Raw genomic sequence first — 115,343 nt, forward strand, 5'->3', positions numbered from 1 at the left:
GAAATCTTTAACAACACCAATATGAATGTCTTTTGGGAAAATTGAAGAAAGCCCAGAAGTAACAATAGTGTCTCCTTCTTTAACTGGAGCTATTTTTTCAACATCTGTTAGTTGTACAATATTTGGAGAATCCCCATTCCAAGTTAAAGACCCAAAATGATTTGTGTTTTTTAGTTGTGCACTAATATTACTTGTCGTATTTAAAATCGATATAACAGTTGAATAGTTGTTACTGGAGTTGTCTATTATCCCCAAAACACCTTTACTAGTTATAACTCCAAAATCTTCTTTAATGCTATCTTTTGTGCCTTTGTTGATTAGTAAAATATTATCAGCTACAGAATAGCTATTTTTTATGATTTTAGCCGTATAAATTTTGTATAAGCCATTGTAAGTTATACTATCAGTGTAGGTTGAATCTATTGTGTTTTCAGAATTAAATAAAAGTGATTTTAAGCGATTGTTTTCTTCTGATAGAATTTGGTTTTGAGATTTTAAGCTTAAATACTCACTAATGTTATTAACAGAATTGTAAATACCACCAGTTAAAAAATTGGCAGAATTTATAAACTTACTTTTATGATAAGAATGCGATTGTATTGTAAAAACAATAGATATAAAAAACAGTAATAAGAATAACAGAAATGTTTTGTTTCTTATTATAAAATTTATAATCTGTTGCATGATTTAGGGACTATTTTATGCTTTTATTTAATCAAAACACTTTTGTATTTAGGTAAATTTTTAAGTGTAATACCAGTTCCTCTAACAACTGCTCTTAATGGATCTTCAGCAATGTAAACAGGAAGATCAGTTTTTTGAGATAAGCGTTTATCTAAACCACGTAACATAGAACCCCCGCCAGCTAAGTAAATACCAGTATTGTATATGTCGGCAGCTAATTCTGGAGGTGTTTGCGATAGTGTTTCCATAACGGCATCTTCAATACGTAAAATAGACTTGTCTAAAGCTTTTGCTATTTCTCTATAAGAGATAGAGACTTGTTTAGGCTTTCCAGTTAACAAATCACGGCCTTGAACACTCATGTCTTCTGGAGGAAGATCTAAATCTTCTGTAGCGGCTCCAATTTGAATTTTTATTTTTTCTGCTGTGCGTTCTCCAACATAAAGGTTGTGCTGTGTACGCATATAGTAAACAATATCGTTTGTAAAAACATCACCTGCAATCTTAACCGATTTATCACAAACAATACCACCTAAAGCAATTACTGCAATTTCGGTAGTACCACCACCTATATCAACCACCATATTACCTTTAGGCTGCATAATGTCTACACCTATACCAATAGCCGCAGCCATAGGCTCGTGTATTAAATATACTTCTTTTCCGTTAACACGTTCTGCACTTTCTTTTACTGCACGCATTTCAACCTCAGTAATTCCAGAGGGTATACAAATAACCATACGTAATGCAGGCGTAAAAAACTTCTTCTTTAATGCAGGTATATTTTTAATAAACATACTTATCATTTGTTCAGAAGCATCAAAATCAGCAATTACCCCATCTTTTAATGGGCGAATGGTTTTAATGTTTTCATGCGTTTTACCTTGCATTAAACTAGCTTGTTGACCAACGGCAATTATTTTCCCAGTAATTCTATCGCGCGCAACTATCGATGGCGCATCAACAACAACTTTGTCGTTATGTATAATAAGTGTATTTGCAGTACCTAAATCTATTGCAATTTCTTCGGTTAGGAAGTCAAAAAAGCCCATGTGCTATTAGTGGTTTTTAAAGGTTGTTAACTAATCTTGTAAATGTAATAAAAGTAAATAAATATATGAGTTTTTAAAGCGCTCAAAATTCAATTTAACAATCCAGACTTACACTTATACGTTTTTCATCGATATTTAGACTATCAATTTATTAATTATGGCGTTTCCTAAAGGTCGGGCTTTCACTACTCGCTTCCTCCTACGTCGGCGAGCTCAAACAATTAGCCTGCGGTGAGCGCAGTCGAACCGTTCAATCCCTAACGCAACAATTTGCTATCGTTCTTGTTTAATGCTTAAAATGGCGAGTACCAGTCATTACCATGGCCACATTATTATCATTACAATAATCAATACTTAATTGATCTTTTATTGAGCCTCCTGGTTGAATAACGGAAGTAATACCAGCATTTTTGGCAATTTCTACACAGTCAGGAAACGGAAAAAAAGCATCACTTGCCATGGCGGCACCACTTAAGTCAAAGTTAAACGATTGTGCTTTGTGTATTGCTTGTTGTAATGCATCAACACGACTAGTTTGCCCAGTTCCACTTGCACATAATTGTTTGCCTTTTACTAAAACAATGGTGTTTGATTTAGTGTGCTTACAAATTTTTGAAGCAAACAGTAAATCTTCAATTTGAGCATCTGTAGGGGCTATGTTGGTTGCTGTTTTTAAATCTTCAGCTTTGTCAGTAATATTGTTTCTATCTTGAACTAAAACACCATTTAAACAACTTCTTACATTGGTTTTAGGCATTTCAATATCATGAATAACTAACAAAATTCTATTCTTCTTCCCTTTTAAAATACTCAAGGCTTCAGGCGAAAAAGAAGGTGCGATAACAACCTCACAGAATAATTTATGAATTTCTTCAGCGGTAGCTAAATCAATTTCTTTGTTGCTTATTAACACTCCTCCAAAAGCAGAAACAGGGTCTCCTGCTAAAGCGTCAACATAGGCTTGGTGTAAAGTGTTACGTTGAGCCAAACCACATGCGTTATTGTGTTTTAATATGGCGAATGTAGGGGCATCATTTTTAAACTCTAACATCAAATTTACAGCAGCGTCAACATCTAAAAGGTTGTTGTAACTTAATTCCTTTCCATGAAGTTTGGTAAATAAATCATCAAAATTCCCAAAGAAAAAACCTCTTTGGTGAGGGTTTTCTCCGTAGCGTAAAACCTTTCCGTTGGTTTCGCTAATTTTTAAAGCTGCTTCATCATGGTTTTTATTAAAGTAGTTAAAAATAGCAGTATCGTAATGCGATGATACATTAAATGCTTTTCCAGCAAAACGTTTTCTATCAGCCTCAGTAAGTATACCATTATTTTTAGAGATTAATTCTAAAAATTCAGCATAATCATCAACCGATGACACACAAATCACATCTGCATAATTTTTTGCTGCAGCACGAATTAATGAAATACCACCTATGTCAATTTTTTCAATAATATCTTGCTCGCTTGCACCTGAAGCTACTGTTTTTTCAAACGGATATAAATCTACAATAACTACATCAATTTGAGGAATTTCGTATTCAGCTAATTCAGCAACATCACCATCATGGTTTTGACGATTTAAAATACCACCAAAAACTTTAGGATGTAATGTTTTTACACGACCACCAAGAATGGAAGGATACGATGTAACATCCTCAACAGGAACAACATTTATTCCTAAATCGTTAATAAACTTTTGAGTGCCTCCGGTAGAATATATGGTTACACCTTGTTCGTTTAGTTTTTTAACAATTGGTGCTAATCCATCTTTACTAAATACAGAAATTAGTGCAGATTTAATTGTTTTTTCGTTGCTCATTTTAGTGTGTTGTGTGTTAAAGCGCAAAAGTAGTTATTTCAGTTAAAAAAAAAGGCTGGATAAGACTAAAAAACGAGGCCTTTTTTCAACTAAATAAAGAAGTTGTTAACAGTTGTGCCAAATTCTAAAATTGAGAGAAAAACCAAATTCTAAAATAGTAGTATTTTTACTTTATGAAAGTTAAGCCTAAGAGAACGTTTGGTTGGTATTTTATTAGAGTTTTAATTCTAACTTCAATTTTTCTTTTTTTCTATTTTAGTTTTGTTAAAGAGCATACATGGAGTCTTAATAAAACTGTAGGTTGGGCTTGGGATATTACAAATATTAATTTTTGGCTTGGGATTGTTTTTACAATAACTTTATTTCTATTTATTGTTGTCTTAATTTCTTTTCTGCTTAAGAAGCTAATTGACGTTTTTGCTAAATAAATAGAACCTACTTAAATAATTGCCGCAACCTTCTCGCAAACAAACTCTAAAAATCGTTCATCTTTCTCTGTAAAAGGATCTGGAGTATTCGAGTCTATATCTATTTGTCCAATATTTTTTCCATTCACAAAAATAGGCACTACAATTTCTGCTTTGACAGTAATACTACAGGCAATATAATTGTCTTGAGCGGCAACATCTGGTACCACAAAATTTTCGTTACTTACAGCTACTTGTCCGCAAATACCTTTTCCAAACGGTATAATAGTATGGTCTGTTGGTTCTCCAACATAAGGGCCTAAATGCAATTCTTTTTTATCGCCATTAGCAAAATAAAAACCCACCCAATTGTAATAATTAATGTTTGTTTCTAACAATTGACAGATAGATAATAAACGTTCTTCAGTAGTTTTTGTAGAATCAGAAATAATGGTTTCTACTTGAGGTTTTAGTAATTCAAAAGGCATAAATTCAAAAGTTTTGGTAAAAGTATTTAAAAAGGTGTAAATTCGATATTTAGTTTCAGATAATTTTAACTTTAAACGTATTTTTTTGCAAGAACTTTTTGTTAAATATAAATTGGTTATAAAGTTTATACTCACATTTTTAATTGTGTATGTAGGCTTTTCAACTTTATATCATTTTTACTTAGAGTTTTCTGAAGGATCTAAATTCTACCCAGATTATTTAACACATTTGGTTGCAAAACAAACAGATGTTTTATTAAACGGTTTTGGGTATGATACACAAATGTTTCCACATCCTGAAGAGGCTTCGATAAAAGTTATTTTAAATGGCAAATATTTGGCTAGAGTTATAGAGGGGTGTAATTCGGTAAGTGTTATTATTTTGTTTATGTCGTTCATTATTGCTTTTTCAGGAAAACTTAAAACTACCTTATTTTTTATTTTATCTGGGAGTGTTTTAATTTATGCCGCAAATTTAATACGAATTGCTTTATTCACTATAGCATTATACCATTATCCAGAAAGACAAGCTGTTTTACACGATATAGTTTTTCCTGCGGTTATTTATGGCTTTGTTTTTTTATTATGGATTTTTTGGGTGAATCGTTTTTCAAACTTAAAAACTGCCCATGAGTAAGTTTACTAAATACGTATTGCTTTTTATACTTTTTGGGCTGTTAATTTTAATACGTTTTTTTGAAAATGAATTATTTTACGACCCTTATTTAGAGTTTTTTAAAAACGATTATTTATATACAGATAGTCCAAAAGTTGAGGTGTTTAAATTGACTATATATACAGTTTTAAGATATGCTATAAATACTGCTATTTCTTTAGCTGTTTTATTTGTATTTTTTAAAGATAAAAGCATTATTAAGTTTTCTGGTTTTATTTACATAATTGCTTTTGTTTTATTGATTTCAGGCTACATGTACTTTGTTTTAAACCCAAAACAAGAGACATATTATCTTTTTTTTAATCTCCGTCGCTTTTTAATTCAACCTATAATTTTAATCTTGTTACTACCAGCATTTTACTATCATAAACTAAAAAAATAACTGTTAATCATTTTATAAAATAGGAGGATTGATTTTAAGTTTTTGTATTTTTGCTATGTGATAAAACTATTTTTTCATAAAACCTTTTCAGTGCTGCTTACACTTTTAGTGTTGTTTTCAACAGTGTCTTTTACTATAGAAAAACACTATTGTGGTGATGTTTTGGTTGATGTTTCTGTTTTTGTTGAAGCAGAGAAATGTGAAATGGAAGCTTTAGAGATATTACAAAAGAAAACATGCTGCAAAGACGAAATTAATGTTATTCAAGGTCAAGATGAGTTAAAATTTTCTTCGTTTGACGATTTAGAATTTGAACAACAGCTGTTTTTAGCGTCATTTATTTATTCTTATGTTAATTTTTTTGAAGGCTTATCCCAGCAAATAGTTCCTCATAAAAACTATTCTCCACCTAATCTGGTTAGAGATATACAAGTGCTTAATGATACTTTCCTAATTTGATTTTATAAATGTTTATTATTTCCGCTTTAGCGAAAATTTAAAATTATTTATTTAATCAAATACAAAATCATGATACATACATATACAGTTACAGGTATGACTTGTAATGGTTGTAAAACTTCGGTTGAAGACAAACTGAATGCTTTAAAACAGGTTGTAAATGCTAAAGTAAGTCTTGAAAAAAGTGAAGTAACTATTGAAATGTCTCAACATATTTTAATAGAATCTTTACAAAAGGCTTTATCTAATAAATACACTATTTCTGAAAAACAAGAAGCAAATGTTTTTGCTTCTTCCATAATAGAAGAGGATAAAAAAAGTGATTTGCAACAGCTTTTTCCTTTATTTTTAATCTTTGCTTTTATAATAGGAGCATCTATTTTATTGAATTATAACCCTTGGAATACCAATGGTTTTATGCTCGATTTTATGGGGTTGTTTTATGTTGTTTTTAGTTTCTTTAAGTTTTTAGATTTAAAAGGATTTCCAGAGTCTTTTAAAATGTACGACCCTTTAGCTAAGGTGATTCCTGCTTATGGTTGGTTATATCCGTTTATTGAGTTGGCGTTGGGTTTACTTTTTTTAATGCGTATACAAATTTCTATAGCATTAATTATCACTTTAATCATTTTGGGTCTTACAACTATTGGGGTTTCAAAAACACTTTTAAGTAAAAAAACTATTCGATGTGCTTGCCTCGGTACGGCTTTAAAATTACCAATGACGAAAGCCACATTTATAGAAAACAGCATTATGATTGTTATGGCTGTTATCATGCTGTTAAAAACCTACAATTAAAAAATGAAACATTTAATATATATAATATTTATATTGCCTTTATTAAGCTTTTCGCAAGACAAGATTAGCGGAATGATTATGGAGGCTAATGAAAAAAATGAGCATATAGGATTAGCTGGTGCTAATGTATATTGGCTCGATACTTCTGTTGGAACAGTAACAGATATTGATGGAAAATTCACAATTCCATATAAAAAAGAATATACTAAACTGGTAATTAGTTATGTTGGTTTTAAAACCGATACAATTACTGTAAATGAACCAAAAATGGTACATTACTGGTTGCAGCCAACAGATAATTTAGATGCTGTAACAGTAACTTCTAGAAAGCAAGCGACTGCCAAATCGTATTTGCAAGCAACAAATACATTTACTGTAAGTAGTGACGAATTGCTAAAAGCGGCTTGTTGTAATTTATCTGAAAGTTTTGAAACCAACCCATCTATCGATGTTAATTTTGCTGATGCAGTTACAGGTACTCAACAAATAAAAATGTTAGGTTTAACAAGTCCGTACATTTTAATTGCTACTGAAAACATACCATCTATTCGTGGTGCATCCCAAGCTTTTGGAATGAGTTTTATACCAGGGACATGGGTAGAAAGTATTCAAATTACTAAAGGAGCTGGAAGCGTAGTTAATGGTTTTGAAAGTATTGCAGGACAAATAAACGCAGAACTTGTAAAGCCAACTACAGATGATAAATTATTTGTAAACGTTTATGCTAATGCTAATGGACGTTTTGAATTAAATACGCATATAAATACGGTAGTAAGCGATAAATGGAGTGCGGGTTTGTATTTACATGGTAATACGCATCAAGTTAATCATGACGTGAATGACGATAATTTTTTAGATATGCCATTATATAATCAGATAAATGTAATGAACCGATGGCAATACATCGATACCGAAAAAGGTTTTGTGAGCTTTATAAATCTAAAAATTTTAGATGATGAAAAGCAGACGGGACAAGTTAATTTTAATCCAAAAACAGACAGAGGAACAACCAATGCTTGGGGAAGCGAAATTAATACCCGCCGGTATGAAGTATCAACAAAATTTGGTTATGTGAATCCAGAAATCCCTTGGCAAAGTATTGGAGTGCAAACAGCGTTTAGTAGCCATAAACAAGATTCGTATTATGGGTTAAATCAATATGATATTAAACACAATAGTTTATATGCTAACGCAATTTATAATTCTATTATTAGCGACTCTAGGCACAAAATTAAAACAGGATTAAGTTATACATATGATCATTACGATGAATTGGTAAATGCACAAACGTTAAGTTCAAATTACGAAAGAACCGAACATTCAATTGGTGCCTTTTTTGAATATAATTTTGATAACCTCGATAAGTTAAATTTAACTGCAGGTGTTCGAGTAGATAATCATAATTTATTAGGCACTTTTGTTACACCTCGAGTTCATGCACGATATACACCATGGGAGAAATCAGCTTTAAGAGCTTCTTTTGGCCGAGGAAAAAGAAGTGCTAATATTTTTGCCGAAAATCAAAGTATATTTTCTACCTCAAGAGCTATAAATATTTTAGACACAAATGGAGATATTTACGGATTAGACCCAGAAATTGCATGGAATTATGGGGTGTCTTTTTTACAAGGATTTAATCTTTTTGGAAGAAAAGCTGATATTACCTTAGATTATTATAAAACTGATTTTAAAAATCAAGTTGTTATAGATTTTGAAAACCCACAAGAAGTAAATTTCTATAATTTGGAGGGTAAAAGTTATGCGAATAGCTTTCAGGTGGAACTGAATTATAATGTATTTGAACATTTCGATTTGCGAATGGCTTATAAATATTACGATGTAAAAACTGATTATAACTCGGGTAAATTATCAAAACCATTAGTGCCAACAAATCGTTTGTTTGCTAATGCATCGTACGAAACGCGTAAGCACGAAAATGGTGCTCAATGGAAATTTGACGCAACTTATAATTGGTTAGGAGAGCAGCGGTTCTCATCAACAGTAGGAAACCCAGTTCAATATCAATTACCTGAAAACACTCCAACACTTGGCACGTTAAATGCTCAAGTAACTAAAGTATTTTCTCCAAAATTTGAAGTATATTTAGGTGGAGAAAATATAACAAATGTAAGGCAGGATAATCCTATTTTAGGAGCAAATGATCCTTTTGGTTCAAATTTTGATACGACCTTTGTATATGGCCCAATTTTTGGAGCAAGTTATTATGCTGGATTACGATTTAAAATAAAATAAAAGTAAATGTCACCTCGAGCGCAGTCGGGAGGCAATAATTAGGTTTCGACTGCGCTCGACCTGACAAAACAAAAGTAAGAATACAATGAAAAAAATAATGATTTTAGCTTTAATGCTAATAGGAACAACAACATTTGCACAAAATAAAAATGCAAAAGCATCTATGGAGGTTGATGGTGTTTGTATGATGTGTAAAAATCGTATAGAAAAGGCTTGTTTAACATCAAAAGGAGTGAAGTCTGCAGTTTGGAATGTTAAAACTCATGAGTTAAAGCTTATCTATGATGAACGCAAGACCGATTTAAAAACCATACAGAAAACAATTGCTGGTGTTGGTCATGATACAAAAGAAATAAAGGCAACAGATGAGGCTTATGCTTCAGTACATCCGTGTTGTAAGTATAGAGATGAAGACGTTAAAGACAGTCATAAAGAAGGTGAAGAGCACAAAAAAGATGATGGTCACAATCACTAAAAATAAAATTTTAATTATCAAATCCCAAGCCTATTAGCTTGGGGTTTTTGTTTTTGGCTGTATTTTATATAACAGAGATTTATGTAAAACATTCGCATTATTTTTTTAATACCAATAATGTTAAAATTGCGATATAAAATGCTGTTCTTTAAGTATGTAATTGTAATTCGCTTTAAGATTTAGTATCTTCACTCATTCAAATCGATTGCTTACTCAATGTAACTTTTATAATAATGTTTCTAATGATAGATTTGATGAAAACAAAACATTTAGAATTATGAAAACTCAATTAAAATTTCCCAAAAAAAGCGCTCTTAGTACGATTGGTTACGTAGCAGTATTAATGATTACTACTCTTATGTTTAATCCTGTTTATGGACAATCTGAAAAAACACCTTCAACTGAAGTTGCACAAAATGAAAGAACCATTAAAGGTATTATTAGTAATGAAGAAGGCCCTTTAGAAACAGCTAGTATTACATTAAAGGGGTCTAAAATAGGAACAGTTTCTAACAGCAAAGGAGAATTTACATTTCCTAAGTCTCTAAAAACAGGTGATGTCTTACTTATAAGTTACTTAGGTTACGACACAATAGAAGTAAAAATTAAAGATGATACCACTTTTATAAAACCAATGTTAACGGAAGATTTAATTGAATTTGTAGGAGCTTTAAATACTGATAAGCCTTATAAATCCAAACGATCTAATTAATCTACATACATAGCGTTGCTTAAACGAAAATAATGCGATATTTATTTCTTTTAATTTTTGCATTCCAATCTCATGCTCAAATATCTGATTTTGATACTATAGATTTTACAAAGGCTGATAGAATTGCTTTGGAATGCAAAAATGAAAGACTTAATAATTTACCTGAATTATCATACAAGCTTACTTCCAAGCTAACAACCGATGTTGAGCGTTTTCGAGCGATTTTTACCTGGGTTTGCGGAAACATAGCCAACGATTATGTTTATTATACAAAAAACATGCGAAAAAGACAGCGTTATAAAAACGATAGTCTTAAGCTTCAAAATTGGAATAGTCAGTTTAGGAAAGCAACACTTAAAAAACTTATAAAAAACAACAAAACTATCTGTACGGGCTATGCTTATCTTATAAAGAAACTTTCGGATTTAGCTAATATTGATTGTGAGATTGTACATGGTTTTGCTAGAACAAGTACTGTAGATGTTGAGAAACTTGATGCTCCAAACCACTCATGGAATGCTGTTAAACTTAATGGGAAATGGTATCTTTGCGACCCTACTTGGGCAAGTGGGATACCAAACCCATCGACCTCTATATTTGAATTTCAGTATAACGACGGGTTCTTTCTATCAAATCCAAAACTCTTTGCTATAAATCATTTTCCTGTTGATAAAAAATGGTTGCTTTTAGATGATTTTGATAAAACTTCATTTAAAGCATTTATTGAAGCGCCTATAATTTATGGTAAGGCTTATGCAAATCTTAATAATCATTTTGAACCCCAAAAAATGCATAACACTATACTTAAAAATGAAAAAGTGACTTTTAAATTTGAACTTCTTAAGCCAGTAGTTGTTAAAGATGTTAAGCTGTTAATTGATAGTGGTTACAACAGTAAAAAGATTAATCCTAACTCTACAACAATTAAAAATCAATTATTAACTGTTGAGTATAAGTTTAAGCACACAGGTTTTTACGATGTGCATTTTTTTATAAAGGGTGATTTAATCTCTACTTATACTTTTAAAGTAAAGAGCTAAAAAAAACGCTTCAAATTAATTGAAGCGTTTTTTGTTTATATTAAATTTTAATGATTTACATCATTCCTGGCATTCCGCCACCGCCACCCATAGGAGGCATTGCAGGAGCATCTTCTTTAATATCAATTAAAGCACACTCGGTTGTTAAAATCATTCCAGCAACAGATGCTGCATTTTCTAATGCAATACGTGTTACCTTTTTAGGATCTATAATGCCAGCTTTTAGCATATCAACATATTGTTCAGATTTAGCATCGTATCCAAAATCTTTTTTACCTTCTAAAACTTTAGAAATAACAACGCTACCTTCTCCACCAGCATTTTCAACAATAGTACGTAAAGGCGATTCAATTGCACGTGCTACAATTTGAATACCTGTAACTTCATCAAGGTTTTCAGTAGTGATTTTTTCTAAAACAGCTTTGGCTCTAACAAAAGCTACACCACCACCAGCAACAATTCCTTCTTCTACTGCAGCTCTAGTTGCATGTAAAGCATCATCAACACGGTCTTTCTTTTCTTTCATTTCAACCTCACTTGCGGCACCAACATAAAGTACAGCAACACCACCAGCTAATTTAGCTAGACGCTCTTGTAGTTTTTCTTTGTCGTAATCTGAAGTAGTAGTTTCAATTTGAGACTTAATTTGATTAACACGAGCTTTAATATCTTTTGCGTTTCCAGCACCATTAACAATAGTTGTATTGTCTTTATCAACAGTTACAGTTTCAGCTGTACCTAACATACTTAAATCTGCATTTTCAAGAGTAAAACCTCTTTCTTCAGAAATAACTGTTCCACCTGTTAATATGGCTATATCCTCTAACATAGCTTTACGTCTGTCACCAAAACCAGGAGCTTTAACAGCAGCAATTTTTAACCCACCACGTAATTTGTTTACAACTAAAGTTGCTAAGGCTTGACCATCAACATCTTCTGCTATAATTAATAATGGGCGACCAGATTGTGCAACAGGCTCTAGTATTGGAAGAATTTCTTGTAAGTTAGAAATCTTTTTGTCAAATAGTAAAATGTATGGATTTTCTAAATCTGCAATCATTTTGTCAGCATCAGTTACAAAGTAAGGTGATAAGTACCCTCTATCGAATTGCATACCTTCAACAACATCAACATAGGTTTCCATACCTTTAGCTTCTTCAACAGTTATAACACCCTCTTTCCCAACTTTGCCAAAAGCTTGAGCGATTAACTCTCCAATAGTGTCATCATTATTTGCTGAAATTGCAGCAACTTGTTTTATTTTTTCAGAAGAATTACCAACCTTTTTAGCTTGCTTTTCTAAATCTGAAGTAATTGCTGTGACAGCTTTATCGATACCTCGTTTTAAATCCATTGGATTTGCACCAGAAGCTACATTTTTTAAGCCTTCCTTAACAATGGCCTGAGCTAGAACAGTTGCAGTTGTTGTACCGTCTCCTGCCAAATCGTTGGTTTTTGATGCAACTTCTTTTACCATTTGTGCACCCATGTTTTCGTGTGCATTATCTAACTCAATTTCCTTAGCAACAGATACACCATCTTTAGTTACTTGAGGTGCACCAAAACTTTTACTAATTATTACGTTTCTACCTTTTGGTCCTAATGTTACTTTTACTGCATTTGCTAATGCGTCAACACCACGCTTTAAACCGTCACGTGCTTCAATATCAAATTTTATATCTTTTGCCATTTTTTATATTTTTTAATAGTAATTAAACAATTGCAAGAATATCACTCTCACGCATAATTAAATAATCTTTACCTTCTAGTTTAAGCTCTGTTCCTGCATATTTGCCATACAAAACAGTGTCGCCAACTTTTACAGTAATAGGTTCGTCTTTTGTGCCTTTTCCAGCAGCAACAACTTTGCCTTTTTGCGGTTTTTCTTTAGCGTTATCTGGGATAATAATCCCTGATGCTGTTTTTGTTTCAGCGGCAGCAGGTTCTATAACAACTCTGTCTGCTAATGGTTTGATGTTTAAGCCCATTTGTGATTTTATTTTTTTAATTAATTAAATTATGTTTAACGCTTTAGCGTTATACTAAAAATGTGCCAATGCTTTTAAACTGACAAACTTGCAGAAACAAAAAATGCCAACTGGTTGAGTTGGCATTTTTTTTGTTTCATTATAATGATCTATTATTCTTCTGTTGAATCTTCAGGAGTAGCCGTATCATTTGTTGTAGGTAACGGTGTTGCTGCTGGTAACGGTTGAGTTGTTGTTGCATCAGAATCTAATGCTTTAGAATCTATACTCTCTGTCCCTTTGTTAATTGCAATATTAGATAATAATATTAGTACTAATAACAATGTTGCTAAAGCCCATGTACTTTTATCCAAAAAATCGGTTGTCTTTTTTACACCACCTAGTTGTTGTGTGCCTCCGCCACCAAAAGAAGAAGATAACCCTCCACCTTTTGGGTTTTGCACCATAATTACTACAACTAGTAAAAATGCTACAACTACTATTAATGCTAAAAATATTGTAAACGTACTCATTATTCTTTATTATTTTGTTCTTGTAATTGTTCTACTGCCTTAATTTGGTTTGCAAAGAAACTACTTTTTTCTGGATATTTCAAACTTAAAATTTTATAAGATTGAATTGCCTTTTTATAGTTTTTTTGCTCTACATATATACGCGCTAAAGTCTCAGTCATTAAAGCTTCAGGTTGTATCATTTGTGCTTTAGCGAGATTTCCTTTTGTTGTTGTTGCTTTTGATGGATTTATTTTTGGGTTTTGAGAAATAAACTTATCTATCAATTCAAATTTTTTGGCTTTTTCGGTTTTTTCTAAAACCACTTTTTCTTCTTTTTCAGAATTTACTTCTTCTCTTTTAATAGGTTTAAAACGTGTAAGCTTTAACCATTCGTTAAACGAATGTGTTTCTCTTTTATCAAATTGAAGAGGTTTTCCTAAATTTAAAATATCGCTAGCTGAAACTTCTTGTGTTTTGGTTTTTGTAGTAACATTTTCGATAAGCTCTGATTCGTCTAGTACAAACGCTTTTTTAGGACGTTCTTCTTTAGGTTGAAATAAAGCAGGATCTAAAACACCTTTAGTATCTTTTATTTGTTGTTTTAATGCCTCATCAATAGAAACACTTTTGTTTATAGAAATATCTTCAACAGTTACATCAATATCTCTTAAGTGTGCTGTATTCTGTTTAATAAATTGTGAAATCTCATTTTGAATAAATGTATCCGATGTTATAAAATCGAATAAAATACTTCTATCTGTTGTATATGCTGCTGTGGTTTTAAGTTCTTGATTATATTTAAAACTACTTTGGTCTTTTAAGCCTTTAAGATATAATGCACGAGCCGATTGAAAATACGGAAATTCATCAATAATAGATTTTACAGCCTCGGTTTGCTCATGTGTTATAGCTTGAGGGTTTTGTAATGTGTATGTAAAATCTGTGCTATTCACTGACTACCATTTTGCTAAAGTAGCATTAATAATATCTTGTGTTAAGCGTTCGAAAATTTCTTCGTGCGCCGTTGTTTTTTGTCCGCCAACAAGCTGAGAACTACCTGGGTAATCGTAAAAGAATGAGAAGCTTTTTTCTTCATCGTCTTCTTCGTTATTGGTGTTGTAAAAACGAATTTTAACACCTATAGTAAGTCTGTTTTGTGCTGCTCTGTTATCTGATGTCGCCGTGGTTGGAGAAACTCTATATGTTGTAATTTCTCCTTCATAAATCAAATCTGCGTTTGATGTAACTAAGCTGTAATTGGTTTGGTCTAAGATTAAATCTTGAAGGGCATTTTGAAAATCTCGCTCTAGCCCAGGTTCAACTAAAAGCGCATTATTTTCAAAACGGTTTACTTGAAACGTTTCAGCTTTTATTGAGCTAGGTTGGGTAAACCCATATACACCACAAGATTGAAATGTTACAATTGCTAATAATAAAAAGATGTATTTTATATATTTCATTTTCAAATGAATTCTTAATTAAGGAATGACAATTTATTTATTTTTAACGAATTGTTATAAATCATATTGTTTAATCTTCCTATATAAAGTTCGTTCGCTTATTCCTAATTCTGCTGCTGCTAATTTACGTTTTCCTTGGTGACGCTCAAGCGATTTTTTTATTAATTCTAACTCTTTGTCATGTAAAGATAATGTTTCCTCTTCTTCAATTTCTTCGGCAAAGTGATATTTATCTTGTGCACTAGAGATGTCTTCGTGAGGATTTGAATGTTCAGGAATTGATATAACTTCTGTTTCTGTTAAAGTGTCTTGGTAGTTTGTTTCTGTTTCATCGCTATTACCATAAATTTTTTGAATTAAACCTTCGTGGTCTTTTTCAACATCTTTAACGTTTCCGTTTTTCATAAGTTCCATGGTAAGCTTCTTTAAATCATTTAAATCGCTTTTCATATCAAAAAGAACTTTATACAATATTTCACGCTCACTACTAAAATCACTTTCGGTTTTCGCTGTTTTTATAACGGCTGGCAAATTACTACCTGATGTTGGTAAATAACCTCTTAGCGTATCAGCAGAAATAGTTCTGTTCTGTTCTAAAACCGAGACCTGTTCGGCTATGTTTCGTAACTGACGGATATTTCCGCTCCAGCGATGTTTTAATAAAACTTGTATGGCATTATCTGTTAATTTTACCGTTGGCATTTTATATTTTAAGGCAAAATCGCTAGCAAATTTCCTGAATAATAAATGAATATCGCCTTGACGCTCGCGTAATGGTGGCAAATGAATATCAACGGTACTTAATCTATAGTATAAATCTTCCCGAAACTTCTCTTTATTAATAGCCTCAAACATATTTGCATTTGTAGCAGCCACTATGCGTACATCGGTTTTTTGAACCTTACTTGAGCCTACTTTCAGAAATTCACCATTTTCTAAAACACGTAACAAGCGTACCTGTGTTGTTAATGGTAATTCGCCTACTTCATCTAAAAAAATAGTACCGCCATCTGCTACTTCAAAATAACCAGAACGAGTTTGTGTTGCTCCAGTAAAAGCGCCTTTTTCGTGACCAAAAAGCTCACTATCAATAGTGCCTTCTGGGATGGCGCCACAGTTTACGGCAATATATTTATTGTGCTTTCTATGTGATAGTTGATGTATTATTTTAGGAATACTTTCTTTACCAACTCCGCTTTCTCCAGTAACTAATACCGAAATATCTGTTGGTGCCACTTGAATCGCTTTTTCAATAGCGCGATTTAGTGCAGTTGTATTACCAATAATACCAAAACGTTGTTTTATAGCTTGAACTGATTCCATTTAATTTTTTAACTTTTTAATTCTCGATATATTCAGAAATACCACTTTCATTTTTGTTTCCTAACCATTCCCAATTAAGTTTTAACATCATTTTGTTATTTGTTGTTAAACTTATTTTTGCGATTGCTTTTCCAGCTTTTAGCTCATTTTCTGTTGTTATACATTGGTATAACATATCGAGTGTATTATTATTTAAGGTAGCAATTATTTTTCCGTATTTAATAGATCCTCCAAAATAATCAGCGGTTACTATATTGCCTTCTTGTTTATAATTAAAAATGGTCTCAGAATTTACTTTGCCGTTTTTAGAATTTTCAATTAGAGAAAATGTTTTATTGTTTAAGTTGAATTCTGACATTGTTTTTAATTATTCTCGCTTAACCCAATAGGCTCTCCAATAAGGGTTGCACTTGTGCAATTTGTAACTTTTACATTTACAAAATCACCAATTTTATAATCTTCTTTTGGAAATACACATACAATATTTTGAGGTGTTCGACCAGACCATTGTATATTAGATTTTTTTGATTCCTTTTCAATCAATACTTCCACAGTTGTATTGAGCCATTCTTTGGTTTTAATTTCGCTATGTTCTCTTTGTAAATCTACAATGTCTTGCAAACGCCTTTTTTTAACAGGCTCAGGAACATCATCTTCCATATTTCTACCAGCCATAGTTCCAGGGCGTTCAGAATAGGTAAACATATACCCAAAGTTGTATTTCACATAGTTCATCAACGAAATGGTGTCTTTATGATCGTTTTCAGTTTCCGTTGGAAAGCCAACAATCATATCTTGACTAATGGCGCAATTTGGAATGATTTGACGAATATTATCAATCAACTCCATATATTCTTCACGAGTATGCAAACGATTCATAGCTTTTAAGATACGATTGCTACCACTTTGAACTGGTAAATGGATATGATTACAAATATTATTGTATTTCGCCATAGTTTCAACAACATCTATAGTTAAATCTTGTGGGTTTGATGTCGAAAAACGAATGCGCATTTTAGGTTGATCCTTGGCACATAGTTCTAATAAGTTTGAAAAACCAACCGAAGTTGCTTTTTGCATATCACTAGCTTTAGCAAAATCCTTTTTTAAACCACCTCCATACCAAAGATAACTGTCTACGTTTTGCCCGAGAAGTGTAATTTCTTTATAACCTTTGTTCCATAAATCATTAACTTCCTCAATAATACTTTGTGGGTTGCGGCTTCGCTCACGCCCTCGAGTAAAAGGGACCACGCAAAATGTGCACATATTGTCACATCCACGAGTAATTGATACAAAAGCGGTAACACCATTACTATTTAAGCGCACAGGAGAAATATCGCCATAAGTTTCTTCTTTGGATAAAATAACATTTATAGCATCTCTACCTTCATCAACTTCAGCTAATAGGTTTGGTAAATCTTTATAAGCATCAGGACCCACAACTAGGTCAACAATTTTTTCTTCTTCAAGAAACTTAGTTTTTAAACGTTCTGCCATGCAACCTAAAACGCCTACTTTCATTTTAGGGTTATGGTCACGCTTTACAGCATTGTATTTTTCTAAACGTTTACGAACGGTTTGTTCTGCTTTATCACGAATAGAGCAAGTGTTTACTAAAACCAAATCGGCTTCTTCTAAGTGCTGTGTTGTGTTAAAACCTTCGTTAGTTAAAATAGAGGCAACAATTTCGCTATCGCTAAAATTCATAGCGCACCCATAGCTTTCAATAAAAAGCTTACGTGTATTTTCTTTTTTTTTCTCTAAAACTAAGGCTTCACCTTGTTTGCTTTCGTCTATAATTTTCTCCATAAGTATACTGAAACCAATAGCAGTCAATAAGTGTGCAAAGATACAATTTATTTAGATTTTATGACAAAGTGGCAGGTTAATTATTTTATAATTTACGCAACCAAAACATGTTTTTAGTATCTAAAAAATAAAAGCCAAAAAAATAAAAATACTATGTCTTCAATCAAAAAAACGTTTTTCCTTCTTTCTATTTCGTTGTGTTTTTTAAATATGATTTGTGAATCTGAAAATGATATCATTGTGGATTCGAATAACTTATTAATAGGTAGTTGGGTTGAACCTAACTATGCTAATGAGCAAACTGTTTTTAAAAGAGCTTCTTCTTTGCCAAATGATGCCTATGGTATTGAGTTTAAAACAAATGGTGACTTTATTGAGCGATCTTCAGGTTGGTGTGGTACGCCTCCATTAGTTTTTTCTGATTATGAAGGTAAATGGGGGTTAAAGAATACTTTGGTTACAATTACTCAGCAATATTACCCTACTAATTACTCTTGGCGTATTGTATCGGTTACTGAAACGGAATTGATTGTAAAAAGAGAGTTGACTGAGCAAGAAAAAGATCATAGAGCATTGATGGACTTGTATGATGAAATATATAATTTAAGTATTAGCGTTTCTTGTGATAATGCAAACGATTGGACTTTTATTGCTTTTGGAGCAAAAGCTTGTGGTGGACCTCAAGGTTATATTGCCTATTCCTCTCAGATTGATACAGATAATTTTCTAAAAAAGGTAAATGTTTATACTCAGGAAGAAAAAGAATATAATATTAAATGGGAAATTAATTCTACTTGCGATCTTCCTAAACAACCCAAGAATGTTGAGTGTATAAGCGGTTTTCCTGTGTTAAAATATTAATCAAAATTATATTAAAGTTATGATTAAAAAAATGCTTTTCGCTATTGCTGTAATGTTTTGTTTCATGAATATATTATGTGAAAATGAGAATGATAATATTGTCGATATGAACTGTGATTTTGTAGCTGTAATAGATAAAACGAAATATGACAATTTAGAAACTGCAAGTTTTGAATTTATAAGCGCAAAAATAGTAGATGGTTGTTTGGCAATTAAAATTGGAGCTTCTGGTTGCAGTGGAGATACTTGGAATTTTGATTTAGTAGACTCTGGGGCTGTGGCCGAATCTTCACCAGAACAACGTTTTTTGAAGTTTCAATTAATAAATGATGAAACTTGCTTGGCTTATTTTGAACGTACTGTTTTAGTTGGTTTAACTCCATTGCAAATTAATGGTAGCAATGAAATTATCCTAAACCTTGAAGATTTAGAAACTCCATTGAATTATAAATATTAAATAAAAAACTGCTATGAAATTAAAATTCCTTTTACTAAGCTTAATCTTTTTCAGCATAATGTCTTGCGATGAGGATAATACCGATTACGAGTTTGTTACAGTTGCAACACCAGAATTAATGAGCATAGCTGCCTTTAGAAATTCTGTTGATATAGTTGCGCCAAAAAACATTGAGCAAGCTGGAAAAATTTATGCATATAACAATTACATTTTTGTAAATGATGTAAATAAAGGTGTTCATGTTATAGATAATACAAACCCAAAAGCGCCAAAGGCGATCAAATATATTAGGATTCCTGGTAACGAAGATATATCAGTAAAAGATAATTTTTTATATGCTGATAGTGCAACCGATTTATTAGTTTTTGATATTTCTGATATTAATTCGATTACTTTAATTGAGCGATTAGAAGACGTGTTTAAAGTTTATGATTTTCTAATTCCAGCTGAAGCAGATTTTATAAATTATGGTAATTTTAATTTTGAAACTGAAATAATTGTAGGTTGGACTATTGCTACAGAAAGACGTGAAAAAGTTGATGAATCTCAAATTGATGTTGTTTTTGATGGCGCTATGCTTAATAATGGGTCTAGCGAGTCTGTCACAGGGCAAGGAGGCTCATTAGCCCGTTTTCAAATTGTAGATAACTATTTATATACAGTTGGCTCACATGAAATGATAATTTTTAATATTAGCAATTTATCAGAACCAACATTTGTCAAATCTCAATACTCGGGAAATAATATAGAAACTTTATTTCAGGCTGAAGGATATTTATATATTGGTAGTACAGATGGGATGTATATTTACGATTTAGTGAATGCTGAAAGTCCGGCTTATGTGTCTGAATTTATTCATTGGACGGGTTGCGACCCCGTAGTTGTTGATGGAGATTATGCTTATTTAACTATTCGAGGAGGTAATAATTGTGGTGAGCAAGAAAGTGTATTGGAAGTTATCGATATAAGTGATAAATCTAATCCAACATTGTCTGGTAGATATCTGTTAGAGAACCCTTACGGTTTAGGTGTAAAAGGTGATATGCTTTTTGTTTGCGATGGAACAGCTGGGTTAAAACTATTTGATAAATCAGACCCGCTAAATATCGGTATGACAAAGAGTTTCAAAAATATTCAAGCAACAGATGTTATTCCATTAGAAAATACTTTAATAATGATAGGAGGAAAAACCTTGTATCAATACGAGTATGTTAATGATGGTGTAGAGCTTGTTAGCTCTTTTTCGTTGAATTAAAACTAGATCATATAAATTAAATAAAAAAGTCTGTACAAACATGTGCAGGCTTTTTTATTTATGAGGGAGAATATTTTTTGTTAAATCTATTAGAAAGTATTTACTTTGAAAACAGATACTAACCAAAACTTGAAAAATGAATACAATAACCAGTTTATTAGAAAAGATAGAACGTGCTAAAGAATTAGACTTTGGAAATATTTTTAGTGAATCCATCGAGTTATTTAAAAAGACATGGCTACAGGGGTTTTTACTGCAAATATTTACTTTATTGGTAATGATGCCTTTAATAATCGTGTTGTACTTACCTTTAATAGGAGTAGTAATAGCTCAACAAGAAAGCGGATATGCTAATCCAGATGCGTTTAACGAATTTTTTGCTGGTATGTCTATTTTGTATATTCTCTTTGTTTTTGTTGGTATTTTTGTTCTAGGTGCAATTTCTTTAGCCTTAAATGCTGCTTTTTTTAGAATGATGAAAACATTAGATTATAATGGGAAGGTAACTACTTCTGATTTTTTCTATTTTTTAAAAGGAAAGTACTTGAAGAAAACCTTTGTTTTAATGCTCATTTCTATTTTAATAGCTATTCCTTCTGCATTACTTTGCTATATTCCATTAATTTATCTAATGGTGCCTATGTCGTATTTTACAATTGTTTTTGCATTTAATTCTGAATTTAGTGTTGGAGATATTGTTAAATCTAGTTTTAAGTTAGGAAATAAAAAGTGGTTAATTTCTTTTGGATTACTTGTAGTAAGCTATGTATGTGTAATGATTGTAACAATGATAACTTGCGGAATTGGAGGTTTGTTTTTACAAATGTTTATCTTTCATCCATTATATTTAATTTATAAAAAAGTTGTTGGCTTTAACGAAACAAGTGCTATTGAGGAAATAGGAACTTCGGTAGAATAAAATTTATAGTGCAGTGCAAAAACCTGTTTTTAAAATGTTAAAAACAGGTTTTTTTATTTAAAATGTTCACAGATTATCCATAAAAAGTTACAGATAAACTTTTTTTCATATACATTTGTAGCTTCAAAAAATCAAGTATGGCGAAGAATTTAGTGATTGTAGAGTCACCAGCTAAGGCGAAAACTATTGAAAAATTTTTAGGAAAAGATTTTAAAGTTGAGTCTAGTTTTGGGCATATATCCGATTTACCTTCAAAGGAATTAGGGGTTGATGTTGATGGTGATTTTAGACCAAAATATGAAGTTTCTAAAGATAAAAAGGCAGTTGTAAAAAAACTGAAAGAATTAGCTAAAAAGGCAGAAATGGTTTGGCTAGCAAGTGATGAAGATCGTGAAGGAGAAGCTATTGCATGGCATTTAGCCGAGGCCTTAAAGTTAGATGCTGCCAAAACGAAGCGTATTGTTTTTCACGAAATTACTAAAACCGCTATTCAACGTGCCATAGAAAACCCAAGAGGTATAGATTATGATTTGGTTGATGCACAGCAAGCGCGCAGAGTGTTAGATAGGATTGTAGGTTACGAGCTGTCTCCAGTACTTTGGCGTAAAGTAAAAGGAGGTTTGTCAGCAGGTCGTGTACAATCTGTTTCGGTACGCTTAATTGTAGAGAAAGAGAGAGAAATACAAGGGTTTACACCTGTTGCATCTTATAGAGTCGATGCAGAATTTTCGAATGAAAACGGGCAAACATTTAAGGCAAAATTACCTAAGAATTTTTCAACAAAAGAAGAAGCTCAAAAATTTTTAGAGCAAAATGCTTCGGCATCATTTAAAGTTGCTGATTTACAAAAAAAACCTGCAAAGAAATCACCAGCGGCGCCATTTACAACATCTACATTACAACAAGAAGCATCACGTAAATTATATTTTTCCGTAAGTAAAACCATGACGATGGCACAACGCCTTTATGAAGCAGGTTTAATTACTTATATGAGAACAGATAGTGTTAATTTGTCTGATGAAGCTAGAAATGGAGCACAAACTGAAATAGAAAGTGCTTTTGGATCTAAATATAGTAAACCAAGAAATTATAAAGGAAAGTCAAAAGGTGCGCAAGAGGCTCACGAAGCCATTCGTCCAACTAATTTTGCAGTACATTCTGTAGATATTGATTATGATCAAGCTCGACTTTATGATTTAATTTGGAAACGTGCTATTGCGTCACAAATGAGTGAGGCAGAATTAGAGCGTACCAATGTAAAAATAAGTGCATCTACTCATAACGAAAATTTTACTGCAAACGGAGAGGTGATTACTTTTGATGGATTTTTAAAAGTGTATTTAGAAGGTACTGACGATGAAAATGTAGAGCAAGAAGGTATGTTGCCAGCAATGAGAATTAACGAAGCTTTACTTAATAATTACATAACGGCTACCGAACGATATACTCGCCCGCCAGCAAGATTTACTGAAGCTTCGTTGGTTAAAAAGTTAGAAGAATTAGGTATTGGTCGTCCATCAACCTATGCGCCAACTATTTCAACTATTCAAAATAGAAATTATGTTGAAAAAGGAGCAGTTGAAGGTGTAGAACGCGAATATTCTCAACTTACACTACAAGGAGGGGAAGTAAGATACAAAAAATTAAAAGAAAAAGTAGGGTCAGACAAGGGTAAACTTGTTCCTACTGATATAGGGATGATTGTAACAGATTTTTTAGTAAATCATTTTGAAAGTATTTTAGATTACAATTTTACAGCAAAAGTTGAAGCAGATTTTGATGATATTGCTGATGGGAAAGAAGATTGGACTAAAATGATGAAATTGTTTTACAAAGATTTTCATCCACAAGTTGAAGATGTAAAAGAAAATGCCGAAAGAGAATCTGGAGAGCGTATTTTAGGGAAGGACCCAAAAACAGGAAAACAAGTAAGTGTGCGTTTAGGGAAATTTGGACCAATGGTACAAATAGGAACAGTTGATGACGAAGAAAAACCTCAATTTGCAAGTTTAAGTCCAGATCAGCAACTAAATACTATTACATATGAGGAGGCTATGGATTTATTTCAGCTTCCAAAAAATTTAGGAACCTACGAAGGCGAAGAAATTCTTGTAAATAATGGGCGTTTTGGCCCGTATGTAAAGTTTGGATCTGCTTTTGTGTCATTACCAAAAGGGGTAGACCCATTAAGTGTTGAATTAGATGAAGCCATTGTTTTAATTAAAGAAAAACAAAAAGCAGATGCACCTATATATATGTATAACGATTTACCAGTGCAAAAAGGTAAAGGACGTTTTGGACCATTTATAAAATGGAACAATATGTTTATTAATGTGAACAAAAAGTACGATTGGGATAATTTATCTGATGATGATATTGTTGAATTAATTGAAACTAAAATTCAAAAAGAAATAGATAAAGTTATTCATAATTGGGAAGAAGAAGGTATACGTGTTGAAAAAGCACGTTGGGGAAGGCACAATGTTGTAAAAGGAAAAATAAAAGTAGAATTAGCGAAAACAATTGATGTTTCAGATATGACATTAGATGAAGCAAAAGCACTTATTGAAGCTAAAACACCTAAAAAGAAAAAGAAAGCAACTAAGAAAAAAGCAACTGCAAAAAAGAAATAATACATGAACTTTAATTTTCTGTCTCCTGTCTCAGATTTGGTGTTGGCGCATAATGAATTGCTTGCATCTCAGGCTTTAGGACGAAAACTTCGAATTCATTCTACCCAAAACGGAATCCCAGATTTAGAAGATGTCAATATTGCTATTCTTGGTGTTTTAGAGAATAGAAATGATGTTAATTATATAGGAGAAGAATTTCAACTTAATGAAATTCGGAAATCATTGTATGCTCTTTATCCAGGTAGTTGGAATACAACCATTGCAGACCTAGGCAATATTAATAAAGGGGAAAGTGTTGAAGATACTTATTTTGCAGTAAAAGAAGCTATTACTATATTAATTAAAAAGAAAATTATTCCTGTTATATTAGGTGGTTCACAAGATTTAACCTACGCCAATTATAGAGCTTATGATGCTTTAATACCTATGGTTAATATTGTAAATGTAGATAGCAAATTTGATTTAGGAGATTCTGCAAAGCCTATTAAGAATAATAGTTTTGTTGGAAAAATTATTTTAGACGAACCATATAATCTATTTAATTACGCAACTATAGGATATCAAACTTATTTTAATTCTCAAGAAGAAATAGATTTAATGGATAAGCTTTATTTTGAATCTTATAGATTAGGTCAAGTTTCAAAAGATATAACTATTGTTGAGCCCGCATTGCGCGATGCTAATATTGTAAGTATAGATTTAAATTCGGTTAGGGCATCAGAACTTAGTTTAAATCAAAAATATTCGCCTAACGGATTAGATGGGAAAGAAATTTGTGCTATTGCACGTTATGCAGGCATAAGTAATAAAGTATCATCGTTTGGGATATACGAATATAAACCATCGAAGGATGATGAAATTACATCGATGTTAATCTCTCAGATGATTTGGTATTTTATTGAAGGTGTTAATTTTAGAGTGAAAGATGATGATTTTTCAGATGAAAAAAGCTATCAAAAATTCATTACTTTAGTGGACGATCAAGAACTGGTGTTTTACAAGAGTATAAAAACAGGAAGATGGTGGATTGAGATTCCTTTTTTGTCTGAAATTAATAATAAATTGAAGAGACATACGTTATTACCTTGCATGCATCAAGATTATTTGGATGCTTGTAAAAATAAGATACCAAATCGTTGGTACAAGGCTTTTCAAAAGAATTGTATCTAGACGTGATTAACAAGGTCAAATAGTTGATTTCATCGTTTAAATGTATTTTTTTTACGATGAAATGTAATTTTTTTGTCAAAAAAGTTGTTTTTTTAAAAATATATAAATATGTTTACGCTCTCAAAAATGAAGCTTAAATAATTAACCTCGAGTTTTCTATGAATATGAAGAAGTTTATTTTATTAACCGCAGTATTAACATTATTAGCTAGTTGTGGCTCTAAAGATAGGGGAGAACTAGTAGGTGTTAAAGGTAAAAAATGGCACCCAGAAAAACCGTATGGAATGGAACTAGTTCCAGGCGGTGCATTTATTATGGGAAAAGCCGATGACGATCTTGCTGGAATACATGATGCTCCTGCAAAAACAGTTACTGTTAGAGCATTATATATGGATGCAACAGAAATAACTAATAGCGAGTACAGACAATTTGTTAATTGGGTAAGAGATTCTATAGTTAGAATGAAACTTGCAGTTTTAGCAGATGAGGTTGGAAAAATTCCAGAAGATGGAGGTATTGGTGAGTATGCTTTTAAAGATGCCGATACAGCAAATATGTCAGTTTACGAAAAATATATGTTTGAAAACTATACAGGTTTAGGACCAACTGGTTATGAGGGTAGAAAAATAAACCATGACGTAGATTTAATTTTCGATACTGATGAATATCCAGATGAGTACTATACTGAAGTTATGGATACTATGTATTTGCCATTAGAAGAGTCTTATAATGGGCAGCGTACTTGGGATGTTAAAAAGTTTAAGTTTCAATTCAGTCACATGGATATTCAAGAAGCTGCGAGAAACAGAGGTATAAAACGTAAAGATGTTATTATTAAAGAAGAAATAGAAGTATACCCAGACACAACAGTATGGATTAGAGATTTTGCCTATTCTTATAACGAACCAATGCATAACGATTATTTTTGGCATGATGCGTATAGCGAATATCCAGTTGTAGGTTTAACTTGGAAACAAGCTAAAGCATTTTGTGAGTGGAGAACAATTAATAAAAACTCATATCAAAAATCAAAAAGGGCAGCATTTGTAAATAGATTCAGATTACCATCTGAAGCTGAGTGGGAGTATGCCGCAAGAGGAGGTCTTCAAGCTGCAACATACCCATGGGGAGGGCCTTACACGAAAAGTGACAGAGGTTGTTTTATGGCAAACTTTAAACCAGTTCGTGGTGATTATGCTGCAGATCAAGCATTATATACTGTAGAAGCAAAATCTTATGAGCCAAATGATTATAATTTATATAATATGGCAGGTAATGTTTCAGAATGGGTAAATGCATCATACGATCCGAATTCTTACGAATATTCATCAACGATAAATCCAAGTGTAAACGATAACGATAATCAACGTAAAGTTGTAAGAGGAGGTTCTTGGAAAGATGTTGCTTACTATTTACAAGTAAGCTCAAGAGATTACGAATACGCAGATTCTGCAAGAAGTTATATAGGTTTCAGAACAGTACAAGATTACATGGGGACACAAGTAACAGGTAAGAAACCTTAATAATAAATTTAATCAAATCAATAATAATAAATACTATTAATTAACCTACTTAAGTATTACTACTTAAAATTAAAAACCGAAAAATTATGGCACAGTCAAGAGCAAGTAAAAGATTTATGAATATGGCTTACGGATTAGGAGCATCAATTGTAATTGTTGGAGCACTATTCAAAATTATTCATTTTGAAATTGGACCTTTAACAGGTAACGTTATGTTAACCTTAGGTTTAGTTACCGAAGCAATTATTTTTGCTATTTCAGCATTCGAACCAGTAGACGACGATTTAGATTGGTCGCTAGTGTATCCTGAATTAGCTGGAGGACAATCAGATAAAAACACAAAAGAAAACCCACAAGGTTTATTATCTAAAAAACTAGATGAGTTATTAAAAGATGCTAAAATTGATGGCGAATTAATGGCTAGTTTAGGAGATAGTATTAAAAACTTTGAAGGTGCTGCAAAGAATATATCTTCAACTGTAGATTCTGTTGAAGCTACTAAAAAGTATGGAGAAGAGTTAACATTAGCTGCTGCACAAATGGAGTCTTTAAATAGTCTTTATAAAGTACAATTAGAGAGTGTAAATAAACAAGCTTCAATTAACGAAGAGTCTATAGAGAATGCTGCTAAATTAAAAGAGCAAATGCAATCTTTAGCGTCTAATTTATCTTCATTAAATGGAGTATACGGTGGTATGTTAACTGCAATGAACAAAAACTAATTAGGGGTTAAGCCCAAATATTAATTAACCAAAAACCTAATTAGACATGGCAGGAGGAAATTTATCACCACGACAGAAAATGATTAATCTGATGTATTTAATATTTATAGCAATGCTAGCTTTAAATATGTCAAAAGAAGTGCTTTCAGCCTTCGGATTAATGAACGAAAAGCTTACTGAATCTAACGAAGCAACCTCATTACGTAATAAAAGTTTTGTTGCAAGCTTAGACCAAAAAGCAGCAGATCAACCTGAGAAATATGCACCATTAAAATCTAAAGCAGATCAAATTGATGCCTTGGCAAAAAAGTTTGATACTTATATAGAAGATTTAAAGACAAAGATGACTGCCAAACTTGATGATCCAACCGATTATGAGATTATGGATAAAGGAGATTATCTTGATGAAAACTTTTTCAAAGGAGATAAGCTCAAGGAAGAAGGGCAAGAGTTTTTAAACCAAATCGCATCATTTAGAGATGGTGTTACGGCATTATTGGCAAATGAAGACGGTATGGAAGATGTTGTTAAGGACGTGCAAAATAAGTTTAGTACAGAAGATGTTCGTAATAGAGATAATGTTAAGCAAAGTTGGTTAGATTATCACTATAAAGGGTTTCCTTTAGTGGCATCTTTAACTAAAATGACACAGCTTCAAGCTGATGTTAAAACCACTGAATCTGAAGTGTTATCTAAAATGCTAGAAGGAGAGCTTGGTAAACAAGTTTCTATGACAAACTATACAACATTAATGGAAACTTCAAAATCAGCTTACTTTAACGGCGAGCAATTTGATGGACAAATTGTATTAGGTCGTAAAGATGCTTCTACAAAACCAAAAAGAGTTGAACTAACTTTAGATGGAAGACCATTAACTGAAAATCAATATTCTATTGAAGATGGTAAAGTAAAATTGAAAATAGGAACTGGTGGTGTTGGCGAGCATAAAATTGAAGGTAACTTGTTTTTTGGTGAAGGTGGAGAGGAAATTCCAGTGCCAGTTAACTCTTCATTCGCAACGGTAGCTAAACCAAATTCAGCAACCATTTCAGCAGATAAAATGAATGTAGTGTACAGAGGTGTTAAAAACCCAATGACTATTTCGTTTGCAGGGATTCCAGATAATAAAGTAAATGCTAGTGCGCAAGGTTTATCAAGAAAATCGGGTAGTAGCTATGTAATGGATGCTACAAGAATTCAAGGTAGAGAAGTTACTATTAATGTTACAGGTACATTACCAGATGGAGGTAGAGTTAGTGATAATGCGAAGTTTAGAATTAAAGATTTACCAAAACCAACAGGTACAGTAAGAGGAGAAGATGGTGCATTAAAAATGCAAAAAAATAGCCTTACTATTTCGACTATTGGTGCAAAATTTGATGATTTCGATTTCGAATTACCATTACGTGTTACAGGGTTTAAATTTAAAGTTCCTGGACAACCTACAATAAATGTTAAAGGAAACAAGTTAGATAGTAGAGCAAAAGGAGCTTTACGTAAAGCTAAGCGTGGTTCTGGAGTTCAAATATTTGATATTGAAGCTAAAGCCAGTGGTGTTAGTGTGATACTTAAAAAAGTATCTCCAGTATTTATTGAGCTTACAAACTAGAATATTGGGTTAAACCCTAATAATTAAAAAGTAAAAGAAATGAATTTAAAAAGTTTTTTATTAACCGCAGTAACTGTTTTTACAGTGTCTGGTGTATTTGCACAAGCAAACATATTAAACGCTAAAAGTCCAGATGAAATTGGAGTAAGAACAGACGCGCAAAAAGCAGTCGATAATGATAAACCATTAGAGTATGGTTATGTTGACGATAGAGATGTTCTTTTTTCTAAAATGGTTTGGGAAAAGGTTGTTCTTGATGAGCGCTCTAACTTTCCACTTTACTATCCTATAGATACTAATAACATTGGTAGTGATAGACGTTCATTGTACGATGTACTTATGAAGAGTGTGAAAGATGGAAAAATAAAAAACATTTATGATGATTCTTATTTTACGACTAAAAGAACTTTAAAAGATATTGAAGCTGCTTTAACAATGATTGATACTACAGAATTAGGTATTGAGCAATTAAATGCAGGTGAAGAATTGTCTCCTGAGTATATTAACAGACGTGATATTACAGCGGCAGATATTAAAGAATATCATATAAAAGGACTTTGGTATTTTGATAAGCGACAAGCTGAAATGAAATACAGGTTATTAGGAATTGCACCAGTTGCACCAGATGTGAATTTTATTGATACAGACGAGCCAGATTTAGTACCTCTTTTTTGGGTATTCTTCCCAGATGCTAGAGAAGTATTACATGAAGCAAAATCGTTTAACAATGAGAATAGTTCTATTCCTTTTTCTTTCGATCATATATTGAATTCTAGACGTTTTCATGGCTATATTTATAGAGAAGAAAATGTACAAGGCGATAGAAAAATTAGTGAATATGTATCTCAAAATGCATTAATGCAATTATTAGAATCTGAACGAATTAAAGATAAAATTCGTGATTTTGAACTAGATATGTGGACATATTAGGTCCCACAACATAATAAAATAAAAACACTCACTTTTAGTGGGTGTTTTTTTTGTTTCTTTTTGCCGTTCTGTATTACGATGCAGAATCCATTTTTTATCTTCGCAACAAATGCAAGTAGATTATATAGTAGTAGGTATTGGTTTAGCAGGAATTAGTTTTTGTGAACAATTAAAAGCTAATAACAAAACATTTGCGATTTTTGACAATAAATCACAACAATCGTCTGTGGTTGCTGGTGGATTATATAATCCTGTGGTGTTAAAGCGTTTTACATCTGTTTGGAAAAGTAAAGAGCAATTACAAAAGGCGTTGCCTATGTATGCCAATTTGGAAAATGAACTAAACGTAAAGTTAGATTATAAAATACCTGTATATCGAAAATTCGCATCGCTTGAAGAGCAAAACGATTGGTTTGCTGCTTCTGATAAACCAAAGCTTTCTGAATATCTTTCAACAAGTATTATTAAAAATGAAAATAATGCTATTGAGGCACCTTTTGGTTTTGGCGAAGTATTGCAAACGGGTAGAATTGATGTTAAGTGTTTAATTGAATCTTATAAAAAGCAACTGTTAAAAGATAAGCTGCTTTTTAATGAAGTTTTAAATTATGATGCTATTGAAGTTTTAAAAAACAGAATTCAATATAAAGATATTAAGGCTAAGTATATTGTATTTGCTGAAGGCTTTGGTGTTACTCAGAATCCTTTTTTTAATGATCTACCATTAGTACCAACAAAGGGAGAATTATTAACGATACATGCTCCAGATTTAAAGATTAATTTTGTGTTGAAAGCTGGTGTTTTTTTAATTCCTTTAAAAGATGACTTGTATATTGTTGGAGCTACTTACGAATGGGGTGACACAACTAATAAAACTACAGATAAAGCCAAAGAAGAATTATTAAGTAAGCTTGAAAGGCTAATAAAGTGCCCGTTTAAAGTTGTTAATCACGTTGCAGGTGTAAGACCAACCGTTAAGGACAGACGCCCGCTAGTTGGACAACATGCAACACATAAAAGCATGTATGTGTTAAACGGATTGGGAACACGTGGTGTTATGATTGGACCTTATGTGGCTCAACAGCTTTATAATTTTATTGAAAGGGATACCTCTTTAGAAACAGATATTGATATTAAGCGTTTTAATTTGCGTTAAGGATTGCAATGAAAATCCTCTTTGTGAGTAACGAGCAAAAAGATTGTAATGGAAAGCCTGACCTGATAGGGTAACGCCCAAAAAAAATTATTTTTTAGCCAAACCCTTATCGTAATGCATAAAAAAGTTAATCCAAATATTTCTTGAAAGACGTAAAATAACAGGCATAAAAATAATTAACGTGGCTACTATTGAGATAAAAATCGCATTTATTCCTGCGTTAAAAACAAAAAAGGAAATAACGAAAGCAGCAGTAGCAAATGCTATACCAACAGGGTAGCTTACGTACATTGAGCCATAGAAAAAAGAAGGCTCAATTTTGTATTTAGTACCACAATTAGAACAATTTTCGTTCATACTTAGAGCTTCGGAAAGTATATACGGATTCTTGTTTTTAAACATAGATTCTTCATGACATTTAGGACAAGACCCTGTAAAAATGCTATATATTTTTGTTCCTTTTTTAAACATAATATTTGTGTATTTTTGCAAGCGCAATTAATAGGACAAAAGTAAGTTTTTAATAATTAAAGTTCTGTTATATAAGTTACATTTCTATGATGAATATTCATAATTTATCGATTTCATTTCAAGGCGAATACTTGTTTGAGGATATCACTTTTAAACTTGGTAATGGTGATAGGATAGGTCTTATTGGAAAAAATGGTGCAGGGAAATCGACAATGCTTAAAATTTTATCAAAAGAAATGGAGCCAGATTCTGGTCAAATTGCAGCAGATAAAGAGCTAAAGATTGGGTTTTTAAAGCAAGATATTGATTTTGTTTTGGGTAGAACAGTACTTGAAGAAGCCTACGAAGCATTTACCGAAATTAAGGAGTTAGAGGCTAAAATGGAAGCCGTAAATACCCAAATGGCTGAGAGAACTGATTATGAGAGTGCTGGGTACCATCAATTAATGATTGATATAAACGAGCTTCAACATCAATACGAAATTTTAGGTGGTTATAATTATCAGGGTGATACAGAAAAGATTTTACAAGGTCTTGGTTTTAAGCGAGGAGATTTTAATAAACTAACTGATACATTTTCTGGTGGATGGCGTATGCGTATCGAACTCGCAAAACTCCTTCTTCAGAATAATGATATATTATTATTAGATGAGCCCACAAATCACTTAGATATTGAATCTATTATTTGGCTAGAAGGGTTTTTGAAAAATTATCCAGGTGCTGTGGTAATTGTATCTCACGATAAAATGTTTTTAGATAACGTAACTAATAGAACTATTGAAATATCTTTAGGCAGAATTTACGATTACCCTAAACCCTATACTAAGTATTTAGTGCTTCGTGAAGAGTTAAGAACTCAGCAATTAGCATCTCAAAAAAATCAGCAAAAACAAATAGAGCAAACAGAGCGGCTTATTGAGAAGTTTAGAGCAAAAGCATCAAAGGCAACTATGGCGCAATCGCTTATAAAAAAGCTTGATAAGATTGATAGAATTGAAGTTGATGAAGATGATAACAGCGTTATGACACTTAATTTTCCGGTGTCAATTACTCCAGGGAAAGTAGCGGTTGAAGCTGAAGACATTTCGAAAAATTATGGAGATAACCAAGTTTTAAAACAAATTAGTTTACTCATTGAGCGCGATAGTAAAACCGCTTTTGTTGGACAAAATGGTCAAGGTAAATCTACATTAGCCAAAATTATTGTTGGCGATATAAAGTATGATGGGTATTTAAAACTAGGGCATAATGTACAGATTGGATATTTTGCTCAAAATCAAGCAGAGTATTTAGATGGAAACAAAACGGTACATGATACCATGATTGATGCCGCTAATGAAACAAATAGGAGTAAAGTTCGCGATATTTTAGGCTCATTTTTATTTAGAGGGGAAGAGGTAGATAAGTATGTTCGTGTGTTATCCGGAGGTGAGCGTAACCGATTGGCTTTGGCAAAGCTAATGCTACAACCATTTAATGTTTTAATAATGGATGAACCCACAAATCACCTAGATATTAAGTCTAAAAATGTTTTAAAAGAAGCTTTAAAAAGATTTGAAGGAACTTTAATTTTAGTGTCTCACGATCGTGATTTTTTACAAGGTTTAACAAATAGAGTTTACGAGTTTAAAGATCATAAAATAAAAGAATATTTAGGTGATATAGACTATTATTTAGATCAACGTAAAGTTGAAAATTTACGTGAAGTGGAAAAACGTACCGTTGTAAAGGAAACGCCTAAGGTAAAAAAACAACAATCGTACGAAGACCAGAAAAAGATAAAATCTCTAAATAATAAATTAAGCAATGTTGAGTCTAAAATTAATCAGTTAGAACGAGAGATTAAAGCCATTGATGTTTCGCTAGAGATTAATTATGAGGAAGTAACATCTCAACCTAATTTTTTCGATGATTATCAAAAAAAGAAGTCTGATTTAGAAAGCTTTATGCAAAAATGGGAAGATATTCAGCTTGAAATTGAGCAGTACACCGATTAGAAATGTTAAAATTTAGTGCATTTCGTCGAATAAAATAGTTTTTAGTCTGGTTATAGCCTACTTTCGTAGGAGAATTAATCCCAAATTTATTCAAAATGAAGACTTTTAAACTTATAGTTGTATGCTTTTTAGTATCGGCATATTCTTTTGCTAATATTTCCTCAAACGAAAAAGAAGCATTATTAGCCTTATACAATTCAACAAAAGGTAGTGAATGGAACTCAACTTGGGACCTTAGTGCATCTATCGATTCTTGGTATGGTGTAACAGTTGAGAATGGTAAAATTGTAGAAATTAATTTACCTTTTAACAATCTTCAAGGAACATTACCTCAAGAAATAGGGAACCTTGTTTCTTTACGAAAATTAAATTTTGGTTTCAATAAATTAGAAGGAAAGATTCCAACAGAATTAGCAAATTTAAAAGAGTTAACTTCTTTAGAATTGTTTATGAATAGTTTTGAAGGAGAAATACCAACAGAACTTGGTAGCTTAAAAAAATTAGAATCATTAAAATTATATAGCAATAAGCTTACGGGTAATATTCCAATGTCATTAATGAGTTTAACAAACTTAAAGGAACTTTTATTAGGAAGTAACTTTTTAACAGGAACTATTCCTAACCAAATTTATGCTTTATCAAAATTAGAAAAGCTAAGTGTTATGGATAATAAAATGGATGGAGAGATACCTGTTGAAATTGCACAATTATCTCAGTTACAAGAATTATTATTATCAAGTAATAAATTTACTGGCGACTTACCAATGGAGTTTATGAATTTAACAAAGTTAAATACGTTTATGGTAAGCGATAATAATTTAAACCAAGAATACATAAGTGTATCTGGAAAGAATCCACCTAGTTTAATGCATTTAGAATTACAAAATGCAACAGCAACAATGGATATTGAAAAAGATTAGTTAGAGTGAAGTTTTTCATAAATTAGTAAAATAGATAACAATAACTTGTTATCTATTTTTTTTGACCTTATTTTAAATGAAAGAACATTATTTTACTTGCCCGTATTGTTGGGAAAACATATCGATGCTAATAGATAATTCGGTTTCTAAGCAAACTTATATTGAAGATTGTGAAGTGTGTTGTAATCCTATTCAGGTTTCTGTACACTTTTCAAATTCAGAATTAATAGATTTTCAAGTAGATAGCATTGAGCAATAATTTTTTTGTTTTTTATGTTTGTTAAAGTTAAAAAGGGTTGTATATTTGCAGTCCGAAATGATTTGGTCGGCATTATGAACCGAGAGTTAAAAGCTAAGTAAATTATTTTGTTATTATATCGCGGGATAGAGCAGTAGGTAGCTCGTCGGGCTCATAACCCGAAGGTCACTGGTTCGAGTCCAGTTCCCGCTACTAAGTAAAGCCTTCAGCCTTTGGTTGGAGGTTTTTTTATTATGAGCGAGAAAGTACTCTATTTTAGAGAAGACTTTATAAGTTTAGTAATTATAATAACTAAAGCTTAAATATTTTTCAACTTTTTCCATTTTTCAAAATCAGTTAAAGTTTGCTGATCTGTTGGTGGATACAATCCTAAAATAGATTTTCCTTTATTTACTTGTTCTAATACAAAGTCTTCAAAGACAGTCATTGTTTCACATTCACTAGCTACTTCTTCAGCTATATTTGATGGAATTACTATTACCCCATCTTTGTCCCCTACAATAACATCACCAGGAAAAACAGCAATGTCTCCACAACCTATAGGTGTATTAATATCTATAGCTTGGTGTAGTGTCAGGTTTGTTGGAGCTGAAGGCCTTTTATGATATGAATGGAAGTCTAGATTAGCAATTTCTTCAGAGTCTCTAAAACCACCATCAGTTACAATTCCTTCCGCACCTCGTATCATTAAACGCGTAACTAAAATTGATCCAGCTGACGCTGCTTTAGCATTTTTTCTACTATCAATAACTAAAACTGCTCCTTTAGGGCAAGTTTCAATAGCAACTCGTTGTGGGTGTTTTGGGTCTTGAAATACATTAACAGGGTTTAGGTCTTCACGGGCAGGAATATATCTTAAGGTAAAAGCTTCACCTACCATATTTCCTTTTAAAGAACTAAGAGGGTGCACATCTTGAATAAATTGATTTCTTAATCCCTTTTTATATAAGCATGTAGCTATAGTTGCTGTGCTTATCTTTTTGAACTTTTGACGAATAATAGGGTTCAACTTCACCATTTTACAGTTTTGTGTTAAAATAATTTGCATAATACAAAAATATCCATATATTTGGAAAACCAATTTGGTTAACCAGTTTGGTTTACCAAAAATACTAAATAATTCTTAGCCTAAAAAGTAATGGTAATATTTTATAAACTTTTTATCTGAAAAATTATGAAAACAAAATTACTTTTTACTTTATTATTTGCTAGCCAATTAGTTAGCGCTCAACTTTATATAAATGAAATCTTTATAAGCCCTCCAGGGACTGATGCTCCAAACGAATATATTGAAATTCGGGGTGTTGCAAATGCGACAATTGGAGCAGGAACATATTTAGTTGGAATTGATGGAGATGGTGATGACGGTAATAGTCCAGGTGATATTGAATCTGATATCATGGATTTATCAGGATTGACATTAGGATCAAATGGGTATTTAGTGCTTTTAGCAACAGGCCACCCTTATACCGTTGACCCAGATGCAACAGTTGTTTTAGATTTAAATGATGGTAATTTAGAAGATCAAACACATACTTATTTGTTAATTCAGTCTGCAACGGCTCCTTCAAGTAGTGATGATATAGATAGTGATGATGACGGAACACCTGATGGAGCGGTTTATGCTGGTTGGACAGTTTTAGACGGTATTTCATTTGCTGATGATGACGGTACTTTACCTCATGATGAGTTTGCTTATGCCAATGTTATATTTGCCGAAGACGCTATAGTAACAACAGGAACTTTAAAGTTTCCAGCTGGAGCAACAGTTATACAAACAACAACCCAATACGATTATGCAGCTAGAATAGGAAATTCAACTGGGTCTGTTGTAACAAATGATGAGTCAACATCAGACTGGGTTGGTGGAGATATTCCGTCAGGAAATGTGCCAAATTGGGTATTAAGTTCTACAACTAATCGAAGCACCCCTAATAGCTTTGCTGGTTCAGAATTAAATCATATAGGTTCTGCTAATCCGTCTCAAAATACTACTTTATCAACTGAAGATGTTTTAGCTTCAAACTTTAAAATTTATCCGAATCCTGTAAAAGATATAGTAACTATAGAATCAAAAAACGTAAAAGTTTCCTCCGTTGAAATGTATAGCATTATTGGTAATAAAGTGATTTCTGAAAATAATTTGGTAAATAATAGATTTGATGTATCAGCTTTAAGTAGTGGTATTTATCTTTTAAAAGTAAATACTGATGATAATAGTCTAGTTAAAAAAATAGTAATTGAGTGATTAGAATTAGTTTGATTGATTTAAAAGCCTTTTATTAAATAAAAGGCTTTTTTAAGTACCTGAATAATTGAATGAAATTTTAAAAGTGTTTTTATAAAAAAATCAACTATTTAAAGAGTTATATATAAATTTATAGAAAAACATAAATGACTACAAGTAATTTTTTAAACATACTAAATAAACACATGAAGAAAACCATATTCACTTTAAGCTTATTTGTTTTATTAATAGCTTGTAATCAACAAACACAAACTGGTGAAATTAAAGTTACTAATATTAAAGAACTAAACGATGCGATAAAGAACAGTAAAGCTGGAGATCAAATTGTATTAGCAAATGGTACTTGGAAAAATGTTGAAATTAAATTTAGAGGTAAGGGTACTAAGAATAAACCAATAATCCTAAAAGCTGAAACAGCAGGAAAAGTTAGTATTGAAGGTAAATCGTATTTAAAATTCGGAGGTGAATATTTGGTTGCTGAGGGGTTATATTTCAAAAATGGTTATTCGCCATCAAATGCTGTAGTCGATTTTAAAATAAGCCATAAAGATACATTAGATGAAATAGCAAATAACTGTAAATTAACTAATTGTGTTATCGAAGATTTCAATAAACCAAAACGAGATAAAAGTGATTTATGGGTGCAATTTTGGGGACGACATAATGAGCTAAGCAACTGTTATATTGCCGGTAAAACTAATAGAGGGCCAACAGTAAGAGTTAGTATTGCTGGTATTGAAAGTATCAATAACTATCATCAAATTGTAAATAATCATTTTGGACCAAGACCAGTAAAAGGAGGCCCAAGTGGTGAAACAATTCAGTTAGGTGATAGTTATACGTCTATGTCTCCAAGTCATACTATGGTTGCTAATAATTTATTTGAAGAATGTAATGGTGAAGTTGAGGTTATTTCAAGTAAAACAAATTTTAATGTATTTAAAAACAATGTATTTTATAAAAGTGAAGGTTCTCTAGTTACTCGACATGGAAATTATGCGACTATTGATGGGAATTATTTTATTGGTGATGGAGTAAACGAAAATTATGGAGGTATTCGTATTATTAATACTGGACATTGGGTAACAAACAACTACTTCTTTAATTTAAAAGGGAAAAGCTTCAGAAGTCCATTGGCGGTTATGAATGGAATTCCAAAATCACCATTAAATCGTTATAATCAAGTAACAGATGTTGTTGTTGCTTATAACACGTATTTAAATTGTAGTTCGCCTTGGCAATTTGGAGTAGGTACAAACATTGCACAAGCTGATGTCTTACCAAAATCTGAGATTCGTTCAGCAAGAGCTATTAGAACTACAGTAGCTAACAATATTGTTTATAATGAAAAGGGATTGGACGCTATTGTTGTTGAAAATGATAAAGCTGATGGTGTAGTATTTAAAAGTAATATTGTAGATAATAAAGGAGTGAAATTTAAAGATTTTAATAATGGACTTATTGGAGCATCTCTAGAGTTAAAAAAGCTATCAGATAATATTGTACTTCCAGTTAGTATTCCTAATGACGTAGAAGGCTATGATGGGTTTGATTTTAATACTATTAAAACTGATTTGTTTGGAAATTTGAGACAAGATACTAAGGGAATTGGTGCTACAGTTGATGAAATTACTGCTAGCCCTAATATTTTAGATAAATCAAAATATGGAGCTTCTTGGTACTCAAATGAGATTGAAGATAAAGAACCAACAACCTATATAGTTTCAACCACTGATGAGCTTAGAGCAAAAATTAGTGAGGCAGACGATTTTGATATTATAAAATTGAATCCAGGAAATTATAATCTAGATTCTTCTTTGGTAATTAATAAAAAAATCAATATTAATTCAGATGATAAATCAAATACAACTATATATTATACAGGAGCCGAAAATACGCCTCTTTTCGAATTACATCCAAAAGGATTTCTTTGGCTTAATAAAATCTCTTTGAAGGGAAATATGTCAAATTATGCTTTTGCTAGTCTTAAAGAAAACATGTCTAGTCATTTCAGGCTAACTGTGTCTAATAGTAAAATCAGTGATTTCAATTATGTATTAAAAGTGTACAAAGAATCATTTGCTGAACGCATCACTTTTCAAAACACTAATATTTTAAACTGTTTAAATGGTTTAGAATTATCTGAAGAAACAAACGATAAAGGCGATTATAACACCGAATATTTGATGATTCATAATTGTACATTTTTGAATGTTTCTAAAAATGTAATTGATTATTATCGTGGTGGTTATGACGAATCTACTATTGGTGGAAATCTTGAGTTATATAATTCTACTTTTGCAAAATGTGGCGCTAAAGAAGAAAACGGTATTTTAATAAATACAAGAGGAATAATAAATGTTGATATTTCTAATAACACATTTATGGATAACCCCGTTAAGTTAGTTGCGCTACTTTGGGGAGCAAAAAACAATTCGCATTCAAACAATCAAATATCAAATTCTGGCGAGATTAAAGTTGAAGAGAATTTAAAGTTAAAATTGATGTATTAATCAACCAATATTCAACTAATTAAATCAATGAAAAGAATAGGCTTATCAATACTAATATTACTGGCATTTTTGGCCTGTAAAAATAATTCTAAAACTACTTTAGGAGTAGGTTCTAAAACCGAAAAACCAGTAAAATATCCAAGTGATGTTATTCCATTTATGGATAAATGGAAGATTCTTTTAGGAGATGGCACGCGTTCTGATAGTTTAGTTAATTTTCAAAAGGATGACTTTTTTTATGTAGAAAGTTATGAGGATACAAATTGGGTAGTATATAAAACGCCAAATTCAGGTATCACCTCAAAAACTTCAAGTAATACGAGAACGGAGTTAGGAGAAAAGAAGCATTGGATTCCAGAAGAAGGAGGCAAATTAACAGGTACTTTAAAAGTACAGCATGTGTCAACAACTGGTGATGCAAGAGTATCCTCTTCATATTCTGTGGTAGTAGGTCAGATTCATAGTGATGAAGGCCATGAAAATGAGCCATTAAAAATATTTTATAAAAAATTCCCTGGACACAATAAAGGATCGGTTTTTTGGAACTATGAAATTAATACAGAAGGAGACAATTCGGGCAGATGGGATTATTCCACAGCCGTTTGGGGTTACGATTTTTCTGTTGTTGGAGAAAGTCCAACGTCTTACCCTGAAGAGCCCGAAGAAGGTATTGCCTTAGGAGAAGAATTTAGTTATGAAGTTAATGTATATAAAGGCATTATGTATCTAACCTTTGCTAGTGAAGGTCACCAAACTATAAAATTCACAAAGAACTTATTGAAATCAGATTTTTCAACAAAAGAAGACATTCCAGAACAAGTGCTAAACGTTTATTTATCAAGACGAAGTGTAAGTCCAGAAAGAGAAATTGCCTATGCAGGAGAAATACAATACTTTAAACAAGGGGCTTATAATCAGGCTAATGGTAAAAGTACGAAGTCTGAAATCTATAATGGCGATATAGCTAAACAATATGCAAATGGAAGTTATGCAGAGGTTTGGTTTAAAGAAGCAACTGTGGGAGAAAGTACAGTACCTAATCAATAAAACAAAGAAATATTGAAAAAAGTGATTTTCATAATGGGCGTTTCTGGATGTGGAAAAAGTACTATTGGAAAATTACTATCGCAAGACCTAAACATTCCTTTTTTTGATGGTGATGATTTTCATTCTAAAAGCAATATCAAAAAAATGGCTAATAGCCAGCCATTAGTTGATAAAGACAGGCAAGGTTGGTTAAAAACTTTAAACAAATTGGCTAAAAGGCAATTGACTAAAAGTAGTTGTGTGATTGTATGCTCTGCATTAAAGCAAAAGTATCGCGATATTTTAAGCCTTGATATTGAAAGCAAAACTAAATGGGTTCACTTATCTGGATCTTTCGATCAGATTTATAACAGAATAAATATAAGACCAAATCATTTTATGCCTTCAGAACTACTAAAATCTCAATTTGATATTTTAGAAATCTCTAAAGAAGCATTACAAATTGATATTAGCTTAACACCAGAAAATATTATTGAAACGATAAAAAACGAGCTAGTGAATAAATCTGAATTTGGATTATTTGGTTTAGGAGTAATGGGTAAAAGTTTATGTAGAAACTTTGCCAATATGGGTTTTAAGATTTCAATGTTTAATAGACACGTTGATGGTATAGAAGAAAATATTGCTAAAGATTTTAAATCTAAATATCTTGAATTATCAGAAGCTTCCGCTTTTGACAATATTCCTGCATTTGTAAAGTCATTGCAAGAACCAAGAAAAATTATGCTCATGGTTAATGCGGGGAAAACAATAGATTATGTTATTGAAGACTTACTGCCGCATTTATCTGAAGGTGATATTTTAATTGATGGCGGAAACTCTAATTATAAAAGAACAAAGGAACGTGTTGATTATTTAAAAACTAAGCATATACATTTTATAGGGATTGGAGTTTCTGGTGGAGAAGAAGGAGCTTTAAAAGGGCCGTCCATTATGCCAAGTGGAAATATTGAAGCTTATAAAAAGGTGCAGCGATTTTTAGAAACCATTTCGGCCAAAGACAAAAATAGTTTACCATGCTGTACATATGTTGGTCCAGAAGGAAGTGGACATTTTATAAAGATGGTACACAATGGTATTGAGTATGTAGAAATGCAATTGTTAGCTGAGGTATTTACAATTTTGGAAACTTTAGGTCAAAACCCAAACGATGTAGCAAACACTTTTGAAACTTGGAAAGAAACAGCAAGCAGTTACTTGTTAGACATAACAACCACAATTTGTAGAAAAAAGGAAGGAGAAGATTGGTTAGTTAAAAAAATACTAGATAAAGCAGGAAATAAAGGCACAGGTAATTGGGCCACTATTACATCAGCAGAGCTAGGTGTGCCAAGTACATTAATAGCTTCTGCGTTATTTTCTAGATATATTTCATTTTATAAGGAAGAACGACTTCTTTTAAATAAAAATTTTAAAAAAGTAAATACTTTAGAACTAAAAATAGCTAAAAACGAGGTTTTAAAAACCTATCAATTTGCAAGAATTATAAACCATTATCAAGGCTTTAAATTAATAGTTGAGGCTTCAGATAAATTCAATTGGAACTTAAACTTAAGTGAAATAGCACGAATCTGGACAAACGGCTGTATCATTAGGTCTTCATTAATGGAAAACTTAGTTGAAATCTTCAAAAGTACAACCAATATATTGACTAATTCACAAATCATAGATTTACTTAATCAGTATAAACCAGCAGCTAAAAAAGTAGTGTCACAATGTGTCCTCAATGATATTGTCACACCAGCTTTGGCTGAAGCAATTCAATTTTTAAATGGAATTACAACACCATATACTTCTGCAAATATCATACAGGCTCAACGAGATTATTTTGGCGCACACACATATCAAAGAATAGATGATGACTCAGCAGAAAATCATCACACAAACTGGATATAAAAACTAACATTATGGATGTACCAACAACTAATAAATCATTACTCAAAAAAATTATCGCAATAGTTTTAGGGTTTGGTCCTGGAATATTTGCTATTGGGTATACCATTGGTACAGGTAGCGTAACCTCTATGATTGTTGCTGGTAGTAAATTTAATATGCAATTATTGTGGGTACTATTATTAAGCTGTTTATTTTCGGGAGTATTGATGTTTGCATACGGGAATTATGCTTTATTAACTGGAGAAACAGCCTTGTATGGTTTTAAGAAACATTTAAAGTATGGTAAAGTTTTAGCCATCTTAATTATTATAGGAGTCACCTTTGGACAATGGAACTCTTTAATGGGGATTCTAGGAATTTCATCAAATATTATTTTCGAAATATTGGTGCTTAATTTTGAAAGTTTAAAAGGATATGAATACGAAACTGTTTTAATAACTGCTATTGTAATAATAGTCGCTTTCTATTTGTTAATGTTGGTAGGTAAATATACTTTTTTTGAAAAAATACTTGTCATTTTTGTTACCTTAATGGGTATGTCATTCTTGCTTTCGTTGTTTTTTGTTCAGCCACTTTCGGTAGATGTGGTTAAAGGCTTAATCCCCACAATTCCAGATGTACCTGGAGGTAAAATGTTAGTGGCAGCATTTGTTGGAACCACGATGGCTGCAGCTACGTTTTTATCTCGCCCTCTATTTGTAAAAGGGAAAGGTTGGACAATTAAAAATTTAAATCAACAAAAAAAAGATTCCATAACTGCTGCAATTTTAATATTTATAATTAGTGCTACTATTATGGCTGTAGCAGCAGGGGCATTATTTTATGAAGGTAAGGAAGTAATGCACGTTCTTGATATGGCTAATACGTTAAAACCAGTTGCTGGTAAATGGGCCGTAACTATTTTCTTTTTTGGAGCATTAAGTGCTGGTTTGTCATCCATTTTTCCATGTCTGTTAATCGCACCATTATTGATTGCAGATTACCAGTCGGGAAAATTAGATACTAATTCTAAGCAATTCAGAATTGTAACCGCTGTAGCTTGTTTTGTGGCTTTAATTGGACCTGCATTTGGAGCAAATCCAATTGAGATTCAAATTCTATCTCAAGTATTTAATGTGTTTGTCCTTCCTCTAGTAATTATAGGGATCATTATATTATTGAACAGTAAGAAAGTTATGAATGAATATAAAACAGGTCTTTTTGTTAATATCGGTATGTATGCAGCATTGTTCTTTTCTTTGGTGATATCATATAACGGAATTATAGCATTGTTTAACTTTTTTTAATTGTATTATACAGCTGAAAAAAGGAGTGATTTTTAAACATTTAATTTATTAAAAAATGAATAAAAGATATATTATTCCAATGTGTATAGGTTATGCACTTGGGATTTTCTTAATACTAAATAGTTGTAATCGTACTTCAAAAAAAACAAAAAAAGAAGAAGTGCAAAAAAACGTTTACCCTAGCGATGTTATTTCCTTTTCTAACGATTGGAATTTGATTTTAGGCGATGGTTCTAACGTTGGGTATCCTAACAATTTTGAGCATAAAAATTTCTTTTATACAGCAAATGATGGTAAAGCAAATTGGGTAGTTTATAAAACTCCCAATGGTGGAGATACTCACGGAACCTCAAACAATACAAGAACCGAATTAGCTCAAACTAAAAAGTGGTACCCAAAAACTGCAAATGATAAATTAAAAGCTACACTTAAAGTGATGAATGTATCAACAACTGGAGACGCTCGTGTTGCGGCTTCGTATTCTGTAGTTGTAGGGCAAATTCATAGTGCAGATGGACATGAGAATGAGCCTCTTAAAATATTTTACAAGAAATTTCCCAGTCATACAAACGGTTCTGTTTTTTGGCATTATGAAATTAATACAGCTGGTGATGATAATTCAGGAAGATGGGATTATTCTAGCGCTGTTTGGGGAAATAACTTTTCTGTTGTTGGTAAAGAAGAAAATACATTTCCAGAAGAGCCTAAAGATGGGATTTCATTAGGCGAGGAGTTTAGTTATGAAATTGAAGTTAAAAATGGTATTATGAACTTGAAATTTATGAGTGAAGGACATGAAACAAAATTATTTACAAAAAACTTAATTGAATCAGAATATACAACAACTGCTGATATCCCACAGCAGACTCAAGAATTATTTGTGCCAATTGGTCAGGACGGTGTGGAGCGTAAAAATGCTTATGCTGGTGAAGGCTGTTTTTTTAAGCTAGGTTCATATAACCAAACTAATGGAAAGTCTCCTGAAGTGAATAGGAATTGGTGTTCAGGTGCTGAGACACATGGAGGTGATATCCTAAAACAATATGAAGATGGAAACTACGCTGAGGTTTGGTTCAAAAAAGCAAGTATAACTGTTAGTGAAACTTCTGTATCTAATCAAGGTTATTTTACTAAAAATGATTAATTAACTTATAGGCAATATGAAAATCAACGATAAATTAACTGACAAAAATATTCTTATTACAGCTGGTGCTCAAGGAATTGGAGAATCAATTACAAAACACTTTATTGATAGTGGAGCTAATGTCGCTATCCATTATTTTTCCAGTGCCGATACTGCAAATGAATTGATAAAGTATGCAAATAGTAAAGGGCAAAAAGCGGTGGCTATAAGTGGAGACTTGACAAAAGAAACAGACGTGAATATGTTGGTTAAAAAAACAGTAGAAGCTTTTGGTAGTTTGGACATACTAATAAATAACGCGGGTTCACTTGTAGCACGCAGATTGTTAAACGAAATAGAGACAGAGTTCTGGCACAGGGTAATGGATATCAACCTTACATCAATGATGTTTGTAACAAGAGCTGCATCACCTTATTTAGCAAAAAAAGAAAATAGTAGCATTGTTAATTTGGCATCACTTGCTGGACGTAAAGGAGGTCACCCTGGGTCTTTAGCTTATTCTACAAGCAAAGGAGCTATTTTAACATTTACAAGGGCGCTTTCTTCTGAATTGGGACCTAATGGTACAAGAGTCAATGCTGTTGCTCCAGGTCTTATTTTAGGGACTTCATTCCACAATACACATACAACTAAAGCGTCAGCAGCTGCAACTACGGCAGGTATTCCAATTCAACGAGCAGGTAATGCAAATGACGTAGCACGAGCAGTTCTATATCTGGCATCAGAATATGATGGTTTTATTACTGGAGCAACACTAGATATTAATGGTGGTGTGTATAATATGTAATACCTAGCTAAATTATATTTTCATAGTTAAATAATTATTGTATATTTGGTAAACCAGATTGGTAAACCAATTTAAATATCTATCTTTACTATGAATGGTATATATTGTTTTTACAATAAGAACTTCTAATTAATAATAATGAAAAAAGTATTTAAAAGACCATCTATAATTCTTCTAATAGTTTTTATTGTTTTTTCATGTAAAGAAAAATCTACTATAAATTCTCAATTACAGCATCCAAATTTAATCTTAACCAAACAAGGGGTCAAAGAAATAAGAGCAAATTTGGGAAGTATTCCGATTTTTGATAAAACTTTAGCAAAAGCTCAGACAGAAGTTGATTTAGAAATCAAAAACGGTTTTGATGTGCCAATTCCAAAAGATTATTCAGGAGGATACACGCATGAAAAGCATAAAAATAATTATGTTTTAATGCAAAAAGCTGGTGTGTTATATCAAATTTTTAATGAAGAAAAATATGCTATATATGTAAAAGATATGCTGTTTGCATATGCAAAAATGTATCCAACATTACCAATTCACCCAAAACCGAGATCTTATGCTAGAGGGAAATTATTTTGGCAATGTCTAAATGATTCTAACTGGTTGGTATATGCAAGTCAAGCTTACGATTGTATATATGATTACTTAACCAAAGATGAGAGAAACATTTTAGAAACAGATTTGTTTAGGCCTTTTGCAGATCATATTTCCAAAGACAATCCTCAATTCTTTAATCGAGTTCATAATCATAGCACTTGGGGAAATGTAGCAGTTGGTATGATTGCATTAGTTATGGAAGATGATAGTTTATTACAAAGAGCCTTATATGGAATAAAAAACATTGATATAGATAAAAGTTTAAAGGACAATGACGGTGGCTTTATAAATAAGGATGGAAAAAAAGGTTTTTTTGCAAACTTAGATGAACCATTTTCACCAGATGGGTATTATACCGAAGGACCATATTATCAACGTTATGCTATGTATCCTTTTTTAATATTTGGACAAGCACTACAAAACAAAAAGCCAGACTTAAAGGTTTTAAAACATAAAGATGGTGTACTATTAAAGGGAATAGACGCTTTATTGAATTTATCAGATGCTGATGGTGACTTCTTTTTATTAAACGATGCGCAAAAAGGGATGTCATATTTCAATGGGTCGTTAATATCTGCTGTAGACATTGGATATCATTTTGGAGGAAACAATCCAGAATTATTAAGTATAGCAAAAAAACAAGATGAAGTTGTTCTTGATGATGCAGGTTTGGCAGTTGCTCTAGGTATAAAAAAAGGAAAAGAAAAGCCATTTGTAAAAAAATCTATTGAATTATCAGATGGCGCCAATGGAGATGAAGGCGCAGTAGGAATTCTACGTAGTGGGGAAATGGAGTTGGTTTTTAAATATACAGCACATGGATTGAGTCATGGGCATTATGATAAATTGTCTTTTGCTTTGTTTGATGAAGGAAACGAAGTTGTGCAAGACTATGGAATGGCTCGTTTTGTGAATATTGAACAAAAAGGAGGAGGAAACTATTTAAAGGAGAATACTACATGGGCAAAACAATCCATAGCGCACAATGCAATTGTTCAAAATGAAGTATCTCAATTTCATGGAAAATATGATATTGGGAGTAAGCATCATTCAAATAAATATATTTTTAGTACTGGTGATAGTAATATTCAAGTAGCCAGCGCAAAAGAAGAAAATGCATACCCAGGTACAAAGCTGCTTCGAACAATGGTATTAATAAAGGATTCAGATTTTCATAACCCTTATGTATTAGATATTATAAAAGTGGAGTCAGATAATCCAAATCAATATGATTTACCTTTTTATTACTTAGGACAAATTATGCAAACTAATTTTGAATATACAAAGTATGAAGTCCCACAAATTTTAGGAAAATCAGATGGATACCAACACTTATATAAAGAAGCTAGTACAATTTCTAAAGGAGGAAACATAAAACTAAACTGGTTACTAAAAAATAAATTTTATAGCTATACGGCTGTTACATCTAATGGAGACGAAGTTATTCTAGCTAAAATTGGTGCAAACGATCCAGAATTTAATTTGCGTCAAGAGCCAACACTTATTTTGCGTAAAAAGAATATAAGAAATACTGTTTTTGCTTCAATTATTGAATCAACAGGAGTTTATAGTCCAGTATCAGAGTTAGCTATAAATTCTAAGAGTAATATTAAATCTATAGAAATTGTATTTAATTCTAAAGACTATACTGCAATTCAAATAGTAACAAATAAAGATAAAAAAATGGTGTTTGTTATTTCTAATCAGAATAATAATAAAGAAACAAAACACAAATTAATTATTAATAATAATGAGATGTCTTGGAGAGGATCTTTTACCTTAAAAGAAATCAATTAAAAAATTAAAACATATGAAAACATTTGGAGCAAGTAAAGAATTTTTATTAGACAATGACCAAGAATGGGAAACAGTAGGAGAAGGTGTTAAAAGAAAAATAATGGGTTATGATGACAAAATTATGCTTGTTAAAGTATTTTTTGATGAAGGTGGAATAGGTTATGAGCATGAACATCATCATTCACAAGTAACTTACTGTATAGACGGAGAATGGGAGTTTACAATTGGAGGAGTTACAAAAACAGTAAAAGACGGAGATTCAGTTTATATACCTCCCCATGTACTTCACGGAGCTAAATGTACTAAAGCGGGTGTATTAATAGATGTTTTTAGTCCTATTCGAGAAGATTTTATGGAATAGAGCTGTTAAAATTAAAAATTAATTTGTTTTAACAAAAAATTAGCATATATTTGGTAAACCAATCTGGTAAACCAATTAAAAAAATATAAAACTAAACTAATGTATAACCTTCAAAAATCCACCTTTTTAAATGACAATAAACTAAATAAAAAAAGGACAGGTGCACGCCTATCCTTTTAAATGATTTACTTCTTTTAGGAGGGAAGTAAAAACCTAAAACATGTAATACTTTAGTAAAACATGTGTTCTGCAAAATTACAAAAATTTAATCAGAACAGTTGTTTTTATAAAGTGATTTTTTAGCTGAATTATTTAGAGGCTAAACAAAAGTAGTAGAACTACTAACTAAACTTTAAACATAAAAAAACTAATTATGAATTTAAAAACTAAGCTATTTTTAATAGTATTATTGATATTCAATATTACTTTATTTGCTCAGAATGGAACCTTAATTAAAGGGGCTGTTGTTTCTGCAACAGATAATATTCCTATTCCTGGAGTAAATGTTGTAGTATTAAATACCTCTAGAGGTACAACAACTGATTTTGATGGAAACTATCAAATCCAAGTAAATAAGGGAGAAGTATTGCAATTCTCATATGTAGGGTTTATATCTCAAACAATAATTGTAGACACTCAAACAGCAATAAACATTTCATTAGCTGAAGATTTAGCTAAACTAGATGAAGTTGTTGTTATTGGTTACGGAACACAAAAGAAATCACATTTAACAGGTTCAATTTCTAAAGTCGTTAATGATGATTTAGATCAGATTGCCGTTTCTAGGGTAGATGATGCCTTAGTTGGTCAAGTATCGGGTGTTAATATACAAGCAACCGATGGAGAAGCGGGTGCAGCACCTACAATTACTATTAGAGGTGTAGGCTCTATGGCAGGCGACTCAACACCACTAATCGTTGTAGATGGGGTTATTGTAGATTCAGATTTTTTAGGATCTTTAAATATGAATGATGTTAAATCTTTTGAAATTTTAAAAGATGCAGCATCATCTTCTATATATGGATCAAAAGGATCTAATGGAATCATTATGATAAGTATGAAAGAAGGAGTTGAAGGGAAAGCTCGAATTAACTATAGTACTTTTACTGGTTTTAAAGAAGCTAGACATAGCGATGCTTATACCTTCTCTATTGCAGAGACTGCAGCAGCAGAACTTGCTGCAAATGGTGTGATTTCTGATAGAACTAGATATAAACAACTTATAGGGATAGATCGTTCTTGGCAAGATGTAATATTTGATGGAGGCACTATTACAAGTCATTCACTTTCGTTAAGAGGAGGAAATGATAAAACAAAATTTACCACAAGTATTAATTATTCTGATGACGAAGGAGTTTTGTTAACAGATAATTTTAAGAAATATGGGATGCGACTTAAAGTTGACACCAAATTAAGTGACAAATTTAAAGTAGGAGCTAGCTTTAGTCCATCATACACAAATAGAAGACGTTTTGATGGGTCTACGCACGATATATTAAGACAAACTAATTGGTTACCAGTGTATCATGATGCAAATACCATTCAATATGTAAATAGATTTAAATATCCTGATGTACAAATTGGAGATTATGCAACACAACGTCATTTTGATGATTATGATTTAGATGCAGGTACGTCTGTTGCCTCAGGCGGTACAGACATAAGTAATACTTCTAATACAAATCCTGCAGCTAAAGTACTTGAACGAGAGCGCTTTGATAAAAAGTTTAAAATGTTTGGTAGCCTTTATGGACAGTATGAAATTATTGAAGGACTAAGTTTTAGAACAACATTATCAGGTTCTTATCAAGATACAAAAAGATCAAGATGGCAAGGAGTTCAATCTAATAGAAATGGAGCCTCTGCGGCGCAAATGAGTGAAATATCTCAAAGAGAAATATACTTAATTTCGGATAATTTCTTCAATTATAATACAACAATTGGAAATCATGATATTGGAGCAACAGTAGGAGTCGTTTTTGAAACCAGAGATAGTTTTTTCTCAAGTATTTCAGGAACGGGATACACAAGTGATGCTGTGAAACAAATTACTAATGCATCACTAATATCTGCAGCTGATGCTTTTGAGTGGGAAAAAAATGGAATATCATATGTATCTAGAGTTAATTACGCATATGATAATAAGTATTTAGTTTCTTTAAGTTTTAGACGAGATGGAAGTTCTATTTTTGGTTCAGACTTTAAATACGGTAATTTTCCAGCAGCTTCTATTGGATGGAATATATCTAACGAAGAGTTTCTTCAAGATAGTGATGTAATAAGTAATTTAAAATTTAGAGCAAGTTACGGTGTTACAGGTAACGACCGATTAAATACAGGAAGTGTTGATCCTGATGTAAGTAGTAGTACGAGTGCTTTAAGTACAGGGAATATTTTAGTAGATTATTACCCATCTTTAGCTTTGTTAAATGCAACTACATCTAGTATAGGTGGAAGTGTTCAACCAGGTTTTTCGCCATTAAATATTGCTAACCCAGAATTAAAATGGGAGCGATTAGTAGAAATTAACCCTGGTATTGATTTTGGGCTTTTTAACAACAGAATTTCTGGGTCAATTGATTGGTATCAAAGAACGAGTGATCAACTATTATTAAACAATCCTGTATCAGTAACAACGGGATTCTCTAGTGCCTTAGTAAATTTAGGAGAAGTTAAGAATGAAGGTTTTGAGTTTGAATTAAGAACAAAGAATGTTGCTACAGAAAACTTTAGTTGGAACTCTACAATAATAGCTACAACCAATAAAAATACACTTGTAGACTTTGCTGATTCAAATGGGCAAATACAAAATGTTGATCCGAAAAGAGCAGCAGAGTGGATTAATTTAGAAGGTCAGCCTATTTCTACATACTACGGATGGGTTGTTGATAGAGATATACCATTGGAATATTTATCAAATCCTTATCACCCAATTGGAGGAGAAGCACAAGATGTTTATGTAAAAGATTTAAATGGTGATGGTATTATTGATGATGATGATAAAGCCGCTTTAGGCGATCCGTATCCAGAGCTAGTATGGAGTTTTTCTAACGAGTTTAAGTTTAAAAACTTTGATTTTAGTTTTATGTTTCAAGGTAGTCATGGTGCCGAAATTAGAAATATGGGAGATCAATATATTTTTAACCAATTTAATAGCTCACAAGATTTTATTTCTAGCACTCCAGATCAACAGTTTATAAAGCAAAAAATATTTACTGACGATATTATTCAGGATGCATCATACATTGCATTACGTAATGTGAATATTGGATATAATTTTTCAAAAGATTTCTTGTCAAAGTATAATATTTCAGGTTTAAGAATATATGCAGCAGGACAGAACTTAATGTATAAAACAGCAGATAATTATACAGGGTTTAATCCAGAATCAATTGATAGACAATCACCCACCACTTACGGGTATCAAAGAGCAGGGTCGCCAATTTTTAGAACCATATCTTTTGGTTTAAACCTAGACTTTTAAGAGATGCATTTAATAAATAATATAAATATTATGAAACAAATAAAATATATAGTTTTACTAATGATAGGAGGTATTTTTACTTCTTGTGATAGTGACTTTTTAGAGCCTATACCTAGTTCTGGAATTACATCAGGATCTTACTATACTACTGAAGCCGAAGTTGAAACAGGAATAATCAGTATTTATGATGCTTTGCAAGGAGTAAATGATAACAATTTAAATAATAATCATGGCGTTCAGTACGAGTTTTATCTAACTGAAATGCGTAGTGATAATACCAGAACTAAAAGTCAAGAAGGAGAAGCCGCACAATTTGAATTTTATAATGTGGAAGCTACTAATGGTATAGTTGCAAACTATTATGCCAGTTTTTATAGCGTTATTTTTAGAGCCAATACTGTTCTAGAAAGCTTAGGAGTTATAGCAGATGCAAATACTGCTGCAGCTTTTGAAGCTGAAGCTAAATTTAATAGAGCGTATGCTTATTTTAATTTGGTGAGACTATTTGGAGATATTCCATTAATAGATAAAGTTATTCCTCCATTAGACACCGAGACTCAATATACAAGAGTTGCTACTTCTACAGTTTACAGTTTAATTGTTAGTGATTTAATAACCGCTGTAGCGGGGCTAGATAATACATACAAAACCAGAGCTTCAAAAGCTGCCGCTCAGGCAATGTTGGCTAAGGTGTATTTAACAATTGGAGAGTACTCTCTAGCTCAAGGACTTTGTGAAGATATAGTGGGTAGTGGTTTTGTTCTACAACCTAATTTTAATGATATCTTTTATAATGAAAGAAATAGCGAGATTATTTTTGCAATTGGCTATGAATCAGCTTTAAGTGCAGATAGTCAAAACTTTTCTGCAGAATGGATGAATGCAGTTGGAAGAACTAGTGGTGTTAATTATGTAACTACTGATGCTGTAACCGCTTTAAATGATTTTGGAGGAGATAGAACACAATATTCTTATAGAATAGATCCTTTTCAGCCTTCACAAAACCAAGTAGTAAAATATCTTCCAAATGGTGAGTCTGGTGGTGCAGATGGTAAAACATTTGTTTCTGACGCTACTTTAGCTGGAAATGATTGGATTGTATTGCGTTATGCAGATGTATTATTAATGCATGTTGAAGCTATTATGGCAGGAGGTGCAGATACTTCAAGTTCAAATGCTTTGACGTCATTTAATATGGTAAGAAATCGAGCAGGATTAGCTGATGATGACGATGGTACGATTACAAAAGCAGAATTATTATTAGAAAGACGTGTAGAGTTAGCATTTGAAAATCACAGGTTTTTTGATCTTGTACGTTTTGGTGAAGCAGAATCAGTGTTTTCAGCGTTTTCCGCAGCTAATGGGTTAGGTTACTCGACGTCAGACTTGTTATTACCAATTCCTCAAAGAGAAATAAACTTAAGTAAAGGAATAATGAACCAGAATCCTGGTTATTAATAGATTATAACTTTTAAAAAAGTAAACATGAAAAATATAAATCAAATAAAAAAACGAGTTTATACAGCGATTATGAGCGTATTTGCAATGGTGGCCGTTGTTACTATTTTATCTTGCGATCCAACAATAGAATCGTTGTCTTACGATTTGCCAGAAGCAAGTTCAAAGGCAGATGCAACACCTCCAACTGCTAGTTTTTCAGCATCAGTAACTGCTGATTATTTAACCTGGACATTTGGTAATACATCAAGTAGCGCTACAGATTACGCATGGGATTATGGAGATGGAAACACATCAATAGGAGTAGATGGAGTTAATACTTATTCAGGCGAAGGAACTTATACAGTTACTTTAACAGCTTCAGACAAATTAGGAGTAACAAGCACATTTTCATTAACTGTAGAAGTAGTTGAGCCACCTGCACCAGCTGCGATAACCCCGGTTATTGTTAATGCTGATTTTGATAAACAAGCTAAATCTTCAGGTTCAGATTGTACTTGTTCTGGTTGGATTAATAAAAGTTTAGGAGCACAAGGAGAGTCTTCTTCTGGTAATGGTGGATCTGATAATGTTCTTAAATTTGATAATGATGAGCAAGATTTAACCTATCAAGAGGTTGAAATTACACCTAATACAGATTATACCATAACGGTAGTTGCATCCTTTAAAAGCATAGAAACGGGTACTTTTCCTAGTAAATTGGAAATAAGAGTTTTATCTGGTTCTGGTTACGAATCTGGTTACACCCCAGCATATTTTGCCACTGCTGCAGAATACCCACAAGACGATTTTGGATATACTTCTGTAGCTCAGATGGAAGATACAGACAATAACCTTTTGGTTAGTTTAGTAGATAATCCAGGTAATGATGGGTATAACACATATAGCTATTCATTCAATACAGGGAATAATTCTAGCGTTGCTCTATTGATGAGGGGGGTTAATGGTGATGGTACGCCAAGTGATGACAAAGGTTTTTTATGGAACAGTGGAGAAGAAGAAATAAGAGTTGACTCTATTGTTGTTGAACCAGTTGAATAAATTATTAAGTATGAAAATTTTCCGAAAAGAACTATTAGTATTTATAATAACAATATTTCTATCTGTTAACGCTGCTTGCCAAACAAAGAAAAGCAGCGTTACAGAATCGGAATCTAAAATTGAAAAAAAGAAGAAGAAAAAAAGAAAAGGAAAAGTAAGATTACCTGATATAGATTTAAGCCATTGGAAAGTTACTTTGCCAGTAACTAACGAAAAAGGAAAACCTTATGAGATTGAACCACCAGAAATTCTTGATTTTGCAAAAAATGAAAAAGCAAAACCATATATGTATATAGATTCGACAAAAGGTGCTATCGTTTTTCATGCAATGCCAACAGAATCTAAAACAGCAAACACCAAGTATACTCGTTCTGAGCTTAGAGAACAAATGGAACCTGGAAACAATAATGTAAACTGGACATTTGCTGATGGTGCTTACATGAAAGGTAAATTGGCTATGGATCAAACCACTAAAGATTCAGAGGGGAAATACCACAGAACTATTATTATGCAAATACATGGGCGTTTAACAAACGAACAGCGTGATTTAATTGGAGCAAAAGATAATAATGCACCACCAATATTAAAAATATATTGGGATAAAGGAAAAGTTAGAATAAAAACAAAAGAACTTAAAGATTTAAATGCTTCAGATGAAGAAATTTTACACGAAGATGCTTGGGGTAATGATGAAGGTTTCAATTTTGAGCAAGAAGTAGGATTTAAAAAATTCACCTTAGAAGTTAAAGTGTCAGAAGGTAAAATGGTTATTATTTTAAATAAAAGTGAATATAAGGTTTACGAAAATATTCATATGCGTAGATGGGGCATTTTTGAAAACTATTTTAAAGCAGGAAACTATTTTCAATCCAGAGATGAAGGAGCGTTTTCTAAAGTGAGATATTACGAATTAGAAGTAAGTCATTAAACAAAAAATGATAAAAACAAAGAACATATTTAGCATATTAAAGAAGATGTTTCTTATAGCAGTATTTTGTGTACTTTGTATTAGTTGTAACAAAAACACTGAAATTGAAGATAGGCCAGTTGGCGTTTTTGAGGAAGAAAAAGAAGAGCCAATAACCCCAACTTACAATTTGCCTAGTATTGACCTCAATAATTGGAAGGTAACATTACCGATAGGTAACCCGACAGAGGTTAAGCCACCAGAGATTTTAGATTATGCTACAAACGAAACATTAAAACCATTTTTTTATAACGATTCTATAAATGGAGCATTAGTTTTTTATACATACCCAGGAGCTTCAACAGCTAACTCATCGTATTCAAGAACTGAATTGAGAGAGCAAATGGTAGCAGGGAGTAATAATACAAATTGGACTTTTACTCAAGGTGGAAATATGAAAGGTACTTTATCGATGGATGAAATATCTAAAGACTCTCAAGGAGATTACCACAGAGCAATTATTATGCAAATTCATGGTAGATTAACAAATGCTCAGCGTGATTTAATAGGAGAAGATGATAATAATGCGCCACCTATGCTAAAAATTTATTGGACTGATGGAAAAGTAAGAGTTAAAACAAAAGAATTGAAAGACTTAAATGTATCAGATACAGACATACTATACACAAACTCATGGAAAGATGATGATGGACATACGTTTTCTGAAGAAGTAGGATTTGATAAGTTTTCATTAGAAGTAAAAGTAGAAAGTGGGAAAATGGAAGTGATTTTAAATAATAATGAATCTGTAGTTTATGATAGTGTTCATATTCAGAAGTGGAATGTTTTTGAAAATTATTTTAAAGCAGGAAATTATTTAGTTACAACTCAAGAAAACGCATTTGCTAGAGTTAAATATTACAAACTTGAAGTAACACATTAATAATTTGATAAAAATCAGTTTAAAATCATAACTAGAATAGTTTAGAATCATAAGTTTTTTTAAATTGAACAATAATTTTTGGTTAACCAGTTAAAAATGGTTAATAAATAAATAGAATATATGAAGTTAGAGGTACTTACAATAAGCGATAATCGAAAAATTCAAAATACTATAATCGCTAAGATTAGAGATTTAATTAATTATAAAAATCTAGAGCCTGGTGACAAACTCCCATCGGAACGTATGCTGTCTGATAAATTTGAAGTTAGTAGAAGCAATGTACGTGATGCTATTCAAAAATTAGAATTTTATGGGTTATTAAAATCTATTCCGCAAAGTGGAACATTTGTAGCAAATATTGGAGTTGTTGCTATGAATGGGATGATTGAAGATATTTTAAGACTAGAATCACCAGATTTTAAATCGTTAGTAGAAACAAGAATTTTGCTAGAATTAAAAACGGTTAGATTAGCAGCGTTAAGACGTAATGATGACGATTTAATAAATATTAAAGAAGCGTTAGATGCTTATGAAGCTAAAGCATTATTAGGTGAAGATGCCGTACAAGAAGATTTATTGTTTCATTTAGCTATAGCAAAGGCAAGTAGAAATAGCACCATGAATACGTTCATGCTAACAATAACACCACAAATAATCATAGATTTTGAAAAATACCATGTTTGCGATAAAGACCAAGCAGTAAAAGGTATAAAGGAGCATACCGAAATTTATGAAGCTATTAAGGCACAAAAACCTGATTTGGCAAAAGAAAAAATGAAAGATCATTTTAGCGTATTATATCAGTACTGCTACAGTTTGAAATAAAAATAAAATTAATTGAAAAATAATGTTGCACGCTTTTTATTTTTCAATATAAAATATTAGGAGGGAAGAAATCTAAAAATATATTTCTTCACATTTAAAGTTTAGCTATTTATTGCTAAACAAGTTTTTACATTCTATTATATAATTTAAATAATTATGTAGAATGCTAACATGTAAATTTAGAACAATGAAAATCAAAGGCTTACGTTGGTGGATAATTATATTAATTTTTATAGCAACCGTTATAAATTATATCGATAGAACGGCTTTTGCATTATTATGGCCTCAAATGGGTGAAGACCTTGGCATGGATAATTCTGATTATGCACTAATGCTTAATGTTTTTATGATAACGTATGCTGCCAGTAAATTTTTATCTGGAAGATTGTACGATAAAATTGGTACTAGAATTGGTTTTGTTATATCTATCGTAGTATGGTCAGTAGCTGCCGCTTTTCATGCAGTGGCAAGAGGGATAGTTTCATTGTCAATAGTACGTGGCCTACTTGGGCTAGGAGAAGCAGGACTATGGCCTGGTGCCGTTAAAAGTAATGGAGAATGGTTTCCTGTAAAACAAAGAGCGTTGGCACAAGGTATTTTTAACTCTGGTGCATCTATAGGCAATGTAATAGCTCCTGTTGTTATAGTTTTTCTATATGCTCAATTTGGATGGAAGTCTACCTACATAATATTAGGTGGATTAGGATTAATTTGGATTATTCCTTGGTTAATCTTAAACAAATCAAAACCTGAAAACCATCCTTGGATTACTGAGGGCGAAAAAAACTTGATACTTAATGACCGAATAGAAAATAATGATGTTGCTGTTGAAGGAGCTAAAAGTTTGGGTGTTGGCAAAATATTGAGTTATAAACAACCTTGGGGAGTTTTACTATGTAGGTTTTTCATAGAACCTATTTGGTGGTTCTTTGCGGGTTGGATGCCAATCTATCTGAATTCGAAATTTGGACTAAGCATAGAAGAAATAGGAAAAACAATGTGGATATCTTACCTCATGGCTGCAGCAGGAGGAATATTAGGAGGCTTATTTACAGAAGAAATAATAAAACGTACTTCTGTAGATTTTGGAAGGAAAGCAAGTATAGTGTTAGGAAGCATTTTAATAATAATTGGCTTTGTTTCTATTATATTATTGGTAGATGATTCTAATTATATGACATTCATATATCTAGCAGGATTAGCGCTTTTTGGATTTCAATTTGCCATAGGTAACATTCAAACTTTATCAAGTGATTTATTTAGAGGGCCATCGGTTGGTACATTAGCTGGATTAGCTGGAACAGTAGCAGCATTTTCGCCTATTATAATGAATTGGTTTATTGGTAGTATAACAAAAGGAGGATCATATACACCAGCATTTATAGCTATTACTCTGTCGGTAGTTCTAGCTGTGCTATCCATTCTCTTTTTAATCAAAAAAGTAAGATTAGTAGTAAGTAGAAAAAATTAAAAGATAAAAATTATATAACATAATAAAACACAATATTAAAAGATGAGCAATATAAACGGAAAAATAGCAATAATTACCGGAGCTACCGGTGGAATTGGTTTTGCTGTAGCAAAAAGATTGGGTAAAGATGGGTACACAGTTATATTAAATGGTATCGAAGATGAAGCAGGAGCTAAACGAGTTGAAGAGCTTTCCAAAGAAGGAATAACTGCTGAATATTACGGATTTGATGTTACAAAAGAAGAAGAGGTAACTGCAAACATTGTAAAAATTGGTGAAAAGTACGGAAGAATTGATGTTCTAGTAAATAATGCTGGAGGATTAGGAGGTCGGTCTCGATTTGAAGAAATGACAACAGATTTTTACAGATTTGTAATGGCACTAAACCTTGATTCTGTGTTTTTTGCATCAAGAGCAGCTATCCCTTTTCTTAAAAAAGGAGAGAATGCTACAATAATTAACTATACATCCAATGCAGGATGGACAGCTGGAGGCCCTGGGGCAGGAATCTATGGAACATCCAAAGCAGGAGTACATGCAATAACTAGAGCACTAGCAAAAGATTTAGCTGAATATGGAATTAGAGTAAATGCAGTATCACCAGGTACAATTGACACACCATTTCATGCTCAAATTAAAGCAACAAAGCCAGAAGTCTTTGCTTCATGGGCAAATAATATTATGTTAGGAAGGTTAGGTCAACCTGAAGATGTAGCTTCTGTTGTTTCTTTCTTGGCAAGTAACGATTCGGCTTTCTTAACTGCTGAAACTATCCAAATTGGTGGCGGACAAGCTTTAGGAATATAGAATTAAAGTTTTTTTTAAGTAAAAATAGGGGTTATGTTTTCCTAGTTTATTATAAATTAAGCGTTAATGTATAAATACATTAACGCTTAATTTTTTTTAGATGAATCTCTAACTATTAAATCCGCATTTAAAATTTTCTTATTAAGAGATTGTGTTATCACTTCTTTTTTAGCATGTTCTAAAAATGTGGTAGCAGCAAGCCTACCAATTTCTGCACTATGCTGATTTACACTAGAAATTGTTGGAGTTACCATGGCAGTAAAAGGTTCATTTCCAAAACCAACCAAGGCTATTTCTTCTGGAACTTTAATATTCTGTTCATTTAAAACTTGTAGTGCACCTAAAGCGGCATAATCACCAGCAACATAAATGGCATCAGGCTTGTCCTTTAATTTTAATAGCTGAATCATTTTAGCTCTGCCATCTTCAGTTGTAAGACTACTTTCTATAAGAAGATCGTTATCTTGCGGTAAGTTGTGTTTTTTTAAAGCATCAACATAACCTCTAATTCTATTATTAAAAATTCTAGTATGTTTATATCCCCCAATGTGAGCTATTCGCTTGCGGTTTTGCTGCACTAAATGATCAACTATCATATGACTACTATCATAATCATTAATACCTATATAGTCTACATTTAAATCATTTTCACCACGATCAAATAAAATTAAAGGAATCCCTTTTGATTTAATCTTTTCATAATATTCTAAATTAACCGTTTCATTTGCCATAGAAGCTATAATACCATCAACTTGAGTAAATAATAGTGTGTCAATATTGTTGCACTCTTTTTTGTAAGATTCGTTAGATTGAGTAATAATAATGTTATACCCCTCTTTGTTTAGTTCTTCCTCTATGTTTTGGATAACAGAAGAGAAGAAATTACTATTGGTCCTTGGAACAATAACTCCAACTAAATTACTTTTTCCTTTTCGTAATGCACTCGCAAGATGATTAGGTTGGTAGTTTAAATTTTTTGCGACTTGCTTTACAGCTTTTTTAGTTTTTTCACTAATACGAGAGTCGTTATGTAAAGCTTTTGAAACCGCAGCAGCAGATATATTTAAAACATTTGCAATGTCTTTTATTGTAGTTTTTTTTTTATTTGTCAATTTTTTATATATTTGCTTAAACGTTTAAGCAAAGCTAATGTTTTGTTTATTAATATCAAAATTCAAATAAAAAATAGGGTTTTGATATTATTTTAAATTTTTGCTTAAACGTTTAAGCAAAAAACAATAAACTTAAATAAAAATTTAAAAAAAATGGGTAAAGTAGTTACGTTTGGAGAAATCATGTTACGATTAGCTCCGCAAGGGTTTTTAAGATTTTCACAAGCTAATAACTTTGATGCTGTTTATGGAGGAGGAGAATCTAATGTTGCAGTATCTTTAGCAAATTATGGAGTGTCTGTAGATTTTGTAACACGTTTACCAAAAAATGATATTGGTGAATGTGCTATGATGGAAATGCGAAAACGCGGTGTTGGGGTAGATAAAATTGTTTATGGAGGTGATCGTTTGGGGATTTATTTTTTAGAGACTGGAGCAGTTTCAAGAGGAAGTAAGGTAGTTTATGATAGAGCACATTCTGCGATTGCAGAAATAGAGCAAGGAATGATAGATTGGGATACTGTTTTTGAAGGTGTAGAATGGTTTCATTGGACAGGAATAACTCCTGCAATATCACAAGGCGCTGCTGATGTTTGTTTAGAAGCCCTAAAAGCTGCTAGTGCAAAAGGAATTACGATTTCTACCGATTTAAATTATAGAGCAAAACTTTGGAACTATGGTGGAGATAGAGAAGCCATTATGACTGAATTGACTTCATATTGCGATATTATTTTAGGAAACGAAGAAGATGCTGAAAAACACTTTGGAATTCACCCAGAAGGGTTAGATGTACATAAGCATGGGCATGATGTTAAAGCTGAAGCTTTTTTATCTGTTTGTAAACAGATGATGAATAAATTTCCAAGAGCTAAAAAAGTAATAACCACTTTAAGAGGCTCTATTTCGGCATCTCATAATACATGGGCAGGTGTTTTGTATGACGGTAAAAAAATGTATGAAACACGTCAATATCAAATCACAGATATTGTTGATCGAGTTGGCGGTGGAGATTCTTTTATGGGAGGTTTAATATACGGCTTACTAACATACCCAGAAGATGATCAAAATGCTTTAGATTTTGCTGTAGCTGCATCGTGCTTAAAACACACTATTAAAGGAGATGCTAACTTAGTGACAGTTTCAGAAGTAGAAAAATTAATGGGGGGTGATGCTTCTGGTCGAGTAGCGCGCTAATCAATTATAAAAACAATATAAAATGACACAATTTACAAGAATAGAAGTTGCTAATGCAATGAAAGAAACTGGAATGATTCCTTTGTTTTTTAATAACGATTTAGAGCTTAGTAAAAAAATACTAAAAGCTTGCTATAATGGAGGTGCTCGCTTAATGGAGTTTACTGCTCGAGGAGATTTTGCTCATGAAGTTTTTGGAGAACTAACCAAGTATGCAATTGCAGAGTTACCAGGAATGATTATGGGAGTAGGTTCTGTAACAGATGCAGCTGCAGCATCCTTATATATGGCATTAGGAGCAAACTTTATAGTAACACCAGTACTAAGAGAAGATATTGCCATAGTATGTAATAGAAGAAAAGTATTATGGTCACCAGGGTGCGGAACGTTGACAGAAATTGCTAAAGCGGAAGAACTTGGATGTGAAATAGTGAAATTATTCCCTGGAGATATTTACGGGCCAAAGTTTGTTAAAGGAGTGAGAGGCCCACAACCTTGGACTTCTATTATGCCAACAGGTGGAGTGTCTCCAACTCAAGAAAACTTAAAAGCTTGGTTTGATGCCGGGGTTACATGTGTTGGAATGGGTTCTAAATTGATATCTAAAGATATTATAGCAAATAAAGATTATAATAAGCTTGAACAAGATGTAAAAGAAGCATTAAATATAATTAAAGAAGTTAGAAAAACTGTTTGTTAAATTAGCTTTAACTAACCAGCCACTTTTTTCCTTTTAAATACACAAAATCTATTTGATGATTTCCAAAAGAGTAAGGAATAAATCCATAAGAATTAATAGGCTCAGTCACTATTAAATTAGCTTGTTTGCCAATAGATATTGTACCAACTTCTTTTTCTAATCCCATGGCATAAGCGCCATTAATAGTGGCTGCGTTAATTGCTTCTTCAGGTGTCATTTTCATTTTGATACAAGCTGTAGAAATCACAAAATTCATATTTCCTGAAGGTGTAGAACCTGGGTTATAATCGGTTGCTAAAGCTAAAGGAAGTCCGGCATCTATCATTTTTCGAGCAGGGGTATATGGAATGCTTAAAAAATACGAACAGCTTGGTAATGCTACAGGCATAGTATTAGTATTTTGAAGCGCAGCGATATCTTCATCTCGCATCTCTTCTAAATGATCTACAGATAAAGCACCGTGTTTTATACCTGCTTGTACACCTCCAATGGCTGTAAATTGATTGACATGTATTTTAGGAGTAAGTCCATGTTTTTTTCCTGCTTCTAAAATAAGCTCAGTATCTTCAACGGAAAAGTACCCCGTTTCACAAAATATATCGATGTATTCTGCTAATTTTTCTTCTGAAATTTTTGGTAATACATCATCAATAAGCATTTGTAAATAATCAGCTTTATTGTTTTTGTAATTTGCAGGAACAGCATGAGCACCTAAAAAAGTGGCTTTTATTTCAATAGGATAGTTTTTTTTAAGACGTTTTATAACACGAAGCATTTTTAATTCTGCTTTTTCAGTTAGTCCATACCCAGATTTAATTTCAACGGCTCCTGTACCTAGTTTTATTATTTCTTCTAACCTAAGTTTACTTTGCTTATATAAATCATCTTCTGAGGTTTCCTGTAACTTCTTTGCTGAATTTAAAATTCCACCTCCATTATTGGCAATTTCTTTATACGATAAACCATTTATTCTGTCAACAAATTCGCTTTCTCTGTTTCCAGCATAAACAATATGTGTATGCGAATCACACCACGATGGGAGCATCATTTTTCCGGTAGCGTCAATGACTTCTGAGAAATCATTATTAGGGCATTCTGCCATCTCTCCAAAGTTGGCTATTAAACCATTTTCAACTACCAAAAAGGCATTTTTAATGGTTGGCAATATCGCCATGTCTTTACCCGAAAGAAATGCAACTGGTTCTGTACGGACTTGAATTAATTCTTTAATATTTTTAAATAATGTGGTCATTAAAATAAATTGTTTAACAATTCGTCTTCAACAATATTTGGTAAAGTTACTTTTAAATTAGGAGTTCTTTCCATTTCTCGTTTTATAGCAAATAAAGCTTCGTCATTCCTTGCCCAGCTTCTACGAGCAATTCCGTTATTTACATCGTAAAACAACATGTTTCTTAAACGTGCTTCGGCTTCTTTAGTACCATCTAGTAACATGCCAAAACCACCATTTATTACCTCTCCCCAGCCAACACCACCACCATTGTGTATAGATACCCAAGTGGCACCTCTAAAGCTATCACCAATAACATTATGTATAGCCATATCTGCTGTAAATTTACTGCCGTCATAAATATTGGAGGTTTCTCTAAAAGGTGAATCGGTTCCACTTACATCGTGGTGATCTCTACCTAAAACTATTGGTCCAATTTTACCAGTTGCAATAGCATCATTAAAGGCTTTTGCTATTTTTGCGCGACCTTCGGCATCAGCATATAGTATACGAGCCTGTGAACCAACTACCATTTTATTTTTTTTAGCATTTTTTATCCAAGTAATATTATCTTGCATTTGCTGTTGAATTTCTTCAGGAGAATTCTTCATGATTTCCTGTAATACTTCGGCAGCAATACTATCTGTGGCATCTAAATCTTCAGGTTTGCCAGATGTACATACCCAACGAAAAGGACCAAATCCATAGTCAAAGCACATAGGACCTAAAATATCTTGCACATAGGATGGGTATTTAAAATCGATACCATTTTCTGCCATTATATCTGCTCCTGCTCGTGATGCTTCTAGTAAAAAAGCATTTCCATAATCAAAAAAGTAAGTTCCTTTAGCTACGTGTTTATTGATAGATGCAGCATGCCTTCGTAATGATTTCTGAACTTCTTCTTTAAACCTTAGTGGTTCTTCTCGAATTAATCGATTTGCCTCTTCATAAGAAACATCAACTGGATAATAACCCCCTGTCCATGGAATGTGTAATGATGTTTGATCAGATCCAAGGTGAATGAAAATATCTTCTTTATCAAAGCGCTCCCAAACGTCAACAATATTACCAATAAAAGCAATTGAAACTACTTCGCTATTAGCTTGGGCTTGCTTTACTCTGGTTACCAAGCTAGCAATATTATCAATTAAAATATCAACCCAACCTTGTTCATGTCGTTTAATGGCTGCTTTCGAATTTACTTCTGCACAAATAGTGATACAACCTGCAATATTTCCTGCTTTTGGTTGCGCACCACTCATACCGCCCAACCCAGCAGTTAAAAATATTTTTCCAGCTGGGGCTTCATTTTTTTGTAAAATCTTTCTAAATGCGTTCATAACCGTAATAGTCGTTCCATGTACAATACCTTGAGGCCCAATATACATAAAAGAACCCGCAGTCATTTGCCCATATTGCGAAACACCTAAGGCGTTAAATTTTTCCCAATCGTCTGGTTGTGAATAGTTAGGGATTACCATACCGTTAGTAACAACCACTCTAGGAGCATGCTTTGATGATGGAAATAATCCCATAGGGTGACCTGAATACATATGAAGTGTTTGATTATCTGTCATGGTTGCTAAATATTGCATTACCAATAAATATTGTGCCCAATTTTGAAAAACAGCACCATTGCCACCATAAGTAATTAATTCTTCTGGGTGTTGTGCTACATTTGGATCAAGGTTATTTTGAATCATTAGCATAATAGATGCTGCTTGTGAGGAATATGCTGGATATTCAGAAATAGGCCTAGCGAAAATCTTATAAGCTGGTTTGAACCTGTACATATAAATTCTACCATATTCTTTTAATTCTTCCGCAAATTCAAGAGCTAACTCTTCATGCCATTTTTTAGGAAAGTAGCGCAATGCATTGCGTATAGCTAATTGCTTCTCTTCTTTATTTAATATATCTTTTCTTTTAGGTGCTCTATTGGCATCTTTTGGGTAATCTTTTTTTACTGGTAATTCAGAAGGGATGCCTTGTAATATTTGTTCTTTAAAAGTCATGATTTAGATTTTTAATTTACTATAAAAACTTGGTTTTTAACCATTTCTATTAAAGTGTTAATGTCATCTTTTAATACGCGGTCTTCTTCTAATTTTGCAACTTTATTTCTAATTATTTTAAAATTCGCTTCAATTATCTTTGAGAATGTGTTAGGTCTTCTAAACTCTAAAGCTTGAGCTGCATACATTAATTCAATAGCAAATATTTTTTCTATGTTTCCTAATATTTGGTTGAATTTGCGTCCAGAGATGCTTCCCATTGAAACATGATCTTCTTGTCCTAAGGAAGTTGGAATACTATCAGCTGAAGCAGGGAAACATAGCGATTTATTTTCGGTTACCAAAGCTGCTGTGGTGTACTGCGGAATCATAAAACCAGAATTTAAACCACCAGCTTCAGTTAATAAACGTGGTAAACCATATTTGCCTTCTAAAATTAAAAAACAACGTCTATCAGAAATGTTACCTAATTCTGAGGCTGCGATTGAGGTATAGTCTAATGCCATGGCAAGTGGTTGCCCATGGAAATTTCCACCAGAAATAGCTTCTGTTTCACTTAACACTATAGGGTTGTCTGTTACTGAATTCATTTCTATTTCTGCTAATTCATTTAAATGATAAAAAGCATTTCTTGATGCACCGTGTACTTGTGGCATACAACGAATAGAATAAGGGTCTTGCACACGATCGCATTCAAAATGGTTTTCAACATTTTGAGAGTCTTTTAATAGCATACGAATACGCTCGGCAACTTTTAAATTACCTTTAAATGGACGAATACTGTGTAGTGCTTTTTTAAATGGAGAGGCACTTCCTTGAAAGCCTTCAAGTGTCATGGCTCCCGATAGGTCAGCTAAATCAAGTAGATATTCCATTTTCTTTAACCCAACTATAGTATGTGCCAAAATAAACTGTGTACCATTTATAAGCCCCAAACCTTCTTTTGCTTCCAATTGCATAGGTGTTAAATCATGTTTATCTAAAACACTCTTTGCAGGCACAATGGAGTCATTAATCCAAAACTCACCTTCGCCTAATAGAGGTAAAAATAAATGAGACAGAGGAGCCAAATCGCCTGATGCACCAACTGAACCTTGTTCTGGAACTATTGGTAATAAATCATTCTCAATAAAATATAAAATGCGTTCTATTAGTATTAAACGAACTCCCGAAAACCCTTGACATAAGGCATGAACTTTGCAAATCATCATGATTTTAGACAGTTCTTTATCAATAGGGTTGCCAACACCAACCGCATGAGTTATTAATAAATTTTCTTGAAGCTTACTTGTTTCTTCAGGGGTTATCTGTACATCACATAAAGGCCCAAAGCCAGTATTAATCCCATATACAGCTTTGTTAGAACTAGCTATAGTTTCAACTTTTTGTCTGCAGTTGTTTATTTTTTCTGTGGCTTCTTTAGTAATAATAGCCTTTAAATTGCCTTGTGCAATGTTGATAGCTTTATTTACTGTAAGTTTATCTATTCCGTATTTAAACATTTATTGAATTCTATGGATTGTTTTTACAAAGTTATTTATAAATTTGATACTTATTAATATCAATACAATAGTTAAATAATAACTATGAAGCATCAATTAGAATTAAGGCATTTAAAATATTTTGTAGCTGTTGCTGAAGATTTACATTTTAGAAAAGCAGCAGAACGATTGTTTATCTCTCAACCTGGTTTGAGCAGACAAATAAAACAAATGGAAAACGATTTAGGAGTTAAATTGTTTGAGCGTCATAACAGAAAAGTGGAATTGACAAAAGCTGGAAGTTATTTAAAAACTGAAATCATTCAATACTTGAAAGACTTGGACCGTATTTTTAATCAAACCAAACTGCTAAATGATGGTATTGGGGGCGACTTAAAATTTGGTTATGTTGGATCTGCAATGCAAAAAATTATACCTAATCTTTTATTAAAATTTAGAAACGAAAACCCAAATGCTCAGTTTAGCTTAAAAGAGTTGGATAATCAAAAGCAAATAGAAAGTTTATTGTCTCACGATATGGATATAGGATTCGTTCGTCTGGAAAGAGTACCAAGAGGTTTGGAAATAAAACCAGTTTTGAAAGAAAATTTTTGTTTGGTTTTGCCAATAAACCACCCAATAAATGTTACTAATTTTAAAAGTATTAAGCAGTTTAAAAATGATGCTTTCATTTTATTTGATTCTAAATACAGTGCTTCATATTTTGAAAAGGTGATGCAAATTTTTGATGACAATGGTTTTACTCCAATTATAGCTCACAATACTATTCATGCAAGTTCTATATATAAGTTAGTAGAAAATAATTTTGGAATTTCTATAGTTCCAAAATCACTACAGACTCAAAATGTAAAAGGGGTTAAGTTTATTGAATTAACTAAAATTTCGCAAAAAACAGTACTATCTGTAGTTTGGAATAGAAAAAATAGAAACCCCATATTAGAAAAGTTTTTAACTCATTTGGATTAAGAATTTAGGAGACAAACTTAGCTTTGTATACTGAAATAAAATTCCATACTTTTGGCTTCAAATAAAAATAAACTATAAAGAATGAAAACGATTAAATTTTTAAGTATTGCTTTAGTAGCAGTAATGTTATTTTCTTGTAATAAAAATGGAGTAACTAATAAGCCGTTAAAAACAGAAATTGATTCAGTAAGTTATGCTATAGGTTTAAGCACCGGAACGCAAATAAGAACAAATTTTAGCGATGCAGATGTAGACATTTTTATTCAAGGTCTTAGAAGTGGAGTTGATTCAACAAATATTTTAATTGAGGGAGATAAAGTTAATTCTGTAATTCAGCAGTTCTTTAAAAAGAAACAACAAGCGGATCAAGAAAAACAGCAAGCAGAACGTTTAAAAAAGCTTGAAGAGCAATATAATGATAACAAAGTTGCAGGAGAAAACTTTTTAGAAGAAAACAAAGCTAAGGAAGGTGTTAAAACAACAGCTTCTGGATTGCAATACATTGTTTTGAAAGAAGGAAATGGCGAAAAACCAGAAGCGTCTTCAAAAGTAAAAGTGCATTACCATGGAACTAATATTAATGGAGAAGTTTTTGATAGTTCTGTTGATAGAGGAACACCATCAGAGTTTTTTGTGAATCAAGTTATAAAAGGATGGACAGAAGGGTTGCAATTAATGCCAGTAGGTTCAAAATATAAATTCTTTATTCCTCAAGAATTATCATACGGAGCTTTTCCTCGACAAGGAGGTAAAATTAAACCATTTGATGCTTTAGTTTTTGAAGTTGAATTAATAGAAATTGTTAAGTAAAATAATTACTTGGTACTAATAAAAAAAGCAGTCGTTTAAAATCACTTTTAAACGACTGCTTTTTTTATTTAATTTTCAGAATTATCTTTTTTCTTTCCACTCATCATAAACTTGATAAGTATACCAATTAATGTAATGCAAACAATTCCAAAGATGGCAATCATTATTACTCAGTTAGTCCAGTTGTAAAGAGAAATGGCTTGAGTTATCATATTTAAAAATTTTTAGTAAAAGTAAAGGATAATGTTTTTTGTAAATATGACTTTTATCAGATAATCATCAGGTTTTTAAAATAAAATTATTTAGTTTTTTGTTTTAAAATAAATAGATAGTGTAATTAATAAACCAAGATTGTAACTTTGTAGCCTTAATAAATTAAATAGAATGAGCCATAAAGCAGGTTTTGTAAATATAATTGGAAACCCTAACGTTGGGAAATCTACCTTAATGAATGCGTTTATAGGAGAGAAACTTTCCATTATTACATCTAAGGCACAAACGACACGCCATAGGATTTTAGGAATTGTTAATGGAGATGATTTCCAGGTTTTGTTTAGCGATACCCCAGGTATTATAAAGCCAGCCTATGAGTTGCAAGAATCTATGATGGGGTTTGTAAAGTCTGCTTTTGAAGATGCTGATATTCTACTTTATATGGTAGAAATTGGAGAGCAAGCATTGAAGGATGAGGCTTTTTTTAATAAAATTACAAGTTCTAAAATACCTGTATTATTACTTTTAAATAAGATTGATAAGTCTGATCAAGAGCAATTAGAAACTCAAGTGCAACTTTGGGCAGAAAAAGTGCCCAATGCAGAAATAATTCCTATTTCAGCTTTAGAAGGTTTTCAGGTAAAAGCAGTTTTTGATAGAATTATTGAGCTATTGCCAGAATCTCCCGCATTTTATCCAAAAGATCAATTAACAGATAAGCCTGAACGTTTTTTTATTAATGAAACCATTCGAGAAAAAATACTACTTCATTATAAAAAGGAAATCCCATATGCTGTTGAAATAGAAACCGAAGAGTTTTTTGAAGAAGAAAAAATTATTAGAATTCGATCGGTTATTATGGTTGAGCGTGAAACTCAAAAAGGTATTATTATTGGTCATAAAGGATCTGCTTTAAAACGTGTTGGTGTGGAAGCTAGAAAAGATTTAGAGAAGTTTTTTGGTAAGCAAATTCATTTAGAATTGTATGTAAAAGTGAATAAAAATTGGCGTAGTAACCAAAATCAATTAAAACGTTTTGGTTATAATAATTAGAGCTAGTTATAAAGTAATACCATTTTGATTTAAAACTTTATTCATAAAGTCATGCAAATAATGCATTTCATTTTTACTTGATGCCTTACCAATAGTACCAGCAAAGTATAGTACAAACCAAATAATTATCATTAAAAACATAAAGCTTAACTGTATAGCATATTCCTTTTCTAAGGACCAATTAGTATAAGCCCAAATACTAAATGCAATAAAGAGTCCTACTACTATAAAATGAAAAAACATAAACATAGTCCAAACTGTGGGGTTTGGACCAAATAAACCATGAAGCGTACTAGTATTGGTGCCAGATTCGTTTATTTCTAAATGTAATTGTGGCGACCAAAAGGTTTGTTTTTCTTTAGGGAATTTAATAAACACATGGTCATCTATTCTGTTTACTACAAATTCACCTTGAGCTTTTTTAGTAGCATCAAAAGCTTTTAGTAGTGTTTCGTTATTTTCATTTAATTCTACCTTAAAACGCGGACGTAAAACAATATCATTAGTAGTTGGCATACATTATTTTTTAGCTTTAGAAAAGTAACATTTTTTCTTCAAATTATAAATAGTTTTAATCTTTACTTAAAAAGAGTGATGCATTGGGTATATTTCCTATTTTTGCAAAATATTTCAGAAGAAATATAAATAAATCAGTTTTAGGCTGTTACATAATAAAAGAGTATGAGTAATATAGTAGCTATAGTAGGTCGCCCCAATGTAGGCAAATCAACGTTCTTTAATCGTTTAATTCAGCGAAGAGAAGCTATTGTTGATGCTGTAAGTGGTGTAACTAGAGATCGTCATTATGGAAAAAGTGATTGGAATGGTAAAGAGTTTTCTCTTATTGATACTGGGGGTTATGTGTTAGGTAGCGATGATGTTTTTGAAGCTGAAATTGATAAACAAGTAGAATTAGCTATAGATGAGGCTGATGCCATTATTTTTATGGTTGATGTCGAATCTGGTGTTACCGGAATGGATGAAGATGTTGCTAAATTACTTCGTAAAGTAAATAAACCTGTTTTTTTAGTTATAAATAAAGTTGATAATGGTAAACGTGCAGAAGATGCTGTTGAGTTCTATTCGTTAGGTTTGGGGGAGTATTATACCATTGCAAGTATTAATGGTAGTGGTACAGGTGAGCTTTTAGATGCTTTAGTTGAGGCATTACCAGAAAAAGAAGAAGTAGAAGAAGAAACTCTACCTCGATTTGCAGTTGTTGGTCGCCCAAATGCAGGTAAATCATCATTTATAAATGCATTAATTGGAGAAGATAGGTATATAGTTACTGATATTGCAGGAACTACAAGAGATTCTATTGATACTAAATATAATCGTTTTGGCTTTGAATTTAATTTGGTTGATACTGCTGGTATACGTCGTAAATCTAAAGTAAAAGAAGACTTAGAATTTTACTCAGTAATGCGAAGTGTAAGGGCTATTGAGCATTCGGATGTTTGCTTATTAGTTTTAGACGCTACAAGAGGTTTTGATGGGCAAGTACAAAATATTTTTTGGTTAGCAGAGCGTAATAGAAAAGGCATTGTAGTTTTAGTGAATAAATGGGATTTGGTTGAAAAAGACCATAAATCTATGAAAGATTTCGAAAAAACTATTAGAAAGCAAATGGAACCTTTTACTGACGTGCCTATTGTTTTTATTTCGGCACTTACCAAACAGCGTATTTTTAAAGCTATAGAGACTGCAGTTGAGGTTTATAAAAATAGAACTAAAAAGATTAAAACAAGTCAGCTTAATGATGTGTTGCTGCCTATTATAGAGAACTATCCGCCACCGGCATATAAAGCGAAATTTGTAAAGATTAAATATATTATGCAATTGCCTACACCACAACCTCAATTTGCATTTTTCTGTAACCTTCCGCAGTATGTAAAAGATGCCTATAAGCGTTTTTTAGAAAATAAACTTCGTGAGCATTTTGACTTTAATGGCGTACCAATTAGTGTTTATATGCGAAAAAAGTAAATTAGGCTTAAATAGTATTAAAAAGCATTGAATATATATTTGATGCTTTTTTTGTTGTTACCAACCTCCAGAGGCACCGCCACCACTAAAACCACCACCGCCGAAGCCGCCACCAAAACCACCGCCACTACTGCTTCCACCTGAAGACCAACCACCGCCAAAGCCGCCAGAACTTCGCCTGTAGCTTCCGCGTCCAGAGTTGCTTAAAATAATGGCTTCAAGAATATCAATGCCGTCAGATCTATTACCTCTGTTGCCACCATTACCTCCATTCCTTCTGTTTTTAGAAATAGAAATAAGAATAATAATAAATATAAAAAGTAAAATAAAAATAAATCCAATTGGAAATTCATTATTTGATGATTTTCGAGTACCTTGATATTCGCCATTTAAAACTTCAAAAATAGATTCTATACCTTTATTTAAACCTCCGTAATAATCATTTTGTTTAAAAAAAGGTATTATATCGCGTTCAATAATACGTTTAGATAATGCATCTGTTAAAAGGTATTCAATTCCTTCACCTGTATTTATCCCTATCCGCCTATCATCCTTAGCAAGAATTATTAAAATACCATTATCTTCTTTGGCTTGACCAATTCCCCATTTCTCACCCCATTGAGCACCTAAATAATTAATGTTTTCACCTTTAGTAGAGCTTATTACTGTTAGAACAATTTGAGTAGATGTAGTATCAGAATATTTAATAAGCTTTTGCTCTAAATTATTTTTTTGCGAAGCAGAAAGCAAATTTATATAATCGTAAACACTTGTTTGAAGCTTTGGTTTATCTGGAATCTCAAATTGAGCGAATCCTACTTGGTTTAAACCAAAACTTAAAAGAATAAATAAAATAATATGTTTGCGCTTCAGCATTAGCCTTTAGATATGTCGTTTGAAAGTTCGTTAGTATCTAAATTTGAATAAGGGAAATATGTTTTGAGTTGCTTTCCAGATTTTTGAATGCCTTCAACAAGCCCTTGTTTAAAATTCCCAGATTTAAAATGCGATTGCATAATATCTTTTGTGCTGTCCCAAAAATTATTTGGTACAACTTTGTTTATACCTGTATCACCATATATAACAAAGTTTTTGTCTTCTATAGCAACATAGATTAATACGGCATTTTGAAGTTTGGTGTTATCCATTTTTAAGGTATGAAAAACCTCTAAAGCCCGATTTGTTGCGTCGCCATTTGAGGTTTTTTCAATATGAACTTTTATTTCACCAGAAGTATTTAATTCTGCTAACCTAATGGCTTCAACAATATCGCGTTCTTCACCAGCTGATAGAAAAGCTTCAATTTTAGACATTAAAACTCAACTTTAGGAGCATTTTCACTTCCTGGTGCACTTTTAAATCTTGCCATTTCTTCAAAACCAAATAAACTAGCTAATAACTTTCCAGGAAATTTGGTAGTGTATTTATCATAAATATTTACAGCATCATTATAACGGTCTCTTGTTACGTTAATTCTGTTCTCAGTACCTTCAAGTTGAGATTGTAATTCTAAAAAGCTTTGATCTGCTTTTAACTCGGGATAACGTTCGACAGTTACTAGCAATTTAGATAAAGCCCCAGTTAACCCTTGCTGTGCTTGTTGAAACTGAGCCATTTTTTCAGGAGTTAAATTGCCAGCGTCAATAGTTGTTTTTGTGGCTTCGCTTCGCGCTTTAATAACGCCTTCTAATGTTTCTTTTTCATGTGCAGCATAGCCTTTAACAGTAGCAACAAGATTTGGAATTAAATCTGCACGACGTTGGTAAGCACTTTCTACTTTAGACCATTCAGTTTTTGCATCAGCTTCATACTCTACAGCAGTGTTATTAAATCCTTTTCCCCAAGAATACAAACCAATAACAAGTATTCCTATTACAATCCATGGTAAAAATTTCTTCATAATAAATTTAAATTAATATAATTTGTTATTTGTGAGACACTTAATTTTTAAAAAAGTTACATGATTAAGGATGTCTTTTTTTATAAAGCGTTAAAATGTTAAAGATGTTCTTTAATTTTTTTAAGCTGATTTTTTACATCCTCTAGCTTGCTAATAATTTCGAAATTATTTAAAGTTTCTTTTTTGCCTTCTTTTAAATGAATTTTAGCGCCATCTAAAGTAAAACCTCGTTCTTTTACAAGATGATAAATAAGCTTTAAGTTTTTAATGTCTTCTGGAGTAAACTTACGGTTGCCTTTCGCATTTTTTTTTGGCTTTAATGCATCAAATTCCTTTTCCCAAAAACGAATTAATGAAGTGTTTACATGAAACGCTTTAGCAACTTCGCCAATGCCGTAATATCTTTTTTCTGGTAAATCTATATGCATTAATCTAAAGATTGATTTTCTAACGATGCGTGCTCTAATAATTTGCTAAATTCTTCGGCAGTTAAACTTCCATAGTAAAAGTTTATAGGGTTAATACGTGTACCATCCTTAAATATTTCGTAATGTAAATGTGGTGCTTCAGAACGCCCTGTACTACCAACAAAACCTATAAGATCGCCACGCTTTACTTTTTGATTCTTTTTTACTTTGTATTTATACAAATGGGCGTAAAGACTTACGTAACCAAAACCATGATCTATTCTAATATGCTTACCATATCCACTGGAACCTGCATCGGCACGCTTAACAACTCCGTCACCAGTAGCATAAATAGGTGTGCCTCTTGGTGCAGTAAAATCCATACCCCAATGCATTTTTCTAGCTTTAGTAAAAGGGTCAGATCTCATGCCATAACCAGAAGCCATACGTGTTAAATCTTCGTTACTAACAGGTTGAATTGCTGGTATAGCGGTTAAAAGCTTTTCTTTTTCTTCAGCCAAAACGGTAATTTCATCCAACGATTTTGACTGTACTACTATTTGTTTTTGTAATATATCTAAGCGTTTATTGCTTTCAATAATCAATTCAGAGTTATCAAAACCTTCTAAATTTTTATACCTATTAATACCACCAAAACCAGCTTTACGTTGCTCGTCAGGAATAGGGTTTGCTTCAAAATAAACGCGATATATATTGTTGTCTCTATCGGCTACATTTGTAAGAACAGCCTCGGCTTCATCCATTTTTTTATTCAATAACTCAAATTGCAATTGCGCATTTTGGAGCTCTCTTTTTAAAGCTTTTTCTTTAGGAGATTCTATATATAAATTAGCAATAAAAATGATAATAAATGAAAACAAAAAAGAGGCTAAAAGAAAAATAGAGATAAAAGCAAATGTTTTTCTTTTTTTGCGTTCAATTTTTCGATAGGAAAGCGATTCAGAATCGTAATAATATTTTACCTTACTCATTGTTTAAATTATACTATTTTTGCAATTGAAAAAATCAACGTAAGTGTTGGATTTTATATGCAAACGACCAAACCTACAAAAATATTATTACTTTCATTTTGATTGTAGTTTATTTTTAGGTTTACATACTCTACCATTTAAAATAGAAAATGGTGAGTAAATATAAAAATTGTTTTGCAATTAAAATAATTTAGCATAAACAGCATTACCAGTTATAGTAAATGAAGTCACAAGATATCCGATCAAAGTTTTTAAGTTTTTTTGAAGAAAAGAAGCATAGTATTGTTCCGTCTGCACCAATGGTTTTAAAAGACGACCCTACATTAATGTTTGTAAATTCTGGTATGGCACCTTTTAAAGAATATTTTTTAGGGAATGCTCAGCCCAAAAACGATAGAATTGCTGATAGCCAGAAATGTTTACGTGTTTCTGGAAAGCATAACGATTTAGAAGAGGTAGGTTATGACACATACCACCATACTTTGTTTGAAATGTTAGGGAATTGGAGTTTTGGCGATTATTTTAAAAAAGAGGCTATTGCTTGGGCTTGGGAATTGCTAACCGAAGTTTATGGTATTGATAAAGATATTTTATACGTTACGGTTTTTGAAGGGAGTGATGATGCTGATAAATTACCAATGGATACTGAAGCTTACGATTTTTGGAAACAACATATTGCAGAAGATCGTATTTTGAAAGGTGATAAAAAAGATAATTTTTGGGAAATGGGAGATCAAGGACCATGTGGACCTTGTAGTGAGATTCATGTTGATATTCGTTCTGCTGAAGAGAAAGCTAAAGTTGATGGGAAGGATTTAGTAAACAAAGATCACCCTCAAGTTGTTGAAATCTGGAATTTAGTATTTATGCAATACAACCGAAAAGCTAATGGTAGCTTAGAAAATCTTCCAGATAAGCATATTGATACAGGTATGGGTTTCGAAAGACTTTGTATGGTTTTGCAGGGTGTACAATCAAATTATGATACAGATGTATTTACCCCAATAATTAGAGAAATTGAAATCATTACTAATAAAAAATATGGTAAAAACGAAAAGTCTGATATAGCAATACGAGTAATCTCTGATCATGTACGAGCTGTTGCTTTTTCAATAGCCGATGGGCAATTACCTAGTAATACTGGTGCGGGTTATGTAATTCGTAGAATTTTGCGTCGTGCGGTACGTTATGGTTTTACATTTTTAGATAAAAAAGAACCCTTTATTTATAGATTAGTTGATGTTTTGAGTAAAAGAATGGGAGCAGCTTTTCCAGAATTAAAAGCTCAAAAACACCTTATTGAAAATGTTATAAAAGAGGAAGAACAGTCTTTTTTAAGAACTTTAGATCAAGGTTTAGTGTTGTTAAACCGAATTGTTGATGAAACTAATGGTGATACCGTTTCTGGTGAAAAAGCATTTGAGTTATATGATACTTATGGCTTTCCTATAGATTTAACAGCATTAATTCTTTCTGAAAAAAGCTTAAAATTAGATGAGAAAGGTTTTGATGAAGAGCTTCAGAAACAGAAAAGACGTTCGCGAGCTGCTAGTGAAATGTCTACAGATGATTGGACGATTTTAGTTGATGATATAGACGAAGAATTTGTAGGCTACGATACATTAAAAGCTAATGTTAAACTAACGCGATATAGAAAAGTTACTTCTAAGAAAGATGGCGATATGTACCAACTTGTATTTAATTTAACCCCTTTTTATCCAGAGGGAGGTGGGCAAGTTGGAGATAAAGGCTATTTGGAAGATGCACATGGCGACGTGGTTTATATTCTAGACACGAAAAAGGAAAATAATGTTATTATTCATTTCGCAAAAAACCTACCAAAACATATTGAAGAATCTTTTCAAGCAGTTGTAGACGATAAACAGCGTTATAGAACGGAATGTAATCATACAGCAACACACTTGTTACATCAAGCATTGCGAGAAGTTTTAGGAGAGCATGTAGAGCAAAAAGGTTCTGCAGTTCATTCAAAATATTTGCGATTTGATTTTTCACATTTTTCCAAACTTACCGTTGAAGAATTACGCGATGTGGAGAATTTTGTAAATAGAAGGATTGATGGAAAATTACCGTTGATAGAAAAACGAAATATTCCTAAAGAGGAAGCTATAGCAGAAGGCGCTATGAGTTTATTTGGTGAAAAATATGGAGATACGGTTCGTGCAATCCGTTTTGGAAAATCAATTGAGCTTTGTGGCGGCACACATGTAAAGAATACTGCAGACATTTGGCATTTTAAAATAGTTTCAGAAGGAGCTGTAGCTGCTGGAATTCGTCGTATTGAAGCTATTACTAATGATGCTGTAAAAGATTTTTATCATGAAAATAATCGTGCTTATTTTGAAATGAGAGATTTACTTAATAATGCAAAAGAACCTGTAAAGGCATTACAAAATTTACAAAGCGAAAATGTAAACCTTAAAAAACAGATTGAAGCTTTGTTAAAAGATAAAGCTAAAAATATAAAAGGAGAACTTAGAAATGAATTAACCGAAGTTAATGGCATTCAGTTTTTAGCTAAAAAATTAGATTTAGATGCAGCAGGCTTAAAAGATGTTGCTTTTGAATTAGGTAATCAGTTTGAAAACTTATTTTTATTATTTGCTACCGAACAAAACGGAAAAGCATTGTTGTCTTGTTATATTTCAAAAGAATTAGTGGCTAGCAAAGGTTTAAATGCCGGACAAGTAGTTAGAGAACTTGGTAAATACATCCAAGGCGGTGGAGGTGGACAACCATTTTTTGCCACTGCAGGTGGTAAAAACCCAAGTGGAATTAATGAAGCTTTAGAAAAAGCTAAAGACTATTTGAAATAAAAGTTTATTTAATTCCTAAAATTTTGTTGAATGTTTTTATTTCACATCTGTAAAACTTTAAAAACTTGTTTTTTAATGATACATATTTGATTTTATTCTTTTTCATAATTCATAAATGTTAACTATTATGAATTGTTAGTATGAAAAAGGTAGGAAATGTTACAGAGTATTAATTCTATGAAATTACAAACCCAAATACCGTTAGAAAAGCAGTCTAATAATCAAATAGATTATAATTCTAATATACTATTACTGGGTTCTTGTTTTGTGGAGAATATTGGAAACAAATTAGAATACTTTAAATTTAAAAATATTCAAAACCCACTTGGTATTTTATTTCACCCAAAAGCAATTGAAACTTTAATTACTAAAGCCGTTAAAGGAAAAGAATATTTAGAAAAAGATGTTTTTTTTCATAATGAACAGTGGCATTGTTTTGATGCTCATTCAAAATTAAGCTGTACCTCTAAGGAAGATTTGTTAGAACATTTGAATACATCCATAAAATCTGTCAATCAGCAAATTTCCAAATCAACGAATATAATAATTACATTAGGCACAGCTTGGGTTTATAATCATATAGAAACCAAAAAAATAGTAGCAAACTGCCACAAAGTACAGCAAAAGGAATTCAAAAAAGAATTAATGCCTGTTAATGCTGTTTTTGAATCTTTAAAAAAGATAGTAGAATTAATTAAAAATATTAATAATGATGCTTCCATTATTTTTACAGTATCACCAGTTCGTCATATCAAAGATGGATTTGTTGAAAACACGTTAGGCAAAGCACACCTAATTTCAGCAATACACCAAATACTCAGCGAGAAAAGCAATACTTATTACTTTCCTTCTTACGAGATTATGATGGACGAACTTCGTGATTATCGTTTTTATAATGAAGATATGTTGCACCCCAACCAGATAGCAATAAATTATATTTGGAAAAAGTTTCAAGAGGTTTGGATTTCAAAAGAAGCATCAATAACAATGGAGAATGTAGATGCTATTCAAAAAGGATTAAAACACAAGTCTTTTAATGAAAACTCAGAAGCGCATCAAAAATTTCTTAAAAATTTAGATTTAAAGATAGAAAAGCTTAAAGTAAAATTTCCACATATCTCATTTTAATATATGTAAATAAATATATTTTCTTGAACAAAAGATGTTATTGCGTTTAATCTCTTTTAAGAACACTTCATCGAAAATTTATTAAAACTTAAACATATAATTGTAGATTTAAAATGCTATTAATCAGTTCATATCAAAAAACATTAATTGTATAGATTCTTTTAAAGGGGCTAGCAATTAGTGTTTTTTTATGCTCTTTATTAATGTAAAATGCATATGTTATTTAATTAAAAAACAACCTCATATAACTTAAAGTTTGTTTAACCTTAAGTTAATGTCAGCTTTAATAGTATATATTATTTTTGACACAGTTTAGAGTTAGTTAGTTTTGTGATAAACATTGGTTAGACTTCTTATGTCGAAGGAAACTGATGTTTTTTTTGTTTATAAATAACCCATTGTAGTTTACTAGAAAAATATTTCTAAATTAGTGCATGCGAAAAATTCTATTTGGTGTCATTATAACATTAGTTATTTTATTCACTTTTAAATATTGCAATGAAAAAAAAGAGAGCAAAGTAGTACTTCAAGAAAACTCTGCGCTTATTCAAGAGCAAATTAAAAATGTAGGTAAGTTAATTGTTACTGAAGGACATTTTAGTGAAGTTTTTAATTATAAAAATTCCAAGGATATTTTTGGAGACTATTTTACTTCAGAAAAAAAAGCATTAGTAGTTGTAAATGCTGATGTTACCATAGCCTATGATTTAAGTAAAATTGAATTTAAAATTGATGAAGAAACAAAAACACTTCAAATTATTAGTATTCCAGAAGAAGAAATAAAAATAAATCCAGATTTGGAATATTATGATATGCAATCTGATTTTTTTAACCCTTTTGAGGCCAAAGATTATAACGATATTAAAAATACAGTTAAAGCATCGTTAGCTAAGAAGTTAGAAACGTCAGATTTAAAGAAAAATGCTAAAAACAGATTGATAAGTGAACTTTCAAAGTTTTATATTTTAACCAATTCTTTAGGGTGGACATTAAAATATAACGAAACTCCAATGACTTCTGTTAGTAACCTAGAAGGCTTAAAATTATAGTTACCCATTATGGATAAAGTTACTTTGCAAAATGTTCACAATCAAATAAAGCCTTATATCCATAGAACTCCAGTTTTAACTTCGCAACTAATAAATGATATGTGTAATGCTAATGTGTTTTTTAAGTGCGAAAATTTTCAAAAAATGGGAGCTTTTAAAATGCGTGGTGCAGCAAACGCTATTTTAAATTTAAACCAAGAGCAAAAAAGTAGAGGAGTTGTAACTCATTCTTCTGGTAATTTTGCGCAAGCTTTATCATTAGCTGCAAAAAAAATAGGCGTTAAAGCTTATATTATAATGCCAGAAAACGCACCACAAGTAAAGAAAGATGCAGTAAAAACTTATGGAGGAATTATTATAGAATGTGGTTCAAATATTCAATCACGCGAGGATGAGGCTCATAGAATTGCAATTGAAAAAGGAGCTACATTTATTCATCCTTCAAATGATGATAATGTTATTCATGGGCAAGGAACAGCTGCTTTAGAATTGTTAGAAGATTATGCTAACTTAGATTGTATTTTTACACCAGTAGGAGGAGGTGGTTTATTAGCAGGAACATTGTTGGCAGCAAAATATTTTTCTAAAAACTGCAAAGTAATTGCTGGAGAACCTAAAGAAGCAGATGATGCTTACAGGTCGTTATTATCAGGGAAAATAGAAAAAAATGAGACTTCAAATACTATAGCTGATGGATTAAGAACACATTTAGGTGATCGAAATTTTCCAATTATAAAAGCTGATGTTGAAAAAATTGTATGCGTAGAAGAAGATGAAATAATTCATGCTATGAAACTCATTTGGGAACGTATGAAAATTATTATCGAACCATCAAGTGCAGTTGCTTTTGCAGCCCTTTTAAAGAATAAAGGTACTTTAATAAATAAAAATGTGGGCCTAATAATTTCTGGCGGAAATGTAGATTTATCTAATTTGCCGTTTAATAAATAATTGTAATTTGCAACTATGTTAGAACCATACGTAAAGTTAGAAATTGATAATAAAGTTGGATATATAGAGTTTTTCCATCCAGAGCATAATGCTATGCCTAGCGATAATCTCAAAAAGTTAGAAAATACTATTACAGAAGCCGGGAATAATGATGCCATTAAAGTTATTGTTTTAAAAAGCGGAGGCAATAGGACTTTTTGTGCTGGAGCAAGTTTTAAAGAACTTATTGCCATTGATGATGCAGAGGAAGGAAAGCAGTTTTTCTCAGGTTTTGCCAACGTTATAAATGCAATGAGAAAGAGTCCTAAGTTAATTATTGGCCGTATTCAAGGTAAAGCAGTAGGAGGCGGTGTTGGTTTGGCAGCTACAACCGATTATTGTTTAGCCACTAAATACGCTTCAATAAAATTAAGTGAACTAAGTATTGGAATTGGCCCTTTTGTAATAGAGCCAACAGTGTCTCGAAAAATAGGGCAAACTACAATGTCTCAAATGGCAATTAATGCTGAACAGTTTTTTACTGCAGAATTTGCTAAGGATAAAAACTTGTATGCTGATATTTTTGATACCGTTGAAGCTTTAGACAAAGCTGTAAAAAACTTAGCAGAGAAACTAGCAAGTTATAACCCAGATGCTTTAAAAGAAATGAAAAAAGTCTTTTGGAAAGATACAGGGCATTGGGATGATTTACTTTTAGAGCGCGCCAAAATTAGTGGTAATTTGGTATTAAGCGATTTTACTAAAGAAACTTTAAAGCGGTTTAAGTAATCAAACGCCACCCTAAATTTATTTCAGGGTCTCATAAAGTGTGATCCTGAAACAAGTTCAAAATGACGAAATGAGGAGTGATATTATTCTACTTTAATTTTATTTTCAATAATCCCCAATCCATCATCAATTAAACGCCCCACTTCGGGTCTGTTTTGTTTAATGGTTTCCAAATGATTTAAAATGCTTTCGCATAATTTAGTTTCATTTCCTATATAAGCTAACTCATAAAGTTCAACAGGCAGTAACCAATCGTTAGGATGATTTTCAATAAGTTCTTCCAAGACTTTAGTTCTAGAAATGGTTTTGTTTTTACCTTCTCTATAATCTCTAACTTGTTTGTAAAGTGCTTCAAGTTTGAGTAATTCGCTAGATTTTTTTACATGAATAGTTTGTGTTGATGGCACATGAGTAATTAAATCGAAACTGTTTAAATCGGCTGGTCCAGAAAAAGCAGAAACAATATCTTTACCAACAGCCATATCATAAATACCCCATTCAGGCTCAAATAATACGGTGTTGTTATGTTTAACCGTACAGTTTTTAAAGCTAATCAATATTATTTTTCCTTGTAAATTTCGCTTACCTGTAATGATTTCACCAGAAACGGTAACACCACCTTCAAATTCTAACGTTACAATTTTTTCTTCATAAATATCGTAAGCGCTTAAATCACGCGGACTCATATCTTCAATAGCAAGATTAATTCCTTTTAGTTTTCCTATAGGAGAACCAAATCCTTCTGCATGAGTTTCAATACCATGACCAACCAACTCTTTCTCTCTATAAGCTAAAGCGGTTTCTCCAGTTGTTTGAATGTAAATGGGTTTTCTTTCATATTCAATAACGTGACTAAATACGCCAGATACTTGTATGCCCGTACTAAGTTCGATAGTTCCTAGTGCTTTTGAGTGAATTAATTTATTAACCCCAGATAATCCTCCTTTACGTAATGCCATGGTGTTAGCAAATTCTTCCAGTATTAAACTTAAATGAGCAAAATCTGGCGTTACAAAAAGCTGAGGTTGCGGTTTGGTAATATCAAAATCTTTGAAGGTTGAATCTATATTGTAAGGTAGTTTCTCAACTTCATCTGTCATACACCATGCACTTTCTCCAATTGAAGACAGTAAGCCTGCGCCATATATTTTTGGGTCTTCCAGCGTTCCTATTAGTCCATATTCAACCGTCCACCAATGTAAATTTCTTATCAAGGCCATTTCACTAGGTTTACCCATATTTTGTTGTAAATCTTCAACTTTTTTTTCTGCGGAAGCGATATCTTCTTCTTTAGAATTTGGTGCTTCTTTAATGATTGATAAATGCCTTACAGCTTCGTATAGTTCATAATCTTTAGCCGATGAAATAGCTTTGCAACCTACTTCGCCAAAACGACGCAAATACTCTGCATATTCTGGGTTTGCAATAATAGGGGCATGTCCAGCACCTTCATGAATAATGTCTGGCGCCGGAGTATATTCAATATGTTCTAATTGTCTAATATCACTGGCAATAACCAAAACATTGTAAGCCTGAAATTCCATAAATGCATTAGGCGGAATAAATCCATCTACCGCTACGGCAGCCCAACCGATGTCTTTCAAAATCCTATTCATGCCATACATATTAGGAATGCTATCAATAGAAATTCCTGTTTGTTTTAAACCATCTAGATAAGATTTATGAGCAACAGTTGATAAAAAATCAACATTTTTACGCATAACATATCGCCAAACTGCCTGATCTATAGCAGAATAATCTTCATAGTTTTGAGGTTTTATGAATTGCCTCAAATGCTTAGGTAAGCGATTTAAAATAACATTAGATTCAATAGTATTTGACATAATATTTTCTTTGTACAACTTCTATGTAAAAATACGAATTCTCTATAAAAATTACTCAATTAATGATTTATTAAAAATTAAATAAACTGTTTTATATGTTGAGTTAAGAATTCCATATATTTATAAGCATATAAATGTTTTAAAAGTTATGTATACAAGACGAATATTTCCTGTGATGGGTGTTTTAAAATGGACACGACGCCATATTTTCTTATTTCTTTTTTTAGCCTTAATACCTGTTTTCCTTTTTGATGTTGTAGGCTTAAAGTGGTTGCATGTACCGTGGTTGCCATTAGGTGCCTTGGCTACAGCTGTAGCATTTATTGTAGGGTTTAAAAATAATGCATCTTATGACAGACTTTGGGAAGCTCGCAAAATTTGGGGCGGTATTGTTAATGCATCGCGTTCCTGGACTATTATGGTTAAGGATTTTATTAATAACGATCATGCAAAGGAAGCTCTTTCTGAAAAGGAGTTGTCTTTAATCCATAGAGAATTAGTACACCGTCATGTAGCTTGGTTAACAGCATTGCGCTATCAGTTACGAAAAGATAAACCGTGGGAAATGCACCTAAAAAATAAACGGTCTAATATAGAATTTAGAGCAGCAACGTATAGAGTTTGTGAAGATGTTGAACCTATTGAAGGCGCAATAAAACCATATATTTCTGAGGCTGAATATAAAGAGTTATTTGCAAAAGGAAACCAAGCTTCTCAAATATTAGGTATACAATCAAAGCGTTTGAAAGAGTTGATGAAAGAAGGGTTAATCGAAGATTTTAGGCACATGGAAATGACTAATATGTTAGTGGAGTTTTATACACTCCAAGGAAAGTCAGAGCGTATTAAAAACTTTCCGTATCCTAGACAGTTTGCAACTTTAAATTATCTTTTCGTCTGGATTTTTATTATTCTTTTGCCTTTTGGAATTATGGAAGGTTTTGAATCTATTGGCACCCATATTTTAGAGGACTTAGCAAATCATGAGTCAAGAACTTCTTTAGGTCATTTAGCGCAGGAATTTATAGCAAAACATTTTGTTTGGTTTTCAATACCTTTTAGCGCCCTTATTTCTTGGGTATTCCATACTATGGAAGCCATTGGTGAAAATACCGAAAACCCTTTTGAAGGTGGGCCAAATGATATCCCTATTACTGATATGAGTAGAGGGATTGAAATAGATATTAGACAGCTTATTGATGATACTGATATTCCTGAGCCTTATGTTTGGAAAAATGATATTGTAATGTAGTTGAGTATTTTACAAAAAAAAAGCAACTCAAACGAGTTGCTTTTTTTGTATGTTTTATTGTTGCGCTCCTGGAGGATATTTTTCCATTATTTTTGCAACAAATTCTTTAATTCGTAATTCTTTTTTCTCCATATTTTGAGATAAGTAACCGGTACCCATACCTTGCCAAACCAATTCTTTTTTGCTGGCATCAATTAAGTCTACATACAAAACGCCTTGTGTGCGTGTTGATACTGAAGGTTGGTTATTCCAACCCCAACCCCAACCAGGTCCAAAACCGCCCCAGCCCCAGCCGCCGTAGCCCCAGGCATTGTTGTAAACATTAACACGTTGTTGAGATTTTGTAAAAAGACTTACTAATAAATCTGGGTTTTCAGATTTTGTAAAGCCTTTTGTTAAAAGTTCTGCTTCTATAGCACGAAGAATTCTACGTTTATCTAAATCGCTAATTTCTGCTTTATCGATACCTGTTTTAAAGAAAGCAAAAGTTTTATATTCGCCAAATTTTGCGTTTTTATCATAGTCAACTGCAACTCTAACAGAACTACAAGAGGATACCAAAATTAACAATGCTAAAAATGGTAATGCTTTTAATGTTTTTTTCATAGCCTTAATATTTAGTTTTCTTTTTTATTTCTAAAATACAACAATTCGCTTAAATCATTGACTTTTTTGTGTTTTATTAGCATCAATAATCATACCAAGTGATATGATTATCATTATGTTAAAACTAATATTATTTTACTTTTTAATAGAATTTGTATTTTTGTTGTAGCCGTAAGGGCAGTGTCTACAACCGCTTTCGCAACAATAGCCTCTTCTTAAATGGTATTGTTCGGTAAAGCATCGGTAACCTTCTGGCGTTAAGTAGTAGTCGCCTTCTTCAATGGGGATTATTTTCTTCATTATCTTGCAAATATAGTATATCTTAGAAAACCTTTGCAGGTGTCTTTAATCAAAGGTTCTATTTATTCACTGTTTTTATAAAAGTAAATATTGGATTGATTTTTGAATACTGTAAGTTTATGATTCTTATTTCAAAATATTTAGTACCAAAAGGTTATACAGGTTTAACTGTTTTTCCTTTTGTGTTTTTAAAAAACAAGTGTTTTAAAACAGATTATGTTTTAATCAACCATGAAAAAATTCATTTAAGGCAACAGCTAGAAATGTTAATTATACCATTTTATATATTCTATATATTTGAGTTTTTATTTAGGTTATTTCAATATAAAAGATGGCATTTAGCCTATAAAAACATTTCCTTTGAAAGAGAAGCTTATAGTAATGAATTGAATTTAGATTACTTAAAACAGAGATCGTTTTGGGGATTTTTAAAGTATCTTCGCAGTAATGATTTTTGAACTTGAAAATAGTATTAATCAGCCTGTTTTTTTATCTAAAAATAAAGGTGTTGAACTTTTTATAAAACGAGAAGATAGAATACATCCTTTTGTTTCAGGGAATAAATATAGAAAGTTAAAATACAATCTTATTGAGGCCAAAAAAAAAGATTTTAAAACCTTACTTACTTTTGGTGGTGCTTATTCAAATCATATTGCCGCTGTTGCTTCAGCAGGAAAAACATTTGGTTTTAAAACTATTGGGGTTATTCGAGGCGAAGAACTTAATGACAAAGTGAATACCAATACTACTTTAAAATTTGCTAAAGAATGCGGCATGCATTTCAAGTTTGTGTCTCGCGAGGATTATAGAAATAAAACAGAAAAAACTTTTATTTCTAATTTAGAAAAAGAGTATGGTGCATTTTATTTAATTCCTGAAGGTGGCACAAATCCTTTGGCAATTAAGGGTTGTGAAGAGATACTGACTGATGATGATAATGGCTTTGATTATATATGTGCAGCAGTTGGTACTGGCGGTACAATTTCTGGACTAATAAATTGTTCAAAACCTAGTCAACAAGTTTTAGGTTTTTCAGCTTTAAAAGGTGAGTTTTTACAACAAGATATTAGTAAATTTGTAATGAAAACCAATTGGAAAATAATAACTGACTATCATTTTGGAGGATATGCTAAAATAAATGAAGCATTAGTTAGTTTTATTAATCAGTTTAAGAGTGATTTTGAAATTCCTTTAGATCCTATTTATACTGGGAAAATGATGTTTGGAGTTTTTGATTTAATCGAAAAAGGATTTTTTCCTAACGGGTCAAGAATTTTAGCAATTCATACTGGAGGGCTTCAAGGTGTAGCAGGAATGAATGTTATTTTAAAAAAGAAAAATTTATTATTAATTGAATAAAAGATGAAGCGATTATTATTAATATGCTGTTTGATGACCATGGTTTTTAGTTGTCGTTCAAAAAAAACGATTGTCACTAAAAAAACAAAGACCAATACGGAGCAGGTTGAAACAAAAGTAGAGCCTAAGAAAACGGATGATGTTGTAGCCGTAAAACCACCAAAAATATATGCAAATAACACCGAAAGATATATAGATACTTATAAAGAAATTGCCCAAAATGAAATGCGTTTGTATAATATTCCTGCCAGTATTACTTTGGCTCAGGGTATTCTAGAGTCTGGTTCAGGAAAAGGAACATTGTCTGTTAAAGCGAATAACCATTTTGGTATTAAATGCCACGGATGGACAGGTAAAAAGATATATCATGATGATGATAAAAAACAAGAATGTTTCAGAAAATATAAAGATGCTAAATATTCATTCAGAGATCATTCGTTGTTTTTATCAGAGCGAAAACGTTATTCGAAACTTTTTAAACTTAAAAAAGAAAACTACAAAGGTTGGGCAAAAGGATTAAAAGCAGCAGGGTATGCTACCGATAGGAAATATCCTCAAAAATTGATTAGTTTAATAGAACGCTATAATTTGCATGAATTTGACAAAGAAGTATTGGGAGATTCTTATACTGAATACAAAGAACCAATAACAAATGAAGTAGTAACTTATACCGTAGTAAAGGGCGATACATTGTACTCTATTTCAAGAAAGTATAATATTAGTGTAAAAGAACTTCAAAATATAAATGGTTTAAATGATAATACAATTAGTATTGGACAAGCTATAATTGTTAAACCATCATCAAATAATTAATAATACACATGAACTATAAACGTAGTAGTGCATTATTTGCACAAGCCGAAATGGTTATTCCTGGAGGCGTAAATTCTCCAGTACGCGCTTTTAAAGCAGTAGGAGGAACACCAATTTTTGTAAAAGAAGCAAAAGGGGGCTATTTGTATGATGAAGACGGAAACCGATTGATCGACTATATTAATTCTTGGGGACCAATGATTCTTGGTCATGCCTACAAACCAGTTGTAGATGCAGTAGTTGACAAAGCTAAAAAAGGAACATCGTTTGGCATGCCTACAGAAATTGAAACTAAAATTGCTGAATTAGCAGTTTCAATGGTTCCAAATATTGATAAGATTAGATTTGTAAACTCAGGTACAGAAGCTTGTATGAGTGCTGTTCGTTTAGCAAGAGGTTTTACAGGAAAAGACAAAATTATAAAGTTTGCTGGGTGCTATCATGGACATTCCGATTCGTTTTTAATTCAAGCGGGTAGTGGTGCAATTACATTTGGAACACCTAATAGCCCTGGTGTAACCCAAGGCACAGCCAAAGATACTTTGTTGGCCCGTTATAATGATATTGAAAATGTAAGTCAATTAATTGAGGCTAATAAAGATGAAATAGCTTGTATCATTATAGAACCAGTTGCTGGTAATATGGGATGTATTCCACCAAAAAATGAATTTTTAAAAGGATTGAGAGATTTATGTAATGCTAATAATATCCTCTTAGTTTTTGATGAAGTGATGACAGGTTTTCGTTTGGCAAGAGGAGGAGCGCAGGAGCTTTTTAATATTAATGCGGATATTGTTTGTTTCGGAAAAGTAATTGGTGGCGGTTTGCCAGTTGGTGCTTTTGCAGCACGAAACGAAATTATGAATTATTTAGCACCGCTAGGACCTGTGTATCAAGCAGGAACTTTAAGTGGAAACCCGTTAGCCATGGCTGCTGGATTAGCAATGCTAAATGAGTTGAATAATGATGTTGAAATTTTTAATAGATTAGAAGAGAAAACAGCATATTTACATGAAGGCATTGCAAAGGTTTTGAGTGATAATAATATCGTGTATACTATAAATAGAGTGGGGTCTATGATTTCTGTGCACTTTGATGAGGGAGAAGTTGTAGATTTTGAAACAGCAGCAAAAGGAAATAATGAAACCTTTAAAAAATTCTTTCACGGTTTACTTAACGAAGGAGTTTATATAGCGCCAAGTGCATTTGAAACTTGGTTTATTACCGATGCTTTAACTTATAAAGATTTAGATTATACTATTGAGGCTATCGATAAGGTTGCGAAAACATTATAAATAAAAAAGAGCATTTCTAAATTTAGAAATGCTCTAATTAACAAACTATAATCAAATAATCAACCAAAAATTATTATTGTCTTTTCTTGCCTTGTCCCTTTCTACGATTTTTTGTTTTATTCATTCTTTTTGCTTGCGCCTTTTCCCATTTGGCATATTGCTCTTCATTTAAAATGTCTTTCATTTTTGCTTTCATCGCTATTTGATGGTCTAATTTAGCATTCATCATTTTATAACGTTCTTCTTTTGATGGTTTTTCAGTATTACCACTTTCTTTTCTAGCTTTTCGAGCTTCCATCATTGCTTTTCTTTTAGTGGCATTTTCTAAATTTAGTTTATGAATTTTTGCTTGTTGCGATTCATTCAAATCTAAATGTAATATCATTTTTTTTGTTTGTAACGTAGCTATTTCTTCAGCGGAAAGGTTCATCATTTTTTGATTTCTTTCTTGTCTGTTAGAGCGCTCTTTGTTAGGTTGTTGTGCTGTTGCTTGCAATGCGAAGAAGGCTAATGCAATTATTACTAATCTTTTCATTTTATTATGTTTTAAGTTATTTATTGCTAGGACTTGAGTAAGCTAAAAAGGTTTAAAACACATTCTGTATTTAACGAGAAGTTAACATGTTTTACAATAAAGATGATGACTAGGCTGTTTAAAAAACTGGAAAACTTAAACTAATACCTGTTTGAAAATCGGGAGCATTATTTACTAAAAAATCCTCTTTAAAGTACAATGATAGTTTATATTTTGAATGCCCGTAGGTGTATATAAAGGACCAATTAGATAAAGCTTTATATAGCTTTTCGAAACCATTTTGCCAACCACCATTTATTTCTTGCCATTTACCCAAGAGTTTATAGTAATCGGCTTCTTTAAGTTTGTTATAACGTGACTGGATTTGGTAGTTTACTCCAAAAGCATGATAATTTCCTTTTTTTGTATATTTTGTAAATTCAATATTAGCTTCAACTGTTGCCAAAAATTTATTATTCCCTAAGTCTATAACATCATCAAAATTAATAAGGTTTTTGCGAAGTAAATTCATTCCAATACCAATATTGAATTCGTTTTTGTTTTTCAGAAAAATCTTTTTAATCCCACTTGCAGAAAAACCAATATCTATCGAAGAGTTGTATTTTGCTGTATTAATACCTAAATGATTACCAAAGCTTATAAATATGTTTTTATTGCTGTTAATTTTTAATGAAGGGTAATAGTAGTGATTAAACTCAATTCCACTTATAAAGAAATCATTAGGTTCTAATTTTAGTGTGTTTCCGTTTCTATCGGTGTATTTAAAGTTTACTTGATTTAATCCATAGTAACGCCTTCCGTAAGGGTCTTCACCTCCAGAAATATTGCTGTGAAACCATTCGATAGTCTCATCACTTGTAAAAAAAGAAAAAGGATATTTTCCTTTAGTAATTAAGTAAGATCGAAGCGAGATGCCTAATTCATTATGCTTACCTAAAGGAATATTTGCACCAACTCTAAACTCTTTAATAACTGCATCAATAACAATATTCATATAATCTGCAGGTGTTGTTTCTTGATTGATAAAATTAAAATTACGATTATGCCAAATAACCTGACTTAGTGCTTTACGTACTTCAGGGTCTTTTGGTAAATAAACTTCTACAAAAGGATGGAAATTATTGCCACTTGACGAGTTTAAAGAAAGTGTTGTGCTTTTTGGAGGTTTTATTTTAAAATTTTGATGTATACGAGAACTGAATATCCCAAAATGGTGAGTTGATAAAATGTTTGGATTATCAATACCGTTTTTAAATAATAAGCTGTCCTTTTGTTGTGCTGATAAATAGGGAATCCCAATAAAACTAAGGATTATAATAAATAGTGTTTTTTGCATATGTAAAACCAGTTAGTAAGCGGGTTTTACAGTTTTATCATGTTCAAAGTGGTGTAGTAAAGGGGCTGGTTTTCCATTTTGCATTTTAACCATGCATAAAAGCTCATTACAAAAATGTCTTCTCTGTCTTTGCTAATCCATTCAAAAGCATTTTCAACTTTACTTTTAAAAGTTTCAGAGGTTATTATTTCAGGGTTTTTATAGCAATCTTCCGCTAAAGATAAAAAAATCAGAGCACGTTGCTGATTAATTTCTTTTAAATAATTAGAATGATTTCGTTTAAAACTCAATAATCTGGAATCAACAAGGTCGATGTTTTTGAGTTCAATGTGCAGTAAAATTTCCATTAAGTGCTTTTTAATCACCCACTCTTTACCTGCTTTTTCAGTATACCATTTATCGGTATGGTAAAATTTTGAAAAAAGGGAGTATGCTTTTTTTAAATCATTTTTTTGAAAATAAAACATAACTAAGCTTAAATTAATGTCTAATAAAGTTTCAATGTCTTCGTGTTTAATTATTGCCAAAGGCGTTAATAAATTTATGGCTTCATCTTGTTTATTGCTGTAGTTTAAATTGAGACTTAAAAGCAAACTGTGTTTTAACTTAAAGGTGTTGTAGTGTTTTTTTCGCTTCCCTTTCATGCGGTCATGCATCATATTTAAATAATGCATAGAGTCGTTAAATTTTTTATTTCTAAATAAGGTATTTGCTATTAGATATAAAATTTCAATATGATAATACAATTGTTTCTCTCGGTCTTTATGTTTAAGTATAGACTTATAGGTACTAATTAAAAATGGCTCGATTTTTAAGTAATCGTTAGTAACAAAAGCTGAAAAACTATTAATTGCAATTAACTGATATAATGATTTAAACGACATAGATTCGTTAAAACTGATATTGTATTCTTTTAAAGTTGCGTTAAAAATGGTTTGAAAATCTACAATATCTCCTTTATAAATATTATTATTAATTGTTTGTCTAATTTTTGCATAAACAATATTAAGTTGATCTTCTAATTGATGGTTTTTTTGATTGTATTTAAATTTAGAAATAAGGTGATTAATATCTATTGAAGGGTTTACATATGCGTATTGGATTTTGGTATGATAAATTTCGTTTAATAAGGGAAATAAATGATGTTCTGTAGCTAATGTTTCGGCTTTGTCCAAAATTTTATATGCCGCTTTGTATTGTTTGTGTTGTAAACAGATGCGTGATGCTAATACGTATTTAATAATTTGCATATCAATGGCCTTTTCTTCTTGTAAACTTACATTCGCAATAAAATCAATTATCGATTGATATAAGCGTTTTCTTAGGGCATGGTATGCATTTCTGCTATCGTTTTTGTATAGTTTAAAGCATAAGTCTTTCGAGTTTAAATTGTCATGTAATAAGAGTTTAAATAATTGAATGTTTTTAGCATCTCTACGCTTATTCTTTTTTTCTAAGTAGTTTATGAAATGTTGCTGATCTTCACCAGAAAATGTAGAAATAATTGTATTTAAATCATTCATTTAATCGTCATTAAATAATTTTAAATATCAATAAATATAATTATTTAATTATTAAATACGTATAATATATCGTCAGTTTTTATTAAAAATTGTGTTTTACAACTTCTATAAGTTTTGCAGTTTTGCCTTGTAATCATTAAAACAAAAATTATGAATTATGAGACAACAGTTTCTATGGATGAAAAATCTAGAAAAAAAGAAACTATAAAAGAGATCGAAGTTTACGACCAGAAACCAACTTCTGCCTTTATTGGTGCTTCATGGACAGCATTATTAATAGGGATGACTTCGTATTGTATAGGCTTATGGAATGCAGAAATGTTACTAAACGAGAAAGGTTATTATTTTACTATTCTGCTGTTTGGACTGTTTTCGGTGATCTCTGTGCAAAAAGCAGTGAGAGATAAAATGGAAAATATACCTGTAACCGATATTTATTACAGTATTAGTTGGTTTACAACAATAGCATCTATTGTTTTATTAATTATTGGGCTTTGGAATGCAGATTTATTGCTAAGTGAAAAAGGATTTTATGGTATGTCTTTTCTGCTAAGTTTATTTGCCGCTATTGCTGTGCAGAAAAACACCAGAGATGTACAGTATATTGATAGAATGAGTAATGAAGAAAAATAGAAATAGTCAACAAAAATCAAAACAAAGAATACAAAAAGGATTGTTTTGATGATTGGTTAGTTAGTTAACCCAAAACCTCATGGTTATAAGCTGTGAGGTTTTAAAAAATCTTAAGTAATGAAACCAAAACTCACAGAAGATTTGCTAGAGTTCTCTGAAAAACGATTGATTTCTGATAAAGCAAGAATACTAGAAATTGCAGCAGTAATTTTAACAGCTATTGGAAAATTTATTTTCATGGATTTTCTAAATTGGAGATTGTTATTTGTAGTATTTGCAATAATTGGTTGGAGCTTATATGCTTTATACAGATACAAGCGAGAAAAAAATATTTTAAAATATTGGGGTTTTAGAACTGATAATTTTAAAAGTACGGTTAAGCTAATGATACCTTTTGCGGTTATATCTATAATTTCATTTCTTGTTATAGGGTTTAGTCAAAATACAATTAATTTAACCTGGCATATTTTACCACTTTTAATAACCTATCCAATTTGGGGAAGTATACAGCAGTTTATAACTATTGCATTAATAGCAGGAAACTTAAAAGACCTTAATAAAAAGAAATTGAATAAACTTTCAGTTATATTTATAACGGCTACACTGTTTTCTATAGTTCATTTTCCTTCAAAATGGTTAATGATAGGAACCTTTTTATTAGCCTTATTTTATGGATATATTTATTTAAAAATAAAGAATATTTATGCTATGGGCATTTTTCATGGTTGGTTAGGAGCTATATTTTATTATACTGTAGTTAATAGAGATCCTTTTCAAGAAGTGTTTTTAAAATTTATAAACTAAAAAAATATGAATTCAAAAATTCAAAACGATATAAAAAAACTTGTTGAAGAACAAGTTATTACAAACGAAGTCGCTATAGATATTGAAAACTTCTATAAGTCTAAAAAAGAAAGTTCACCAAATAGATTATTCACGGTTTTTGCGGTCTTAGGTTCAACATTAGTTGGCCTTGGTATTATTTTAATTCTGGCACATAATTGGGATAATTTTTCCAGAAGTATAAAAACAGTTTTTGCTTTTACACCATTAATTATTGGTCAATTTATTGTGGGTTACACAATCTTAAAGAAAAAGAGTGCAACATGGAGGGAAGCTTCGGGAGTATTTTTGTTTTTTGCAGTTGGTGCGAGTATGGCATTGGTAAGCCAAATTTACAATATTCCAGGAAACTTTAGCAGTTATATGCTAATGTGGATTTTACTTTGCGCACCACTAATCTACCTACTAAAATCTAACGCTTTAGCCGTTTTACACATTGTTTTTGCAACAAATTATGCTTGCTCTTATGGGTATTTTGATGGTAATCAAACACCTTGGTTGTATTTAATATTGTTAGTTATAATGATACCACATTATTACCAATTACTAAAAAATAAAAAGACACATAATGTCACCTCAATTTTTAATTGGTTTTTGCCTCTAAGTGTAGTTATTGTATTGGGGGCTTTTGTAAATAGAAGCGAAGAGTTTGGATTTTTAATGTATGTTATTTTGTTTGGGTTGTTTTATAACATTGGAAAATTATCTTTTTTCGACAACCAGAAATTAAGACGAAATGGTTATTTAATTTTAGGTTCTTTAGGAACCATTTACATGTTAATGTTTGCTAGTTTTGAGTGGCTATGGAAAGATATTTTAAGACATGATATTATTTTTAACTCTCAAGAGTTTTATATTTCAATTATACTTTTCTTATTAGCATTAAGTGTTTTGATTTATTCCCATTCGAAAAAATGGATTCAAAGTTTCAATCTTTTTCAATATGTATTTATAATTTTTACAGCCATCTTTTTTATAGGAATAACAAGTAGCATTATTCCAACAATTCTAGTTAATTTAATTATTCTCGTTTTAGGTATTGTAGCTATAAAAATTGGTGCAGACAAATTTCATTTTGGTATTTTAAATTACGGTTTACTAATAATAACTACCTTAATTGTGTGTCGTTTTTTCGATACGAATATGAGTTTTGTAGTTAGAGGTTTGTTGTTTGTATGTGTTGGTGTTGGATTCTTTTTAACTAATTACATGATGCTTAAAAAGCAAAAATCAATAAGAAATTAAAAAAAAGGAAAATGAAAACGATACATATATTTATACTATTTATAGTTGTAGCTATTGCACAAATATTTGTGCCAGCACAAATGATTTTTAATAAAGAATCTGTTATAAACACAGGAACCGCGTATAGGTTTAAAACACAACCTGTCGATCCTAGCGACCCATATAGAGGTAAGTATATCAATTTAAATTACGAGATAAGCTCTTTTGTAACTACCGATACGCTTTGGGAAAGAAAAGATAAAGTTTACGTGTATTTAGATACCGATAGTTTAGGTTTTGCAAAAGTGAATCAAGTAAGTAAAGTGCCTTTAAATTTAAATAAAGATTTTATTGTTGGAGAAGTATGGTGGTACAATAAAAATAAACAAAAATTAAACTTCAATTTACCATTTAATCGTTATTATATGGAAGAAACCAAAGCTTATAATGCCGAAGTTGCAGTAAGAAATAATCAACGGGACTCTATTAAAAACAACACTTATGCTTTGGTTTATATAAAAAATGGCGAAGCCGTTTTAAATGACGTGATTATTAACGAAATGTCTATTAAAGATTATGTGGAAAAGAAGTGAAAATTTGGCTAACTTTGAGACAATTCATAAAAATATCTACTAATGAAAAAAATAATTGTGTTACTAATAGTAACTGTGTTTACTTTTTCTTGTAAACAAGAAAAAAAGGAAGAAACCCAAAATAAAGAAATCTCACAAACTAAAATGCAAAAAAACTTAAGTAAGTATGTTAATGTAAAACTAACAACAGACCTTAGTAAACTTACCGATAATGAGCGTAAGATGATACCTGTTTTAATTAAAGCAGCTGATATAATGAATGATTTGTTTTGGTATGAATCTTATGGAGATAAGACAGCATTATTAAATTCAGTTTCTGATGCCGACACTAAAACTTTTGTAAAAATTAACTATGGTCCCTGGGATAGATTAGATGGTAATGCGCCTTTTGTTGAAGGGGTAGAAGCTAAGCCTTTAGGGGCAAATTATTACCCAAAGGATATGACAAAAGAAGAATTTGAAGCTGCAGATATAGAAAACAAATCGAGCATATATAATTTTGTTAGACGCGACGAAAAAGGGAAGTTATATTCAATTCCCTACCATCAACAATTTGAAAAAGAGGTTAAGACGGTTTCAGATTTATTGCTTGAAGCTTCAAAACTGGCTGATGACGCAGGTCTTAAAAAGTATTTGGAATTAAGAGCCCAAGCCATGTTGGACGATAATTATCAACCTAGTGATTTAGCTTGGATGGATATGAAAACAAACACCTTAGATATAGTAATAGGTCCAATTGAAACCTATGAAGATCAAATGTTTGGAAACAAAGCTGCTCATGAAGGTTATGTCCTTATTAAAGATCAGGAGTGGAGTGCTAAATTAGCTCGCTTTGCTAGTTTCTTGCCAGAATTACAAAAAGGATTACCAGTAGATGATGCTTATAAAAAAGAAACTCCAGGAACAGATAGTGATTTAAATGCATACGATGTTGTGTATTATGCAGGCGATTGTAATTCGGGAAGTAAAACAATAGCTATTAACTTGCCTAATGATGAAGAAGTACAATTACAAAAAGGGACAAGAAGATTGCAACTTAAAAATGCAATGCAAGCAAAATTTGATAAAATATTAGTTCCAATATCAGAAGTTTTAATAGATGAAACACAACGCAAGCATATCACATTTGATGCTTTTTTTGCAAACACAATGTTTCATGAAGTGGCTCACGGTTTAGGAATTAAAAACACTATAAATGATAAAGGAACGGTGCGTACATCGCTTAAAGAACATTCAAGTGCTTTAGAAGAAGGGAAGGCAGATGTTTTAGGTTTATATATGGTGCAACAACTACATAGCAAAGGAGAAATTGATGGCGATATGAAAGACTACATGACTACGTTTATGGCTAGTATTTTTCGATCTGTGCGTTTTGGAGCTTCTAGTGCTCATGGAAAAGCTAATATGATTCGCTTTAATTTCTTTAAAGAAAAAGGGGCATTTAGTAGAGATGAAAACGGTGTTTATAAAGTAAATTATGACAACATGATAGTGGCTATGAAAGATCTGTCGGGCTTAATATTAACACTTCAAGGAAATGGTGATTATGATGGTGTTGCAGATTTGGTAAAAGATAAAGGTATTATTTCAAACGAATTACAATCAGATTTAGACCGTTTAAGTTCGGCAAACATTCCAGTTGATGTAATTTTCGAACAAGGTTTAACAGCTTTAGGGATGTAAAATAGTATCATATTCAAAAAAAGGCTTTAGTAACCTACTAAAGCCTTTTTAGTTTATATTTTATATATTTAGTAAAAACATTTTAAATGGTATACTGGTTATCAACACTTATAACTATAGCAATAATATATATAGCAATAAGCATTGCTTTGTATTATTTACAGGATTATATGCTGTTTAAACCAGAAAAACTACCAAAAGATTTTCAATTTAATTATGAAAATCAAGATATAGAAGAGCATAATTTAGAAACCAGAGATGGTGCAGTTATTAATGGTATTCTTTTTAAACCTAAAGGCGAATCGAAAGGTATTGTCTTATATCTAAAAGGAAATTCTAAAAGCATAAAAGGTTGGGGGAAATTTGCAGTAGATTTTACTCGGCACAATTATAATGTACTAATGGTAGATTATCGTGGTTTTGGAAAAAGTACAGGCAGACGCTCGCAAAAAGCCATTAAACGAGATTTGCAAGAAGTATATAATAAAATAAAAGAGCGTACTACAGAAGACAGAATTATACTTTACGGTCGTTCTTTAGGTTCAGGTTTTGCAGCTAAATTAGCTTCAATGAATAACCCTAAAAAACTTATTTTGGATGCGCCATATTACAGCTTAACTAAAGTTACAGCCCGTTATGCTCCTTTTATGCCGTTAAGTGTTTTATTAAAATACCCGTTACCTACATATAAGTGGTTAAAATATGTAAAATGCCCTATTCATATTATTCATGGTACAAACGATAATTTAATTCCGTACAAAACTAGTGTTAAACTATCTCAAGTAAACCCAAAACTAACAAAGCTTCACTCGGTTATAGGCGGAGGTCATAAAAATTTAAATAACTTTGAATCTTATCATAAAATGATTCACGATATTCTAAATCAAAAACCACACGATATCGATTTGTCAACCACAAGTATTCATGTTAAACACACATCAAAACCTACTAAAACGAAAGCTTAAGAAGTTTGCTTTAATTTTATTAAGCATCTATATTATGGTTGGCTCTTTATTATATTTTTTACAAGAAAAAATGCTGTTTCTACCAACAGTTTTAGAGCAAGATTATGTGTATAAATTTTCTCAACCTTTTGATGAATTGTTTTTGAAAACGGATGATGATGCGGTTATAAATGCCATTCATTTTAAAGTAGAAAATCCAAAAGGAGTAATATTATATTTTCATGGAAATGCAGGTGATTTATCGCGCTGGGGACTTATAGCTGAATATTTTGTTGAAAAGCAATATGATGTTTTAATAATGGATTACAGAACCTATGGTAAAAGCACAGGAAAATTAAGTGAAAAAGCGCTTTATAACGATGGACAATTATGCTACAACTATTTGAAAGAGCATTATAACGAAGCGCGTATTACGCTTTATGGAAGGTCTTTAGGAACGGGGGTGGCAACTTATTTGGCCTCCAAGAATAAGCCTAAACAACTTATTTTAGAAACTCCTTACTATAGTATTATCGATGTAGCTAAATCTAGATTTCCTATGTTTCCTGTTGAGGCATTATTAAAATATAAACTACAAACAAATCAATATATAAAACAAGTAAAATGCCCAATTACTATGTTTCATGGTACCGAAGATTCAGTAGTGCCTTTTGCATCAGCTAAAAAACTGTTTGAAGTATCTCCAAAGCCAATAACTACTTTTGTGACTATTGAAAATGGAAATCATGGAAATCTTATAAATTATGAGTTATACCATGCTCAAATAAAAAAGATACTTCCTTAAATATCTTAAAAAATTAACAAGTTAATTCTTATTTCTTAAAGAAAGCATAAAGCTGTAATTGTAAGCGTTAAACATTTCTAAATACAGATAATAAATTCAACTAAAAGACGTCTATTTGTATAGAGTTTAGTTTGTGATACTACAAACGTAGTATTCATAAAATAAGTTTGTTGGTTAGTTAGTTGTTAGTTAAAAGCCAGTAGTGAAATTTCACTACTGGCTTTAGTTTTTTACGATAGTATTTATTTAAGCTTATATTACTTCTACAAACAAACCATCATCAGTTTTTTCAACTTTAGCAAGGTTGTTTTTTGTTAATTCTTTAATGGTTTTATCCCATTTTTTATTTGATAAACCAGATTGTGTTTTTAAATCGTTCAATTTCAGCTTTTCTGCTTTTTTCAAAACCTCTAAAACCGTTTTTGCTTCATCACTAATAGCTACGGTTTTTTTCTCTGGCCTCATTTGTGGGAAGAATAAAACTTCTTGAATGGATTGGTTATTGGTTAAAAACATAATCAATCTATCCATACCAATTCCCATTCCTGATGTTGGAGGCATACCATATTCTAAAGCACGTAAAAAATCATGATCTATAAACTCTGTAGCTTCGTCGTCGCCTTTTGCAGCTAATTTAAGTTGATGCTCAAAACGCTCACGTTGGTCAATAGGATCGTTCAATTCAGAATATGCATTAGCAATTTCTTTTCCGCAAACCATCAATTCAAAACGTTCAGTTAATTCAGGATTATCACGATGTTCTTTACATAACGGGCTCATTTCTTTCGGATAATCTGTAATGTAAGTAGGCTGTATATAATTACCTTCACATTTTTCTCCAAAAATTTCATCGATAAGCTTACCTTTTCCCATAGTATTATCAACCTCAACACCTAAATCTTTGGCCGCTTGTCGTATTTCATCTTCGTTTTTACCAGTAATATCAAAACCTGTAAAATGCTTTATAGAGTCTGCCATAGTAACTCTCGCATAAGGAGCTTTAAAATCTATTTCATGATCACCAAAAGTTACTTTTGTCGTACCATTTACGGCAATAGCACAATGCTCTAAAAGACGCTCACAGAAATCCATCATCCAGTTGTAATCTTTATAGGCTACATAAATTTCCATAGCAGTAAACTCGGGGTTGTGAGTTCTATCCATGCCTTCATTTCTAAAATTTTTAGAAAACTCATAAACTCCATCAAAACCACCAACAATCAACCTCTTTAAATATAATTCATTAGCAATTCGCATATATAAAGGTACATCTAAAGCGTTGTGATGTGTTACAAACGGGCGAGCAGCGGCGCCACCAGGTATAGGTTGCAAAACTGGAGTTTCAACTTCGAAATACCCAGCATCATTAAAAAATTGACGCATCGCATTAAATAACTTAGTACGCTTTACAAATACCTCTTTTACATGTGGATTTACAACCAAATCTGCATAACGCTGTCTGTAGCGTAATTCAGGGTCCGTGAAAGCATCATAAACAACACCATCTTTTTCTTTTGGTAAAGGCAAAGGTTTTAATGCTTTACTAAGCAACTTAAAATCTTTTACACGCACAGTTTTTTCACCAACTTTAGTGGTGAATAATTCGCCTTCAATTCCAACAAAATCACCTAAATCTATAAGACTCTTAAAGATAGTGTTGTATTTAGATTTATCGTCACCTGTACAAATTTCATCTCTGTTAAAATATACCTGAATTTTACCTTCAGCATCCTGTAATTGTCCAAAAGAAGCCTTCCCTTGTACATTTTTAGACATAATTCTACCAGCAATAATTACCTTCTTGTCTTCTTCAAATTGCTCTTTTACCTGTTTCGAGGTGTGGTTTACAGGGTATAAATCTGCAGGATAAGGGTTAATGCCTAATTCGCGTAGTTTCGCTAACTTTTCTCTTCTTACTAATTCTTGCTCTGATAATTGCGACATATTATAAATACTGAGTGTAAATTTTAATGCGCAAAGATACTATTAAAAGCTATCTTTTTAAAACTAATTTTTTGGGCGTTACCCTAAAAAAGGATTCAGGGTCGGGCTTTCCGCTATATCTTTTTTTCGTACCTCAAAAAAGGATGCCACTTCAACCCCTAACGTAAAATAATATGTAACAAAATAAGTTTAATAACGTCAAACAAGTACATTATCAATCAATAAACATTTAAATTAAAAATCAACATGAGTTTCTGGAGAGTTTTACTGTCTATTATTTGTCCACCCCTAGCTGTTTTAGACAAAGGTTGCGGCTCTATTTTAATCACCTTTTTATTATGGCTTTGTGGCTGGGTACCTGGTGTTATAGCTGCTTTGGTTATTATTAATAACCCCAATAGGTAGCTTTAAAGCACATTTATAAACATATTTTCTACTTTTTAAAGTAGTATCTTTGCATTCTAATTTAACACATATTATGCATAGAATTTATACTTTACTTTTAGTTATCATCATAGTCAGTTTTTCTAGTTGTACCGTAAAAGAATCTATAGTATTTAACGAAGATGGCTCTGGAAATTTTTTGGTAAACTATGATATGGCTTCGGTTATGTCTCAAATGAAGGATGCCTTTTCTGAAGGAGGCGATTCCACTAGCACAAACGAAAAAAAACCAAGTAAGGTTGTTGATACACTTATGGTTTTTAGTGAAATAATGGAAACTTATAAAGATAGTATTTCTGCTTTACCAAAGGAAAAACGTCTTGCTTTAGAAGTTGTTAAAGATATGTATATGAAAATGAAGATGGACGAAGCAAATAATGTTTTTGACTTTGGGGTAGGACTTAATTTTAATGCTATAGAAGACTTAAAAGATATCCAAAAAAGAATCGAAAAAGCAAAAACTCTTAATTCTCAAAATAGTCAAGTAGACGCAATGAAAGAAGGCTCTCCATTAGGGAAATTTATGGTTAATGGAGAAAATGATGTTGATTATAATTTTACTGAAAATGGTTTCTCAAGAGTTACAACTGTTTCTGAAGAGAAAACCGCTAAAGCCTTTAAATTAGATGAGAACAGTGAAGAAGATAAACAGTTTTTAGACTATTTTAAAAACTCTTTTTATATAGTTGAATACACCTTTTCTAAGAAAATAAAATCTACATCTATAGAAAATGCCCAATTATCTACAGATAAAAAAACAGTTACATATAAATATAGTTGGATTGACTTTTTAAGTAATCCAAAATTATTGGATATTAATATTGAATTTGAAAATGAATAAGCAGATTGAAATTCAAGATTTAGGACTTAAAGATTACAAACAAACTTGGGATTATCAAGAACAATTGTTTAAGAACATTGTAGACACAAAAATTAAGAATAGACGAGAAGACGCTGGTTTAAAAACTAATAATCATTTCTTGTTTGTAGAACATCCACATGTTTATACTTTAGGTAAAAGTGGAGATTTTTCTAATTTGCTTGTTACAGAAGAGCAATTAAAAGAAAAGAACGCCACCTTTTATAAAGTGAATAGAGGTGGAGATATAACATATCATGGCCCTGGGCAAGTGGTTGGTTATCCTATTTTAGATTTAGAAAATTTTTTTACCGACATACATAAATACCTTCGTTTTCTTGAAGAAATGATAATTTTGACGCTTGCAGAATACGGCTTAAAAGCAGAGCGTAGCAAAGGAGAAACAGGTGTTTGGCTGGATGTAGGTACACCATTTGCTCGTAAAATTTGTGCTATGGGCGTGCGTGCTAGCCGATGGGTAACTATGCATGGTTTTGCACTAAATGTAAATGCCAATTTGGGTTATTTTGACCTTATGATACCTTGTGGTATTCGTGGAAAAGCAGTAACCTCTTTAAATGTAGAACTTGGAGTAAAAGAAGTGCCTATGGAAGAGGTAAAAGAAAAACTACTAAAGCATTTTAAAGCACTTTTTGAAGCTGAGTTTTTTAATAATGAAAATTAAACGCTTTCTTAAAATAGTGTTGTTGATTTGTTGTTTTGTACTTACTTCAATATCAATTGCATTAATGTATACTATTATAATTGTGGAGAATAATTCTTTTGAATATAGTATGCTTATTCCTTTGTCAATGATTCCTACTGGTGTTTTAAGTATAATTTATCATATAAAAACTTTAAAGCATTACAGTATAAACTATGTTTACAAAGATTTAAATGACAGTTTTTTATGGGTGGGTAACTTGCTTTTCGCAATATCTATTTCTTCAATGGCTTTGTTTATGATCTATTCATTTTATAGCATCAGAGAAATAGATTTAAATCCCAAATTATTTTATGCGCTTATTTTTTGCGGTGTTATTTTATTGATTGGAGTGATACTCATTTTAGAAGAAAAATGGCTTTACAAAAAAAGGCATATTATTAAAAAACAATCTAAAATAAATAAGATTGATGATATAAGAGGGGCACAAGATGATGACCTTTAGTTTGTGATAATTATCTAAGTTCAATCTTTTTTTAAAGCTAGATTTAATTGATTTTTAATTGCACAAAGGAACATCAGAGTCTTTACAAATAAAATTTTTGGAATTCCAAATAACTGTATCTCGATTCAAGATATTGAAGTTAATAAACTCTTCTGAACACCCAAGTATATTAATACGTTCACCTTCGCAGTTATATACTGGTAAGACTGAGTTGCAATTAGCACAACAATTACCAACTATAAATACAGTTTCTCCTTCATAGATTGCCTGAGAAATATAAAATTCATCGACTTGGGTAGATTGTTCAATATCTAAAACCTTTTCTTTTAACCAAGCAAAATCTTCAACAGGGTTTGCTACATTGCAAGTATTGCTTATACCATCGTCGTTATTATTGCAAGATAAAACTATAAAGAATATTAAAGCAGAAAGTATATTAATTTGTCTCATTTCTTTTTGATGATTTATCTTATAGATGAAAAAGGCAGCTATGGGTTGCGTCTACTTCCATAAAATAGAATCATAAAATGAAATATTAAAGGTGTTTTTTTTGAAAAGAGAACATAATACAATTACTTAATCATAAGTTCCAATAGGTTCTTTTTTTGAATAGCTAATTCCTAAATCGTTAGTCCTAACCGCTTTTAATTTTTTAGCTAATTTCTTTTTAAACTGTATAACAACTTTAGCATATTTTGGATTATGTGCTAAATTGGTAAACTGCTTTGGATCTTTTTTCATATCAAAAAGTTCAATACCTGCTGATGCATCTTCATTATATTGAATATATGCCCATTTATCATTCCTCAATAAAAAGGTTTTTCCGCCCTGCGATACACTAAAAGCCATATCTCTAACTTTCTTTTTTGGCTTATCAATAGTTTTTACCAAGCTTTTCCCTTGTATATGTTTTGGTGGTTTTAAACCACCTAATTCAGCAATAGTTGGGTATAAATCAATCAATTCTACAAAAGAATTACAAACAGCTGCTTTTTTACCCGGCACTTTAATAATTAATGGAACACGAACAGATTCTTCGTGTAAACTTACTTTCATCCAGAAATTATGCTCACCTAAATGAAACCCATGATCCGAAGTGAAAATAACAATGGTATTATCTTCTAAACCTTCTTCTTTAAGTGTTTTAAGTACTTTTCCAACTTGAGCATCCATATACGATACAGATGCATAATATGCAGCCACCGCTTTCTTTTCTTGCTCTAAAGACATTTTTGCATTAACACTAGTTACGTAATTAATACCACGCTTTGGAATATCGTCCCAATCACCATCAAGTTTTTTAGGTAGTGTTATGTTGTTAAACGGATACGGTTCAAAATATGGTTTTGGAGCTACAAAAGGCACATGTGGCCTTACAAAACCAACCGCTAAAAAGAAAGGTTCGTTTTTGTGTTTTCTAATAAGCTCTGAAGCTTTTTTAGCTGTTTTTCCATCAGAGTGCACTAAATCATCACCATCGGCTTTTACAATAGTCATTACATTTCCACCCTTTCTCTCTATTTTTCCATCAGGATTTCCTTGAACCAATTCGGCATCACCAATAGCTTTCCATTCAGGTCCTTGGCTATTAAAACGCTCAGTCCACGAGGCTTGATCATCTTGCCCATTGGAACCTGTTTCAATATCAATAGGGACACCCATGTGGTAAATTTTACTCACCCGAGCTGTGTAGTAACCGTTGTCTTTAAATAATTGTGACCACGTTTTTCTTTCAGGGCCTATATTTTCTCTACCGCTTACATAACCAAATGTAGTAGTAGCATTAGGGTAGTACCCCGACATAAAAGAGGCTCTTGATGGACCACAAACGGGATATTGCGTATAGGCTTTAGTATATCTAACACCCTCTGAAGCTAGTTTGTCAATGTTTGGTGTATGGCATGCTTTATTTTCGTAAGATGAGACTGCGGTTGCTGTTAAATCATCAGAAATAATAAACAACACGTTTGGTTTTTTGTCTTGTGAAAACAGTGTTATGCTGAATAAGAAAAATAAGATATATGTTATTGGTTTCATGTTTTGTTAAGGGTAACGGTTTTATGATAAATTTTTAAAGTTCGTTTAACGCCTCGAATATGCGTAGTGAGGGATTTCAAGGCACTGCACTATCAAACCGCTACTTTGTATATTAAATGTTCAAATTTACTAAATCGCCCCGCATTACGTATATTTATTGTTATGGGCCTTTATTTTTCTAATACGAGTTCTGTATCCCTGTCAATAGATACAATTCCCGCAGAACAAACAGATAATTCATATTCTGTTTTATTCTTATTTTTCACCAATTCTAATAATTCTATCACCACTTTTTCCAATTCATATTTAGGAGGCAAATTATACCATTTTCCATAATCAAGGTAGGTAATGTATATATTGTCTTTATCCTTTTTTATATTAAAAGAAAGATTCCACCACTCGCTTTCTTTTGTATAAACCTTGCATAGTCCATCATCTAGAAAATCAATCGCAATTTTCATAATCTGCCTTCTTAATTTCTCAGAATAATCCGATGTTTCAGGCTCTAAAAGAGAAGTATGTTCTTTATACCATACTAGAAAATGTTTATTTAATTCACTTATTCGTTCTGAGTTAATTATTATGTCTTGATATGAGATATTAAAATCTATTTCAGAATCGTCGAATATTGATAAGCTTGTCTGCTTATCGCACAATAATTTAAGAAAGAATTCGAAATTCTCTGAAATCACCTCCTGTTCACCTTCTGACCCCATATAAACTATAATACATTCATGTCCAAAATACCAAAAAGCTAAAATTCCTCCATCGTCGAAATTCAAAAACGGCACTATTTCTTTTTTTGCTGAAGATTTAAGTTGAAATGTTTCTATGTCTGACCATCCAATCATGCCAGGTAGTCTAAGTTTAGCAAATTGATTGAATTTACTTGGTAAGTCAACTTTGTCAGGTAAATTGCTAATTATTTCTTTAGTTATTTTATTTCTTCTAAACATCTATTTCTAATCTTGTTGAAATTGGTTGTCTTGGATCCTCTTCAGTCCTAATTGCCCATAATGTTTTTCAAGTATATGAATCCCTTTTAATACTGAAACAAGTTCAGCACAAGTGATTTATATACAACGACAAACGAAGCTATCGATTTTTTCTGACAAAATCAAGTTCTTAAAATAGCTCTTTTATATCATCTTCTTCGGTATCATCATCTTTAGTGTCTATTTGTTCAATAGTGTATTTTGGTAAATTATCTTTTCTATAAAAATTTATGGGTACAGGCAAAACAGAAGCCAATGCAATTATTAATACCAAGGCAAAAAGCCTCAACCCTTTTTTTAAGGTTTTCATAAAGTAAAAAAGGTAAGTGTGTAACATCTTTTGATGTTACAGATTAAACTGTAATTCGAAATGTTGCCAAGAGGCAAGGGATTGTTTACTTTATGAGGTTGCTCTGATAATCGTCTGAAAAGATTTGAGCTATAAGATTTTGCTCTAAAAACATTTGCTTATTAAACTGTAAAATCGCCTCCTTTTGAGACTTTAAAGTGATACTAAAGTTGTATTGATGCGTGTTTAATAACCACTTAAAACAAAAGGTAGTGTATTGATTAAAAGTTATGTTTTGGGGTGAACGCTTTAAAAAGGAAAATGATTTACTAATAGCTTGATGACTAGAAGTATTATTAATTACAAGTTCGGTTTGTGTTTTATGATAAGAAGAAGGGTAATAGGTAAACCCTGAAAACGATACAATAACCGCTAATAAAGCAATGCTTGCCAACCATTTATGTAATCCTTTTAAAAACATTTAGTATAAAGATAATACTTTTATTAAAAATTAACACGAATACTTACATTAGGGGTAATCCCTAAAGATTGATTTTCAACTTTGTTAATCATATTATCGGTATCTAAAGTATAATAGGTATTAATAATATTTTTTTGATTGAAAATATTCCAAATTGAAGCACCAACTACAGCTCTAGACGAATCAGAAATATCAAAAGCATAAGTTGCAGAACAATCAGCACGTAAATAATCATCTAAATTACTACTATTTGGTGCAGCGTATGTAATAAGGTTATCACTAGGGTCATCATTAACATCTGGCAAAGTTGTTGGTTTTCCAGAATGCCAATTTAAACCCAAAGCTAATTTAACATCGTTGTAAGTATACACACCTGAAAGAGCTAATACATGGCGAATGTCGGCATTATTAGGAAACGGATTACCATTGTTTAAATCTGGAAATGTGTAATCATTTTTACTATAAGTGTAGCCTAACCAAGTGCTAACAACATTATTAAATTGTTTGTTTACTAAAAAATCGAAACCTTTAATTTGATAACTCCCAACACTGTTTATAAATTGATATTGGTTTTGAAAGCCTTGACTCCTAGTAGTTATACCATCAACTTTTTTAATATAACCTTCGGCGCTAATTAGCAATTTGTTTTTATTATAATGAATGCCAACTGAGGCTTGTTTACTCTTTAAAATAGGAACTGGTTGAATATTTTTATTATTAATAGTTATAACATCTATATTGTTGTTAGATAAAACCCAACGCCTGTTTTCAATACCTAAAAAATCATTTTGCAAATCAATGATTTGAGAAGTGGTTTGACTTTTGAGTTCCCCTAACAATTCAAACCTAAAGCTGTTAATAAATCGCTGACTAAAGCTTAAACGAGGCTCGTAAACAATCATATCAAATTTTGGGAAGTGGTTTATTCTACTTCCAAATTTTAAGTTGGTTTTGCCATTGTTTGATAAAAAAGCACCTTCGGCATAAACCGAATGACTTCTAACAACATCCCTTATAAAACTTCTAAAAACTGGATTGTTTACATCTTCTAGATTGCTTATACCTACTTCAATAAATTGATACCCGCCATTTAATTTTAGTTGACTATTGTGTTTGTAGTTTATATCCAATTTTGCAGAACCATCATACACTTCGTTTTCTTGAATTAAACGCTGATTGTTTATGATATCAAAATTGGTGGCATCTAAATCGTAATTTGTTACATATGCATGAGCGGTAGTTGAAAGTTTTGAGTTCCAATCTCTAGTGTACGAAAACCCTAAAGCCAAATTTTGTTGTGACAGTTTACTATTTAAAGCTTCGTTTCTATCATTAATATTGGCTTGTTCTTCGTAATTTAATTTGTTGTTTGCGTTTAAAAACTGAAGTCTGATTTTATCTTTTTCAGTAATATCATATAAAAATTTTGCTGTTATATCATAGAAGTAAAAAGATTCGTTTTTATCGATAGCATTATCATTTTGATTAAAATTTGTTAAATCTGAATCTTGAAAAACACGTTTTTTATATAAGTCGTAAGTTGGAGTAGTTACCAAATCTGTTACTGAACGACGTGTAGAAATTTGCAATTCTGTATTATGAGTTAGTGGGATTTTTGCAAAAACATCGGCGTTTATTAAATTAAACCCACCACCTGCTTTAAATGTGTTATCAATTTCGTTAGGCAATTGCATATCGATAATACTAGAAATACCATCACCATATTTTGCTGGGGTTCCGTTTTTTGAAACATTAACTTGTTTTGTGGTATAGGGGTTGAATGCTGAAATTAACCCGAAAAAATGACCTGATTGATACATTTTTATACCATCCCAAAGAAGTAAGTTTTGATCGTGCGAGCCACCACGAATATTAATGTTAGATACGGTTTCGTCAATACTTAAAACTCCAGGAAGCGATTGAATGGTTTGTAAAACATCGGGTTCAATTAACCCAGGGAGAATACCAAAAGTTTCAGGTTTTATAGTAATTACACCATCGTTTAACTTAGTAATGCCAGTGGTTAAATAATTAGTTATTATAACTTCGTCTAGCCTTTGTGTTCTGTGAAATGTTGCTTGAGTTTTTAAAGCTTTAATGGCAACAAATCGATTGTTTAATAATTCAAAATCTAGTTTGACTTTGTTTTTTAGAAAATCTAAGACCTCTTCTAAAGTTAAGTTTTCTTTTGGAATAACTACTTTTTTATCTTGAATAGTAGCATCAGCATAAGAAAAGCTAATGTTATATCTAGTTTCGATAATTTTTAAAACAACGGCGAGCGAATGCTTTTCTTTTTGAACAGTTTGAGAACTTAAAGTCGAAATATTCAAAAAAAACAATAGTATAAAGATAGAAAGTGTACCTTTTCTACTCACGCTTTAATGTTATAGTATTGTTGTCTTTACTATATGTTAAGTGTAAAGGTAAGGTAATGTTTTTTATTGCAACATCTATATTATTATGAGGGAAACCAACAGTAACTAACTCTTCAGAATTTATATTTAAAAGCGTAATATCTACATTATATTGTCTTTCAAACTCTGCAATAACTTCTTTAAAAGGTAGACTTTTGAATAGGCTTTCGTTATTTAACCACGAAGGTGTTAAGCGACTTTCTTTTTCTTTAACAATTTGTTTCCCATCAATAATTAAAAATCTGTCTCCAGGCTTTAACTTTGTTTCTTGAGAGTTGTGTGTCACACCAACTAATCCTTCGTAGCAAATAACCTCAAAATAATTGTCCCGTTGTTTTACATTAAATTGAGTACCATAAACCGTAACGGTTCCTGATTTTGTAATAACATTAAATGAAGAACCTTTGGCAACTTTAAAAAAAGCTTCACCATTAAGTTCTACTTCGCGCTCGTGTTTCCAATCTTTTTTATTGAATGCTAACAACGATTTAGCATTAAGCGAAACACTAGAAGCGTCTGGTAATTTTATAGTAGTTTTTTGAGCAAACTTGGTTGTAATTGTAGTATCTAAAGTGGTAGTGTAATAGTATAAACTAAAACAAACAGCAAGTATAGCAGCAACACGCATTAATGGTTTTATCCAATGTGTGGTTTGCTTTTTAGTGCTTTTAATTTTAGACAACACTTGGTCTAATTCGGCAGAAGTATTAAAATCTTCAGCCTTAAAAGCTTGCATACTGTTATCCAACTTTATTAAATCATCATAATCTTCAAGGTTTTTAAACGCTTCAAGTTCCTGATCATTTAGATCGTTATCTAACCATTTCGATATTAAAATTTCTTTGTCCATAATTCTTATACAACTATATAACAGTTAACTTTTATTTTTTCCTACCCTCTAGTTAAAAAAAATCAAAAAACTCAAATTCCAAATCCCAAAACGTTACACTGAGATTCACAGAATCAAAACTTTTCGTCTTAGCGTTTTTGCGCGAAAAATATTTTTCACTTTCTCTCAATAATATCCAAACGAAACATTTTTAATATTCTATTTCCTAATTCAGATGGTTCACAGTGAGCAGAAATTGTACTTGTCAATTCAATTTGAATTGGTAAGTTTTTCACACTTTCAATTCTTAGAGTGTTATTTCTGTCTGTTATTCCACAAATACTAAATCGACTATATTTTTCTTCAAACCTTCTACCGCTTTTTTCTTTACTTGCTTTTAAAGCAGACCAATCTGAGATTTTACCCATCCCATCTTTATTCTCCTTAATGTTAAATTTGTTAAAATTTCTTTTAATAGTTTCTCCAATAATTTTTTGAGAGGATTTCAGATCAATTACTTCGCATTTTTCTTGTTCATAATGATAGCTGTCTTTTGGTTCCTTAGAAATGGGTGCAACAATAATTTCAGAATGTTTTTCAGAAATATAAACTGTGACAGATTTTATTACTTTCAATTTAGGTTTAGGTAGTGTAAATGGAATACTTCTTATTTTCATGTAAATAATTTTATAATTCCTTAATATCTTCTCTCAATTTCTTTAAAGCACCATAAATACGTTTTTCAACAGCTTTGGTAGAAATATCTAAGAGCGCTGCAATTTCTTTAAAACGTTTTCCTTCAACACGATTCATCATAAAAGCAACCCGTTGTGCTTCGGTTAGATTTGCTAATGCTTTTTGTAGTTTATCATTATACTCAGCCTCTTGCATTAAAAACTCTGGGCTTTCGTTGGTAGACATTTTAGGTTTAGTTTGCTGATGCTTCAATACAACCTTTTGGTGTGCTGCTTCATTCAACATTAAATTATTAGCAGTAGTAAAAACAAAACTCTTTGCTTTATCAGGAGAAATTTTTGCACAGTTTTGCCATAATTTAATGAAGGCTTCCTGTACTTTGTCTTTTGGGTTTAGTAATTCACCAAACTTATAGTATAAAAAGTTGTGTAAATCTTTTGAGTGTTTATTAAATATGGAAGAAAAAATATGTTCTTCACAAATATTATCGTGTAATTGTTTCCCCATTGATAGTTTTGATTGGTGTCACTAAAATAAGGTTTTTTGGAGTTTGGAGTTTGAGTTTTTTTTTTTTTTTTAACTAGAGAGGGTAGGAATTTTTAAAGTTATCCTGTTTTATATTCAAAAAGCTATGTTTAACCCAAATTTTAATATCATGAAAACTAAAATCAGTAAATTATTACTATTACCTTTTTTTGCCCTTTTAATGTTTACGTCTTGTCAGGAAGAAGTTGTAGAAATTACAGATCCTAATGAAACAGAAGCAATTGCTGCCGATTCAATGTTGGCTACTTTAATGAGCTCTGCGTCTACTATGGATGGTTCAAAAGATAATATTATAGACAATGCTAGTTGTTTATCTATCGAATTACCAGTTACAGTTGTAGTTAACGGGTTGGAAATTATTATAGATTCAGAAGAAGACTATAAAGTTATTGAAGCAATTTTTAATGAATTTGAAGAAGATGAAGATCGTTTAGAAATCATTTTCCCTATTACAATAATTACAGAAAATCATGATGATATTGTAATTAACAATGCTGACGAATTAAAAGAATTTGTTAAAGAATGTAAAGGCGAAAATGAAGATGATGACGATATAGAATGTATCGATTTTAAATACCCTATTTCTTTTTCAGTATACGATGCTAACTTTCAGGTTATTGATGTCATAGAAATTGAAAATGATAGAGAATTGCACAAGTTTATTAAACGTATTATTAATAAGGAGGTTTTTGCAAGTCTTAATTTCCCAGTAACCATGGTTTTAGCCGATGGAACAGAAGTAGTTGTTAATAATAACGAAGAGTTAGAAAGCACAATTAACGAAGCTAAAGATGCTTGTGATGAAGATGATGATAATGATTATGGAGATGATGACTTTACAAAAGAGCGTTTAGATGAATATTTACAAGTTTGCCCATGGGTAGTGTATGAGTTTAAAAGAAACAATCAAGATAACACTGCCGAGTATAAAGAGTATGCTTTAAACTTTAAGGAAGATGGTGTTGTAAAAATGCGTGCTAGAAATGGCGATATATTAACAGGTACTTGGAGTACTCGAGTAACTGATAGAGGCGCACTTTTAAAACTAGAATTTGAAACCTTAGCAGACTTTACTTTAGAATGGGTTGTATATGATATTGAGTATGGTAAAATAAAACTATACGAAGAAGGAGGTAACCGAATTATCATGAAGAAAAATTGTGATGTAGTTATTGATATTACAAAAGAAAGAATTGAAAACTATTTACAAGAATGTTTATGGAGAGTTGCTAGATTGCATGTTGAAGGTAATGATAACGAAAAAGACTATATAGGAACACCATTAAAATTCTTTGAAAACAATGTAGTAAAAATTCGTGTAAACGGAGAGTTTGTACAAGGTACTTATGATATTCTTGCATATAATGATGGATTTGTTTTACAGATTAACTTAGATGGCAGACCAGATTTACAGTTAGAGTGGTTGGTTACTTTCTTAGAGCCAGGAATAATTAAGCTTGAATCGTTAGGTAGTAATGAAAATAAAATGATATTAAAAAGACATTGTCCAGATGGTGATGATGATATAAATTATATAGGTGATGTACTTGTAACTGGAGAATGGGAAGTAGCTTTATATAAAGATGGTGACGTTGACAAAACAGAAGAGTTCTTTATGTATACTATCGATTTCTTAGAAAGTGGTTATATAAAGGTTACCGATCCTAATAACGGAATTATTGATGGTAACTGGTTAGCTTATAGATATGAAGGCTTGCATTTAGGAATGCATTATGGTATTGAAGCACCGTTTGATGTTTTAAACCACAGATGGAAAATTAAAGAGATTACTCCAAATAGAATAGAGTTAAAAGATTTAAGCTCAACAGGAGAAATAGAACGCATATTAGTCCTTGAGAAAAAAGAATAATTATGTTTTTGGTAAAAAGGAAACACAACTTTTTCGGTTGGTTAGGTTAATTATTAAGTAAGTTTCCTTTTATATAGGCTGTCAAATTAAAATTTGACAGCCTTTTTTTTCTTCTCTTTTTTATAGAATGTTACTTCTATAATACGCTTCAAATCATTAAATTTGCATTTCTTAAAATTTCAACAAAAATTATGTTTAATAATTTAAGCGATAAATTAGATAAAGCTCTACACGTTCTTAAAGGGCATGGAAGTATTACTGAAGTAAATGTAGCCGAAACTTTAAAAGAAGTACGACGTGCATTACTTGATGCCGATGTTAACTTTAAAATAGCTAAAGAGTTTACCAATAGAGTTAAAGAAAAAGCTTTAGGACAAAATGTATTAACAACGCTTCAGCCAGGGCAACTTATGGTTAAGATTGTTAAAGATGAGCTTACCGAACTTATGGGAGGCGATGCTGAGGGTATTAATCTTTCTGGTACGCCAAGTGTTATTTTAATGTCAGGTTTACAAGGTTCTGGTAAAACAACGTTTTCTGGTA

Annotated in this window: 108 protein-coding genes and 1 tRNA gene (2 of these 109 running past the window's edge); 69 read left to right on the plus strand and 40 right to left on the minus strand. The window is 31.7% G+C overall.

The window, feature by feature from the left end; translation table 11 throughout:
• From mreC to M3P09_RS11835, 4 genes are all read right to left on the minus strand, one after another.
• Nucleotides 1-684, minus strand: partial view of a rod shape-determining protein MreC gene (gene mreC / locus M3P09_RS11820; RefSeq protein ID WP_249973267.1) — the 5' portion only. Its footprint begins 132 nt before the window's first position; the window shows 684 of its 816 coding nt (coding positions 1-684); its start codon is at nt 682-684; its stop codon lies beyond the left edge, outside the window.
• A 23-nt stretch (nt 685-707) separates the two neighbouring features.
• A complete protein-coding gene (locus M3P09_RS11825) occupies nt 708-1,736 on the minus strand; it encodes a rod shape-determining protein (protein ID WP_099563814.1) in 1,029 nt (342 codons plus the stop codon).
• Between the two features lie 286 nt (nt 1,737-2,022).
• Nucleotides 2,023-3,555, minus strand: a complete 1,533-nt coding sequence (gene purH, locus M3P09_RS11830) for a bifunctional phosphoribosylaminoimidazolecarboxamide formyltransferase/IMP cyclohydrolase (protein ID WP_249973268.1) — start codon at nt 3,553-3,555, stop codon at nt 2,023-2,025.
• Between the two features lie 439 nt (nt 3,556-3,994).
• Entirely contained in the window at nt 3,995-4,450 is a 456-nt protein-coding gene (locus M3P09_RS11835) for a GAF domain-containing protein (protein WP_099563811.1), read from the minus strand.
• An 85-nt stretch (nt 4,451-4,535) separates the two neighbouring features.
• On the opposite strand from M3P09_RS11835, the gene xrtF reads away from it, so the two are divergent.
• The 8 genes from xrtF to M3P09_RS11875 all read left to right on the plus strand — a co-directional run bounded on the left by xrtF (nt 4,536) and on the right by M3P09_RS11875 (nt 11,245).
• Nucleotides 4,536-5,087 carry an exosortase family protein XrtF gene (xrtF, locus tag M3P09_RS11840; RefSeq protein WP_249973269.1) on the plus strand — a complete coding sequence of 184 codons (552 nt, stop codon included), beginning with the start codon at nt 4,536-4,538 and terminating at the stop codon, nt 5,085-5,087.
• On the plus strand, nt 5,080-5,508 hold the full coding sequence (locus tag M3P09_RS11845) for an exosortase F system-associated membrane protein (protein ID WP_249973270.1): 429 nt from the start codon (nt 5,080-5,082) through the stop codon (nt 5,506-5,508). Before xrtF ends, M3P09_RS11845 begins: the two co-directional genes overlap by 8 nt.
• 57 nt (nt 5,509-5,565) lie before the next feature.
• Nucleotides 5,566-5,967, plus strand: a complete 402-nt coding sequence (locus M3P09_RS11850) for an HYC_CC_PP family protein (protein ID WP_430886768.1) — start codon at nt 5,566-5,568, stop codon at nt 5,965-5,967.
• 69 nt (nt 5,968-6,036) lie between these two features.
• A complete protein-coding gene (locus tag M3P09_RS11855) occupies nt 6,037-6,765 on the plus strand; it encodes a heavy-metal-associated domain-containing protein (RefSeq protein ID WP_249973273.1) in 729 nt (242 codons plus the stop codon).
• Nucleotides 6,766-6,768: 3 nt separating this feature from the next.
• Nucleotides 6,769-9,018, plus strand: a complete 2,250-nt coding sequence (locus M3P09_RS11860; RefSeq protein WP_249973274.1) for a TonB-dependent receptor — start codon at nt 6,769-6,771, stop codon at nt 9,016-9,018.
• 85 nt (nt 9,019-9,103) lie between these two features.
• Nucleotides 9,104-9,493, plus strand: coding sequence for a heavy-metal-associated domain-containing protein (locus M3P09_RS11865; RefSeq protein ID WP_099563806.1), 390 nt, complete (start codon nt 9,104-9,106; stop codon nt 9,491-9,493).
• Between the two features lie 277 nt (nt 9,494-9,770).
• Entirely contained in the window at nt 9,771-10,205 is a 435-nt protein-coding gene (locus M3P09_RS11870; RefSeq protein WP_249973275.1) for a carboxypeptidase-like regulatory domain-containing protein, read from the plus strand.
• Between the two features lie 32 nt (nt 10,206-10,237).
• Nucleotides 10,238-11,245, plus strand: coding sequence for a transglutaminase domain-containing protein (locus M3P09_RS11875; protein WP_249973277.1), 1,008 nt, complete (start codon nt 10,238-10,240; stop codon nt 11,243-11,245).
• Between the two features lie 55 nt (nt 11,246-11,300).
• Here M3P09_RS11875 and groL read toward each other — a convergent pair whose 3' ends face one another.
• The 8 genes from groL to miaB form a co-directional block, all read right to left on the minus strand.
• On the minus strand, nt 11,301-12,935 hold the full coding sequence (gene groL / locus M3P09_RS11880; protein WP_099563803.1) for a chaperonin GroEL: 1,635 nt from the start codon (nt 12,933-12,935) through the stop codon (nt 11,301-11,303).
• Between the two features lie 22 nt (nt 12,936-12,957).
• Entirely contained in the window at nt 12,958-13,233 is a 276-nt protein-coding gene (locus tag M3P09_RS11885) for a co-chaperone GroES (RefSeq protein WP_034043504.1), read from the minus strand.
• 152 nt (nt 13,234-13,385) lie between these two features.
• The gene (secG, locus tag M3P09_RS11890; protein WP_099563802.1) at nt 13,386-13,745 is read right to left on the minus strand and encodes a preprotein translocase subunit SecG; all 360 of its coding nucleotides are present in this window, start codon (nt 13,743-13,745) and stop codon (nt 13,386-13,388) included.
• Complete coding sequence (locus tag M3P09_RS11895; protein ID WP_249973278.1) at nt 13,745-14,680, minus strand: hypothetical protein; 936 nt, start codon at nt 14,678-14,680, stop codon at nt 13,745-13,747. Before M3P09_RS11895 ends, secG begins: the two co-directional genes overlap by 1 nt.
• Nucleotides 14,681-14,683: 3 nt before the next feature.
• Nucleotides 14,684-15,187, minus strand: coding sequence for an LptE family protein (locus tag M3P09_RS11900; RefSeq protein ID WP_099563800.1), 504 nt, complete (start codon nt 15,185-15,187; stop codon nt 14,684-14,686).
• A gap of 54 nt (nt 15,188-15,241) precedes the next feature.
• Nucleotides 15,242-16,510, minus strand: coding sequence for a sigma-54 interaction domain-containing protein (locus tag M3P09_RS11905; RefSeq protein WP_249973279.1), 1,269 nt, complete (start codon nt 16,508-16,510; stop codon nt 15,242-15,244).
• 16 nt (nt 16,511-16,526) lie between these two features.
• Nucleotides 16,527-16,868: an avidin-fold protein gene (locus M3P09_RS11910; RefSeq protein ID WP_249973281.1), complete on the minus strand. Its 342-nt coding sequence runs from the start codon at nt 16,866-16,868 to the stop codon at nt 16,527-16,529.
• 5 nt (nt 16,869-16,873) lie between these two features.
• Nucleotides 16,874-18,322 (minus strand): tRNA (N6-isopentenyl adenosine(37)-C2)-methylthiotransferase MiaB, encoded by a 1,449-nt coding sequence (gene miaB / locus M3P09_RS11915; protein WP_249973282.1) that lies wholly within the window; start codon nt 18,320-18,322, stop codon nt 16,874-16,876.
• Nucleotides 18,323-18,475: 153 nt separating this feature from the next.
• On the opposite strand from miaB, the gene M3P09_RS11920 reads away from it, so the two are divergent.
• The 11 genes from M3P09_RS11920 to M3P09_RS11970 all read left to right on the plus strand — a co-directional run bounded on the left by M3P09_RS11920 (nt 18,476) and on the right by M3P09_RS11970 (nt 31,557).
• On the plus strand, nt 18,476-19,183 hold the full coding sequence (locus M3P09_RS11920) for a hypothetical protein (protein ID WP_249973283.1): 708 nt from the start codon (nt 18,476-18,478) through the stop codon (nt 19,181-19,183).
• A gap of 64 nt (nt 19,184-19,247) precedes the next feature.
• A complete protein-coding gene (locus M3P09_RS11925; protein ID WP_249973284.1) occupies nt 19,248-19,640 on the plus strand; it encodes a hypothetical protein in 393 nt (130 codons plus the stop codon).
• A gap of 13 nt (nt 19,641-19,653) precedes the next feature.
• Nucleotides 19,654-20,895 (plus strand): LVIVD repeat-containing protein, encoded by a 1,242-nt coding sequence (locus M3P09_RS11930; protein ID WP_249973285.1) that lies wholly within the window; start codon nt 19,654-19,656, stop codon nt 20,893-20,895.
• A gap of 136 nt (nt 20,896-21,031) precedes the next feature.
• Nucleotides 21,032-21,814 (plus strand): hypothetical protein, encoded by a 783-nt coding sequence (locus M3P09_RS11935; RefSeq protein ID WP_249973287.1) that lies wholly within the window; start codon nt 21,032-21,034, stop codon nt 21,812-21,814.
• 137 nt (nt 21,815-21,951) lie between these two features.
• A complete protein-coding gene (topA, locus tag M3P09_RS11940) occupies nt 21,952-24,447 on the plus strand; it encodes a type I DNA topoisomerase (protein ID WP_249973288.1) in 2,496 nt (831 codons plus the stop codon).
• 3 nt (nt 24,448-24,450) lie between these two features.
• Entirely contained in the window at nt 24,451-25,617 is a 1,167-nt protein-coding gene (locus M3P09_RS11945) for a formimidoylglutamase (protein ID WP_099563790.1), read from the plus strand.
• A gap of 164 nt (nt 25,618-25,781) precedes the next feature.
• Nucleotides 25,782-27,140, plus strand: coding sequence for a T9SS ring complex lipoprotein PorK/GldK (porK, locus tag M3P09_RS11950; protein ID WP_199099648.1), 1,359 nt, complete (start codon nt 25,782-25,784; stop codon nt 27,138-27,140).
• An 86-nt stretch (nt 27,141-27,226) separates the two neighbouring features.
• On the plus strand, nt 27,227-27,862 hold the full coding sequence (gene porL / locus M3P09_RS11955; RefSeq protein WP_099563788.1) for a type IX secretion system motor protein PorL/GldL: 636 nt from the start codon (nt 27,227-27,229) through the stop codon (nt 27,860-27,862).
• Nucleotides 27,863-27,908: 46 nt separating this feature from the next.
• Nucleotides 27,909-29,471 carry a type IX secretion system motor protein PorM/GldM gene (gene porM, locus M3P09_RS11960; protein WP_249973290.1) on the plus strand — a complete coding sequence of 521 codons (1,563 nt, stop codon included), beginning with the start codon at nt 27,909-27,911 and terminating at the stop codon, nt 29,469-29,471.
• Between the two features lie 39 nt (nt 29,472-29,510).
• The gene (gene porN / locus M3P09_RS11965) at nt 29,511-30,401 is read left to right on the plus strand and encodes a type IX secretion system ring subunit PorN/GldN (protein ID WP_249973291.1); all 891 of its coding nucleotides are present in this window, start codon (nt 29,511-29,513) and stop codon (nt 30,399-30,401) included.
• 109 nt (nt 30,402-30,510) lie between these two features.
• Complete coding sequence (locus M3P09_RS11970) at nt 30,511-31,557, plus strand: NAD(P)/FAD-dependent oxidoreductase (protein ID WP_249973293.1); 1,047 nt, start codon at nt 30,511-30,513, stop codon at nt 31,555-31,557.
• Between the two features lie 87 nt (nt 31,558-31,644).
• Here the strand turns inward: M3P09_RS11970 and M3P09_RS11975 are convergent, their stop codons facing one another.
• Nucleotides 31,645-32,028, minus strand: coding sequence for a DUF983 domain-containing protein (locus M3P09_RS11975; protein WP_099563784.1), 384 nt, complete (start codon nt 32,026-32,028; stop codon nt 31,645-31,647).
• Nucleotides 32,029-32,114: 86 nt separating this feature from the next.
• On the opposite strand from M3P09_RS11975, the gene M3P09_RS11980 reads away from it, so the two are divergent.
• The 4 genes from M3P09_RS11980 to M3P09_RS11995 all read left to right on the plus strand — a co-directional run bounded on the left by M3P09_RS11980 (nt 32,115) and on the right by M3P09_RS11995 (nt 35,396).
• On the plus strand, nt 32,115-34,025 hold the full coding sequence (locus M3P09_RS11980; protein ID WP_249973294.1) for an ABC-F family ATP-binding cassette domain-containing protein: 1,911 nt from the start codon (nt 32,115-32,117) through the stop codon (nt 34,023-34,025).
• Between the two features lie 95 nt (nt 34,026-34,120).
• A complete protein-coding gene (locus M3P09_RS11985; RefSeq protein ID WP_099563782.1) occupies nt 34,121-34,945 on the plus strand; it encodes a Two component regulator three Y domain protein in 825 nt (274 codons plus the stop codon).
• A gap of 76 nt (nt 34,946-35,021) precedes the next feature.
• Entirely contained in the window at nt 35,022-35,204 is a 183-nt protein-coding gene (locus tag M3P09_RS11990) for a CPXCG motif-containing cysteine-rich protein (RefSeq protein ID WP_249973296.1), read from the plus strand.
• A 119-nt stretch (nt 35,205-35,323) separates the two neighbouring features.
• Nucleotides 35,324-35,396, plus strand: a tRNA-Met gene (locus M3P09_RS11995).
• 106 nt (nt 35,397-35,502) lie between these two features.
• On the opposite strand, the gene M3P09_RS12000 is transcribed toward M3P09_RS11995, so the two are convergent.
• The gene (locus M3P09_RS12000) at nt 35,503-36,222 is read right to left on the minus strand and encodes a ribonuclease activity regulator RraA (RefSeq protein WP_249973298.1); all 720 of its coding nucleotides are present in this window, start codon (nt 36,220-36,222) and stop codon (nt 35,503-35,505) included.
• 156 nt (nt 36,223-36,378) lie between these two features.
• Between M3P09_RS12000 and M3P09_RS12005 the strand changes: the two genes are divergently transcribed.
• From M3P09_RS12005 to M3P09_RS12085, 17 genes are all read left to right on the plus strand, one after another.
• Entirely contained in the window at nt 36,379-37,452 is a 1,074-nt protein-coding gene (locus tag M3P09_RS12005; protein WP_249973299.1) for a T9SS type A sorting domain-containing protein, read from the plus strand.
• Nucleotides 37,453-37,637: 185 nt separating this feature from the next.
• On the plus strand, nt 37,638-39,965 hold the full coding sequence (locus M3P09_RS12010; protein WP_249973300.1) for a chondroitinase-B domain-containing protein: 2,328 nt from the start codon (nt 37,638-37,640) through the stop codon (nt 39,963-39,965).
• Between the two features lie 27 nt (nt 39,966-39,992).
• Nucleotides 39,993-41,012, plus strand: a complete 1,020-nt coding sequence (locus tag M3P09_RS12015) for a polysaccharide lyase family 7 protein (protein WP_249973301.1) — start codon at nt 39,993-39,995, stop codon at nt 41,010-41,012.
• A gap of 21 nt (nt 41,013-41,033) precedes the next feature.
• Nucleotides 41,034-42,908, plus strand: a complete 1,875-nt coding sequence (gndA, locus tag M3P09_RS12020; RefSeq protein ID WP_249973385.1) for an NADP-dependent phosphogluconate dehydrogenase — start codon at nt 41,034-41,036, stop codon at nt 42,906-42,908.
• Nucleotides 42,909-42,919: 11 nt separating this feature from the next.
• A complete protein-coding gene (locus M3P09_RS12025; protein ID WP_249973303.1) occupies nt 42,920-44,194 on the plus strand; it encodes an Nramp family divalent metal transporter in 1,275 nt (424 codons plus the stop codon).
• Between the two features lie 55 nt (nt 44,195-44,249).
• Complete coding sequence (locus M3P09_RS12030) at nt 44,250-45,338, plus strand: polysaccharide lyase family 7 protein (protein WP_249973304.1); 1,089 nt, start codon at nt 44,250-44,252, stop codon at nt 45,336-45,338.
• Nucleotides 45,339-45,354: 16 nt separating this feature from the next.
• Nucleotides 45,355-46,125 (plus strand): SDR family NAD(P)-dependent oxidoreductase, encoded by a 771-nt coding sequence (locus M3P09_RS12035; RefSeq protein ID WP_249973305.1) that lies wholly within the window; start codon nt 45,355-45,357, stop codon nt 46,123-46,125.
• Between the two features lie 138 nt (nt 46,126-46,263).
• The gene (locus M3P09_RS12040) at nt 46,264-48,522 is read left to right on the plus strand and encodes a heparinase II/III domain-containing protein (protein ID WP_249973306.1); all 2,259 of its coding nucleotides are present in this window, start codon (nt 46,264-46,266) and stop codon (nt 48,520-48,522) included.
• Between the two features lie 13 nt (nt 48,523-48,535).
• A complete protein-coding gene (locus M3P09_RS12045) occupies nt 48,536-48,883 on the plus strand; it encodes a cupin domain-containing protein (protein ID WP_099563769.1) in 348 nt (115 codons plus the stop codon).
• A gap of 373 nt (nt 48,884-49,256) precedes the next feature.
• Complete coding sequence (locus M3P09_RS12050) at nt 49,257-52,367, plus strand: SusC/RagA family TonB-linked outer membrane protein (RefSeq protein WP_249973308.1); 3,111 nt, start codon at nt 49,257-49,259, stop codon at nt 52,365-52,367.
• 30 nt (nt 52,368-52,397) lie between these two features.
• On the plus strand, nt 52,398-53,825 hold the full coding sequence (locus M3P09_RS12055) for a RagB/SusD family nutrient uptake outer membrane protein (protein WP_099563863.1): 1,428 nt from the start codon (nt 52,398-52,400) through the stop codon (nt 53,823-53,825).
• 27 nt (nt 53,826-53,852) lie between these two features.
• The gene (locus M3P09_RS12060) at nt 53,853-54,866 is read left to right on the plus strand and encodes a PKD domain-containing protein (RefSeq protein ID WP_249973309.1); all 1,014 of its coding nucleotides are present in this window, start codon (nt 53,853-53,855) and stop codon (nt 54,864-54,866) included.
• 10 nt (nt 54,867-54,876) lie between these two features.
• The gene (locus M3P09_RS12065) at nt 54,877-55,794 is read left to right on the plus strand and encodes a polysaccharide lyase family 7 protein (RefSeq protein WP_249973310.1); all 918 of its coding nucleotides are present in this window, start codon (nt 54,877-54,879) and stop codon (nt 55,792-55,794) included.
• A gap of 7 nt (nt 55,795-55,801) precedes the next feature.
• Nucleotides 55,802-56,716 carry a polysaccharide lyase family 7 protein gene (locus M3P09_RS12070; RefSeq protein ID WP_249973311.1) on the plus strand — a complete coding sequence of 305 codons (915 nt, stop codon included), beginning with the start codon at nt 55,802-55,804 and terminating at the stop codon, nt 56,714-56,716.
• A gap of 120 nt (nt 56,717-56,836) precedes the next feature.
• Entirely contained in the window at nt 56,837-57,541 is a 705-nt protein-coding gene (locus M3P09_RS12075; protein ID WP_099563765.1) for a FadR/GntR family transcriptional regulator, read from the plus strand.
• Nucleotides 57,542-57,728: 187 nt separating this feature from the next.
• Nucleotides 57,729-59,012, plus strand: a complete 1,284-nt coding sequence (locus M3P09_RS12080; RefSeq protein WP_249973312.1) for an MFS transporter — start codon at nt 57,729-57,731, stop codon at nt 59,010-59,012.
• A 42-nt stretch (nt 59,013-59,054) separates the two neighbouring features.
• Nucleotides 59,055-59,819: an SDR family NAD(P)-dependent oxidoreductase gene (locus tag M3P09_RS12085; protein WP_099563763.1), complete on the plus strand. Its 765-nt coding sequence runs from the start codon at nt 59,055-59,057 to the stop codon at nt 59,817-59,819.
• A gap of 86 nt (nt 59,820-59,905) precedes the next feature.
• On the opposite strand, the gene M3P09_RS12090 is transcribed toward M3P09_RS12085, so the two are convergent.
• Nucleotides 59,906-60,931, minus strand: a complete 1,026-nt coding sequence (locus M3P09_RS12090; protein WP_249973314.1) for a LacI family DNA-binding transcriptional regulator — start codon at nt 60,929-60,931, stop codon at nt 59,906-59,908.
• A gap of 153 nt (nt 60,932-61,084) precedes the next feature.
• Between M3P09_RS12090 and M3P09_RS12095 the strand changes: the two genes are divergently transcribed.
• On the plus strand, nt 61,085-62,125 hold the full coding sequence (locus M3P09_RS12095) for a sugar kinase (RefSeq protein WP_249973315.1): 1,041 nt from the start codon (nt 61,085-61,087) through the stop codon (nt 62,123-62,125).
• Between the two features lie 22 nt (nt 62,126-62,147).
• Nucleotides 62,148-62,825, plus strand: a complete 678-nt coding sequence (locus tag M3P09_RS12100) for a bifunctional 4-hydroxy-2-oxoglutarate aldolase/2-dehydro-3-deoxy-phosphogluconate aldolase (RefSeq protein WP_249973316.1) — start codon at nt 62,148-62,150, stop codon at nt 62,823-62,825.
• Nucleotides 62,826-62,832: 7 nt separating this feature from the next.
• Here M3P09_RS12100 and hutI read toward each other — a convergent pair whose 3' ends face one another.
• From hutI to hutH, 3 genes are read right to left on the minus strand one after another with little or no spacing between them, the layout of a single operon-like run.
• Nucleotides 62,833-64,077 (minus strand): imidazolonepropionase, encoded by a 1,245-nt coding sequence (gene hutI / locus M3P09_RS12105; protein WP_249973317.1) that lies wholly within the window; start codon nt 64,075-64,077, stop codon nt 62,833-62,835.
• Nucleotides 64,077-66,074, minus strand: a complete 1,998-nt coding sequence (hutU, locus tag M3P09_RS12110) for a urocanate hydratase (RefSeq protein WP_249973319.1) — start codon at nt 66,072-66,074, stop codon at nt 64,077-64,079. The genes hutI and hutU overlap by 1 nt, the downstream gene beginning before the upstream one ends.
• Before the next feature lie 11 nt (nt 66,075-66,085).
• Nucleotides 66,086-67,576: a histidine ammonia-lyase gene (gene hutH / locus M3P09_RS12115; protein WP_249973320.1), complete on the minus strand. Its 1,491-nt coding sequence runs from the start codon at nt 67,574-67,576 to the stop codon at nt 66,086-66,088.
• A gap of 84 nt (nt 67,577-67,660) precedes the next feature.
• Here hutH and M3P09_RS12120 point away from each other — a divergent pair, with 84 nt between their 5' ends.
• The 3 genes from M3P09_RS12120 (at nt 67,661) to era (ending at nt 70,618) form a co-directional block, all read left to right on the plus strand.
• Nucleotides 67,661-68,542 (plus strand): LysR family transcriptional regulator, encoded by an 882-nt coding sequence (locus M3P09_RS12120; protein ID WP_249973321.1) that lies wholly within the window; start codon nt 67,661-67,663, stop codon nt 68,540-68,542.
• 81 nt (nt 68,543-68,623) lie between these two features.
• The gene (gene bamJ / locus M3P09_RS12125) at nt 68,624-69,352 is read left to right on the plus strand and encodes a BamJ family beta-barrel-assembly machinery protein (RefSeq protein WP_099563742.1); all 729 of its coding nucleotides are present in this window, start codon (nt 68,624-68,626) and stop codon (nt 69,350-69,352) included.
• Between the two features lie 384 nt (nt 69,353-69,736).
• Nucleotides 69,737-70,618, plus strand: a complete 882-nt coding sequence (gene era / locus M3P09_RS12130) for a GTPase Era (protein ID WP_249973322.1) — start codon at nt 69,737-69,739, stop codon at nt 70,616-70,618.
• 6 nt (nt 70,619-70,624) lie between these two features.
• On the opposite strand, the gene M3P09_RS12135 is transcribed toward era, so the two are convergent.
• Entirely contained in the window at nt 70,625-71,134 is a 510-nt protein-coding gene (locus M3P09_RS12135) for a GTP-binding protein (protein ID WP_249973324.1), read from the minus strand.
• A 165-nt stretch (nt 71,135-71,299) separates the two neighbouring features.
• On the opposite strand from M3P09_RS12135, the gene der reads away from it, so the two are divergent.
• Nucleotides 71,300-72,604 carry a ribosome biogenesis GTPase Der gene (der, locus tag M3P09_RS12140; protein WP_249973325.1) on the plus strand — a complete coding sequence of 435 codons (1,305 nt, stop codon included), beginning with the start codon at nt 71,300-71,302 and terminating at the stop codon, nt 72,602-72,604.
• Nucleotides 72,605-72,661: 57 nt separating this feature from the next.
• On the opposite strand, the gene M3P09_RS12145 is transcribed toward der, so the two are convergent.
• The 5 genes from M3P09_RS12145 to M3P09_RS12165 form a co-directional block, all read right to left on the minus strand.
• Nucleotides 72,662-73,480, minus strand: coding sequence for a TPM domain-containing protein (locus tag M3P09_RS12145; protein ID WP_249973326.1), 819 nt, complete (start codon nt 73,478-73,480; stop codon nt 72,662-72,664).
• Complete coding sequence (locus tag M3P09_RS12150) at nt 73,480-73,917, minus strand: TPM domain-containing protein (RefSeq protein WP_249973327.1); 438 nt, start codon at nt 73,915-73,917, stop codon at nt 73,480-73,482. Before M3P09_RS12150 ends, M3P09_RS12145 begins: the two co-directional genes overlap by 1 nt.
• Nucleotides 73,917-74,504 carry a LemA family protein gene (locus tag M3P09_RS12155; RefSeq protein WP_249973328.1) on the minus strand — a complete coding sequence of 196 codons (588 nt, stop codon included), beginning with the start codon at nt 74,502-74,504 and terminating at the stop codon, nt 73,917-73,919. The genes M3P09_RS12150 and M3P09_RS12155 overlap by 1 nt, the downstream gene beginning before the upstream one ends.
• Before the next feature lie 98 nt (nt 74,505-74,602).
• Nucleotides 74,603-74,932, minus strand: a complete 330-nt coding sequence (locus tag M3P09_RS12160; RefSeq protein ID WP_099563735.1) for a MerR family transcriptional regulator — start codon at nt 74,930-74,932, stop codon at nt 74,603-74,605.
• Nucleotides 74,932-75,903: a M23 family metallopeptidase gene (locus M3P09_RS12165; RefSeq protein WP_249973329.1), complete on the minus strand. Its 972-nt coding sequence runs from the start codon at nt 75,901-75,903 to the stop codon at nt 74,932-74,934. The genes M3P09_RS12160 and M3P09_RS12165 overlap by 1 nt, the downstream gene beginning before the upstream one ends.
• 221 nt (nt 75,904-76,124) lie before the next feature.
• On the opposite strand from M3P09_RS12165, the gene alaS reads away from it, so the two are divergent.
• The 5 genes from alaS to M3P09_RS12190 all read left to right on the plus strand — a co-directional run bounded on the left by alaS (nt 76,125) and on the right by M3P09_RS12190 (nt 82,636).
• Nucleotides 76,125-78,740 carry an alanine--tRNA ligase gene (alaS, locus tag M3P09_RS12170; RefSeq protein WP_249973330.1) on the plus strand — a complete coding sequence of 872 codons (2,616 nt, stop codon included), beginning with the start codon at nt 76,125-76,127 and terminating at the stop codon, nt 78,738-78,740.
• Nucleotides 78,741-78,917: 177 nt separating this feature from the next.
• Entirely contained in the window at nt 78,918-79,868 is a 951-nt protein-coding gene (locus M3P09_RS12175) for a GSCFA domain-containing protein (RefSeq protein WP_249973386.1), read from the plus strand.
• A gap of 434 nt (nt 79,869-80,302) precedes the next feature.
• On the plus strand, nt 80,303-80,917 hold the full coding sequence (locus M3P09_RS12180; RefSeq protein WP_099563731.1) for a DUF4230 domain-containing protein: 615 nt from the start codon (nt 80,303-80,305) through the stop codon (nt 80,915-80,917).
• Between the two features lie 9 nt (nt 80,918-80,926).
• Nucleotides 80,927-81,868, plus strand: a complete 942-nt coding sequence (locus M3P09_RS12185; RefSeq protein ID WP_249973332.1) for a pyridoxal-phosphate dependent enzyme — start codon at nt 80,927-80,929, stop codon at nt 81,866-81,868.
• A 15-nt stretch (nt 81,869-81,883) separates the two neighbouring features.
• Entirely contained in the window at nt 81,884-82,636 is a 753-nt protein-coding gene (locus M3P09_RS12190; RefSeq protein WP_249973334.1) for an enoyl-CoA hydratase/isomerase family protein, read from the plus strand.
• Between the two features lie 83 nt (nt 82,637-82,719).
• Here M3P09_RS12190 and M3P09_RS12195 read toward each other — a convergent pair whose 3' ends face one another.
• On the minus strand, nt 82,720-84,480 hold the full coding sequence (locus M3P09_RS12195; RefSeq protein WP_249973335.1) for an aromatic amino acid hydroxylase: 1,761 nt from the start codon (nt 84,478-84,480) through the stop codon (nt 82,720-82,722).
• A gap of 148 nt (nt 84,481-84,628) precedes the next feature.
• On the opposite strand from M3P09_RS12195, the gene M3P09_RS12200 reads away from it, so the two are divergent.
• The gene (locus M3P09_RS12200; protein ID WP_249973337.1) at nt 84,629-85,732 is read left to right on the plus strand and encodes a bestrophin family protein; all 1,104 of its coding nucleotides are present in this window, start codon (nt 84,629-84,631) and stop codon (nt 85,730-85,732) included.
• Between the two features lie 54 nt (nt 85,733-85,786).
• On the opposite strand, the gene M3P09_RS12205 is transcribed toward M3P09_RS12200, so the two are convergent.
• Both M3P09_RS12205 and M3P09_RS12210 read right to left on the minus strand, forming a co-directional pair.
• Nucleotides 85,787-86,338 (minus strand): DUF4136 domain-containing protein, encoded by a 552-nt coding sequence (locus tag M3P09_RS12205; RefSeq protein ID WP_249973338.1) that lies wholly within the window; start codon nt 86,336-86,338, stop codon nt 85,787-85,789.
• A gap of 135 nt (nt 86,339-86,473) precedes the next feature.
• Nucleotides 86,474-86,638: a C1orf53 family protein gene (locus tag M3P09_RS12210; RefSeq protein WP_158231424.1), complete on the minus strand. Its 165-nt coding sequence runs from the start codon at nt 86,636-86,638 to the stop codon at nt 86,474-86,476.
• 119 nt (nt 86,639-86,757) lie between these two features.
• Between M3P09_RS12210 and M3P09_RS12215 the strand changes: the two genes are divergently transcribed.
• The 4 genes from M3P09_RS12215 to hemL are packed head-to-tail and all read left to right on the plus strand — an operon-like array spanning nt 86,758 to nt 90,105.
• The gene (locus M3P09_RS12215; RefSeq protein WP_249973339.1) at nt 86,758-87,096 is read left to right on the plus strand and encodes a hypothetical protein; all 339 of its coding nucleotides are present in this window, start codon (nt 86,758-86,760) and stop codon (nt 87,094-87,096) included.
• Nucleotides 87,086-87,997, plus strand: a complete 912-nt coding sequence (locus M3P09_RS12220; RefSeq protein ID WP_249973341.1) for a 1-aminocyclopropane-1-carboxylate deaminase/D-cysteine desulfhydrase — start codon at nt 87,086-87,088, stop codon at nt 87,995-87,997. Before M3P09_RS12215 ends, M3P09_RS12220 begins: the two co-directional genes overlap by 11 nt.
• A 3-nt stretch (nt 87,998-88,000) precedes the next feature.
• The gene (locus tag M3P09_RS12225) at nt 88,001-88,810 is read left to right on the plus strand and encodes a glucosaminidase domain-containing protein (protein WP_249973342.1); all 810 of its coding nucleotides are present in this window, start codon (nt 88,001-88,003) and stop codon (nt 88,808-88,810) included.
• Nucleotides 88,811-88,818: 8 nt separating this feature from the next.
• Nucleotides 88,819-90,105 carry a glutamate-1-semialdehyde 2,1-aminomutase gene (gene hemL / locus M3P09_RS12230; protein ID WP_249973343.1) on the plus strand — a complete coding sequence of 429 codons (1,287 nt, stop codon included), beginning with the start codon at nt 88,819-88,821 and terminating at the stop codon, nt 90,103-90,105.
• A gap of 73 nt (nt 90,106-90,178) precedes the next feature.
• On the opposite strand, the gene M3P09_RS12235 is transcribed toward hemL, so the two are convergent.
• The 3 genes from M3P09_RS12235 to M3P09_RS12245 all read right to left on the minus strand — a co-directional run bounded on the left by M3P09_RS12235 (nt 90,179) and on the right by M3P09_RS12245 (nt 93,499).
• Complete coding sequence (locus M3P09_RS12235; RefSeq protein WP_249973345.1) at nt 90,179-90,640, minus strand: DUF4890 domain-containing protein; 462 nt, start codon at nt 90,638-90,640, stop codon at nt 90,179-90,181.
• Between the two features lie 118 nt (nt 90,641-90,758).
• Nucleotides 90,759-91,976: a hypothetical protein gene (locus M3P09_RS12240; protein ID WP_249973346.1), complete on the minus strand. Its 1,218-nt coding sequence runs from the start codon at nt 91,974-91,976 to the stop codon at nt 90,759-90,761.
• A 26-nt stretch (nt 91,977-92,002) separates the two neighbouring features.
• A complete protein-coding gene (locus M3P09_RS12245; RefSeq protein ID WP_249973348.1) occupies nt 92,003-93,499 on the minus strand; it encodes a hypothetical protein in 1,497 nt (498 codons plus the stop codon).
• A 150-nt stretch (nt 93,500-93,649) separates the two neighbouring features.
• Here M3P09_RS12245 and yiaA point away from each other — a divergent pair, with 150 nt between their 5' ends.
• The 7 genes from yiaA (at nt 93,650) to M3P09_RS12280 (ending at nt 100,224) form a co-directional block, all read left to right on the plus strand.
• Nucleotides 93,650-94,132, plus strand: coding sequence for an inner membrane protein YiaA (yiaA, locus tag M3P09_RS12250; RefSeq protein WP_099563717.1), 483 nt, complete (start codon nt 93,650-93,652; stop codon nt 94,130-94,132).
• A gap of 117 nt (nt 94,133-94,249) precedes the next feature.
• Entirely contained in the window at nt 94,250-94,936 is a 687-nt protein-coding gene (locus M3P09_RS12255) for a CPBP family intramembrane glutamic endopeptidase (RefSeq protein ID WP_099563716.1), read from the plus strand.
• Nucleotides 94,937-94,942: 6 nt separating this feature from the next.
• Complete coding sequence (locus M3P09_RS12260; RefSeq protein WP_249973349.1) at nt 94,943-96,220, plus strand: DUF2157 domain-containing protein; 1,278 nt, start codon at nt 94,943-94,945, stop codon at nt 96,218-96,220.
• A gap of 11 nt (nt 96,221-96,231) precedes the next feature.
• The gene (locus tag M3P09_RS12265) at nt 96,232-96,792 is read left to right on the plus strand and encodes a GDYXXLXY domain-containing protein (protein WP_249973351.1); all 561 of its coding nucleotides are present in this window, start codon (nt 96,232-96,234) and stop codon (nt 96,790-96,792) included.
• A 42-nt stretch (nt 96,793-96,834) separates the two neighbouring features.
• Nucleotides 96,835-98,475, plus strand: a complete 1,641-nt coding sequence (locus M3P09_RS12270; RefSeq protein WP_249973353.1) for a dipeptidyl-peptidase 3 family protein — start codon at nt 96,835-96,837, stop codon at nt 98,473-98,475.
• An 86-nt stretch (nt 98,476-98,561) separates the two neighbouring features.
• On the plus strand, nt 98,562-99,440 hold the full coding sequence (locus M3P09_RS12275; RefSeq protein ID WP_099563712.1) for an alpha/beta hydrolase: 879 nt from the start codon (nt 98,562-98,564) through the stop codon (nt 99,438-99,440).
• Entirely contained in the window at nt 99,400-100,224 is an 825-nt protein-coding gene (locus M3P09_RS12280; RefSeq protein ID WP_099563711.1) for an alpha/beta hydrolase, read from the plus strand. The genes M3P09_RS12275 and M3P09_RS12280 overlap by 41 nt, the downstream gene beginning before the upstream one ends.
• Nucleotides 100,225-100,476: 252 nt before the next feature.
• Here M3P09_RS12280 and lysS read toward each other — a convergent pair whose 3' ends face one another.
• On the minus strand, nt 100,477-102,168 hold the full coding sequence (lysS, locus tag M3P09_RS12285) for a lysine--tRNA ligase (RefSeq protein WP_099563710.1): 1,692 nt from the start codon (nt 102,166-102,168) through the stop codon (nt 100,477-100,479).
• A 246-nt stretch (nt 102,169-102,414) separates the two neighbouring features.
• On the opposite strand from lysS, the gene M3P09_RS12290 reads away from it, so the two are divergent.
• From M3P09_RS12290 to M3P09_RS12305, 4 genes are all read left to right on the plus strand, one after another.
• The gene (locus M3P09_RS12290; RefSeq protein ID WP_099563709.1) at nt 102,415-102,573 is read left to right on the plus strand and encodes a YqaE/Pmp3 family membrane protein; all 159 of its coding nucleotides are present in this window, start codon (nt 102,415-102,417) and stop codon (nt 102,571-102,573) included.
• 73 nt (nt 102,574-102,646) lie between these two features.
• Nucleotides 102,647-103,453, plus strand: coding sequence for a hypothetical protein (locus M3P09_RS12295; protein WP_249973354.1), 807 nt, complete (start codon nt 102,647-102,649; stop codon nt 103,451-103,453).
• A complete protein-coding gene (lipB, locus tag M3P09_RS12300; protein ID WP_099563707.1) occupies nt 103,446-104,156 on the plus strand; it encodes a lipoyl(octanoyl) transferase LipB in 711 nt (236 codons plus the stop codon). Before M3P09_RS12295 ends, lipB begins: the two co-directional genes overlap by 8 nt.
• Nucleotides 104,157-104,220: 64 nt before the next feature.
• A complete protein-coding gene (locus M3P09_RS12305) occupies nt 104,221-104,640 on the plus strand; it encodes a hypothetical protein (RefSeq protein WP_249973355.1) in 420 nt (139 codons plus the stop codon).
• Nucleotides 104,641-104,694: 54 nt separating this feature from the next.
• Here M3P09_RS12305 and M3P09_RS12310 read toward each other — a convergent pair whose 3' ends face one another.
• The 9 genes from M3P09_RS12310 to M3P09_RS12350 form a co-directional block, all read right to left on the minus strand.
• The gene (locus M3P09_RS12310; protein WP_249973356.1) at nt 104,695-105,090 is read right to left on the minus strand and encodes a hypothetical protein; all 396 of its coding nucleotides are present in this window, start codon (nt 105,088-105,090) and stop codon (nt 104,695-104,697) included.
• Between the two features lie 126 nt (nt 105,091-105,216).
• A complete protein-coding gene (locus tag M3P09_RS12315) occupies nt 105,217-106,677 on the minus strand; it encodes a sulfatase (protein WP_249973358.1) in 1,461 nt (486 codons plus the stop codon).
• 170 nt (nt 106,678-106,847) lie between these two features.
• A complete protein-coding gene (locus tag M3P09_RS12320; RefSeq protein WP_249973359.1) occupies nt 106,848-107,528 on the minus strand; it encodes a hypothetical protein in 681 nt (226 codons plus the stop codon).
• Nucleotides 107,529-107,802: 274 nt separating this feature from the next.
• Nucleotides 107,803-107,982, minus strand: coding sequence for a hypothetical protein (locus M3P09_RS12325; RefSeq protein ID WP_099563702.1), 180 nt, complete (start codon nt 107,980-107,982; stop codon nt 107,803-107,805).
• Between the two features lie 85 nt (nt 107,983-108,067).
• Nucleotides 108,068-108,442 (minus strand): hypothetical protein, encoded by a 375-nt coding sequence (locus tag M3P09_RS12330; RefSeq protein WP_099563701.1) that lies wholly within the window; start codon nt 108,440-108,442, stop codon nt 108,068-108,070.
• A 23-nt stretch (nt 108,443-108,465) separates the two neighbouring features.
• Nucleotides 108,466-110,820 carry a TonB-dependent receptor plug domain-containing protein gene (locus tag M3P09_RS12335; RefSeq protein ID WP_249973361.1) on the minus strand — a complete coding sequence of 785 codons (2,355 nt, stop codon included), beginning with the start codon at nt 110,818-110,820 and terminating at the stop codon, nt 108,466-108,468.
• Nucleotides 110,813-111,709: a FecR family protein gene (locus tag M3P09_RS12340; RefSeq protein WP_249973362.1), complete on the minus strand. Its 897-nt coding sequence runs from the start codon at nt 111,707-111,709 to the stop codon at nt 110,813-110,815. Before M3P09_RS12340 ends, M3P09_RS12335 begins: the two co-directional genes overlap by 8 nt.
• Nucleotides 111,710-111,864: 155 nt before the next feature.
• Nucleotides 111,865-112,365 carry a hypothetical protein gene (locus tag M3P09_RS12345; RefSeq protein WP_249973364.1) on the minus strand — a complete coding sequence of 167 codons (501 nt, stop codon included), beginning with the start codon at nt 112,363-112,365 and terminating at the stop codon, nt 111,865-111,867.
• A gap of 10 nt (nt 112,366-112,375) precedes the next feature.
• A complete protein-coding gene (locus M3P09_RS12350; protein WP_099563697.1) occupies nt 112,376-112,891 on the minus strand; it encodes an RNA polymerase sigma factor in 516 nt (171 codons plus the stop codon).
• A gap of 148 nt (nt 112,892-113,039) precedes the next feature.
• Here M3P09_RS12350 and M3P09_RS12355 point away from each other — a divergent pair, with 148 nt between their 5' ends.
• Together M3P09_RS12355 and ffh are read left to right on the plus strand one after the other, a co-directional pair.
• Nucleotides 113,040-114,800: a hypothetical protein gene (locus M3P09_RS12355; protein ID WP_249973366.1), complete on the plus strand. Its 1,761-nt coding sequence runs from the start codon at nt 113,040-113,042 to the stop codon at nt 114,798-114,800.
• Nucleotides 114,801-114,991: 191 nt separating this feature from the next.
• Nucleotides 114,992-115,343 carry the beginning of a signal recognition particle protein gene (gene ffh, locus M3P09_RS12360; RefSeq protein ID WP_249973367.1) on the plus strand. Its footprint extends 977 nt past the window's final position, so only the first 352 of its 1,329 coding nucleotides appear in the window; it begins with the start codon at nt 114,992-114,994; the stop codon falls past the right edge of the window.

This window comes from Jejuia spongiicola (assembly GCF_023502325.1).
Taxonomy (GTDB): Bacteria; Bacteroidota; Bacteroidia; order Flavobacteriales; family Flavobacteriaceae; genus Wocania_A; species Wocania_A spongiicola.

Excerpts from the sequence above, each read along its gene's own strand:
- M3P09_RS11930 (WP_249973285.1), top strand. The coding sequence starts at position 19,654 with ATGAAATTAAAATTCCTTTTACTAAGCTTAATCTTTTTCAGCATAATG.
- M3P09_RS12280 (WP_099563711.1), top strand. The coding sequence starts at position 99,400 with ATGTTAAACACACATCAAAACCTACTAAAACGAAAGCTTAAGAAGTTT.
- M3P09_RS12355 (WP_249973366.1), top strand. The coding sequence starts at position 113,040 with ATGAAAACTAAAATCAGTAAATTATTACTATTACCTTTTTTTGCCCTT.
- M3P09_RS12155 (WP_249973328.1), bottom strand. The coding sequence starts at position 74,504 with ATGAAGAAATTTTTACCATGGATTGTAATAGGAATACTTGTTATTGGT.
- M3P09_RS12295 (WP_249973354.1), top strand. The coding sequence starts at position 102,647 with ATGCATAGAATTTATACTTTACTTTTAGTTATCATCATAGTCAGTTTT.
- M3P09_RS11925 (WP_249973284.1), top strand. The coding sequence starts at position 19,248 with ATGAATATATTATGTGAAAATGAGAATGATAATATTGTCGATATGAAC.
- porM (WP_249973290.1), top strand. The coding sequence starts at position 27,909 with ATGGCAGGAGGAAATTTATCACCACGACAGAAAATGATTAATCTGATG.
- M3P09_RS12085 (WP_099563763.1), top strand. The coding sequence starts at position 59,055 with ATGAGCAATATAAACGGAAAAATAGCAATAATTACCGGAGCTACCGGT.
- M3P09_RS12345 (WP_249973364.1), bottom strand. The coding sequence starts at position 112,365 with ATGAAAATAAGAAGTATTCCATTTACACTACCTAAACCTAAATTGAAA.
- hemL (WP_249973343.1), top strand. The coding sequence starts at position 88,819 with ATGAACTATAAACGTAGTAGTGCATTATTTGCACAAGCCGAAATGGTT.
- alaS (WP_249973330.1), top strand. The coding sequence starts at position 76,125 with ATGAAGTCACAAGATATCCGATCAAAGTTTTTAAGTTTTTTTGAAGAA.
- M3P09_RS12320 (WP_249973359.1), bottom strand. The coding sequence starts at position 107,528 with ATGATTGGATGGTCAGACATAGAAACATTTCAACTTAAATCTTCAGCA.
- M3P09_RS12035 (WP_249973305.1), top strand. The coding sequence starts at position 45,355 with ATGAAAATCAACGATAAATTAACTGACAAAAATATTCTTATTACAGCT.
- M3P09_RS12135 (WP_249973324.1), bottom strand. The coding sequence starts at position 71,134 with ATGCCAACTACTAATGATATTGTTTTACGTCCGCGTTTTAAGGTAGAA.
- M3P09_RS11865 (WP_099563806.1), top strand. The coding sequence starts at position 9,104 with ATGAAAAAAATAATGATTTTAGCTTTAATGCTAATAGGAACAACAACA.
- M3P09_RS12245 (WP_249973348.1), bottom strand. The coding sequence starts at position 93,499 with ATGAATGATTTAAATACAATTATTTCTACATTTTCTGGTGAAGATCAG.
- M3P09_RS12315 (WP_249973358.1), bottom strand. The coding sequence starts at position 106,677 with ATGAAACCAATAACATATATCTTATTTTTCTTATTCAGCATAACACTG.
- M3P09_RS11835 (WP_099563811.1), bottom strand. The coding sequence starts at position 4,450 with ATGCCTTTTGAATTACTAAAACCTCAAGTAGAAACCATTATTTCTGAT.
- hutH (WP_249973320.1), bottom strand. The coding sequence starts at position 67,576 with ATGTTTAAATACGGAATAGATAAACTTACAGTAAATAAAGCTATCAAC.
- M3P09_RS12195 (WP_249973335.1), bottom strand. The coding sequence starts at position 84,480 with ATGTCAAATACTATTGAATCTAATGTTATTTTAAATCGCTTACCTAAG.
- M3P09_RS12290 (WP_099563709.1), top strand. The coding sequence starts at position 102,415 with ATGAGTTTCTGGAGAGTTTTACTGTCTATTATTTGTCCACCCCTAGCT.
- lipB (WP_099563707.1), top strand. The coding sequence starts at position 103,446 with ATGAATAAGCAGATTGAAATTCAAGATTTAGGACTTAAAGATTACAAA.
- M3P09_RS12210 (WP_158231424.1), bottom strand. The coding sequence starts at position 86,638 with ATGAAGAAAATAATCCCCATTGAAGAAGGCGACTACTACTTAACGCCA.
- M3P09_RS12310 (WP_249973356.1), bottom strand. The coding sequence starts at position 105,090 with ATGAGACAAATTAATATACTTTCTGCTTTAATATTCTTTATAGTTTTA.
- der (WP_249973325.1), top strand. The coding sequence starts at position 71,300 with ATGAGTAATATAGTAGCTATAGTAGGTCGCCCCAATGTAGGCAAATCA.
- M3P09_RS11875 (WP_249973277.1), top strand. The coding sequence starts at position 10,238 with ATGCGATATTTATTTCTTTTAATTTTTGCATTCCAATCTCATGCTCAA.
- M3P09_RS12340 (WP_249973362.1), bottom strand. The coding sequence starts at position 111,709 with ATGGACAAAGAAATTTTAATATCGAAATGGTTAGATAACGATCTAAAT.
- porK (WP_199099648.1), top strand. The coding sequence starts at position 25,782 with ATGAAGAAGTTTATTTTATTAACCGCAGTATTAACATTATTAGCTAGT.
- M3P09_RS11910 (WP_249973281.1), bottom strand. The coding sequence starts at position 16,868 with ATGTCAGAATTCAACTTAAACAATAAAACATTTTCTCTAATTGAAAAT.
- M3P09_RS12050 (WP_249973308.1), top strand. The coding sequence starts at position 49,257 with ATGAATTTAAAAACTAAGCTATTTTTAATAGTATTATTGATATTCAAT.
- M3P09_RS12000 (WP_249973298.1), bottom strand. The coding sequence starts at position 36,222 with ATGGTGAAGTTGAACCCTATTATTCGTCAAAAGTTCAAAAAGATAAGC.
- groL (WP_099563803.1), bottom strand. The coding sequence starts at position 12,935 with ATGGCAAAAGATATAAAATTTGATATTGAAGCACGTGACGGTTTAAAG.
- M3P09_RS12060 (WP_249973309.1), top strand. The coding sequence starts at position 53,853 with ATGAAAAATATAAATCAAATAAAAAAACGAGTTTATACAGCGATTATG.
- M3P09_RS12200 (WP_249973337.1), top strand. The coding sequence starts at position 84,629 with ATGTATACAAGACGAATATTTCCTGTGATGGGTGTTTTAAAATGGACA.
- M3P09_RS12145 (WP_249973326.1), bottom strand. The coding sequence starts at position 73,480 with ATGCTGAAGCGCAAACATATTATTTTATTTATTCTTTTAAGTTTTGGT.
- M3P09_RS12040 (WP_249973306.1), top strand. The coding sequence starts at position 46,264 with ATGAAAAAAGTATTTAAAAGACCATCTATAATTCTTCTAATAGTTTTT.
- M3P09_RS12185 (WP_249973332.1), top strand. The coding sequence starts at position 80,927 with ATGGATAAAGTTACTTTGCAAAATGTTCACAATCAAATAAAGCCTTAT.
- M3P09_RS12030 (WP_249973304.1), top strand. The coding sequence starts at position 44,250 with ATGAATAAAAGATATATTATTCCAATGTGTATAGGTTATGCACTTGGG.
- M3P09_RS11985 (WP_099563782.1), top strand. The coding sequence starts at position 34,121 with ATGAAGACTTTTAAACTTATAGTTGTATGCTTTTTAGTATCGGCATAT.
- M3P09_RS12150 (WP_249973327.1), bottom strand. The coding sequence starts at position 73,917 with ATGTCTAAAATTGAAGCTTTTCTATCAGCTGGTGAAGAACGCGATATT.
- M3P09_RS12010 (WP_249973300.1), top strand. The coding sequence starts at position 37,638 with ATGAAGAAAACCATATTCACTTTAAGCTTATTTGTTTTATTAATAGCT.
- M3P09_RS12330 (WP_099563701.1), bottom strand. The coding sequence starts at position 108,442 with ATGTTTTTAAAAGGATTACATAAATGGTTGGCAAGCATTGCTTTATTA.
- M3P09_RS11920 (WP_249973283.1), top strand. The coding sequence starts at position 18,476 with ATGTCTTCAATCAAAAAAACGTTTTTCCTTCTTTCTATTTCGTTGTGT.
- yiaA (WP_099563717.1), top strand. The coding sequence starts at position 93,650 with ATGAATTATGAGACAACAGTTTCTATGGATGAAAAATCTAGAAAAAAA.
- porL (WP_099563788.1), top strand. The coding sequence starts at position 27,227 with ATGGCACAGTCAAGAGCAAGTAAAAGATTTATGAATATGGCTTACGGA.
- M3P09_RS12240 (WP_249973346.1), bottom strand. The coding sequence starts at position 91,976 with ATGCAAAAAACACTATTTATTATAATCCTTAGTTTTATTGGGATTCCC.
- bamJ (WP_099563742.1), top strand. The coding sequence starts at position 68,624 with ATGAAAACGATTAAATTTTTAAGTATTGCTTTAGTAGCAGTAATGTTA.
- miaB (WP_249973282.1), bottom strand. The coding sequence starts at position 18,322 with ATGGAGAAAATTATAGACGAAAGCAAACAAGGTGAAGCCTTAGTTTTA.
- M3P09_RS12350 (WP_099563697.1), bottom strand. The coding sequence starts at position 112,891 with ATGGGGAAACAATTACACGATAATATTTGTGAAGAACATATTTTTTCT.
- M3P09_RS12270 (WP_249973353.1), top strand. The coding sequence starts at position 96,835 with ATGAAAAAAATAATTGTGTTACTAATAGTAACTGTGTTTACTTTTTCT.
- M3P09_RS12045 (WP_099563769.1), top strand. The coding sequence starts at position 48,536 with ATGAAAACATTTGGAGCAAGTAAAGAATTTTTATTAGACAATGACCAA.
- M3P09_RS11825 (WP_099563814.1), bottom strand. The coding sequence starts at position 1,736 with ATGGGCTTTTTTGACTTCCTAACCGAAGAAATTGCAATAGATTTAGGT.
- M3P09_RS12260 (WP_249973349.1), top strand. The coding sequence starts at position 94,943 with ATGAATTCAAAAATTCAAAACGATATAAAAAAACTTGTTGAAGAACAA.
- M3P09_RS12065 (WP_249973310.1), top strand. The coding sequence starts at position 54,877 with ATGAAAATTTTCCGAAAAGAACTATTAGTATTTATAATAACAATATTT.
- M3P09_RS12180 (WP_099563731.1), top strand. The coding sequence starts at position 80,303 with ATGCGAAAAATTCTATTTGGTGTCATTATAACATTAGTTATTTTATTC.
- M3P09_RS12205 (WP_249973338.1), bottom strand. The coding sequence starts at position 86,338 with ATGAAAAAAACATTAAAAGCATTACCATTTTTAGCATTGTTAATTTTG.
- M3P09_RS11885 (WP_034043504.1), bottom strand. The coding sequence starts at position 13,233 with ATGGGCTTAAACATCAAACCATTAGCAGACAGAGTTGTTATAGAACCT.
- M3P09_RS11980 (WP_249973294.1), top strand. The coding sequence starts at position 32,115 with ATGATGAATATTCATAATTTATCGATTTCATTTCAAGGCGAATACTTG.
- M3P09_RS11975 (WP_099563784.1), bottom strand. The coding sequence starts at position 32,028 with ATGTTTAAAAAAGGAACAAAAATATATAGCATTTTTACAGGGTCTTGT.
- M3P09_RS12175 (WP_249973386.1), top strand. The coding sequence starts at position 78,918 with ATGAAATTACAAACCCAAATACCGTTAGAAAAGCAGTCTAATAATCAA.
- M3P09_RS12265 (WP_249973351.1), top strand. The coding sequence starts at position 96,232 with ATGAAAACGATACATATATTTATACTATTTATAGTTGTAGCTATTGCA.
- M3P09_RS11855 (WP_249973273.1), top strand. The coding sequence starts at position 6,037 with ATGATACATACATATACAGTTACAGGTATGACTTGTAATGGTTGTAAA.
- hutU (WP_249973319.1), bottom strand. The coding sequence starts at position 66,074 with ATGACTTTTAAAGAACAAATATTACAAGGCATCCCTTCTGAATTACCA.
- M3P09_RS12005 (WP_249973299.1), top strand. The coding sequence starts at position 36,379 with ATGAAAACAAAATTACTTTTTACTTTATTATTTGCTAGCCAATTAGTT.
- M3P09_RS12095 (WP_249973315.1), top strand. The coding sequence starts at position 61,085 with ATGGGTAAAGTAGTTACGTTTGGAGAAATCATGTTACGATTAGCTCCG.
- M3P09_RS11860 (WP_249973274.1), top strand. The coding sequence starts at position 6,769 with ATGAAACATTTAATATATATAATATTTATATTGCCTTTATTAAGCTTT.
- M3P09_RS12305 (WP_249973355.1), top strand. The coding sequence starts at position 104,221 with ATGTATACTATTATAATTGTGGAGAATAATTCTTTTGAATATAGTATG.
- porN (WP_249973291.1), top strand. The coding sequence starts at position 29,511 with ATGAATTTAAAAAGTTTTTTATTAACCGCAGTAACTGTTTTTACAGTG.
- hutI (WP_249973317.1), bottom strand. The coding sequence starts at position 64,077 with ATGACCACATTATTTAAAAATATTAAAGAATTAATTCAAGTCCGTACA.
- M3P09_RS12075 (WP_099563765.1), top strand. The coding sequence starts at position 56,837 with ATGAAGTTAGAGGTACTTACAATAAGCGATAATCGAAAAATTCAAAAT.
- M3P09_RS12015 (WP_249973301.1), top strand. The coding sequence starts at position 39,993 with ATGAAAAGAATAGGCTTATCAATACTAATATTACTGGCATTTTTGGCC.
- M3P09_RS12255 (WP_099563716.1), top strand. The coding sequence starts at position 94,250 with ATGAAACCAAAACTCACAGAAGATTTGCTAGAGTTCTCTGAAAAACGA.
- M3P09_RS11945 (WP_099563790.1), top strand. The coding sequence starts at position 24,451 with ATGAACTTTAATTTTCTGTCTCCTGTCTCAGATTTGGTGTTGGCGCAT.
- M3P09_RS12165 (WP_249973329.1), bottom strand. The coding sequence starts at position 75,903 with ATGAGTAAGGTAAAATATTATTACGATTCTGAATCGCTTTCCTATCGA.
- M3P09_RS12160 (WP_099563735.1), bottom strand. The coding sequence starts at position 74,932 with ATGCATATAGATTTACCAGAAAAAAGATATTACGGCATTGGCGAAGTT.
- M3P09_RS12220 (WP_249973341.1), top strand. The coding sequence starts at position 87,086 with ATGATTTTTGAACTTGAAAATAGTATTAATCAGCCTGTTTTTTTATCT.
- M3P09_RS11935 (WP_249973287.1), top strand. The coding sequence starts at position 21,032 with ATGAATACAATAACCAGTTTATTAGAAAAGATAGAACGTGCTAAAGAA.
- M3P09_RS11970 (WP_249973293.1), top strand. The coding sequence starts at position 30,511 with ATGCAAGTAGATTATATAGTAGTAGGTATTGGTTTAGCAGGAATTAGT.
- M3P09_RS12080 (WP_249973312.1), top strand. The coding sequence starts at position 57,729 with ATGAAAATCAAAGGCTTACGTTGGTGGATAATTATATTAATTTTTATA.
- M3P09_RS12215 (WP_249973339.1), top strand. The coding sequence starts at position 86,758 with ATGATTCTTATTTCAAAATATTTAGTACCAAAAGGTTATACAGGTTTA.
- lysS (WP_099563710.1), bottom strand. The coding sequence starts at position 102,168 with ATGTCGCAATTATCAGAGCAAGAATTAGTAAGAAGAGAAAAGTTAGCG.
- M3P09_RS12275 (WP_099563712.1), top strand. The coding sequence starts at position 98,562 with ATGGTATACTGGTTATCAACACTTATAACTATAGCAATAATATATATA.
- M3P09_RS11905 (WP_249973279.1), bottom strand. The coding sequence starts at position 16,510 with ATGGAATCAGTTCAAGCTATAAAACAACGTTTTGGTATTATTGGTAAT.
- M3P09_RS12325 (WP_099563702.1), bottom strand. The coding sequence starts at position 107,982 with ATGAAAACCTTAAAAAAAGGGTTGAGGCTTTTTGCCTTGGTATTAATA.
- era (WP_249973322.1), top strand. The coding sequence starts at position 69,737 with ATGAGCCATAAAGCAGGTTTTGTAAATATAATTGGAAACCCTAACGTT.
- M3P09_RS12120 (WP_249973321.1), top strand. The coding sequence starts at position 67,661 with ATGAAGCATCAATTAGAATTAAGGCATTTAAAATATTTTGTAGCTGTT.
- M3P09_RS12190 (WP_249973334.1), top strand. The coding sequence starts at position 81,884 with ATGTTAGAACCATACGTAAAGTTAGAAATTGATAATAAAGTTGGATAT.
- purH (WP_249973268.1), bottom strand. The coding sequence starts at position 3,555 with ATGAGCAACGAAAAAACAATTAAATCTGCACTAATTTCTGTATTTAGT.
- M3P09_RS11845 (WP_249973270.1), top strand. The coding sequence starts at position 5,080 with ATGAGTAAGTTTACTAAATACGTATTGCTTTTTATACTTTTTGGGCTG.
- M3P09_RS12100 (WP_249973316.1), top strand. The coding sequence starts at position 62,148 with ATGACACAATTTACAAGAATAGAAGTTGCTAATGCAATGAAAGAAACT.
- secG (WP_099563802.1), bottom strand. The coding sequence starts at position 13,745 with ATGAGTACGTTTACAATATTTTTAGCATTAATAGTAGTTGTAGCATTT.
- M3P09_RS11900 (WP_099563800.1), bottom strand. The coding sequence starts at position 15,187 with ATGAAATATATAAAATACATCTTTTTATTATTAGCAATTGTAACATTT.
- M3P09_RS11990 (WP_249973296.1), top strand. The coding sequence starts at position 35,022 with ATGAAAGAACATTATTTTACTTGCCCGTATTGTTGGGAAAACATATCG.
- M3P09_RS12025 (WP_249973303.1), top strand. The coding sequence starts at position 42,920 with ATGGATGTACCAACAACTAATAAATCATTACTCAAAAAAATTATCGCA.
- M3P09_RS12235 (WP_249973345.1), bottom strand. The coding sequence starts at position 90,640 with ATGAAAAGATTAGTAATAATTGCATTAGCCTTCTTCGCATTGCAAGCA.
- topA (WP_249973288.1), top strand. The coding sequence starts at position 21,952 with ATGGCGAAGAATTTAGTGATTGTAGAGTCACCAGCTAAGGCGAAAACT.
- M3P09_RS11870 (WP_249973275.1), top strand. The coding sequence starts at position 9,771 with ATGAAAACTCAATTAAAATTTCCCAAAAAAAGCGCTCTTAGTACGATT.
- M3P09_RS12225 (WP_249973342.1), top strand. The coding sequence starts at position 88,001 with ATGAAGCGATTATTATTAATATGCTGTTTGATGACCATGGTTTTTAGT.
- M3P09_RS12070 (WP_249973311.1), top strand. The coding sequence starts at position 55,802 with ATGATAAAAACAAAGAACATATTTAGCATATTAAAGAAGATGTTTCTT.
- M3P09_RS12055 (WP_099563863.1), top strand. The coding sequence starts at position 52,398 with ATGAAACAAATAAAATATATAGTTTTACTAATGATAGGAGGTATTTTT.